We start from the raw sequence: 114,144 nt of genomic DNA on the forward strand, positions 1-114,144 counted from the left end.
TGGCACGAACCCATCGCGCACCAGCGCTCATAATTCGCCCGCGCGTCTGCAGGCAACTTCTCGGGGTCGCCCAACAGGAAGAGGTCCACGACCCACCCCCACTCTTTCAGAATGCGCGCAACTACAAAACCGTCGCCGCCGTTGTTGCCCGGCCCGCACAACACCGCGGCCCGCCCAGACCCCGCCGCCAGGTCAGGCCATGTTTCAAAGACGGCCTCGACCACACCACGACCTGCGCGCTCCATCAGTTCCAGGCCGGTGACAAACCCGGATTCGATTGCGGCGCGTTCAGCCGCCCTCATCTGGGACGAAGTCAGCAGTTTTGGCATCCGAAACCCTCGCAAGATTCAAATCTGATTACTTTTTGTGCAACTTGCCTAAAATTTGGCCCATCACCCAGAATCCCTTCACCAGCAGACGGTCAATTCGGCAATCGCATTGCCGCCCGATCTTAGACGTGATCACTGCCATTCTGACAACCATGCGAGGTGAGCCCGGATGAAAAAGATCGAAGCGATCATCAAGCCGTTCAAATTGGACGAAGTGAAAGAGGCCCTGCAGGACGTTGGTGTCCAGGGCCTCAGCGTGATCGAAGTCAAGGGCTTCGGCCGCCAGAAAGGACACACCGAACTGTACCGCGGCGCGGAATATGTGGTGGACTTTCTGCCCAAGGTCAAAGTTGAGGTCGTTCTGGATGCCGATCAGGTCGATGCGGCCATCGAAGCCATCGTGTCGGCCGCCAAGACCGACAAGATCGGGGACGGCAAGATCTTTGTCTCGTCCGTTGAACAAGCCATTCGCATCCGGACCGGCGAGACCGGCTCGGACGCGCTGTAAAACCAATTCTGCAATCTAGAGGAACATAGTAATGAGCAAGGACGCAGTTCTTCAGCTGATCAAAGACGAGGGTGCCGAGTATGTCGACATCCGCTTCACCGATCCGCGTGGCAAGCTTCAGCACGTGACCGTCATGGCCGACCAGGTCGACGAAGACTTCCTTGAGGAAGGCTTCATGTTCGACGGCTCGTCCATCGCCGGCTGGAAGTCGATCGAAGCATCGGACATGAAACTGATGCCCGATACCGAAAGCGCGTATGTCGATCCCTTCTATGCGGAAAAGACAATCTGCCTGCACTGCTCGGTCGTGGAACCCGATACCGGTGAAGCCTATGAGCGTGACCCGCGCGGCACCGCGCAGAAGGCCGAAGCCTACCTGAAGTCTTCGGGCGTCGGCGACGTGGCTTACATGGGCCCCGAGGCCGAGTTCTTCCTGTTCGACGATGTCCGTTTCTCGAACAGCATCAACAAGGTGTCCTACGAAGTTGATGCAACCGACGCATCGTGGAACACCGACACCGAATACGAGATGGGCAACATGGGCCATCGTCCGGGCGTCAAGGGTGGCTACTTCCCGGTCAACCCGATCGACGAGGCGCAGGACCTGCGTTCGGAGATGCTGTCGACCATGAAGCGTCTTGGCATGAAGGTCGACAAGCACCACCACGAAGTGGCCTCGTGCCAGCACGAGTTGGGCCTGATCTTCGACAGCCTGACCAAGCAGGCGGACGAGCTGCAGAAATACAAGTACGTCATCCACAACGTCGCACACGCCTACGGCAAATCGGCCACTTTCATGCCGAAGCCGATCGCGGGTGACAACGGCACCGGCATGCACGTCAACATGTCGATCTGGAAAGACGGCAAGCCGCTGTTTGCCGGCGACAAATATGCCGACCTTTCAGACGAAGCCCTGTGGTTCATCGGCGGCATCCTCAAGCACGCCAAGACCCTGAACGCCTTCACCAACCCCTCGACCAACAGCTACAAGCGCCTGATCCCGGGCTTTGAAGCGCCGGTTCTGCGCGCCTACTCGGCCCGCAACCGTTCGGGTTGCGTCCGTATCCCGTGGACTGAATCGCCGAAAGCCAAGCGCGTCGAGGCCCGCTTCCCCGATCCGTCGGCAAACCCCTACCTGGCGTTTGCGGCACTGCTGATGGCCGGCCTGGACGGCATCAAGAACAAGATCGATCCGGGCGAAGCCATGGACAAGAACCTGTACGATCTGCCCGCCGAAGAACTGGCCGGTATCCCGACCGTCTGCGGCAGCCTGCGCGAGGCGCTGGAATGTCTGGCGGCCGATCACGACTTCCTGCTGCAGGGCGACGTGTTCACCAAAGACCAGATCGACGGCTACATCGCACTGAAGATGGAAGAGGTCGAAACCTACGAGCACACTCCGCACCCGGTCGAATACGGCATGTACTACAGCTGCTGACCCCGGTCGGAAGTCCAATGAAAAGACCTTGGGGGCGTCCTGTCGGGCGCCCCTTTTCAGTGGTGCAAGGCCCCGATATTTCCCTTTGTGACAGGCGCCTTTGCCGCTAGGCTGAAGATCAATTCAATTATCAGGATTTTTCATGCGCCTTCTCGCCCTGACCCTCTCTGCTGCACTTCTTGTTTCAGGCGCTGCGGCGCAGACGATCGACCGGATCAAAGAAACCCGCGAAATCCGATTTGGGTTTCGGACAGATGCCGCCCCGCTTTCTTACATCAACGACCAGGAGCGACCCGACGGGTTGTCCGTGATGGTCTGCGATCAGGTTGCCCGAGCCATCGCCAGCCGACTGGGTGCGGATGACCTCACCGCACAGTTCATTCCGGTGCAGTCGGATACACGCTTTGACATGGTCGCCTCTGGCCAGATCGACCTGTTGTGCGGCGCGGCGACAATCACCCTGTCGCGGCGGGAAACCGTTGATTTCTCGATCCCGATCTTCGTAGACGGAACATCCGTTTTGCTGCCGATAGATGCGGAAACCACGATGGCATCGCTTTCCGGCAAGAAAGTCGGCATGCGCAGCAGCACGACCACCGAAGAAGCCGTGTTCAACTCGTTCGGATCAGCGGGGATCGAGGCAAAGCTCGTTCGGTTCGCCTCGCATCCCGACGGGATCAAGGCTTTGCGGGACGGAGAGATCGACGCCTATTTCGCCGACCAATCCATCCTTTTGGTGAATTATCTAGCAGCTGGATTGAAGGACGACTTCAAAATCTCGCAGGAGATTCTGACGATTGAAAAACAGGGCCTGGCCCTTGCACGCGGCGATGATGACTTTCGCCTGATGGTCGATGAGATCCTGTCGCAGATGTATGCACAAGGCACGATGGAAGAGATATTTCGCGCCGCACTCCCCGGGATTGAACCCAGCGAGGCCCTGAAAGCCCTGTACGTTATCGCACCCACCCTGCCCTGATTTCCAGGAGGTCTCCATGCGCCTTACGGTCCTGTCCGTTTTCATTGCACTGAGTGCACCCATTGCGGCGCAGTCCGCTCCCTGCGGGAACACAGGCGCTGGTTTTGAAGCCTGGAAGGCCGATTTTGCCAAGCAGGCGCGCAAAGCCGGAGTAAAGAAAAAAGGGCTGCAGGCTCTGGCGCAAACCCAATACGCCACGCGAACCATCGCCGCGGATCGGGGGCAGAAAAGCTTCAAATATTCCCTCGACAAGTTCATGAAGGTCCGAGGGGCGGATACGATCGTGGCCCAGGGGCGCAAGCGAAAGGCCCGAAACCCGGAATTCTACGCGGCGCTGGAGCGTCAGTATGGTGTCCCGGCTGGCGTTCTGATTGCCATTCACGGCATGGAAACCGGGTTCGGAAACTTCATGGGCGACAGCCAGGTTGTTTCCGCAATCACAACATTGGCCTACGATTGTCGCCGGTCCGACTTCTTTGTTCCCCATGCCATCGGAGCGCTGAAACTGGTCGATCAGGGGGCGATCACGGTGGCAACAAAAGGGGCAAAACATGGCGAGTTGGGCCACACCCAGTTTCTGCCCGGCAATGCTCTGACCTATGGCGTGGACGCCACGGGTGACGGGCGCGTGGACTTCTACAACATGACGGATGCGTTGGCCTCAACCGCAAATTTTCTTCGGCAGAAAGGGTGGAAACCCGGCCGGGGCTATCAACCCGGCGAACCGAATTTTGCGGTGATCCAGCAATGGAATGCCGCATCGGTTTACCAAGAATCAATTGCGATCATGGCCGCTCGAATCGACAACTGAGGCTTTGTCAGCAACCTGACCGCCGCACTCAATTCCGCCACATTGCTGCCACAGTGTCGGGCGGAAAGCTCTAATTTCTTGGTTTCCAAAGCGTAATCAATCGTCGCAAAAATTCATTTTTTTGCAATATGGTCAAAATTTGACCCTCATCACCGACTAGAGTGTTGGTTCAGTATTCGTACGGCAGAGGGCAAGACTGTGACCACGAAGCACAGATACCACGGTGGCCTGCAATTCAACGGCGACACGAACGGCGCGTTGGAGCGGTTCGGCCATATCGTGGTGGCAACTCTTGAGGACTACGGGCATCTTGTGGAACGCAAGACCCTGCTGAGCCAGACCGAGGCAACCATCGTGTCCAGCCAGTACCTTGTCCGTTTGACCCTCGAGTCCGAACCCCGGGAGACCAGCGACCGCTATGGGCGTCTGGACCGTACGGTTGGTCTGAAGACCATGGTGCGCCCATCGGCGGCACGACCGCGCAACCGATTGGTGATCTCGGTCTCGCCTGTTTCCGGCCTGGTGGATGACCCCGAGATCTCCGAATTGATGCTTGTCGTCATGCTGTATCGGATGGTCGACATCTGCTCGACGCAACGAGTGGAATGGCTGTCGCCGAAAACCGTTTTGACGATCGAACAGTTCATGGGCGCGTTTGACTCGTTGATGCCACGCAAGCAGCGGAACCGCCGCGAGGCGTTCGAGGCGGTCAGCGGACCTTTCGCGGGCCTTGAGCCCGCTGCAACTGATGACCAGGAGGCCGTCAAATCGCCGGCAAAGCCGCCGCGCCCGATTCAATTGACCGATGAGCAATTGCTCAGCATCGCCTTCCGTTCCGACGAGGCCGACGCACCCGTTTCCGATGCACCGGCCGCGACGGATGGCGATGAAGACCGGCCCAGTGACGCGTTGCGACTGACCAGCTGGGCCCTGACCGGTGCCGTTGCCAGCCTGTCGGCGCCGATCGCTCTGTCGATGGCCGCTGTGAACCTCATCCGGGGCGAAGACTTTCGCCTGAACACTCAGGTCCTGGCCTATACGGTCGCCATCGTGTCGCTGAACTCAAGTGGTGCCTTTGCCGATGTCGCCAATGCGATCGGACTGTAACTGAATTACCAGAAGACCCTCCTTGGAGGCCCCGCCATTAGGCGGGGTTTTCCATTTCTGGCAGGTGCTCGACCGGCACGACATAGGTGTGGATCGAGAACACCACGGCCCGTGTCTCGGGCAACCGCAAAAGCGTTTGCCGCTCGCTGCGCAGATACCGGGTGGTACCACGGTCACGGATTTCGCGCGGGGCGCTGGCGCTGCGGGGCTGGTGCAGTTCGGGGTCGTCATACCACAGCGCGTTGAAGCGCCACAAAGGCCGGCCGACCTGAATTCCGTCGAACAGGCGCTGTACCCGGCGCGCGATGTTGGGATCATAGCTGTCGACCGGCGCGTGAATGGCGATCAGTGGTCGCATGAATTTCTCGGACAGACGCCAGCTGGCGGGAAAGCACAGGATGGCCCCGCTCAGCACATGCTCGTCGCCCTGTTTCTGCAGGATGCAGAAATCCTCCTGCGCCAGCAGGCAAAGCGTATCCAAAGGATTGTCCCGGTCAATCGGCACGGCGGCCCCATCCGGGCGCTGCGCGGTGTCGGCCGCCTCGGGATAGGCCTGCGCCAAGACCAGATCCAGCAGTTCGACAGCCGCCGGGTGGGCCTGCGCGTCCAGCGCCAGCACGTCGTCCCGGCGGGTTTCCAGCAGATGTTGACGGTGTCCCATCTGCGCGGCGAAGGCATCATCGCGATGCAGCCAGTCCTCCATCGTGGTCGGCGCGATGCCCGGCAGCGGACGCTGTTGGGTCGGATCGTAGGGCAGAGTCTGTTGCAGAATGGCTGTCATGGCCTTGGGTTAGCACTCCGAACCAGCCTTGTCGGTCAAAAAGCGACTGGCAAATCGTCGCAATTCACCCAGACGGGGCCGCCCTGCCCCGTCAGGCTGAACCGGCATGCAGGGAGGCGCGCCGTGAACCACCACTATCGAGATACCCGCAAGATCGACCCAAGCCGCGGCGCGACGCTGGGCGACGGCACGCCGAACGACAATGACCGGATCGAGATCGGCCCCACCCAACTTGCATTCAGCGAATGGACCGCCGCCGGGTTGCAACTGCCCAACCTGAACCGCATGCGCGACTATCGCTGGAAACGGCTGACCCAGGCGATCGTCGACCGGGGCTATGGCGGGCTGTTGATGTTCGACCCGCTCAACATCCGCTATGCGACCGACAGCACCAACATGCAGCTTTGGAACACGCACAACCCGTTCCGGGCGGTGCTGCTGTGCGCCGATGGCTACATGGTGATCTGGGACTACAAGAACTCGCCCTTCCTGTCGAAATTCAACCCGCTGGTGCGCGAGCAGCGCTCGGGCGCGGACCTGTTCTATTTCGACCGGGGCGACAAGGTGGACGTACAGGCGGACGTGTTCGCCAACGAGGTGCGCGTGCTGATGCAGGACCACGCCCCCGGCCACACCCGGCTGGCGGTGGACAAGATCATGCTGCACGGCCTCCGCGCGCTCGAGGCGCAGGGTTTCGAGATCATGGAGGGCGAAGAGGTCACCGAAAAGACCCGCGCCATCAAGGGCCCTGACGAGATCCTGGCCATGCGCTGCGCCAGCCACGCCTGTGAAACCGCCGTGGCCGAGATGGAGAAGTTCGCCCGCGCCCATGTGGGCGACGGCAAGACCTCCGAAGATGACATCTGGGCCGTTCTGCACGCCGAGAACATCAAGCGCGGCGGCGAGTGGATCGAAACCCGTCTGCTGGCCTCAGGCCAGCGTACCAACCCGTGGTTTCAGGAATGCGGGCCGCGGATTACTCAGAAGAACGAGATCATCGCCTTTGATACCGATCTGATCGGCAGCTACGGCATTTGCGTCGACATCTCGCGCACCTGGTGGATTGGGGATCAAAAACCCCGCCCCGACATGGTCTATGCCATGCAGCACGCGCACGAGCACATCATGACCAACATGGAGATGCTGAAGCCCGGCGTGATGATCCCCGACCTGACCGCCAACTGCCACAGGCTGGACGACAAGTTCCAAGCACAGAAGTACGGCTGCCTGATGCATGGCGTGGGCCTGTGCGACGAATGGCCGTTGGTGGCTTATCCCGACAAGGCAGTGCCAGGCTCATATGATTATCCGCTGGAACCCGGCATGGTGCTGTGCGTCGAGGCCGCCGTGGGCGAAGTCGGCGGCGATTTCTCGATCAAGCTGGAAGATCAGGTTCTGATCACCGAAGACGGCTATGAAAACCTGACCCGCTACCCGTTCGATTCCGCTCTTATGGGGCTCGACTAGGTCTCAATCCCTCCAGTGAGAGCGACGTACATTTCCGTGCCAATCCTCAAGCACCGGCTCTGCCGATGCGCCCGGCGAAAACGTGTCTTGGGGCCAGTGCAGTCCGGCGGCAAATCCGATGGCCGTGGCCAGAAAGACGGCAACCGCCGTACCGACCTGTGCAACTTCGAAATGCGCCACGTTTGTCGAATGTGTCATCTCCGCGCTCCTTGATCCTTTGTTTCGGTTAGGCCGAACATGGGAGCTTCTGACTCATTATTAAAACGAATTGTTGTTCGCTCCGACTTCACATATTGTGATCAACGACCTGACAAAGGGCGCCTCACGATCACCGCCTGCGCCCTCACCTTCCCGTGACGGTCCTGTCACAAGGGTTGAGACTGCACTGCCTTGTTCACAGTATTGCGCCTAGCATCACAGCCTGAGGACCCGACATGCCAACAGAACGCGTCACATTTTCCGGTCACGATGGTGGCAAACTGGCTGCTCGTCTGGATCTCCCCGATGGGCCGGTGCTGGCAACTGCGTTGTTTGCGCATTGCTTTACCTGCTCCAAGGACATTCCCGCGGCCCGACGCATCAGTGCACGGCTGGCCGCGATGGGATTTGCCGTTCTCCGGTTCGACTTCACGGGCCTTGGCCATTCCGAAGGCGAGTTCGCCAACACGACGTTCACTTCGAACGTTGAGGATCTGATTGCCGCTGCGCAGTTTCTTGCGGGCCGGAACATGGCGCCCGACCTGCTTGTCGGGCATTCTTTGGGCGGGGCCGCGGTCTTGCGGGCGCGGGCCGGTATACCCTCGGTAAAGGCGGTGGTCACGATCGGTGCCCCGGCCGATCCCGGCCATGTGGCTCATCACTTTGAAGACGCACGGGGCCAGATCGAACAGGATGGCAGCGCCGAAGTTCTGCTGGGTGGGCGCCCCATCCGCATCGGTCGAGAGTTTGTGCGCGACATCTCTGAATCCGAACTGACGCCCTCGATCGCCGAGTTGAAGGCCGCGCTGCTGATCCTGCACGCGCCGCGCGACGAAACAGTCAGCATCGACAATGCCAGCACGATCTTTCTGGCCGCCAAACACCCCAAAAGCTTTGTGACGCTGGACGATGCAGACCACCTGATCACCCGTCCGAAGGATGCAGAATACGCCGCCGACGTCATCGCCGCCTGGGTATCGCGCTATGTGCCGCTGTCGCCGCCCGCCCCGCCGCCGGGCGCGCCCGAAGGCGTGGTGCGCGTGACCGAAGTGGACCCGGGCGGATTTCTTCAGGACATTCAATCAGGTCCCAGCCATCATGCCGTGGCGGATGAGCCGGCCTCTTACGGCGGGACCGATCGCGGCATGTCGCCTTATGGCTTCGTTTCTGCCGGGCTTGGGGCGTGTACTTCTATGACCATCCGCATGTATGCGCGACGCAAGCAATGGCCCCTGACCGGGATCAGCGTGGATGTCTGTCACAACAAGGTGCACGCGCAGGACGCGGGGTTGGCGGGGGATGGAAAGGTCGACCAGTTCCGCCGCAAGATCCGACTGGACGGACCGCTGGACAATGACCAGCGGACCAAGATTCTTGAGATTGCCGACAAATGCCCGGTGCACCGCACGCTTGAAAATTCGGCGCATATCACCACCGAACTGCTGCCGCCGGAACCTGTTGCGGCTCCGGCGTGAACCGATATCCGGTCCGGATGGCCTATCGCCGAGGCGCAGGCCTGTGGATCGGGGGCCGTGCCGCTGGTGGGCGGGCCACGGGCGGTCGAGGACGCGCCGGCGGCTTGGCGATCGGAGGTTTGGGCCGCGCAGGCGGTTTCGCAATTGGCGGCTTGGGTTTGGGCGGCGGTTTTCCACCCGGCGGTTTACCCGGCGGTGGTGGGCGGTCCACGTCAATGTCGACATTCACGTTGCGGTAATAGTCGTTCCACAGCATCGAGTCATAGAACGGGTCATATCCGTATCCTACACCGACCGTGACGCCTTCACAGCCCGAGAGGGTGAATCCCCCGGCCCCAAGCCCCAGAACGATGACGGATCGCTTCAAAAAGGTTCCTGCCATTTTCACGCCCTCACTGCACTGACCGGAATGACGCGAAGATGGCATTCAGATCCTCGACATAGCCAGGATCTGCACCGTCGCGCAGGATGGTCACCACAACCGCAACACGGTTGCGCGGCAGGTCGATCACCGTCGCGGTGAAGTTGATCCCGCGCCCGTCACGGGTGCCGGTGCCGCGAATGACCCGGGCCGGCAAACCGCCGATGCGCATGTTCGCATCACTTGTCACCTCTGGGTTTTTCACCAGAAACTTGTCGACATCCTGCAAGTAACGGACCCCGTCCTCGATGCTGGCAACGCCGAACGGCGAAACGAACCCGATCCAGACCGAGTCATCTGTGACCGGGCGCGCAGCCATCACCCGGCTTACGGACCGGGTATCGCCCAGTTGTGTATCCTCAAGATCGCGTGGGCCGCCCGTGCGCAGCATCCAGAAATCCGGGACATCGAACTGAAACAGCGCACGCCCCCCTTCGGTGTAGGTGACCGGCGTATCGCTCAGCCCCGCACCCGTCATGCCGACCCAAAGAGCCGCGCCGATGGCAAAAAGGTTTTTCTTAAACAAGCTGATATCTCTATTTGTTAGTGTCATCGTCCTGAGGATGAGCGATGCAACCCGCGCTTGTCCAGTTTTTAAAGAGTTTTGCTCAGGGGGCCCGCCCGACCTGCGTTGCCGCCTAGTCTGCATATACGCCGACTGTCGCATCGCCGGCCTCTCCCACAAATCGGATCCGCGTACCGTCCGACTGAACATCGTAACAGGCCCAAAAGTCAGACGGTGGCCAGATCGAACAGTATCTGTCATCCCGCACCGCCCAGCGCCCCGAGCTGGGTCGACCCGAGAAATACTGCGTGGCCATAGACGGCTCGAAGACCTGTGTGGCTCCGTTGTCATAAGCCAGCGTCCGGCCCGACAGGACGTCGAGAATCTGCGCGCCCGTCAGCGGTCGGAACGTGTCGGCCGCCAGAATTCCGGGCCAAACCAACAAAATCAGGGCAAACCGTCTCATCCCGCGTCTCCTGCCTTGTCCCAACGGTCCGGCGAGTCTATCACCCGCGCCAACACCCATTGCCAACCGAAAAAGGTGCCGCCGCCCATGATTCCCCGCTATTCCCGCCCCGAAATGGTTGCCGTCTGGTCGCCCGAGACCAAGTTCCGCATCTGGTACGAGATCGAGGCCCATGCCTGCGACGCGATGGCCGATCTGGGCGTCATCCCGCGCGAAAACGCCGAGGCCGTCTGGAAGGCTAAGGACGTGGAATTCGACGTGGCCCGCATCGACGAGATCGAGGCCGTGACCAAGCATGACGTCATCGCCTTTCTGACCCATCTGGCCGAGCATGTCGGCAGCGATGAGGCCCGCTTTGTCCACCAGGGCATGACCAGCTCGGACGTGCTGGATACCTGCTTCAACGTGCAACTGACCCGCGCCGCCGACATCCTGATCGCCGATCTCGAAGGCCTGCTGGCCGCGCTCAAGCGCCGCGCCTACGAGCACAAGGACACCGTCCGCATTGGCCGCAGCCACGGCATTCATGCCGAGCCCACCACCATGGGCCTGACCTTCGCGCGCTTCTACGCCGAGATGGACCGCAACCTGTCGCGGATGCGCGACGCCCGCGCCGAGATCGCCACCGGCGCCATCAGCGGCGCGGTCGGCACCTTCGCCAATATCGACCCCCGCGTCGAAGAACATGTCTGCGAAAAGCTGGGCCTGGTGCCCGAGCCGATCAGCACGCAGGTCATCCCGCGCGATCGCCACGCGGCCTTCTTTGCCACGCTGGGCGTGATCGCCAGCAGCATCGAGAACATCGCGATCGAAATCCGCCACATGCAGCGCACCGAGGTTCTGGAGGCCGAGGAGTTCTTCTCGAAAGGCCAGAAGGGCTCGTCGGCGATGCCGCACAAACGCAACCCGGTGCTGACCGAGAACCTGACCGGCCTGGCCCGGTTGGTGCGCATGACCGTGATCCCGGCGATGGAGAACGTGGCCCTATGGCACGAGCGCGACATCAGCCACAGCTCGGTCGAGCGCAACATCGGCCCCGACGCCACCGTGACCCTGGATTTCGCCCTGTCGCGCCTGACCGGGGTGATCGACAAGCTGGTGGTCTATCCGGACAACATGCTGGCCAACATGAACAAGTTCCGCGGTCTGGTCATGAGCCAGCGCGTGCTGCTGGCCCTGACTCAGGCCGGCGTCAGCCGCGAGGACGCCTATCGCCTGGTGCAGCGCAACGCGATGAAGGTCTGGGAAGAAGGCAAGGACTTCAAAACCGAACTGCTGGCCGACCCGGATGTGACCGCAGCGCTGAGCAAGGAAGAGATCGAAGAAAAATTCGACCTTGGTTATCACACCAAACATGTCGACACGATCTTCGAGCGGGTGTTCGGCGAGTAACCCTCGACGCAGGAACGGCTTTTGCCGGGGCCCGGGTCGCGCTGCGCGATCCGGGCCCCTGTCTTTTGCGGAAACGTCCGAAATCGGCTATGCTGAATGGGCAATTTCCGTTCAAGGAGAGCCCATCATGACCCGCACGACACTCTGCGCACTGGCCCTTGCCCTGTCCGCCTCGTCCGCATTCGCCTGCCAAGGCCACAGCAAGCAATCGCAATCCTGTGCGCCCGGTACGACTTGGGATTCGGCCTCGGAAAGCTGCGTGAAAAACGCCAGCAGCTGAATTCTTGTCCTACTTGTGAATAAAAGCGAGCCATTGGCTGTTAGCTTTTTTGAAGAACGCACTATGCTTCTTGCGAGCAGCCCTTGGAACGGAGTAGGACAATGCGCCTTTTGATGGCCACGGCACTAGCCCTTCAGACATTTGCCTTTGCCCCCGCGGTCAGTGCCGCCGGCGGTGACAGCAGCCCCCCAAAACCGACGAATACCACCAAGAAATGCCTGTTCGGCCGCGTCTATGACGAAGCAGCCGGCCGTTGCGTCAAGCCGAACAAGACCAATTTCAGCGAAGAGCAATTGTATCAGGCCGTGCGCGAGCTTGCTTATGACGGCCAGTTCGAAAATGCGCAGAACGTGTTGCGGGTCATGGATCAAGACGATGATCGCGTTTTGACGTATTGGGGTTTCACCTACCGCAAAATGGGCGAAGCCGAGCTGGCCAACACCTATTACCAACGCGCAATCGAAACCAATCCTGACAACATTCTGGCCCGCAGCTACATGGGTCAGGGATATGTCACCGAAGGGAAAACCGAACTGGCCATCGCGCAATGGCGCGAGATCAAGGCACGTGGAGGAGAAGGCACCTGGGCCGAAGCGTCTCTGCGCGAGGCGATCCGCACGGGGCTGACTTACAGCTACTAGGTTCAGTCTTTCTTTACTCGACTCTCGCTAATCTGCCTGCGGAACAAAAATTGACACCGCAGGCAGATGCAAGATTCACATGCTTTGGTACAGACCGCGCCGGGCAATTCTGCTCCGGCCGAGAAACAGACGGATGACGCCCCTCGCGTCGTTCCTCGTCAACTCACGCCCGGCCAGAAGGCCGCCATCATCGTACGCCTGCTGTTGAACGAGGGGGCCGATCTTCCGTTGGAGGAGTTGCCCGACGAACTGCAGGAACGGCTGACCCTCCAACTGGGCCGGATGGGGCTGGTTGACCGTGTAACCCTCGCTGCGGTCGCGCAAGAATTCGCAGATGCGCTGGACAGCGTCGGACTTGCCTTCCCGCACGGCTTGGCCGGGGCGCTGGACGCGGTAAATGGCAAGATTGCCCCGGCGACCGCCGCCCGGCTGCGCAAGGTCGCGGGTGTGCGCCAGGTCGGCGATCCATGGCTGCGCCTGCGTGACACCCCTGCCGAAGACCTTGCGCGTATGGCTCAGGCCGAAAGCATCGAAGTTGCGGCCGTCATGCTATCCAAGCTCGAAACGGCGAAGGCAGCACAGTTGTTGGCGCAATTGCCCGGGCCGGTGGCCAGACGGATTACCTATGCCGTTTCAAAAACCGCCAACGTGACGCCCGAGGCGGTGGAGCGGATCGGCTGGTCCCTGGCCGCGCAACTCGATCAACGCCCAGTTCCGGCCTTCACCGATTCACCCGACACGCGCGTCGGGGCGATCTTGAACCAATCCCCCCCATCCACGCGTGACGGACTGCTGCACGCGCTCGATGAGGAGGATACTGAGTTCGCCAGCGCTGTTCGCAAGTCCATTTTCACCTTTGCGCACATCGCCATGCGTATCGCTGCACGGGATGTGCCTGCCATCCTGCGCGAAGTCGATCAATCACTTCTGATAACCGCTCTGGCTGGCGCAAGAGCCGAGGATGACAAAGCCTCGGTCGACTATCTGTTGTCCAACGTATCCGCACGGATGGCCGACAGCCTGCGCGAAGAAATTGCTGAACGCGGCAAGGTCAAGCAGGCCGAAGCAGAGGAGGCCATGACCCAGATTGTCGGGGCGATCCGCACACTTGTGGACGCAGGCACTATCACCTTGGTCGAAGCGGATGCCGACGGCAATGACGACTAAGGGCTGCCTGCCGCTGGCTCGGATGCCGTAGAACCCGGGATCGGGACAATACTTGTGGTTGTTGCGCGCCGGCTGTATGTCTGAATCCGCAATTCACAACACCCGGTGAGATCCCCCGATGCCCGTCGAAAAGTCGGAACTGAGCCGTTTTGAGCTTGGTCAATACTATGTCGCCAACCTGTTCCTGAAAGGCATGATCGGCGCAATGCGTCTTTTGCCCTATGAGCCGCGCATTGCGACGATGGGGGCGTTCGTGCGCGGGTTGGCTCCGGCGGTTGGGTTCACCAAACGCGTGCGCAGCAACCTGAAACTGACCTGCCCTGACCTGCCTGAAACCGAAGTCAAACGCATTTGCCGTGCAGTGCCCGACAACGCGGGCCGCGCGATCATGGAACACTTCTCGCCCGAGGATTTCACCGAACGGCAGAAGAACGCAAAAGTATCTGGTTCAGGAATCGCCGCCTTTGAACAAGCGGTGGCCGACGGGCGGCCGGTGATGATGATCACCGCACATTTCGGCCACTACCTTGCTGCGCGGATCGCATTGCAGGCGCGCAGCGGCAAGCCGATTGGCTGCCTGTACCGCCGCATGGCCAATCCGTATTTCAACGAGATGTATGTCGACGCCTTCCACAAAACCGGCGAGCCGATGTTCGAACAAGGTCGGCGCGGCATGGTGGAAATGGTTCGGTCCCTCAAAAAGGGCGGCATCATCGCCATCGTATCGGACCTGCACGCCCATGGCGGTGAAGAGTTGACGTTTTTTGGCAAACCCGCTGTCACGTCTGTTTTGAACGCGGAATTGGCGATGAAATACGATGCCGTTCTCATTCCTTGTTATGCGGTGCGCCAAGCCAACGGTATCGATTTCGAAATCGTTCTGCATGATCCGGTGCCACATACGGACCCCAAGACCATGACCCAATTCATCAACGATGACCTCGAAGGCATGGTGCGGAAACACATGGGCCAATGGTTCTGGATTCACCGACGGTGGAAAGCCTGGAATGGGCTGGGTGTGCAGCCTCAGGACATGCCCTGAGCCGCCCTCTACTTTACCCTTGTTGAGGCTATGATCGGGCCACTGCCGGTGCCCTGAATCAGAACCACCGCGGGCAGGTCCGAAGACAGTTCGATCTGAAAATCCTGTTTAGCCGACCCGTTCCATCGGCCGGCTTCGTGCCATTCCTCAACGACATTCGCGTAGTCCAGATCGTGTCCGGCCAGCTCGCCCCGTCGAATCGACGCGTGGCGCAAGGGCGTGTATTGTACGACCACCACGTCATAGTTTTCCGCGGCGGCGAGATCGACCGGGGCAACGCGGACCGTAACCATGTTCCCGGACCTCTGCGCCGAAACCGACGCGGTGGGCGCAGCGGTCAAATGCGCGTCGATCAATCGGTTCAAGTCACGGGATTTGGCGCCGACGACATCCTGCTGTCCGTTGATCACCATCTGAGGGGTGTAGATCATCGAGCGGCCGCCGCGCCGCGCATAGGCGCGCTGACGGTCCGTATGCGCCGGATCGGCATACTCGTCCTTCCACCCGATGTAGTCCCAATAGTCCACGTGCAGCGCCAAGCCGATCACGTCGTCGCGCTTGGCCAGATCGTGCATGATCGCATCTGCCGGCGGGCAGGACGAACACCCCTGCGAGGTAAACAACTCGACCACCACCGGGCTGTCCGCCCAGGCCGAAGACGCCGACAGGAATACGGACGCAAGAACTGTGGTCAGGGCTGATCTTTTCATTTCACTCTCGGTTTGAGGAGCCTGCAAGTACCGGTGTACTCCGCCACCGGATCAAGCGCCAATCAAGGTTTCTTGAGACAGGTTTCGGCGGCAATCCGCAAAAATGTGTGCAATGGTATACAAAAATTGCCGCACCCGCCCTGTTGGACCTTGAACCGCAGGCCTTGGTGATGCAGATACCGCTCAGCGAATCCCAATTCCACGTCATTTGAGAGGGAGGCCAAAGATGCCCATCAAAGTCGGACAGGATACCGCCAAGACACGCCGCAGCCTGAGCGTGAATGGCAAGTCCATCTCGTATTACTCGATCCCCGCCGCGCAAGAGGCCGGCCTGGGCGATTTCTCTAAGCTTCCCGCCGCGCTGAAAGTGGTGCTGGAAAACATGCTGCGGTTCGAGGACGGCGGTTTCTCAGTCTCGGTCGATGACATCAAGGCCTTTGCCGAATGGGGTGCCAACAACGGGAAGAACCCGCGCGAAATCGCTTACCGCCCTGCCCGCGTGCTGATGCAGGACTTCACCGGCGTTCCGGCCGTTGTGGACCTGGCCGCGATGCGCGACGGCATCAAGGCGCTGGGGGGCGATCCGCAGAAGATCAACCCGCTGAACCCGGTTGACCTGGTCATCGACCACTCAGTCATGATCGACGAGTTCGGCAACCCGCGCGCGTTCCAGATGAACGTGGACCGCGAATATGAACGCAACATGGAGCGCTACCAGTTCCTGAAATGGGGCCAGAGCGCGTTCAACAACTTCCGCGTGGTACCGCCGGGCACCGGCATCTGCCACCAGGTGAACCTGGAATATCTGGCCCAGACCGTCTGGACCGACACCGACCAGAACGGCGAAGAAGTCGCCTATCCCGACACGCTAGTCGGCACCGACAGCCACACCACCATGGTCAACGGCATGGCCGTTCTGGGCTGGGGCGTCGGCGGAATCGAGGCCGAGGCCGCGATGCTGGGTCAGCCGATCTCGATGCTGATCCCCGAAGTGATCGGGTTCGAACTGACCGGCGAGATGGTCGAAGGCACCACCGGCACCGACCTTGTTCTGAAGGTCGTGGAGATGCTGCGCGCCAAGGGCGTGGTGGGCAAGTTCGTTGAATTCTACGGCGAAGGCCTGGACCGTCTGCCGCTGGCCGACCGCGCAACCATCGCCAACATGGCGCCGGAATACGGCGCGACCTGCGGCTTCTTCCCGATCGACAACGAAACCCTGCGCTACCTGCGCAACACCGGCCGTGACGAGGACCGCATCGCGCTGGTCGAAGCCTATGCCAAGGAAAACGGATTCTGGCGTGGGGCGGACTATGCTCCGGTCTACACCGACACGTTATCCCTGGACATGAGCACGATCGTTCCCGCGATCTCGGGCCCCAAGCGTCCGCAGGATTATGTGCCGCTGACCAACGCCAAGGCCGCCTTCCGCCAGGAGATGGAAAACACTTTCAAGCGCCCGATGGGCAAGGAAGTGCCGGTCAAAGGCGAAGACTACACCATGGAATCGGGCAAAGTCGTGATCGCTTCGATTACGTCGTGCACCAACACCTCGAACCCCTATGTGATGATCGGTGCGGGCCTTGTCGCACGCAAGGCGGCGGCTTTGGGCCTGAACCGCAAACCGTGGGTCAAAACCTCGCTGGCGCCGGGATCGCAGGTCGTATCCGCATACCTTGAGGCCGCTGGCCTGCAGGAAGATCTGGACAAGGTCGGCTTCAACCTCGTTGGTTACGGCTGCACCACCTGCATCGGCAACTCGGGCCCGATCCAGAAAGAGATCTCGGAAGCCATCGCCGAGGGCGACCTGGTGGCGACCTCGGTCCTGTCGGGCAACCGCAACTTCGAAGGCCGGATCTCGCCCGACGTGCGCGCCAACTACCTGGCTTCGCCGCCGCTGGTGGTGGTCTATGCGCTGGCCGGTACGCTGGACATCGACCTGACCTCGGAACCGATCGGTCAGGACAAGGACGGCAACGACGTCTACATGAAAGACATCTGGCCGACCCAGAAAGAGATCGCCGAACTGGTCGAGGCAACCGTAACCCGCGAGGCATTCCAGTCGAAATACGCCGATGTCTTCAAGGGCGACGAGAAATGGCAATCGGTCGAAACCACCGATGCCGAGACCTATGACTGGCCGCCAACGTCGACCTACATCCAGAACCCGCCCTACTTCCAGGGTATGGGGGCACAGCCGGGCACCATCTCGAACATCGAAGGCGCCAAGGTTCTGGCCATTCTGGGCGACATGGTCACCACCGACCACATCTCGCCGGCTGGTTCGTTTGCAACCACCAGCCCCGCGGGCAAATACCTGCTGGAGCGCCAGGTGCAACCGCGCGAGTTCAACTCGTACGGATCGCGCCGTGGCAACCACGAGGTCATGATGCGCGGCACCTTCGCCAACATCCGCATCAAGAACGAGATGCTGGACGGCGTCGAGGGTGGTTACACCAAAGGCCCGGATGGTCAGCAGACCTCGATCTATGACGCATCGATGGCCTATCAGGCAGAAGGCACTCCGCTGGTCGTGATCGGTGGCGAACAGTACGGCGCCGGTTCCTCGCGGGACTGGGCGGCCAAGGGCACCGCGCTGCTGGGCGTCAAAGCCGTGATCGCAGAAAGCTTCGAGCGTATCCACCGCTCGAACCTGGTGGGCATGGGCGTCATCCCGTTCGAGTTCACCGCGGGCGACAACCGCAAGACGCTGGGCTTGAAAGGCGACGAGACCTTCTCGATCCACGGTCTGGACACGATCCAGCCGCTGCAAGAGGTGCCCTGCACCATCACCTACGCAGACGGGACCGAGAAGACCATTACGCTCAAGTGCCGCATCGATACCGCGCCCGAGATCGAATACATCGAAAACGGCGGCGTGCTGCACTATGTGCTGCGGAACCTGGCCAAGGCCAGCTAAGCCGGCACAAAGCCAAGAACGCAAGGGCGCCCCGAACGGGCGCCCTTTTTCGTTTCAGGTCTGGCCACTATCGCGTTGTGTTCCGTGCAGATAAGCGGTCTGCTGGGGGCATGGAAAAAGTTGCCTTGATAACTGGTGGTGCTCGCGGAATTGGCCGGGCCATCGCGGTTGATCTGGCCGTGGATCATCGCCTCGCCCTGACGTGGCACAAGACCGAACCGCAGCCCTTGCCCGATGACCGACCGGCCCTGACCCAGCAAAGCGATCTAACGCAAGAAGGTCAGCCCGAAGACGTGGTGCGCCGCGTCATCGACAGGTTCGGCCGGCTGGATGTGATCATCAACAATGCCGGGTTGGTTCAGGCCACGCCGAAGGACAGCTTCAGCCAAAAGGACCACAGGGCTATTCTTGATCTCAACCTGCTGGTACCGGCCGCGCTGCTGGCCGCCGCGTTGCCTCACCTGCAGCGGGGAGCGTCGATCGTCAGTATCTCGTCAGTCAACGCCGAACTCCCGCCACGCGACGCCGCTACCTATGGGGCCAGCAAGGCCGCGCTGAACCTGTGGACCCGCGCCATGGCGAAAGAACTTGGCCCAGACGGCATTCGCGTCAACGCGGTGGCACCCGGAGCGATCAACATCCCCGAAGCCCCAAGACCCGACGATCTGACCGACCTATTCGTTCAGAACACGGCGCTGGGGCGTGTTGGGATACCCGAGGACATAGCGCGCGCAGTTCGCTTTCTCGCATCCGAAGACGCGTCCTTCATCACCGGAGAGGTGCTGACCGTCTCTGGCGGGTATCGCCTTTAACCCCGGCGTTACTGCGCGGCGGCTTTTTCCAATGCGGGTCGGATAGTGCTCTCGATCACGCGCTGGGTGATCGGACCGGCAAACCGCAGGATGATCGTGCCGTCACCATCGATCACATAGGTCTCGGGCACGCCGTAGACGCCCCAATCCAATCCCATGCGGCCATTTTCATCGCGCCCGATGGCGGCATAAGGATCACCCAGTTCGCTAAGGAAAGCGTCGGCGTTGGCCAGTTTGTCTTTGTAGTTGATGCCGTAGACCGGAATACCTTCCTGCGCCAGTTTCTCGAGGTTCGGATGCTCGGCGCGGCAGGGAGCACACCAGCTGGCCCAATAGTTCACCAGCTTGACCTGGCCGTCGCGCAGGGTTGCGTCGTCGAACCCCTGTTTGCCTGGAAACTCGGCCAGGACAACGGGCGGCGCGGGCTGGCCTTCGCGGGCCGAGGGCAGCGCGTTGGGGTCTTCGCGGAACATGCCGATGGCCGCCAGCACGGCGAAGGCACCGAAGATCAGCGGCGGAGCAATCATCAACGGCGAGATCTTAGCCATTGCGCGAAATCCTCTGTTCGATCTTTTCCATCTCGGCCCGGACCTTGCGGCCACGCAGGATGCTGAAAACCACCAGCGCCACCAGCAGGGCGATCGAGGCCGCGTAGGAGGACAGAACCGTTTCGGCGTATTTTCCCAGATCAGGCATCATCCGTTTACCCTTTCCCGTGCCAGCAGCGCCTTGATGCGCCGCGCGCGGATTTCGGTGCCGGTTCGGTACAGGACCAGCGCGATGAACAGCAGCACGAAGCCGATGATGCAGGTCAGCAGCGGGTAGAAGAACACGTTGCTGACCTTCTCGGTGGTGTCCGTGCCGGTGATCGCACCTGCGCGCATCACCGATGCGCCCTGATGCAGGCCTTGGTTCCAGAAATTCACCGCATAGCGGCTGAGAATGGCAAAGACCGAGCCCACGATGCACAGGACCGAGGTCAGGTCCGCCGCCGTGTCGGGGTCTTCGATCGCCTCCCACAGGGCGATGTAGCCCAGATAGAACAGGAACAGGATCAGGAACGAGGTCAGGCGCGGATCCCAGGCCCACCAGGTGCCCCACATCGGCTGCCCCCAAATGGCGCCGGTGGCCAGCGCGATCAGGGTCATCACGATGCCGATCGGCGCTGCGGCGCGTGCGGCAAGGGCACTGACATGGTGCCGGCGCACCAGCCAGACCAGCGAGGTGACCAGCATCATCAGCCAGCAATTGATGGCCATCAGCGCCGATGGCACGTGTAGATAGATGATCTTGACGGTCGACCCCTGCTTGTAGTCATCCGGCGTGAAGAAGAACCCCCACACCAGCCCGACGACCAGAAACAGGGCCGAGCTGATCCAGAAGAACGGCAGGACCCGCTCGCTGGTGGCGAGGAACTTGCGCGGGTTGGCGTATTCCCACAGGGCGTTGGCTTTGGCTGCTATCGACATGGGCCTTATCTAGTCCGAGTCGGGGGCGTTCTCAATTGACATCGGTCAACGTGCCCCAATCATCTGAGGTTGATGCGCAGCACCGCCGCGCTGGCAAAAGGCAGAAGGGCGACCGCGGCGGCGGTGATCCCGGCCAGCATCAGCAGCGGGGTCTGGACCTCCATCCCGGTGGCACCACGGCGCGCGACCTCGGCCCCGAAGATCAGCGTGGGCACGTAAAGCGGCAGCACCAGCAGCGACAGCAGCAGGCCTCCGCGTTTGAGCCCAACGGTCAGGGCTGCGCCGAAAGTGCCGATCACGCTGAGCGCGGGCGTGCCGATCAGCAGCGAGACGACCAGCCAGCCAAAACCGGGGCCGGGCAGGTTCAGCAGCACACCCAGCACCGGCGCGGCCAGCACCAGCGGCAGGCCGGTGGTGATCCAATGCGCCAGCGCCTTGATCGTGACCACCGATTCCAGCGGCAGCGGCGCGGTGGCCAGCAGATCGAGCGACCCATCCTCCCAATCCAGTGCCAGCAGGCGATCCAGCGACAGCAGGCAGGCCAGCAATGCGCCCAGCCACAGCACCCCCGGCGCGATGGTCGCCAACAGCGAGGATTGCGGACCCACCGAAAACGGCACCAGAACGGTGACGATCAGGAAGAAGGCCAGCCCGAGGCCGAACCCTCCGCCCGCGCGGAAGGACAGTTTCAGGTCACGTAACAGCAGGGCGATCACAGGAAGCCTCCGTCGAAGTCATCCAGCGCCTTCGGGCGCGCCTTGTTGGGGCCGACATCCAGGACCTCACCATCGAGACCCAGGTCGATATGGGTGGCAATCAGGGCCGAGCCGCCCTGCCCCAGATGCGCCCGCACTGCATCGGCGAACATTGCCACGGCGGTCTTGTCCAGTGACACGGTGGGTTCGTCCAGCATCCAGATCGGTCGGCCGGTCACCAGCATTCGGGCCAGACCCAGGCGGCGTTTCTGGCCCGCCGACAGGTTGCCTGCGTGACGATCGGCCAGTTCGTTCAGGGCGAAGGCCTCCAGCGCCGGCTGTATGTCACGCGTGCCAAAGACCGAGGCCCAAAAGGTCAGGTTCTCGGTCACGGTCAGGGTGGGTTTCAGCCCGTCGGAATGGGCGGCATAGGCGATCCGGTCTTCGGCCCCCTCGATCCGGCCCGAGAGCGGCGGTTGCAGACCGGCCAGCGTGCGCAGAAGGGTGGTCTTGCCGATCCCGTTCGGGCCGCGCAGGATCAGCGCCTTGCCCGGGGGCAGCGCGAAACTGAGGCCTTCGAGCACGGGCACACCCCCTCGGGCGATGGCAAGGTCGGTCACGGTCAGTGTCATGAGACCCGCTTATCCGATTGGTTGCGGGGGAAAAAGGACGGATTTGCCGCAGGGCCTTTTGGCGAGGTGGGATGTGAGGGGCCAGATGAAGCGGTCAGACCGGCAACAGGGCCAGAGCGATACGGCGCCCCTCGGACAAAAGCACGTTGTAGGTGCGGCAGGCGGCGGGCGAGTTCATGATCTCGACCCCGATGCCGGCCTCTTCGAGGGTCGACCGCAAATCAGATGGTATGTGAGAAAGATCAGCGCCGGTGCCGATGAACAGAACGTCAACCTGATTGGCCAGCCCTAGAAGGCTCTCGCTGTCCGCAAAACCGCCCCACGGTCCGGTCCCTCCGGGGCCTGTCAGAACACTGCCTTCGTGAACCTCGCCGCCTATGCGGAAAAATCCCGGCCCATAGCCATCAATCGGAACTGCGTTGGTATATGTGATCTCGTTCAGGCGCATGTGATCTTCTATCCCCAAAGCGGCAAGCCCGACAAGGCCGCAGCAGCGATGACTGCATACGCGATCACGCGGTAGACCCGTTCCCTGGCAGGCTGAAACATCCAGCCGCCCAGCCAATTTCCTGCCAGATTCGGAACGGCAAGCGCCAGCCCCAACCCAACCGTGGACCAGGTCAATTGCCCGAACGCAGCGAGATACCCGAAGATCAGAAAATCAAAGGCCAGAAGGAACAGCAGGATCGTGGCCCGAACAACTGCCACAGGCAACGGGCGAGACATGTAGAACAGAATTACCGCCGGACCCGGGATGCCTGCAACGCCCCCCAAAAAGCCGGCCGCAGCGCCGATGGCAGTTACCATGTTGCGCCGGACTTCGCCGTTGTACCGCAGCCCCGAAATCAGCACGACCAGCATGAACAGGGTCACGAGGCTGACGGCGTAGCGAAAAACCTCAGGCTGGACTCGGGTCAATATCGACAGTCCGACCGGCAGCAAAAGTGCACACCCGACGACAAGTCTCACGAGATCGCGTTTGTCGACATCAACCCAGGCGCGGCGCAGATTGGGAAGTGGCCCGAAGACATCCATGCAGGTCAACGCGATCAAAGCCCCGAACGGACCAAGATAAGGCGTCGACAGCGGCAGAAAGATCAGCGCGGTGCCGAACCCGGAAAACCCTCGAACGATTCCACCCGCGAGGGCTGCAAAAATGATGACGGCCAATCCCGTTGGGGATTGGCCGAACACATCAGGCATCAATGTTGGCAAACTGGTTGCCGGCCGTGTTCGATGGCTTGGACCAATCGCGTTTGACCCCCAGCCACAGCAGGATGGTCGAGGCCACGAAAACCGACGAATAGGTCCCTACGATCACGCCCCAGATCATCGCGAAGACGAACCCGCGGATCACGTCACCGCCGAGCACGTACAGCGAGACAAGCGCCAGCAACGTGGTGACCGAGGTCATGACGGTTCGGCTGAGCGTTTCATTGATCGAGAGGTTTAGCACCTCTTTCAGGTCCTTCTTCTTGTATTTACGCAGGTTCTCACGCACCCGGTCGAATACGACCACGGTATCGTTCAGCGAGTAACCGACGATTGTCAGAAGCGCGGCGATAATCGCGAGGTCGAAGCGGATCTGCAGCTCGGAAAAAATACCGATCGTCAGCAACACGTCATGCACCAGCGCGGCGACCGCCCCCAACGCGAACTGCCATTCGAACCGCAGCCAGATGTAGACCAGCACCGCTCCGATCGCCAGAACCACAGCAATCACGGCTGTTTGGATCAGCTCGCCCGATACTTTCGGGCCCACGGATTCCACCGAAACGAACTGGATATCTGGGATTACAGCCTGCAAGGCGCCTTCGACTGCCGCGATGGTTTCGGCCGTGACAGATTCGGCACCGTCCTGCGCTTGAATGCGGATCATTGCCACGTTCTCATCAGGCCCGAATGTCGGGTCGAAGATTTCGGTGATGGTGACATCCCCGAGGCCCAGCGGCGCAATGGCGTCGCGGTAAACACCGACATCCAATTCCTGCGTGCTCTGGGTCCGGATCGTGGTACCGCCCCGGAAGTCGATCCCGAAGTTCAAACCTTGGAGCATGAACGAAGCGAATGCGATGACCATCATCAGGCCCGAAATGCCCAGCCAGACCTTCCAGCGGCTGAAGAAATCGAACGAGGTGTTTTCGGGTACGAGTTTCAGTCTCATGTCAAACCTCGATCGTTTTCGGGCGGCGCCGTTCGAACCACATGATGATCATCAGTCGCGTCACGAAGATCGCGGTGAAGACCGACGTCAGAATTCCCAGGCCAAGCGTGATGGCAAAGCCGCGAACCGGGCCGCTGCCGATAGCGAACAGGATAACGGCGGTGATGAAGGTCGTGATGTTGGCATCCAGAATGGCCGACAGGGCCTTTTCATAGCCCAGGTCGATTGCCCGAGCGGGGCCTTTGGCCGATTTCAGCTCTTCTCGAATACGTTCGAAGATCAGCACATTGGCATCCACCGCCATACCGACCGTCAACACGATCCCGGCAATGCCCGGCAACGTCAATGTCGCGCCAATCAGTGACAACAGCCCAAAGATCAGCCCGACGTTAATCAGCAAAGCGATGTTGGCGAAGATGCCAAAAAGACCATAGCTGAGCGCCATGAAGATCAAGACTGCTGCAAAAGCGACGGTGGTGGCGACCTTACCCGCGTCGATGCTGTCCTGGCCCAGCTCGGGGCCGATCGTACGTTCTTCGAGGAACTCAAGACCCGCCGGCAGCGCACCTGCACGCAGCAGAACAGCAAGGTTCGTGCTTTCTTCGACGGTGAAGTTGCCGGTGATGATGCCGGATCCGCCGGGGATATGGCTTTGGATCACCGGGGCCGAGATCACCTCGTCATCCAGCACGATCGCAAACGGAGCACCGATATTGTCGCGGGTGTAATCGCCGAATTTACGGGCGCCGGATGTGTTGAACCGGAAGCTGACCGCCGGGCGTCCGTTCTGATCGAAGGAAGGCTGCGCGTCGACCAATTCCTCGCCCGTCACGACGGGTGCGGATTCGATGGTGTAGTACACGCCGTTTTCGTCGATCGACGGCACGACCTCTTCACCGACGCCGGGCACGACGTCCGGATCGGTGCCGCGGGCCACGACCGGATTGAAGGTCAGTTGCGCCGTGGTACCAATGATGTCCTTCAACTCGCTGGCACTGCCGATCCCGGGCACCTGAATCAGGATCCGGTCGGTGCCCTGACGCTGGATGGTCGGCTCACGAGTGCCAACCTCGTCGATCCGGCGGCGCACGATTTCAAGTGCCTGACGCACCGTTCGATCATCCGAGGCCAGTTTCTCCGCCTCGGACAGTTTTACGATCAGGGTGTCGCCGTCGGCGCTGACTTCGATATCCGTGGCGCCGACCCCGGTCAGCGTCTGCACCTGACGGGCCAGCCCGCGCACCGCTTCCAGAGCGCTTGGCATTCCGTCCGGCTGGCTGATACGAACGCGAATCTCATCCGGGGCCGAGGGTTGACGGCGGATCGTTCCGACCGTCGCCCGTTCGTCCCGCAGGGCATCACGAACTTCGGGCCACATGGCCTCCATCCGCGTCTCGTAGACATCGCCAACCTGAACTTCGGCCAACAGATGCGCCCCACCGCGAAGATCAAGCCCCAGGTTGACCAATGACGACGGCAGCCAATCGGGCCATTGCCCCGCTTGCGCCTGCATCTCGGGCGTGTCGATGCCCAGTTCGATGGCGGCCTTGGCGTCGTTCGATTGTTCGACCCGCGTGTAAAACGCGTTCGGCAGGGCCATCAGCAGGCCAACCACGCAGACCAGCCAGATCAGGACCCGTTTCCAGGTATCAATTTGCAGCATTACCCTGCCTTTTCAGGAAGTTGCGACGCGAATTTACTTCGCCGGTTCGGTCTTGTTCAGCACCTGAGCGATGGTCGACTTGACCACACGAACCCGGACGCCGTCCGCGATCTCGACCTCGATCTCGTTTTCGCCTTCCTTGACCTTCGACACTTTGCCGATGAGGCCACCCTGAGTGACGACCTGATCGCCGCGGCGCACTGCCTCGACCATGGCCTGATGTTCCTTCATCTTCTTCTGCTGCGGACGGATCAGCAGGAAGTACATGATCGCGAAGATCAGGATGAGCGGGAGAAACTGGGCGATTGCGCCACCTTCCATGGGACATTCCTTTTTTCTTGAGGTCGCGGAGTGAGCACCGCGAATTTGCCGGGAAACTATGCCTTGAAATCAACCTTTGCAAGCGATGGCCGACTTGGCATGCCGTGCAACAGTGTCACGATCCCCGAAGATGATGAATTACACCGCAGATATCCACTAGGATGGTGCGGGGCTTTGGGTATAGTCAAAGTCAGGGAGGACCCATGCGGAGTATCGTCAAGGCCCCATTTCCATTGGGTGTTTTGCTGTCCATGCTGTTTGCGGCTTGGGCCTTTTCGGTGCCTGTCATGGCGCAGGATGCCCCGCAGGACGGACCCGAAGCCGACAGCGCCGCCGCCGAGACCTTCATGGCTCCGGTCATCGTTGACGGCGACACCTTGTTCCACATTCGAGGCTCCAGCGCCCTGCCCGCGCCGGAAAGGGCCGAGAACATTCAGGACGCGATCATCAAGGTCGCCGAATCCTCGGATGCCACGGATGTCGACATCACCTATCAGGACACCGAGATAGGCACCCGCATTCTGGCGGACGGTCAGATGGTCACCATCGTCACCGAGGCCGATGCCGAGCTGGAGCAAATGGAACTGAGCGTCCTGACGGTCTTGCATGGCGACGCCATCCGGGACGCGATCATGGCTTACCGGGCAAACCGCACGGACGAGGCACGTGTGTCCGGTGCGATCGAAGCGGCGGCGTGGACGTTGGGGTTCATCGTCTTCGTCCTGGTGATCCTGTGGCTGCACAGGCGCATTCGGCGACGCACGCTGATCTTTGTCCGGCGATACCTTAGGGACGTGGAGGAAGCCACCGCGAAAAGTGTACAGGCCGAGGCGATTGCCGCACTGATCCGATACGGGCTGAATTTTGGCCTGCTGATCATCTTCTTTCTGGGTTTCTATTACTATCTGTCGTTCGTTCTGCTGGCATTTGCCGAGTCGCGGTACTTTGCGCAGCTGCTACTGACCTACCTGACCGAACCGGTTCTGCTGATCTTCCGGGGTATCCTCAGCTACATCCCGAACATGATCATGCTGGCGTTGATCGCCTGGGTGACGATGTACATCATCAAAGGCATGCGGGTGTTCTTCGACGCGGTCGAGGCCGGCACTTTCGACATGGGCGATTTCGAGAAACACTGGGTCAATCCCACGTTCAATATCGCGCGTGTCGTGGTGATCCTGATCGCCCTTGTCTTTGCGGTTCCCTACATTCCGGGCTCGGATTCGGCGGCCTTTCAGGGTCTGACCATCCTGGTTGGCGCAATGCTCTCTCTTGGCGCGAACTCGGTTGTCAGCAACATGCTGGCTGGACTGTTCGTAATCTATCGCCGGTCGACCTCGATCGGTGACCGCATCCAAATCGGTGAACACATCGGTGATGTGGTGCAGATCAAACTTATGGAAACCCACCTGAAGTCCATCAAGAACGAGCTGATCTCGATCCCCAACGCCCAATTGATGAACTCGGACGTGGTCAATTTTTCCAAGCAGACCGACGGCAAGGGCCTGCTTTTGCACACGACCGTTGGGATCGGCTATGAAGAGCCCCCCGAAAAGGTCGAAGCGATGCTGATCGAGGCAGCCCGTCGCACCGATGGCCTTCGCGCCCGCCCCGAGCCCTTTGTCCTGTGGACCGCGCTGGCCGATTACGCGATCAACTACCAGATCAACGCCTACACGACCCGTGGCAACTCGATCCCGCGGATCAAGTCCGACCTGCACCGCAACATCGTGGAAGTGTTCAACGAGAACGGCGTTCAGATCATGACGCCATCTTACGTTGCCGACCCGCCCGAGCCGAAGATTCCAACCCATCCATGGGACGGTCGACTGGCACATGAAGCGGTTGAAGACACGGACAACTAGGCCGATTTTCCAACCCAGTGCTACACCCTGCCCGTCAGATGGTGCATAAGCGGCCCTAGTGATTCACTTGCCAAGGATCTGACCTATGCACGACATCCGCGCAATTCGCGAAAACCCAGCAGCTTTCGACGCCGCGCTCGCGCGCCGGGGTGAAGCTCCGGTATCGTCAGACCTGCTGCGCCTGGATGAAAGCCGTCGGGCCAAGATCCTGGCAGCCGAAACGGCGCAGGCCGAACAGAACAAGGCCAGCAAGGAAGTCGGCGCAGCCAAGGCGCGCGGCGACGAAGCCGAGTTCGAGCGTCTTCGGGCACTTGTGGCCGAGAAAAAGGCCGAAATCGCCCGTATGCAGACCGAGGCCAAGGATATCGACGCCCTTCTGACTGACCAGTTGGTTCGCATCCCCAACTTGCCGGCCGCGGACGTACCCGACGGCAAAGACGAGAATGACAATGTCGAAGTCAAACGCTGGGGCACGCCGCGGGACTATGACTTTGAACCGAAGGAACACTTCGAGATCGCCTCGGTTCAGAACGGCATGGATTTCGAAACCGCGGCCAAACTGGCAGGATCTCGTTTCGTGCTGCTGTCGGGCGGTGTGGCGCGCATTCACCGGGCGCTCGCGCAGTTCATGCTGGATACGCATACCAACGAGAACGGTCTGACCGAAGTGAACGGCCCGGTTCTGGTGCTCTCCGAGATGATGCAGGGCACCGGCCAGCTGCCGAAGTTCGGCGAAGACAGCTACCAAACCCGCGAGGGGTGGTGGCTGATCCCGACCTCCGAGGTGTCGCTGACCAACATCGTCAACAATTGCGTCATCGAGGAAAGCTATCTGCCGCGCCGCTACACGGCACATTCGCTGTGCTTCCGCTCCGAGGCGGGCTCGGCCGGCAAGGACACGCGCGGCATGCTGCGCCAGCACCAGTTCGAAAAGGTCGAAATGGTTTCGGTCACGCATCCCGACAAATCGGACGACGAACAGCAGCGCATGCTGCGCTGTGCCGAAGGCATCCTGGAAAAGCTGGGCATTCCTTATCGTACCGTCGTCTTGTGCACCGGCGACATGGGGTTTGGCGCGCGCCGGACCTTCGACATCGAGGCCTGGCTGCCCGGCCAGAACACCTATCGCGAGATCAGCTCGGTTTCGACCTGCGGAGATTTCCAGGCCCGTCGCATGAATGCGCGCTTCCGGCCTGAAGGTGGGGGCAAACCTGAATTCGTGCACACGCTGAACGGATCGGGCCTGGCTGTGGGTCGCTGTTTGATTGCGGTTCTGGAAAACGGCCAGAACGCCGATGGCACCGTGACCTTGCCCGAGGTTCTTTCGCCGTATCTTGGCGGCAAGCTGACCCTGCAGGCTGACGGCACGCTGGCGTAACCTTTGGCGGTCACCCCAGCCGCGACCGCATTGCTTCAGATCAAGGCAAGGAAGTGACTAATTCTTTGCCTTTTTCTTGGCCTTCTTGTCCTTTTTGTCTTTCTTGGACTTACCGTCGGCCTTCTCTTTTGCCTTCTTGGACTTCTTGTCTTTTTTCGACTTGGCCTTGGATTTTATCTTTTCCTTCGCCTTCGATATCGCCGCTTCCATCTCTTTCTTTTTCTTCGCTGCCTTTTCGGCCTTGGCTTTGGCCTTGGCCTTCTTCCGGGCCTTGGCCTCTGCTTCGGCTTTCTCGGCTGCCACCTCGGCCTCTGCCTCGGCCTTGCGCGCAGTAGCTGAGGTCCGAGATTGCGCCGTCTTGCGCGTTGGGGCCTTCGGTGGGCGGGTCTTGGCCACGGGTGAGGCGCCGGACGTGGTCTGTTTGGCGGCTGCGATCAATCCGGGCGCCCGGCGCGCTCCGATACCGGGAACGGCGACCAGCGCAGCCGGCTTGGCCTTGGCCAGGTCCTCGGCCGTCTTGAAGCCATTGTCGTTGAGAGCGCGGCCAAGTGCTTCTCCGATGCCGCGAACCTTGGTCACCGCTGTCATTCCAAAACTCCTAAACGATCCAACTTAGAAACTACGCCCGACAGGCCGCAAGACAAGGCTTCGGTCCGCACAACCTTTGGAAAACCGCCTTTAACTGCCCCGGGCCAGCTCACCGGTTTCACCCTGCCGCGGAAAGGGAACCAACCGCTTTGCATCTTCATCCCACAGCTTCAGGTTCAGCGCGGCTACCGCCTCGGGAAACTTGATCCGGCGGGGTGTGTATTCGGGTGGCAGGTTGTAGTGACAGGCGCGCAACCGGTAGGACGGGATGCGGGCATTGAAATGGTGGATGTCATGCAGCGTGATGCAGGCGACCGCATTGTCGAACCACCATCCAAAATCCAGCGCTGACGAGCCCTGAAGCGCCGCCAGTTGCGGGTCCAGATCCGGGCGGCGATCCCAGTAGGTGTCCTCGAAATTGTGCTGAAGATACACCAGAAACACACCTAGCATTCCGCCGAGGAACGAGAAGGCCAGCCAGACGAGTATGCCTGTCATGCCAGCAATCCAATACAACAACCCGAGGAAAACCACGATGGACAAGTTGTGCAGCACGACCCCACGAACGCCGAACCGCACCGTGTTTTTGGGCCAGCGATAGCGGATGAAATACGTGAACAGGGCCCCGACCGGCACCAAGATGAAGGGATTGCGGTAAAGCCTGTAGAACAGACGGGTTTTCCAATCCGCTTCATTCCATTCCCGCAAGGTCATCGTGTTGATTTCCCCGGTCTCCCGATGTTCGAGATTGCCGATGCCCGCGTGATGCAGATTGTGGTTCTGTTTCATCACTTCGAACGGAGCGAAGGTGAACGGCGACAGCACGTGGCCAGCCCACTCATTCTGCCGTCGGGTTTCGAACAGAGAATGATGACCGCAATCATGCTGCAGAACATAGAGACGCACTGCCGAAAAGGCGAACACGATCCCGGCCGGGATCATGATGAACCACTGATCCACATAGACGATCGCCAGCGTCAGCGATGCGAAATACACCACGAACGTCCCGAAATAGCTGAGCGCGGCCAGCCGATTGTCCTGCACCGCGTACTGTCTCGTATATTCTCTCAGGTCCATCCAGCCCGCTCCCCACGATGGTCCGGTTCAATAGTCCTTGCGAAATTTTGCACGTCACAGGCACGCGCAAATCGCGCGCGAAATGAATGCACGCATGCGAATGCTAGCGCGATGCTTGGGGGCTGTCACGCCCCAAGCCCGAAAATGCTGAAAATTGGCGCAGTTACGCCTTGCCCTTGAGATGTTTGGCCAGCGCACCCGCGTTTTTCTTGCGGCGCCCCTTGTAGGGGTTCTTGTCCCCCTGCCCGCGCAGCGTCAGCCGGATCGGGGTTCCGGGCATGTCGAAATCCTCGCGCAGACCGTTGACCAGATACCGCGAGTAGCTTTCCGGCATCTTGTCCGGGTGCGAGCACATGACGACAAAACCCGGCGGGCGCGTCTTTGCTTGAGTCATATAGCGCAGCTTGATCCTGCGCCCCTGGGGGGCTGGCGGTGGGTGCTGCTCCAACATGGCGGTCAGCCAGCGGTTCAAGGCCGCGGTGGGAACCCGACGGTTCCACACATCGTGGGCGCGCAGGATCGCATCACGCAGCCGCTCCAACCCCCTGCCCGTCTTGGCCGACACGGTCACAAGAGGCGCGCCGCGCAGTTGGGGAAGCAGGCGTTCGAACGAGGTCTTGAGCTGGCGCAGTTTCTCCTGCTTGTTATCCTCGACATCCCACTTGTTCACCGCGATCACCACGGCACGTCCTTCACGCTCGGCCAGATCGGCAATGCGCAGGTCCTGCTGCTCGAACGGGATCGCCGCATCCAGCAGGACAACCACGACTTCGGCGAACTTGACGGCGCGCAGGCCGTCCGACACCGAGAGTTTCTCGAGCTTTTCCTGTACCTTGGCCTTCTTGCGCATACCGGCGGTGTCAAAGATGCGCATGGGGGTGCCACCCCAGTCCAACTTCAGACTGATGGCGTCACGGGTAATGCCGGCCTCGGGACCGGTCAGAAGTCGATCTTCACCCAGGATCTTGTTGATCAGTGTGGACTTGCCCGCATTCGGACGCCCAACAACGGCCACCTGCAACGGCTTGTCCGGCGTAATTGCAGGGGTTTCGCCCTCGGTTTCCCCATCCTCGTCCAGATCGATATCCGTTTGCGGAACGTCCTCTGGCTGCTTTTCTTCCATGGCGTCAGCCAAAGGCATCAACGCCGCGTAAAGGTCGGTCATGCCTTCGCCATGCTCGCCCGACAGACGGATCGGCTCGCCCAGACCCAGGTTGTAGGCCTCGAGAACACCGGCATCCGCCGCCGCCCCCTCGGCCTTGTTGGCCGCCAGGATCACATGCTTGGAGCGCTTGCGCAGAATCTCGGCAAACATCTCGTCGGTCGGGGTCAGGCCCACACGGGCGTCGATCATGAACAGGCAGACATCGGCCATGTCTACGGCACGCTCGGTCAGGCGCCGCATCCGGCCCTGCAGGCTGTCGTCGGTGGCATCCTCCAGCCCGGCCGTGTCGATCACGGTAAAGCGCAGGTCACCCAACCGCCCTTCGCCCTCACGCAGATCGCGGGTAACGCCGGGCTGGTCGTCCACCAGCGCAAGGCGCTTGCCCACAAGGCGATTGAACAGGGTGGATTTGCCCACATTGGGGCGCCCCACGATGGCGAGGGTCAAAGACATGATACTCAACTTTCAAGACTCAGACGCGCCGTTTAACGCATCTTGTCGTCAACGGAAAGCGTGCAGTTGCCCTTTGGTCGAAACCACGTAGAGGGTCTGGTTCGCAACCACCGGTGCCGTTGTCGCCCCGCCCGGAACCTCGACCTGATGCACCAGCGTGCCGTCGACAGGGTTGTAGAACCGCAGATAACCGTCGTTCGAGCCGATGACGATGCGTCCACCCGCCATGATGGGGCCGTAATGCGCAAAGATCGGTCCGCGACGGTTGGGCTTGTCCTTGACGAAGCCCGGCAGGTCGATGGCCCAGACCACAGACCCGTCTGACACGTCCAACCGCACCAACTGGCTGCGGTCGCTGATCAGGAATACGCTGTTGCCGACCGGCCAGACGGTATCGACCGCGCCTTCGAAAGCGGTCCAGATCCGTTCGCCCGAGCTGGCGTCGAAGGCGACCGTGCGTCCTGAGTGGTTGCCGATGTAGATCGAGTTTCCGGATACGATCGGGCCGCCCGTCACATCCACGATCTGCGCTGCGGCCCGCCCCCTGCGGCCGCCGGCGACCGACGCGTTCCAGCGACGGATTCCGCCTTTTCGGAAAGCGGCCGCCACATCACCGGACCCAAACGCAAAGACTGCGAACTCGTTCGCCAATACCGGCGCCGGAGCCCCCAGGACATTGCCGACGCTGGGCGTGCCCTCGATCTGCCAGGCAATGCGCCCGTCCTTTGCATCAACCGCCCAGCCGGTCTGATCCCCCGCCACAAGGTAAAGCAGGCCGCCAGAAACCAGCGGTGCTCCGCTACCGGTCGCGTTCAGTTTCTTTTGCCAGCGAATACCACCGGTGCGCGCATCCAGAGCGGTCAGACGGCCGAAACCGGACGAAACGTACAAGGTATTGTCTGCATAGGCGATGCCGCCCCCGGTCGCCTGCTCTTCGCCATCCGTGGCAGGGACCAGGTTTGTGCTCCAGACCAGTTGCCCCTGAGGAGAAACCGCGGAAACGGTTGCCGCCGCGTCTAGGGTGTAGATCAGGCCACCTGCGACAACCGGATCAGCGGTGATCCTTTGCTTGCGCCCGTCGCCGGCCCCGATCGAGGTTGACCAGATGCGCTGCGGCGCGGGGCTGAGCGCCGCGTTGGTGGTACGGAAAGCCGCGGTGCCCGGGCTTTGTGACCATTCGGCATTGCGCTTTGCGGCCGGCAGGCTGATCGGTTTGGCACCGGTTGTCTGAACGGTTTCCAGATCCTGGGCCGGGCGGATGTCTTCACGCTCGCCCGGCAGGATCACTTCGGGTTCCTCGCAGGCGCTCAGCGCCGTCAGCGCCAGGGCTGCGACCGGCAAACCAAATCGGGAAAATAGTTTTTTTGCCATGAAACTCCGAACTCGCCTGTATTGGTTCACTGAAATGGGCCGCGTATCAACCCTGCTGTGCGGTGATCGGTTCGGGCGTTCCGCCCAGCGCGACGATCAATTGGGTTGCACGCTGCTGGATGTCGGCACTGACCTCTGCATCCTGACGGATGGCCTGCAGACGTTCCAGCGCGGCCTGAGTGTCGCCATCGGTGAGGTCGATCAGGGCCAGTTGTTCTTCTGCCAGCAGACGCAGCGGCGCGCCCGGAGCGGCCAGCGCCTCGAACTGTTGCCGGCGCTCGGCGGCGGGCATGGTTTCGGACTGCAACAACAGGGCCTTGAAGGCAGCGATCGAGCGGTAGATTTCCGGCAGGTCACCCTGAACTGCAATCGCATTCAGCTGTTCAACCGCCTCTTCGGCCGATCCCGACTCGGACAATGCGCCCGAGAGGAGAAAGCCCAAAACAGCCTGCTCGCCGGCCGAATTGGCCATGACCTGCGCCAACGCATCCGCACGTGCGGAAGCGTCGTTCAGCTGCATCGCGGCCAGAATATCGTCGCCCAGCTTCTGGGCCTGACTGGCGTCGCGCGCCTTGCGGTATTCATTGAAAGCCGCACCGCCCACGATCAGAACAACGGCCAGAACTCCGACCCAGCCCCATCGACGCAGCTGCAGATAGAGCCGGTCGCGGCGCACCTCTTCGGTGACCTCATCAATGAAACTGTCGACGTCGCTCATTCCTGCCCCCGGGCGTTGCATTCAGCTTTCTGGCGCCATGTCATACCCCGGCACCATCAGCAAGCCAAGTACCCGAAATGCACAATTGCTCAGCGTCAGGGCGCTCTTGCGAAAAAAATCAAACCAAACTATTCAGTTCAGTATGGACTTCGCGCACGCACGCCCCCATGTCATTGCGTGCCCACCGGCATTTGTGCGGACATAATATTTTAAGGAGAATAGCGGCATGCGATTGATATCCCTCGTCAACGCCGTATTGGTCATCGTTGCATTGTATTTCGTGGTTTTCGAGCGCGATGCCCTGTTTGCATTTGCCGGTCGCGAAGATGCTGCGAGCCAGTCTGACGCTGGCGCTGAGGCAAACGACGCCTCGGCCGTGCAGGCCGTTGGGGTTGTTGCGTTGCGCTCCACTGCGCGCGAAATCGACAGCGCGGTTTTGCTGCGCGGTGAAACCAAAGCAATCCGTCAGGTCGAAGTTTTGGCGGAAACCACGTCAACCGTCATTTCGGAACCCAAGCGTAAGGGCACCTTCGTCGAGGCCGGCGATCTGCTGTGCGAATTGGATCCCGGCTCACGCCCGGCACAGCTTGCCCAAGCCAAGGCTGCCAAGCTGGAGGCGGAAAGCCGTGTGCCCGAAGCCGAAGCACGGCTGGAGGAAGCGCATGCGCGCGTTGCCGAGGCCGAAATAAACCTGATTGCAGCCCGCAAACTTTCGGAAACTGGCTTCGGCTCCGAAACCCGGCGGATCGCGGCCGAGGCCGAGATGAGTACCGCAAAGGCCGGTATCAAGGCGGCCGAGGCCGAGTTGAAGGCTACGGAGGCGGGCATCGAGGCGGCGGAGGCGGCGGTTGCGGCTGCCGAACTGGAATTGGACCGCATCACCATCGAGGCCCCGTTTCAGGGCCTTCTGGAAAGCGATGCCGCCGAATTGGGCAGTCTGATGCAGCCCGGATCGTTGTGCGCGACCGTGATCCAGCTTGATCCGATCAAGCTGGTTGGCTTTGTTCCCGAAACCGAAGTGAACCGTGTCACCGTCGGCGCTCCGGCGCAGGCACAATTGGTGACCGGATTGCAGGTCGAGGGCCGCGTGACCTTCCTCAGCCGTTCGGCGGACGACACCACCCGCACGTTCGAGGTGGAAATCACCGTTCCCAACCCCGAGCTTCTGATCCGGGACGGGCAGACCGCAAGTATCCGCATCGCGGCCGAAGGCGCCAAGGCTCACTTGCTGCCGCAATCGGCGTTGACGCTGAACAATGAAGGTCAGCTGGGCGTTCGGACGGTCGGAGCCGGTAATGTCGTCGATTTCGTACCCATCCGCCTGTTGCGTGACACGGCCGACGGTGTATGGGTCGGCGGTCTTGCGGAAACCGTAGACATCATCGTGGTCGGACAAGAGTTCGTGACCGCCGGTGTGGTCGTAGCGCCCACCTACAAGGACGTTTCCCAATGACTGGCATAGTCAGCTGGGCCGCCGACAGGGCCCGAATGGTTCTGGCATTCATTGCCATCTCGCTGATCATCGGCGGGTTTGCCTATGTCAGCCTGCCCAAAGAAGGCGAGCCGGACATCGAGATTCCGGCCCTGTTCGTGTCGGTTCAGTTTCCGGGCATTTCGGCCGAAGACAGTGAAAACCTGCTGATCAAGCCGATGGAAACCGAGCTTGCGGATCTGGACGGCCTGAAAGAGATGACCGCCACCGCCGCCGAGGGCTATGCGGGTATCGCGCTTGAGTTCGACTTTGGCTGGGACAAGACAGCCATTACCGCTGACGTGCGCGACGCGATGAACAGTGCACAGGCCGACTTTCCCGAAGGCGCCGAGCAATACACGCTGACCGAGATCAACTTCTCGGAATTCCCGATCGTCATCGTGAACCTGTCGGGTGCCGTGCCTGAGCGCACGATGGCGCGGGTCGCCAAGGACCTCCAGGATGAGCTCGAGGCGCTGGATTCGGTCCTTGAGGCCGGGATCGCCGGCAATCGCGATGAAATGCTGGAAGTGGTCATCGATCCGCTGCGGCTTGAGGCGTACAACGTCACCGCGGCCGAGCTGATCAACGTCGTGCAGAACAACAACCAGCTGATCGCCGCCGGTGAGGTCGAGACCGAACAGGGTGCGTTTTCGGTCAAGATTCCTTCGTCCTTCAAGACCGCACAGGATGTCTACGGACTGCCGATCAAGGTCAATGGCGACCGGGTCGTGACCTTGGGCGAACTGGCCGAGATCAACTACACCTTCGAAGACCGCGAAGGGACCGCCCGGTTCAACGGCGAACCGACCGTGGCGCTGCAGGTCGTCAAACGCAAGGGTTTCAACCTGATCGACACCGTGGCGCAGGTTAAAGAGACCGTCGCCAAGGCCGAGACCAAGTGGCCGGCCGAGCTGCAGGCTGCCGTGAATGTCGGCACGTCGAATGACCAGAGCCGCATCGTCGGCTCGATGGTCAGCCAGCTGGAAGGTTCGGTCCTGACAGCCATCGCGCTTGTGATGATCGTGGTACTGGCTTCGCTGGGTACACGTGCGGCACTCCTGGTGGGCTTCGCGATTCCGACCTCGTTCCTGCTGTGTTTCGCATTCCTGGCCATCATGGGGGTCAGCATCTCGAACATCGTCATGTTCGGCCTGATCCTGGCCGTGGGGATGCTGGTCGATGGCGCCATCGTGGTCGTGGAGTATGCCGACAAACGCATCAAGGAAGGCGTCGGCCCGATGCACGCCTATGTCGAGGCAGCCCAGCGGATGTTCTGGCCCATCGTCTCGTCAACCGCTACGACGCTGTGCGCCTTTCTGCCCATGCTGTTCTGGCCGGGCATTCCGGGCGAGTTTATGGGGATGCTGCCGGTCACGCTGATCTTCGTTCTGTCGGCCTCGCTGATCGTGGCGCTGATCTACCTGCCGGTGATGGGCGGTGTCTCGGGCCGGTTAAGCCGCGTGTTCGACCGCAGCTCGGATTGGTTGCGCGCGCGGACGCCGTGGTGGGTGCGTGCCGTCTTGGTTCCGCCGTCGGTCTACATGATCTTCCTGGGCGCAATGCAGCTGCTGAACCCCACGTATCTACTGCCGGAAGGCGCAGGCGGTGGGTTCTTGCTGGGCGCGGTTCTGTTCCTGTTCGGCGCCTTCGCCGGATCGGTCACGCTGAGCGCAGCCCGGATCGAGCGCAAGCCGGACGAACGTGTCCACACAGCCAAGGAGCATACGCCCTTCGGCTATGTCATCAAGTTCCTGGTCGGCAATCCGATCATGCCGATCGTCTCGATCGTGGCGGTAGGCTTTGCGGTGATGACGGTGATGACCATGTACGGTCAGAACAACCGCGGTGTTGAATTCTTCGTCGAAAGCGAGCCGGAACAGGCCACCGCCTATGTCCGCGCACGGGGCAACCTGTCGCTGGCCGAAAAGGACGCGCTGGTCTTTGAGGCCGAACAGGTGATCAGCCAGCATCCGGCGGTGATCAACGTGTTCTCGTTCGCCGGTGAAGGCGGCCTGAACCAGAACAACGGCGGGGCGCAGGCTCCGGCGGACACGGTGGGCCGCGTGCAGTTCGAGATCATCCCGTGGGAGGATCGCCCGAACGTGTCAGAACCTGTCGCAGGCGGATTGTTCGACAAGCACACCGTCGCGCCAGAGTATGACGGCGATTTCGTGATCGAGCAGTTGAACGCCGAACTGGCCAAGCTGCCGGGTTTCGTTGTCGAGATCCTGCCGTTGGAACAGGGTCCGGCATCGGCCAAGCCCGTGCACCTGCGGATCAAGGGCGACAACTGGGACGACCTGACCGGCGCCACGCTGACCGCGCGCGAAGTGTTCGAAAACACCCCAGGCCTGATCAAGATCGAGGACACCCTGCCCTTGCCCGGCATCGATTGGCAGATCGACGTCGACGTGGCCAAGGCCGGCCGGTTCGGGGCCGACGTGGCAACCGTGGGCGCGATGGTGCAGTTGGTGACCCGTGGCATCCTGCTGGGCGAAATGCGCCCCGAAAGCGTGGATGAAGAGATCGAGATCCGCGTCCGCCTGCCCGATCAGGATCGGGTCCTGTCAACGTTGGATACGCTCAAGGTGCGTACACCGGACGGGCTGGTGCCCTTGTCGAACTTCATCACCCGCAAACCGGTGGCAAAGCTGGCCGAAATCAATCGCGTGGATCAAGAGCGCTATTACGACGTCAAGGCCGATGTGGAACCCGGCCTGAGCAAAGTGGTGATCGACACCCCGGACGGAGAGCAGCGGCTGGCCGTGGTGCGCGAAGTGACCGAAGGCTCGGAACCTGAAGGTGCGACGGTCAACGGTGCCGATGGTACGGCCTATTCTCTGGTTCAGTTGACCGGTGAGGACACCCTCCAGGAGGTGCAGGCCGCCATTGATGACGGCGACGCCCGCCTGACGCTGATCAACCCGAACGAGCGGATCGCGGTACTGACCGAGTGGCTGGACACTCAGCCCTTTGCCAACACGATCACTTGGGAATGGACCGGAGACCAGGAGGACCAAGCCGAGAGCCAGGCCTTCCTCTCCAGCGCCTTCCTGGCCGCGCTGGGTCTGATGTTCGTGATCCTGCTGGCGCAGTTCAACTCGTTCTACAACTCGGTGCTGGTGCTGCTGGCGGTGGTTCTGTCCACCACCGGCGTGCTGATCGGGATGATGGTGATGCAACAACCCTTCTCGATCATCATGACCGGGACGGGCATCGTTGCGCTGGCGGGGATCGTGGTGAACAACAACATCGTTCTGATCGACACCTACCAGGAATACAGCCGCTACATGCCCCGGATCGACGCCATCGTGCGCACGGCCGAGGCGCGGATTCGTCCGGTTCTGCTGACCACGCTGACCACGATGGCGGGCCTGACGCCGATGATGTTCGGCCTGTCACTGGACTTCATCAACGGCGGCTATTCGATCAATAGCCCCACCGCGCTGTGGTGGAAACAGCTGGCGACGGCGGTGGTGTTCGGCCTGGGCATCGCCACGGTTCTGACCCTGATCGTGACGCCCTCGTTCCTGGCGTTGCGGGTGTGGGTGACCACCTATGCCGTGTGGCTGGGCAAACTGATGGCGCGGGTCACTGCAGGAAAGTCCAGCCAGATCGCGCAGGACATGGCGATCGGAGACTCGGCCCGCCGGATGCAGGCAACCGAGATCATCTGGACCGAGGTCGAGGCCACCGATGCCGAGGAAAGCGCGGGCGACACACCGGGACATCCGCTGAAAGCGGCAGAGTAACACAGGAAACGGGCCGGTCCTGCCGGCCCGTTTTTTGTTTGAGACCTTAGCCGCAGAGGTTTCAGGCCGCCTGCGTATCCGATTGTTGGCGATTCCACAGCTGGGCATAACGCCCTTCACGGCGCAGCAACTCGTCGTGGGTGCCCCGCTCGATGATCTCGCCCTTTTCCAGAACGACGATCTGGTCGGCCTCGGCAATCGTGCTCAGGCGGTGGGCGATGGTGATCACCGAACGCCCCTCGCCGGCGCGGGCCAGGGCATCCTTGATGTCCTGCTCGGTGTCGGTATCGAGCGCGCTGGTGGCCTCGTCCAACAGAAGGATCGGCGGGTTCTTCAACAGCGTCCGCGCAATGCCCACGCGCTGCTTCTCGCCGCCAGAGAGCTTCAGGCCACGCTCTCCCACCTTGGTCTCGTACCCCTCGGGCAGAGAGATGATGAAGTCGTGGATTTGGGCGGCTTTTGCGGCGGCTTCGATCTCGGCCTGCGAGGCCCCCTCGCGGCCATAGGCGATGTTGTACCGGATCGTATCGTTGAACAGCACTGTATCCTGCGGCACCACGCCGATGGCGGCGTGCAGGCTTTCCTGCGTCACGTCGCGCACATCCTGCCCGTCGATCCGCAACGCGCCCTGGGTCACGTCGTAGAACCGGAACAGCAACCGACCGATGGTGGATTTGCCCGAGCCGGTCGCGCCCACGATGGCCACGGTCTGCCCCCCCGGCACCACCAGAGAGACGCCGCGCAGGATCTCGCGGTCCGGGTCATAGCCGAAATGCACATCGTCCAGTTCGACCCGGCCTTCGGTAATCTGCAGCGGTTTGGCGTCTGGCTTGTCCACTACCTCGGCCGGCTGCTCCAGCAGCTGGAACATCTGGCCCATATCAACCAAGGCCTGCCGGATCTCGCGATAGACGGTGCCCAGAAAGTTCAACGGCACGGTGATCTGGATCATGTAGGCGTTGACCATCACGAAATCGCCCACCGTCAACTGCCCGTTCTGAACGCCGATCGCGGCCAGAACCATCACTCCGATCAGGCCACAAGTGATCAGGAAGGACTGACCAAAATTCAGGAAGGCCAGCGAGTATGCCGTTTTCAACGCGGCCTGCGCATAGGCCTTCATCGACACGTCATATCGTTCAGCTTCGCGCCGTTCGGCGTTGAAATACTTGACGGTTTCGAAATTCAGCAGGCTGTCGATGGCGCGCTGGTTGGCCTCGGTATCCTGGTCATTCATCTCGCGCCGCAGCTTCACGCGCCATTCGGTGACCGTGAAGGTGAACCAGATGTACAGCGCGATGGTGACGGCCACCACAACCAGGTACCAGACGTCGAACAGCCACATCAGAACCACCGCCACCAGCAGCAGTTCAAGGATCAGAGGGCCGATCGAAAACAGGAGAAAGCGCAGCAGGAACTCCACGCCCTTGACCCCGCGCTCGATGATCCGGCTGAGGCCGCCCGTCCGGCGGGTCACATGATAGCGCATCGAGAGCTGGTGGATGTGCTGGAAGGTTTCCAGCGCCAGCGCCCGCAGCGCGCGTTGCCCCACCGGCGCGAACAGCGCATCGCGCAACTGCTGGAACCCCACCGTCATCATCCGCGCCACGCCATAGGCCACGGTCAGCCCTACGGCGCCCAGCGCCAAAGGCGGCACGCCCTCGCCCGCCAACGCGTCAACCGCGCCTTTGTACAGGATCGGCGTATAGACCGCGATCAACTTCGCCAGAACCAGCATGGCCATCGCGAAGACCACCCGCCGTTTGACCCACGGCTCATCTTCGGGCCACAGGTACGGAGCCACTTTTCGGATAGTCAGCCAACCCGACTTGCGTTCGTCCATCTGTGGCATGTCTGCGGAATGCATAGGCGCAAGTCTTCTCATGTCTGACCCGGAAAGCTTCGAGGCCGGGCGAAAACCCGGCCCCGCAAGACCTAAGCCTTTATTCCGGGATGGTGAAGACCTGGCCCGGATAAATCAGGTCGGGGTCGCGGATCAGGTCGCGGTTCGCATCGAACAGGCGGACATACAGAACACCGTCGCCAAAACGCTCTCGCGAGATCGCCCACAGGGTATCGCCCTTTTGCACGGTAACGGACCGGATCGGCGTGCTCTGGTCGGCGCCCGGCACCGCATCCTGCGCCTCGGCCGCCTGCAGAACTTCAACCGGCTCGCGCTTGAACGGCGTTTCCAGACGGCTCAGCACCGTTCCGTCCGTGTCGACTTCGTCAACGCGCAGCGTATAGACACCGGGATCGACTTCTTGGATTTCCCCGCGCCAATCACCGTCCTGCCCTGGCGTGATATCGGCCACCAGCTTGTTGTTCAGATAGAGCCGAACCGCAGCACCCTCGGACACACGGCCGGACAATTGGACATCGCCAGCGTCGGAATAGCCGATCGTATCAAGCGCAACCTGCTCGGGCGACGCGTCTTCGGACGACGGCGACTGGACAAGCTCAACCCCTTCCTCACCGGACCGCAAAACGGCCACCTGCTGGCTTTCGCTGGATTGAGTCTCGGTCGTGGCCTCGGGTGAGGTTGCTTCTTCGTCCTGCGCCCCGGAAACGGTCTCGTCCGCTTGCGCGACCTCGGTGTCCTCTGCGACTGCGGCCGCAGACGGCTGTTCCGCCGTTTCGTCCTGCGCTTCGGTGTCCGTGCTGGCGACTTGCTCGTCCTTAGCGGGTGGCGCAGGCGGCTTGGGCAACGCGGCAATCAGATAGTCATCCGATTGCGCAGACCGGGTACCGTCACCGGCTTCAAGAACCAGACCTCGCGCGGCCTCGCTGAAGGGGATGGTGACGAACTCGGCGAACTGGCCGCTGCCATCGACAGTGAAGCTGTGGATCGGCTCGCCATCCAGCAGGATACGAATTTGACTGCCCGGGTCGCCTTTGCCGGACAGAAGCGCATTGCCGTCGGGCTCCACGAATATCTGGTCGAGCGTCGGAGCAATTGCGGCCGCGTTAGCCTCGGGTGTGGGAGCAGCCTCTGCCGGCTGTTCTTCAACCGTCGCGTCCTGCGCAGTCTGCTCGTCGGCCGAAGTTGTCTCTTCGGCTTCCGGAGCGGTTGCTTCTTCGGTCTCGGTCGAGGTCTGAACCTCGTCCGCGTTGTCAGGTTCCGCAACGACCTGCGAGTCCTCTGCATCCGGGCTTGGTGCCGGTGCGGCGGCTGGCTCAGTCGCCTCTTCGCTGGCGCTTGCGGCGACGGCCTCTTCTGTAGTGGACGGTTCAGACTGCGGCGCAGGACCGAAAACACCCGAAAGATACAAGCCCCCGGCGCCAATCACAGCCAAGATACCCGCAAGGATACCCCAGACGAATGCACCCGACCTACCGCTTCCCGATTTGGCGTCCATGTTTTTTCCTTCACTCCGCAGCGCAAATGCCTTGACTCAAAAGCTTTCCGCCGAACGGTTGAGCCAATTTACCAATCCCGCTATCACGGGTCAAAACCTCTGACACAACCCCGGAGTCGCTGTTTGATGTCCCAGAAATCGATCTGTGTGTATTGCGGGTCACGCAATGGCGCGAATTCGGCCTACACAAAGGCCGCAGGCACCTTTGGACGGCTGCTGGCCGCCGAAGGCTGGCGGCTGGTCTACGGTGCGGGTGACGTGGGCCTGATGGGCGAAGTCGCCCGGGCCACGCAAGCGGCCGGAGGCGAAACCTTCGGCGTGATACCGGTTCATCTGCTCCGGCGGGAAGTGGGAAAAACAGATCTGACGCGTTTCGTGGTCACCGAAACGATGCACGAGCGCAAGAAAGTCATGATCATGAATGCGGATGCCGTGGTCGTGCTGCCCGGCGGACCCGGGTCGTTGGACGAGCTGTTCGAGGCGCTGACCTGGCGCCAGTTGGGCCTGCATGACAAACCCATTCTGGTGATGAATGTGGACGGATACTGGGACGCGCTTCACACGCTTTTGAATCAGGTGATCGACGCAGGTTTTGCGGATGCCTCCTTGGCCCGTTTCATTACCTGGGTCGACGACGCCGAGTCCGCGATGGACGAATTGCGCAAGTTATTGAAATAATAGGACTCACGGGCGGCTTCCCCGCCCGTGAGTCCCGAACCAGTAAGATCAGGCGGTCGAGGTGCGCAGTTGGCGTTGCAGCACCTTTTCGACCTTGTGCAGTGGATGATTGGTCAGGGTCTTGTCGACTTCGGCTACGACTTTGGCCAGAACTTCGCTGTGTAGGCGCCGGCGCAGCAGGCCCAGGACCTGTGGGCTGGCAACCAGAACAAGCCGCTTGTACGCGCCCTTCAGCCCTTTTTTGTTGAGCAGATTGGCCACATCCTGAACGAACAGGGACTTGGCATGGGTGCGCCAGGTGTCTTCTTCCACCGCAGATTTCTGGTTCGGCCCGGTATCGTTTCGTCGTCCCGCCCGATCCGAGGGCTTGCCCCGCGCGGCGAGATGATCCTGTTCCTCAACCGATACGACCACCAGATTGGGGTTCTCAGCATCCGTCACGTTTTCCGTGAACAGCGCTTTTTCCCCGTCGGCGATGATGACCCAAGTACCCTGTGCAAGTGCGACCATTGCGATCTCCCGTTGTGGTTTTCGTGGCCGTCCCCCGCCCGAACAAGAACAGCCAACACCTTGCACCCACGGCACAATTTGGCAGCTATTCCCTCATTGTTTTGGTTTTGGCGGTTCTCTCCTCCCGCAACTAACAGCTAATCACTCTTTGGCGTCTTGCAACGGCGCATGCGCGCAAAAGTTGACGTATCGGCAAGTTTCCACCCGAAGCGCGGATCAGGCAGAAATCTCGACAAGCGTAATCTCGGGTGTAACACCAAACCGGACCGGAAGGATCGAGCACCCGATGCCGCCGGAAACTACCAGATCCCTTCCACCTTCACGCACAGGGCCGTAGGCATAGCGATTGCCAAACCGCGAGGGCACCACGGGCGACCACCCAAACAGTCTGATTTGACCACCATGCGTGTGACCGGACAGTGTCAAGGCAACGCGATCTGGCACTTGGGGAAATATGTCCGGTTCATGCGCCATCAGGATGACGGGCGCGTCATCGGTAATCTGCCGCAACGTGCCGGACAGATCGTCCAGGCCGCGGTATCGCCCATTGCCCTCCACGATGGCCAGTTGGTCTTCGAGGCCCGCCAGCCAGATTCCCGGACCATCCAGTTTCTGCGCAGAATTGGATAGGACCGGGATGCCACTCGCGGCCAACGCATCGGCATATAAGTTGGGCCCACCGCCCCGGCGTTGAGCGGCCGTATCATCCCACCAGTCATGGTTTCCCAGCACCGCGAAAACCCCATGGCGCGCGGTCAGTCCGGCAAGAACCGGGGTGATGTCCGCCATCGCGACAGGTTTCGAAACCATCCTGTGGCTGGCGGTGAAATCCCCCAGCAGCAAGACCAGATCGGCATCCAGCGCATTTGTGCGCCTTACGACCTGCTTGATACGCTTTATGGTAACGAATGGCTCGCCGGCATGAAGGTCGGCGATGACCGCGATCCGCAGCGGAGGCGCCGTCCAGTCCGCGCGCTTGAGCTTCCATTTGCGAACCCGCAGCCGCATAGCCGGTTCGATAAAGAACCCGTACAGCGAAACAACAAGGCCTGCCAGCGTCACCGCCAGCAGGCCCTTGATGAACCCTCGTCGCGTCAAGAGTTACATCCGCGATGCAACGTTTTCCCAGTTCACCAGGTTGTCGAGGAAGTTCGAGAGGTAAGCCGGGCGCTTGTTGCGGAAGTCAATGTAGTAGGAGTGCTCCCACACGTCGCAACCCAGCAGTGCCGTCTGGCCGAAGCACAGCGGGTTCACACCGTTTTCGGTTTTGGTAACCGCCAGCGAGCCGTCGGCATTCTTGACCAGCCACGCCCAGCCCGAACCGAACTGACCGGCTCCCGCCGCGCTGAACTGCGATTTGAACTCCTCGACCGAACCGAAGCTTTCAACCAACGCCTTTTCCAGCTCGCCCGGCATCTTCGACTCGCCCGGACCCATCATTTCCCAAAACTGGTTGTGGTTCCAAAGCTGGCTGATGTTGTTGAAGATCCCGTTCTGTGCGACGGCCGACTTGTCATAAGTGCCGACGATGATCTCTTCCAGCGTCTTGCCGTCCCACTCGGTCCCGGCGATCAACTTGTTGCCGTTGTCGACATAGGCCTTGTGGTGCAGATCATGGTGATATTCCAGCGTTTCCGCCGACATGCCCTTGGCTGCCAGCGCGTCATGTGCATAAGGAAGATCAGGAAGTTCAAAAGCCATCTCGGCCCCCTGTAAATTTGTGTTGCGTTCCCAAGGTTAAATGCTTTGGCATCCGCCGCAGGTCAAGGCCCGAGCGCAGAAAACCCGGAGGTCCGCGATGCTGACGCAGGCGCGCAAGATGTTCTACCGTGCTCGCGGTCATTATGCAGGCAACCTGAATGGCGAGGTGTTCCGGCTGGACCCCTACCATTCGAAATTCTGGCGCAAGGCCTCGGCCGGCAACTGGGAGCCCGAAACCTTCGCCGTGCTCGACCGCCATCTTTCGCCAGACCGCGACTATCTGGACATCGGCGCATGGATCGGGCCGACGGTTCTGTATGGCGCTCGCAAAGCCCGGCATGTCTGGTGTTTCGAGCCCGACCCGACCGCCTATCGCCATCTGGCCTGGAACCTCGACCTGAACGACATCCGCAATGTCTCGGCCTTTGGCGTGGCCTTGTCCGACCGGTTCGGCGTGGCGCGCATGGCTTCAGTCAGGGGCGAGCGCGGCGACTCGACCAGTTCGCTGCTGCATGACGGCGCGCATGGAACCGATGCCCTGACCATCACCTGGGACCAGTTCGCCACAGCGACGGACCTGACAGGCATTTCGCTGGTCAAAATGGACATCGAAGGGGCGGAGTTTGCGGTTCTGCCGACGCTCGCCGACTGGCTGCAGGAGCAGAAGCCAGCCCTGTATCTGTCGCTGCACGCGCCCCTATTGGACGAAAACAACCGCGCCGAACGGGTCGAAGCCCTGCTTTCGACGTTGTCTTTCTACTCGAACATGCACGATGAAGCCGGGCGCCCAATCTCGGCCCAGGACTTGCTGGGCCCGAGCGCTTTGACCCAGTACCGCAGCGTCCTGTTCACGGAATAGAGTTCCGTGACGGAAACTCTACCCAAACGAGAGTTTACCCTTGAACACCCGACGACGCGGTGTTCATTTTCCTGTATTGATCATTGAAATTACAGGAAAATTGACTTGCGACTTATTCCATTTCTCGCCGCGGCCCTGACAGCACAGGCGGCTGCCGCATCCCCCACGGCTTACAAGTGCACGATCACGAAAAAGGATAGCCACGGCTGGATCGCGCCCGAATATGCCTTTCAAATCGACCCCGAGGCCGGCACGGCCCAAGCCGCCAGCAACTACCATGACTGGACCAACGCGCAGCTTCGGGCTCGTGGGGCCAAGGGCTATCGGATGATCTGGAACGTGACGCTCAAAAGTACCGAAGGTCAGGCCATTCGCATGCGCTATCAGGCGAATTTGGCAACAGACAGTGGGCTGAAGGTGAGCGGCAGTTTCGTGAATGTCGGGGCATCGAACAAACCTTACGGAACCGGCAGATGCGAGGTCGTCAAATAATGAAAAGCCCCGGTAATGTCCGGGGCTTTTTCTGTCTGCCAAGGTGGGGTCGGGTTCAGTAGTATCCGACCTCGCTGCCGGGCTGCGCCGCAACCTTCAGCAGCTTTAACACGTAATCCGCAACTGATCGGAAGCACACCACGCGAAAGGATTCCGCGTCGTCCATCCAGAACGCACCCGCAACCTGCGCCAGGCGCGTGCGCCGGATCTGGCCGGGCTGGAACGTATCGGACGAGAAATCGACGGGCGCAACCTTGCCCAGCACCTCACGCGCGGTCGGTCCCGAGACCCGGAACACCGCCCGCGCGTCCGAGACATTGACCGCCAAGGCATGCACACCGCTCAGCGCGTCCTGCATGGCGGCCAGTTTGGCCTCGACCTCGGCGTAGGGAACAAGCACCAGCAGCTCGTCCGGCGACATCCAGCAGACGCCGGTCTCGCCATCGACGAAAGCCTCGCGCTGGCCGGGCATCTTCTGGCCGGTGGCATCCTTGACCGCCTTGGTCACCAGCTTGTCGGACAGATCTCCGCGCAGGGTTATCATCCCCTGCAAGCCGCATTCCTCGATCCGGGCGATGCCGTCAAAGCTTGCGTGGTTCAATGCGCTGATGGGTTCAGACATTCTGCTTCTCCCCGTCCTTGTCGTAGAACACAGGGTCCACGATCTTGGCCTTGTAGATTTTCTCGTCGGTGCCCGGGAATTCGATCACTTCGCCCATTCGGTTCGGTCCATTCTTGACCAGCCCCATGGCGATGCCCCGGCCCAAATTGGCCGAGTAATAGGTCGAGGTCACACGCCCGATCACGTTGCGCTGACCGTTGGCGTTCACACCCTCGCCCACCGCATAGGCGCCGTCGGGCAGAACCGATCCATCCACAGTTTCCAGACCCACCAGTTTCCAGCGATCAGGGTCGGTCATGTGAGAGCGTTCCTGCGCGCGCTTGCCCAGGAAGTCCTCTTTCTTCTTCGAGATCGCCCAGTGCAGCCCCAGATCCTGCGGGATCACGGTGCCGTCGGTCTCGTCCCCGATCATGATGAAGCCCTTCTCGGCCCGCAGAATGTGAAGACATTCCGTGCCATAAGGCATCACACCGAACTCTTTCCCGGCCTCCATCAGGGCATCCCAGAAGGCCTGACCCTGGCTGGCAGGCACCGCGATTTCATAGGACAGTTCGCCCGAGAACGAGATGCGGTAGGCGCGGCAATCAAAGCCGCCGATCTGGCCGTCGCGCCACTCCATGAAGGGCAGCGCCTCGCGGCTGACATCCATGCCGCCGAGCTTCTCCAGCACCTTGCGGGCGTTTGGGCCCACTACGGCGACCTGGGCGTATTGCTCGGTCACGTTGGCGACATAGACCTTCCAGTCCCACCACTCGGTCTGCAGCCATTCCTCCATGTGGGCATGGATGCGCTCAGCCCCGCCGGTGGTGGTGTGGCACAGCCAGGTGTCCTCTTCGATGCGGGCGACGACGCCGTCATCAATCAGGAAGCCGTTTTCCGAGCACATCAGGCCATAGCGGCATTTGCCGACCTTCAGCGTGGACATCATGTTGGTGTACATCATGTCCAGAAACTTGCCCGCGTCCGGACCCTTGACGATCAGCTTGCCCAGCGTCGAGGCATCCAGCAGGCCGAGGTTCTCGCGGGTGTTCTTGACCTCGCGGTTCACGGCATCATGCACGGATTCCCCGGGACGCACATAGGCGTAGGGGCGACGCCAGTGGCCCACCGGCTCCCAATCGGAACCATTCCGGTCATGCCAGTCATGCATGGGCGTGCGGCGGATCGGCTGGAACACCTCGCCGCGCGCCTCGCCCGCGATGGCTCCCATCGAGATGGGCGTATAAGGCGGGCGGAAAGTGGTGGTGCCGACCTTGGGAATCTCCGACTCCAGCGCATCAGCAAGGATCGCCAGACCGTTGATATTGCTCAGCTTACCTTGATCCGTCGCCATGCCCAGCGTGGTATAACGCTTGGTGTGCTCGACGCTTTCATAGCCTTCGCGCGCGGCCAATTGCACATCCGAGACCTTCACGTCGTTCTGGAAGTCCAGCCACGACTTCATGCGCAGCTGCACCTCGGCCTTGGCGGGCATCAGCCAAACGGCCTGCATGGGCGCTTCGGTCTCGGCCTCGCCCTGCGGTGCCTTGGTGTTCTTCGGCTTGAAGCCGGCTGCCTTGGCCGCGGCCTTGCCCGCGGCGTGGGCATCGGCCAGCACCTCGCCCAGCGCCAGCGGCCCGCTTGCCGAGCCTGCGGCCACAACAAAGCCTGCGCCATCCGCGCCCAGCGGCGGACGGTCGGGGTCGGGGCGGAAATGGGCGTTGGCTTCGTCCCAGATCAGCTTGCCACCGCAATGGGACCACATGTGCACCACCGGAGACCAGCCGCCCGACATGGCGACCGCATCACATTCGACCTCTTCCCGAGCGCCGCCGATGCCTTCCTGGTTGCAGATCGCGACCTTCTTGACCCGCTTGCCGCCCTTGACCTTGGCGATGGCCTTGCCGGGATCGACCCGGATACCGAGGCTGCGCGCCTCGTCCGCCAGCGGCCCGGCCGAGGGACGGGCATCGACGACGCGCAACACATCCACGCCAGCCTGTTTCAGGATGATCGCGGTGCGGTAGGCGTCGTCATTGTTGGTGGCGACGATCACGCGCTCGCCCGGGGTCACGCCCCAGTTGACCACATAGTCGCGCATGGCTGAGGCCAACATCACCCCCGGCACGTCATTGCCGGCAAAGGACAGCGGGCGCTCGATCGCACCGGTCGCTGTAACGACCTGTTTGGCGCGTATGCGCCAAAGGCGGTGGCGCGGGCCCTGGGTGCCCGGTTTGTGGTCGTTCAGACGCTCGTATCCCAGCACGTAACCGTGATCATAGACCCCAGCCCCCATGCAGCGCGACCGCATGGTGACGTTGTCCATTGTTTCGAGTTCGGAAACCAATTGTTCCACGAACTTATCCACAGGCTCGTCGTTGACGGTGCCGCCGTCGACAGGCGCGCGCCCCCCCCAATAGGCGGTCTGCTCGATCAGCATGACCTTGGCGCCCGATTGCGCGGCGGCTTTGGCCGCCTGCAGGCCCGCAACACCGCCGCCGATCACCAATACGTCGGTGAAGGCATAGAAGTGTTCATAGGTATCCGCGTCGCGGCTGTCCTTGTCGGGCGCCTTGCCCAGACCGGCGGACTGGCGGATGAACGGCTCGTACACATGTTTCCAGAACGGCTTGGGGTGGATGAACGTCTTGTAGTAGAACCCCGCCGGCAGGAACCGCGCCAGCGCCGTGTTCACCGCACCGATGTCGTATTCCAGGCTGGGCCAGTGGTTCTGCGAGATCGCGGTCAGGCCGTTGAACAGCTCGGTCGTAGTGGCGCGCTGGTTCGGCTCGAACCGGTTGCCCTGCCCCAGACCGACCAGAGCGTTGGGCTCTTCGGCGCCGCTGGCCACGACGCCGCGCGGACGGTGGTATTTGAATGACCGGCCGACCATCATCTGATCGTTGGCCAGCAGGGCCGAGGCCAGCGTGTCACCCTGATAGCCCTGCATCGAGGTACCGTTGAAGGAAAACGTGACCGGTTTCGATCTGTCGATCAGGCGACCTTGATTTGCGAGACGGGTGCTCATGTTGCGGACCTTTCGCAGGTGGAGGCACCAAGACCTCCGGCGGATGTGTTCTTGAAAAGACGAAGCATCAGGAGAACTCTCTCCACGTCCAACCCGGCCGTTTGGCCGAAATCGCATCGCGGATCTCCTGCGGCGGCTCGGTGACCTGGGCCGAATAGGTGCCGAACACCTCGAGCGTCGCGGTGCAGCGCGCGGCATGGAACCACTTGCCACAGCCGTTGCTGTGGCGCCAGCGTTCAAAATGCACGCCCTTGGGGTTTTCGCGCATGAACAGATAGTCATGGAAATCGTCGTCCGACGCCCCGGGACCGAAGCGTTTCAGATGCGCTTCGCCACCGGCGGTCAGTTCGGTCTCTTCGGCGTCGACGCCGCAATAGGGGCACTTCAGGATCAGCATGTGGCTACTCCTTGCTTGAATTCTTTCGACCACACGCCCAAGTCGAGGGTATGGATATTTTGACCATAATTCTGACCGTTGCCGGCACGCTTGCCGTCTTTGGGCTGATCGCGTTTTTCATTTTCCGGTCTGAGGAAAAGAAGGCCATCAAGCCAAAATCCGACAGCCCGAAAAGTTCTGAGACCATTAACGGAGCACATTGGGGCGACTGACATCAGTGCGCGACCCCGGCGGCAACGCTTTCGTCGATGAAGCGACCCTCTTTGAACCGGTCCAGCGAGAACGCCTCGGTCAGCGGGGAATGCCCGGTGGCCATCAGCTGCGCCATGCCCCAGCCCGAGCCCGGGATGGCCTTGAACCCGCCGGTGCCCCAGCCGCAATTGATGAAGCAACCGCCCAGCGGCGTCTTCGACAGGATAGGCGAGCGGTCGCCGGTCATGTCGACGATCCCACCCCATTGCCGCAGCATCTTCAGCCGCGAGATCATCGGGAAGGTCTCGACCAGGGCGCGGACGGTTTCCTCGATATGATGGAACGAACCGCGCTGGGTGTAGTTGTTGAACCCGTCGGTGCCGCCGCCGATCACCATCTCGCCCTTGTCGGATTGCGACATGTAGCCGTGCACGGTGTTGGCCATCACCACCACGTCCATGCAAGGCTTGATCGGCTCGGACACCAGCGCCTGCAGGGCCAGCGCCTCGACCGGAAGGCGGAAGCCCGCCATCTCGGCCAGTTGGCCCGAATGGCCCGCGACCACGATGCCCAGCTTGTCGCACTCGATGGCGCCCTTGGTCGTCTCGACCCCTGTGACGCGACCGTTTTCAGACCGGACGCCCGTAACCTCACACTGCTGGATGATGTCCATACCCATATTCGAACAGGCACGCGCATAGCCCCAGGCCACCGCATCGTGGCGTGCGGTGCCGCCGCGCTCTTGCCACAGCGCGCCAAGGACCGGATAGCGCGGGCCGTCTATGTTGATGATCGGAACCAGCTGCTTTACGCGCTCGGGCTCGATCCATTCGGTCTTGACCCCCTGCAGCGCGTTGGCATGCGCCGTACGCTGATAGCCGCGTACCTCGTGCTGGGTTTGCGCCAGCATCATCACGCCGCGCGGGCTGAACATCACGTTGTAGTTCAGATCCTGGCTCAGATCCTCGTACAGGCCGCGGGATTTTTCGTAGATCGCAGCCGACGGGTCCTGCAGATAGTTCGAGCGGATGATGGTCGTGTTCCGCCCGGTATTGCCGCCGCCCAGCCAGCCCTTTTCGATCACTGCGACGTTCTGAATACCGTAATTCTTGCCCAGATAATACGCCGTCGCCAAACCGTGCCCGCCGGCACCGACGATGATCACGTCATACCGTTTCTTGGGTTCTGGCGAACGCCACGCGCGCTCCCATCCGGTGTGATAGCGCAGCGCCTCTCGCGCTACGGCAAAGGCTGAATAGTGTTTCATGAGCGAATCCGTCCGGTTCGTGATTGGCCGAAGATATGCCGTGCGGCGACAGATTACCCCTGCCGTGCAGCGCCGCAATATCGCACTATTGCGACATGTAGGCCATTCGCGGCCATTTGTCCCTTTTTTCCGGGCGCGCGCAGGTCTAAGTGAGGGCAACAATTCCGGAGAGATCATGACATTCTGGGTTCTGCTTCTGCTCTTTGCGCTGTCGATCACCGCATTCCTGGCCTTTGGCCTGACCCGAACCCGCCGGCGACAGGAACATCCGGCGGCCTACGATTTGCGGGTCTACAAGGAACAGCTGGCCAGCGTTGATCGCGATCTGGCCCGCGGAGTGATCGCTAAAGCCGACGCCGAGCGGGTTCGGACCGAGATTTCGCGCCGTATCCTGGCCGCCGACGCGCAAATCCGTACCGGTGACGCGACGACCGGGCCGTCGACCACTGTTCGGTTGGCCGCCATCGGGTTCGTTGCCCTGGTTCTGATCGGCGGAGCGTTTGCTTTGTACCGCCAACTGGGCGCTGCCGGATACCCTGATCAGCCGCTTTCAGCGCGCATGGAAATGGCCGCCGAACTGCGTGAGAACAGACCCGGCCAGGAAGAGGCCGAGCAGATGGCCCCGCCCGTCGAAGCGCCTCAACTTGAAGACAGCTATGCCAACCTTCTGAACCAGCTGCGCACGACCGTGGCCGACCGACCGGACGATCTTCAGGGTCACATTCTATTGGCGCAGCACGAAACCAACGCGGGCAATTTTCAGGCCGGTTATGAAGCCCAGCGCCGTGCAATCGAGTTGATGGGGAATGAGGCCCCGGCGGACGCCTATTCTAACCTGGCAGAAATGCTGATCCTGGCGGCAGGGGGCTATGTCTCGCCCGAAGCCGAAGCGGCCTTGCGTCAGGCACTGGAACGCGACCCGCAATCGGGACCGGCGCGCTATTACTGGGGACAGATGCTGCTGCAGATCGGACGGCCGGACCAGGCTTATCGCGTCTGGATGGACACGCTGCGCACTTCGCCGCCGGGCGCGCCTTGGGCCAACGCCATTCGCGCCCAGATCGACGAACTTGCCTGGCGCGCCGGCGTGTTCAACGCGCCCGAAATCGCAGCTGCTCCGGCGGGTCCGGGCCCCAGCCAGTCGGATATGGAAGCAGCGGCGGAAATGACGCCCGAGGAGCGTCAAGAGATGATCCGCGGCATGGTTGACGGATTGTCGGACCGGCTGGCGACCGAAGGTGGTTCTCCGCAGGAATGGGCTCGACTGATCTCGGCGCTTGGGGTGCTGGGAGAAACCGAGCAGGCCGCCGCGGTCCGCGACGAAGCCGCGACCAAGTTTGCCGAAGACCCTGCCGCGCTTGAACTGATCAACTCGGCCGCGCAACAGGCTGGTCTGTCGCAATGATCCAGGACGTGTTCGAGGATTTCGCAGCCGCACTGCCCCCGATGCAGGCGTTGATGGGTCTGGACCTCGGCGAAAAGACGATCGGCGTGGCTGTTTCCGACCGCATGCGCGGTGTGGCGAGCCCACTTGAGACCGTGCGCCGCAAGAAATTCAAGCTGGACTCTGCCCGCCTTCTGGAAATCGCTGCCGACCGCGGGATCGGAGGGATCGTTCTTGGCCTGCCCATGAATATGGACGGATCCGAGGGTCCAAGGTGCCAATCAACCCGCGCGTTTGCCCGCAACCTTTCCCAACTGACCGACATCCCGATCGGGTTCTGGGACGAGCGTCTGAGCACAGTTGCGGCAGAAAAGGCACTTTTGGAGGCGGATACGACACGAAAACGTCGCGGACAGGTTATCGACCACGTCGCGGCGGGTTATATCCTGCAAGGAGCGCTGGACAGGCTGCGCTTTCTTTAACGAGCCCGGAGACCGGCGATGACGAACATGATTTGGAAAAGGAACGAGGTCGAAAGCCCCTGTGTCCAGATCTGCGTCGTGCATCCGACCGAGCGTATCTGCACCGGCTGCTATCGCACCATCGACGAAATCACGCGCTGGTCGAAAATGGACAGCTCGGAACGCGCCGAAATCATGAATGACCTGCCTGCCCGCAAGCCTCGCTTGGCCAAGAGACGGGGTGGTCGCGCGGCCCGTCTGGACAAATCCTGACACTCAAAGGGCTTTGTCGGTCTTCCGGCTGTCTTCTTCATCACTCGCTGTGTCTGCGCATGTCTTCACACCGGATCGTTGCCCGGCCTTCAATTCACTGCGGAACAAACGGGTGATTTCCGACTTGCTGGTCTGCGACCGCCGAAGACTGGCTTCCTGAAAATCAACTTCGACAGCCGCGTTGGTCATGGATTTTCTTTTCAAAAACTTGATCAGCCGCATACGAGCCTTCCTGAATAAATCTGCGTCGCTGCGGGCCGGTCGAGAGCTCGGGAAAAGGGGGATCGAGCCGTATGACTATGCGTGAGTGAGTGGCGGCCCGCAGCGACGATTTGCGCATACCGGAGTCAGGCTTTTGAGAAAGGGGGAAAACCTGCCGTCGCGCTTCAATTTTTTTACCAATTAGACAAATCAGCCGGAGAGACTCAACAGTTACAATGCCTTCGCGCCTCGCGGCTGGGCGAAAAGGACGTAACGTAACAAGTTGGACCGGCCCGCGACAGCGTCATGTGTCAATCCAGGATTTGCCCCCGGACGCGCAGCGCGGCCCAATCATTCGGGCCGCGCGCCATCGTCATCCGGCAGCCAGCCACGCCTTGGCGTTTTCAATCTCTTCTGACGGGAAAAACTGGGTACGTGTACCCAGAATGTGCCCCCCCACGCGCTGCGCGATGTTCTGCCAGGCCTTGTCGCCGACGATGGCTGCCCGATCCAGCATTCCCACGTGACCGCGGGCCAGACGGAAATGCGCGGCCAGAGCGGTCAGCCCTTGCCAGCCATCGAACTCCCTCAGATCAATCAGCAACCGGAACGCATCCCGGTCACCCAGGATGGCATCCAAATCGGCTTCGGCCTTTTCGTATTCCTCGGGGTCCAGCTTACCCATCAGGCTGACCTGCACGCATGGCCCGCCTAAATCCACAATGTGGATCGCGCCCAGAGATTCACGGATCCAGCGGCGCGCTTCTTCCAGCTCGGCCAGCTCGAACACCTGCACCGGACAGGGCATCAGCGGCGCAGCCAGACGCACGCTGGTCTGGACCCAGCCCTTGTCTGCGACGACCGCGGCGCGATCGAACCCGCGCCAATGGCTTAGGCCCAGCTTGGTATCTTCCCAAGCAGCGCCCAAATCGTAGCCTTTGAACTCGGGGCCGACGATAACCAGCAGGCGGACGGCGTCATGTTCCGCCAGCGCAGCCTCGATTGCGGGAACCAGAGTGTTTGTGTAATCGGCGCTTGTTACTTCGCCCGACAATTCGATTTCGATCAATGCACCGTCGGAATTCTTGTGGACCGTAATCATTTTGAGCCTCCAAAGCCAAAGAATGGCAGAAGGTTACGGGGATTCGATCCATTCGGCCACACCGCCCGGCAGCTCGGGCCGGAAATAGGCAATCATCCGTCCGTCCGGCCCCGCCGTTGCGCCCGCCCCCCAAGGCGCGACCCCATGCAGGCAATGGCGATGCAACACGTAGGTTTCGCCGGGCGAAGCCGACACTTCGATACGCGGGCAGGTTTCGAACACTTCGCGACGAGCAGCCTGATAGGCCTCGGTGATATCGGTCTGCGCCCACTGAGCGCGAGGAACACCGGCCAACGCAGCCTTGAAAGCCGCGCCCATGATCCTGTGGCTACCATCCCAAACGACCAGAGGCGCGGCATCTGCGCTCGCCTGTGTCAGTGGGATACCCAGGACATATGCGTGAGGTTCGTCGATCTTGCGCCGACGGTCCGGGCCGCCGGGTTTCAGACCATCCACATGCGCCGCGTCGCGCTTGGCCCGGTATCGGGCCGCCGCCTCGTTCTCGCCCCTGCGCGGGCACAGATAGCCGGGATAGACGACCGAGACCTGCCCCTTGTGCAATTCGATCGATCCATAGTGTTCGACCAGAAACGCGACAGCCTGCCCGCTCAACGGGGCTGAGGCGCCGACACGCCCTGCCCCGTCATTGGGCAGAGCATCGACGCCGATGAACCAGGTGCCTTCGCAATCCAACCACTGCCGGTGGGCTGGGTCACTGGCGGCGTGCTGCGCCAGTGGTAGGGCGTGGGCCACCCAGTCGGCTATGGTCTTGTCGTAGGGGAATACTTCCCAACCCCGCGACCAGAAAGGCCTTACCACCCTACTGCCTTGCGCAGCATATTCAGGGCCACCAGCGTGAGGAACACGGCAAACACCCGTTTGAGCGGCTTGGGGTCCATCGCATGGGCCAGTTTCACCCCCCAGGGCGCGGTGATCATCGTCATCGCAACAACCACACCAAAGGCCACAAGATTGACGGCGCCGATTGTCAGCGGCGGACGGTGTTCAGCTGCGATCGGCAGAAACAGAAAGCCCAGTACCGAGGGTACGGCGATGATCACGCCAAACCCCGCGGCCGTCGCAACGGCCCGATGGATCGGTGTGTTGTAGAGGCTCATCAGCGGCACCCCAAAGCTGCCGCCGCCAATTCCCATCAGCACCGACAGAAACCCGACCAAAGGCGAAATCACCAACCGCTTCAGCCCGCCGGGCATGGCATCACCCAATCGCCATTCGGACTTGCCAAGTCCCAGATAGGCGCCAATCACCATTCCAAGGATACCGAACAGCGCCTGCAACGCTTCCGTGCGCAGGGCCGAGGCGACCAGTACGCCAACAATCGCACCGACAGCGATACCCGGACCCCAACCGCGTAGAATATCCCAATCGACAGCGCCTTTCTTGTTGTGACTCAGCACCGAACGAACCGAAGTCACGATGATCGTGGCAAGTGACGTCGCAAGACACAGCTGCATCAGCTGCGGGCCACCATATCCTAGCGTTTGAAACGCGTAGAAGAAGGCCGGCACCAGAACGATCCCGCCACCGACTCCCAAAAGGCCAGCCAGAACACCGGCCAGCGCGCCGATCACAAGCAAAAGGCCCAGCATCTGGGCCAGCAACATCGTATCGGGCATCCGTCCCCCTTGGTCCCCGGCCCTTGAGCCGTCTTAAATTACCTGCGCCGCCTCGGCATCCGGTGCCACGCGGGACAGCGCGCCCAGAACCACGTCGGGTCCGGCATGGTCTTTGACCGCGCCTTCGGACAAAGCACGCCTCCAACCACGAGCGCCCGGGCGTCCTGTGAACAATCCCAGCATATGTCGGGTGATCTGGTGCAACCGCCCCCCGCCGGCAAGATGCCGATCGATATAGGGCAGCATTTTCATCACGACTTCAACCGGATCCGCCTTTTGCCCCGACCCGTAGATCAGCGGGTCGGCATCGGCCAGAATATCGGTCGGCTGATGATAAGCAGCCCGGCCGATCATCACTCCGTCCAGTCCGGCGTCCAGATGCACCTGGGCTTCGGCCAGTGTCGTGATGCCTCCGTTGATCGAGATGTGGAGATCCGGAAAATCAGCCTTCATCCGGTGAACCAGGTCGTAGTCCAGCGGCGGTATGTCCCTGTTTTCTTTGGGGCTAAGCCCCTGAAGCCAAGCCTTGCGGGCGTGGATCGTCACGCGCCGACAGCCGGCAGCGCGAATCCGATCCAGAAAGTCGGGCAATACGTCCTCGGGGTTTTGGTCATCCACGCCGATCCGACATTTGACCGTGACATCGACATCAACAACTTCCCGTATGGAGGCCACGCAATCGGCGACCCGGCCCGCCTCTTTCATCAAGACGGCTCCAAACGTTCCTGATTGAACCCGATCCGACGGGCAGCCGCAGTTCAGGTTGATCTCGTCATATCCGGCCTCAGCCCCCAATGCGGCCGCCTGAGCCAGCTCCTGCGGGTCAGATCCGCCCAATTGCAGAGCGACGGAATGTTCCTCGGGGCTATGGTCCAGAAGATGCAGCGCTCCACCCCGTACCAGAGCAGGGGCCGTCACCATTTCCGTGTACAAAAGCGTTTCAGCACTGAGCAAACGGTGCAGATACCGACAGTGCCGATCGGTCCAATCCATCATCGGCGCAACCGACAAGCGCGCAGCGCGAGTGACTTCGCTGCGATCAGCATGTGCCCGAGATTGAAACCCAGCCATCAGTGCACGTTCCTTTTTGTGGCCCAGACAAAAGTGCGGCGCCCGGCCAAGCCGGGTCCGCGCTAGGCGTCTACCACTGTTTGACGCCAGATTTCCACCATCGGATTGCTAGGCCCGGACGTCCTTTGGAGATTGCTCCGAACGCTCGGCAAAACTGCCGCGCGTCCGGTTGGCAAAAGCCACCAGCGACAGCATTACCGGCACCTCGACCAGAACGCCCACCACCGTGGCCAGAGCCGCCCCCGAATTCAGGCCGAACAGGCTGATGGCGACGGCCACCGCCAGTTCAAAGAAGTTCGATGTGCCGATCAGTGCGCAGGGCGCCGCAATCCGGTGCGGCACGCGCAGGGCAAAAGCCGCCGCATAAGCCACCGCAAAGATCCCGTAGGACTGGATCAGGATCGGCACGGCGATCAGCGCGATAACCATCGGGCGGTCCAGGATCACCTGCCCCTGCAGGCCGAACAGGATGACGACGGTCGCGATCAGGCCGACAACGCCCCATGGTTTGATCCGGTCGCGGAACGCCTCGATCCGCTCGGCCGAGCCCAGCCGGTTGCGCGTCCAGACACCTGCCGCCAGGGGCAGCGCCACGAACAGGACAACCGACAGGACCAGCGTCTGCCACGGAACCGAAATGTCGGTCACACCCAGCAGGAAGGCCACGATCGGAGCGAACGCAAAGACCATGACGATGTCATTCACCGACACCTGCAGCAGGGTATAGTTCTCGTCCCCCTTGGTCAGATGCGACCAGACGAACACCATTGCCGTGCAGGGCGCCGCACCCAGCAGGATCAGCCCCGCGATATATTGCTGGGCATCGGCGGGCGCGATCAGGTCGGCGAAGACGTATTCGAAGAACAGCACGCCCAGCGCCGCCATGGTGAAGGGCTTGATCAGCCAGTTGACCACCAGCGTGATCGCCAGCCCCTTGGGCTGTTTTACCACGTCGCGCAGGCTGCTTGGGTCCACCCCCACCATCATCGGATAGACCATGGCCCAGATCAGCACCGCCACCACCAGGTTGACATTGGCCACCTCGGCCGCCGCGATGGCCTGGACCAAACCCGGCGCGAATGAGCCGATGGCGATCCCGGCGGCCATTGCCAGCGCGATCCACAGGGACAGATACCGTTCAAATACGCTCATGCAGAGATCTCCGAAGTTGTGTGGGGCTGCAAGCGCCCCGCAGCCAAGGCGGATAGCGCGACCATGGCGGCCGCCGTCCCGAGCATCAAGGGCAACCCGCCCCATTGATAAGTCAGGCCGGACAGCAGCGTACCCAACAGCCGCCCGCCCGCATTGGCCATGTAGTAGAAACCCACATCCATCGTCACCCGCTCGGCCCGGGTGAAGGCCAGGATCAGATAGGAATGCAGCGAGGAATTCACCGCAAAGACCGCGCCAAAGGCCAGCAGGCCACCCACCAGCGTCAGCGTCAGCCAAGGCGCGGGACCAGAGGACATCAGTACGGCCACCGTCAGGACGGCCGGCACGCAGGCCAGCCCCCAGGCCCAGCTGCGCGCTGCTGCGACAAGATCGGCCTCATCCCGCGCCCCTGCCCGCAGCAAACGCGGGGCGGCAGCCTGAACAATGCCGTACAGAATGATCCACAAGGCCATGAACCCGCCGATCAGAAAAAAGGCCGAGCGGTTGCCCGCTTCGCTGCCATCCGACAGCACGGCGTAGAAATAGATCGGTATGCCGACGACGAACCAGACGTCGCGCGCGCCGAACAGGAAGACCCGCGCCGCGGACAACCAGTTCACATTGGCCGATTTCGAAAAGACCTCGGAAAACTTCGCGCCCTTGCGCCCCTTGGGCAGCCCCGGCGGCATCGCCAGCAGCACCGCCACCAGGATCAGGAACAACACCCCCGCCATGCCCATCACGGCACCCGTGAAGCCGAGCCCTGCCAACAAGGCCGCTCCCAGCAGGAAGCCCACCCCTTTGACCGCGTTCTTCGACCCGGTCAGCACCGCGACCCAGCGGAACAACCCGCCACCTTCGGTGGGGGCCAACAGCTTGACCGCCGATTTCGACGACATCTTGGTCAGGTCCTTGGCCACGCCGCTGGCACCCTGCACGACCATCACGAAGGCGACGGACATACCGATGGTCCAGCCCGGATCCAACTGCGCTAGCGCCAGCAATGCCAGCACCTGTATCGTCAGCCCCGCGTACAGGGTCGCGGTCAGACCGAACCGCGCGGCGATCCACCCGGCGGCCAAGTTGGTGGCCATCCCGGCGATCTCGTACAGCACGAACAGATAGGCCAGCTGAACCGGCGAAAAGCCCAGCGTGTGAAAATGCAGCAGCACCAGCATCCGCAGAGCGCCGTCGGTCAGCATGAAGGCCCAATAGGCTGCCGTGACGGAGATATAGGCCGACAGCCCGTCCGGACGTTGGGAAGCGCTGGTCAAAGTGATGCCCCGACCATCATCGCGACATCCACCAGACGGTGCGCATAGCCCATCTCGTTGTCGTACCAGGCATAGACCTTTACCTGCGTTCCGTTCACCACCATGGTCGACGGTGCATCCACGATGCTGGACCGGGTGTCATTGGTATAGTCGGTCGAAACCAGAGGACGCTCCTCATAGCCCAGAATGCCGACCAGAGGCCCTTCGGCCGCGGCCTTGAACAGGGCGTTCACCTCTTCGGCGGTGGTTTCGCGTTCAACCTCGAACACGCAATCGGTTAGAGAGGCATTCAGCAGCGGCACCCGCACCGCATGCCCGTTCAACCGCCCCGTCAGTTCGGGATAGATCAGGGTGATCGCCGTGGCACTGCCAGTGGTCGTGGGGATCAGCGAATTCAGCGCCGACCGGGCACGGCGCAGGTCCTTGGCCGGACGGTCCACGATCGTCTGCGTATTGGTCACGTCATGAATCGTGGTGATCGAGCCGTGCCGGATGCCCAGGCTCTCGTGGATCACCTTGACCACCGGGGCCAGGCAGTTCGTGGTGCAGCTGGCCGCGGTCACGATGCGGTGGCGCGCCGGGTCATAGGTGCCCTCGTTCACGCCGAAGACGATATTGGCCGCATCACCATCCTTGACCGGCGCCGAGACCACCACCTTCTTCACTCCGGCGTCAAAGTATGGGGCCAGCTTGGCCTCGGTTTTGAAGACCCCGGTGCAGTCGATGACGACGTCGACGCCTTCAAGCGGCAGATCAGACAGGTTGCGGGTTCCGATGAAGGGCAACCGCACGCCGTCGATGGTGACCGAGTTTTCGTCATGACTGAAATCGGCGGCCCAGCGGCCATGCACGGTGTCGAACTCCAGCAGATGCGCGTGCATCGCGGGGTCCCCCACCGCGTCATTGATCCAGGCGATCTGCGCGCCTTTCTCAAGCAGGGGTTTCAAGGCCAGCTTGCCGATGCGGCCAAGGCCGTTGAGAGCATAAACGGTCATGCGGTTTCTCCGGTATGGGTCTGGCCGATGTCATCCACGGCCTTCTGAAGGGACATACGGTCTAGGGTTTCGAACGGCAGCGACGAAAAGGTCAGGATCCGGTTGCGCAACGCGCCGTAGGCCTGCTGGAAGGCAAGGCGTTTTTGGGCCTCTGTTCCCTCGGCCTTCACCGGATCGGGCATACCCCAATGCGCGCTGACCGGCTGCCCGGGCCAGGCGGGGCAGTCTTCGTTCGCAGCCTGATTGCATACGGTGAACACGAAATCGAACTTCGGCGCGCCCGGGGCCTGGAACTCGCTTACATTCTTGGCGCGCAGGTCCGAGATGTCGTGCCCATTCTGCCGCAGCACCTCAAGCGCCGCTGGGTTCAACTGGGACCGCGGACGTGTACCGGCAGAAAACACGTTGAACCGGTCGCCGCCAAGCTGCTTCAACAGGGCCTCGGCGAAAATCGAACGCGCGGAATTCCCGGTGCATATGAACAATACGTTGTAGGTACGCGGGGCCTTGGCCGCATGCGCGTCAACGCCGTTGAGTGGACTGGGCGCGCAGAGTTCCGGACGCCCACGGCAGCAATCCAGCAGAAGGTAATCGAACGTCTGCCGCACGGCGTCCATATCCACCGAGTAGCGCAAGGACGTCCCGACCCTTTCCTGCGTCACAAGGCCGGCCTGCATCAGCGCGTTTACGTAGTTGGAGAGCGTATTCGGCTTGAGGTCCAACGCCATGGCAATCTCGGTCGCGGGTATGCGATCGGGATACCGGCGCATCAACAGCCGGAAAACGGCCAACCGAGCCGGATGACCCAAGGTGGACAGGCGGTCGGGAATCACTTTTTCCATTATTCATGGATATTCGAATTAATGGTGAAATCAAGTGCCCGTTTTTTGGCGCGTTTAAACCGCAGGCAAGATTTTACGATTGGCCACAAAGATGCCCCTCGCCCAAAACGGAACGACGGGTGAATTGATATTGAATAAAATGGTGCGGCCGAGAAGACTCGAACTTCCACGGGTGTTACCCCACAGCGACCTCAAGTAAACCGCGTGTAAACACTCCGTCTAACGCACTGTAAACTTGGTGACTTTGACCGCGTGACCTTCTTAGGTTCTTCGCGCAGTTAGGTACTGCGAGTACGACTGTTACTGTAACGGAATCCTTATGGTCAACCCTTACATGTAAGGGTGAAACAGATTGACTCAGTTGGAGGGCGCAGAGTCGGATAGTATAGTCAGTGGCAGCCAGAAATTTTGAGTTAAGCTCATTCGAGCTTCCTTAAGCGGGGGATAATTCTGTGTCGCAACCACTGGAAAACATTGACAAGGCGATAATCTCCATCCGCGCCTTCCTAAGAGAAGGCTATACAGAGGCTTTCCTTCGAGGAGGCCGTTTTGACCCAAATGAGGGTTGGGCGCCTATGGTCCAAGCTTGTTCGGTCATTTTAGCAAACGACCAATGTCTGAATGAAGAACAGAGGCAAAATCTTCGACAAGCAGTGGACACGCTCCAAGAGGATTCAAATCGGTTGGTTGAATTACTTAGGGCTTACTCTTCCAACGAAGACAGGACAGACGCTGAACTTGAGGGCATGAAACTCCAGATCAACGTTGCTGTTGACACTGTACGACAAAACTTTGGGGAAGCGTCAGCACGACACTACGAGTTGCTCGGAAAGACCAGTCGTCAAAAGATAGAAACCGACGACGCCGAAGCCCCGAAAATTGTCAAACAACTCAACTGGATCAAGGGTAACTGGCGAAGATCTCCAGTGGTCCTTTTCCTGGCTGCCCTCATAGTGTCTGCCACGGTCGCGTGGAGTTTCAGGTCTGAAATTTGGGAAAAAATGGTTGAACCAAAACCGATTGGCGAATTTGAAATCGAATTCACAAATCATACTGACGATACTTTCCAACTGAGCAACCGCGCAGAGGTCTACGGTTGCGCTCCGTATGTGCCCGGAACAAATACTCGGGTTGCATCCGGCTTGCTAAGCGTTCTGAACAACAACGAACAAATACAACTCGGCCCCAGTGAATCCCTTAAGGTGCAAGCTCTGTTAGCGAATGAACCGAAGTGGCTATCACTGGCAGAAGAAGCAGATCTTTTTCTTCAAGTATTATTTAGCGCATCCCCGCATCCAGTTGGTCAGGAGTTTGTATTGGAGCGTTCACTCTTCGAGAACGGTATTAGACTTACAATTGAGGGGCCCCACAATTTGAATCTTTGCGCCGCGCGTTAATGGGTCCGGCGGGTTAAGGATGCAATTGAGTCCGTTCGCACAGGGCACCTAGTCACAACTCCAAATCCTCCCTTGGCAGTCTAGCCAAAAACTCGAGCTCCCCATTCTCCCAACCTGTCCGCAAACGCTTGCTTAAACCGCCGCTTCTCTGAGACCGACTTCGAGCAAGGAAGACAAAGCCCTACTAAGTTCTGGTGCATGTGCTGTGCCCTAGTCTTCTCGTCGCCGCAGAAGAAGCGTTTTTTCCGCCTACAGCGTTGAATATTGGACGGCTTCGCTTAACCGCCACAATCATCTGTGGACATTGCTTCAATTTATTGTTGGACCAGCTGGCCTTCTCCAAAAGTTCAGAGCCAAGGATTGTTAAGGCGTCGTCAGGAAATGCGCTCAGTGAAGCTCTGCAAAGCTCGCGGAGCGGGGTTGCGAGTTGAGTAACAGGGCGTGGGCGCGGCCTGAGGTGATCCTGAGCCTACTCGCGGTCTCCGAGCGCAGCCATCTAGACCTTTGACGTAACTTGATATTTCTTGCGTTTGTTGGGTGCTTGCCAGTGAGGTGAAGGGTCTTCCATCTGTTGAAAAATTATGTTGCTAATGCGGTCGAGTAGCAAAAAAGTTGAGAAAAATGCGTTTCCTTCCCCCCGAAGAACCAATTGACCTCTACAAAACCGGGTTTAGCGAAGACCTTCTAGAACGCGAAAAAACCAACAAGATGCTTTCACAGGTCTTGGACCGGATCGAGGACCCATTGGTTGTCGCGCTTGACGGACGATGGGGTACAGGAAAGTCATACTTCCTGAAAAGATGGGTTGGTGCGCATCGACTTCAAAATGAAGGACGGGCGCTAACGGTATATTTCGATGCTTTTGCCAATGACTATCAGAGCGACCCTCTTGTCTCACTAGTCAGTGTGTTGGCAACCCGAATCCCAAAAGCAGATGAATCTAAGATCAAGACCCTTATCGGCGTGGCCGGAAAGTTTGTTCGACCGGTTTCAAGAATTGGCCTGGCGCTGGCAAGCTATGGCGCGACAGAAGCTCTTGCTGGACTAGGGGAAGCAGCGGTTGGAGCTCTAAAAAGTGAAGCCGACAAAGCATTGGACGACTTTTGGTCTCGTGAACAAGGGCGTCATGCTGCAATGATCGAATTTCAATCTGCGATCGTGGCACTAACTGAGAGCGACAACACGGATGACCCCACGCCTCTGGTAATAGTGGTAGACGAGTTGGACCGTTGCCGCCCAGACTACGCTCTCGAGGTTCTTGAAGTAATAAAACACTTCTTCGCCGTACCTCACGTTCACTTTGTATTAGGTGTAAATCTAGAAGCACTAGAGAATAGCGTTAAAGCACAATACGGCGCTGGAATTGATGCTTCTGCCTACCTGCAAAAATTTCTCAGCTTTACGGTTAGCTTGCCTGAGACTATGGCCGACTATCGACGCACGCCAGTTGCGGTAACTTACGCCAACCACGCCGGTAACAAGATGGGCATTCCAAACCAGCTCCAGACTGAAATCAGTACGCAGATAGAAGTTCTATCAAGGTGCAATAACATTTCAATAAGGGACGTTGGCAAGATTCTGTCGGCCGCTGCATTGCTGCCGGATAGGGCGAGGAGCGACAGGCTCCTCAAGGGTTGGAGAACGACTCTAGTTTGCCTACTCATCACTAAAGTTATTCGACCAGATTTATATCCCAAACTTCAAAACGCTTCTCTTTCTCAAAGAGAACTCAAAGAATACTTCTGTGCAAATACAGCGGCGATCACCCGCTATCTAGAAACAGGCGACCCCAACCAAGACTTCGATTCTGATATCTACAATCTGTTTATTACGTGGTCATACATCTGCAGCGGTGGAGTGCCAGCAGAAAAATACGAAAAGTTAGGAATAGCCGGAGCTTTCGACGGTTACGGAATGGGATACGATATAAAGGACATACCGAATAGCGCCCACGAAAAGTGGTTGAGCGTCTTTCAGTTACCTTCATAGGTCCGCGCTTCATAACAGCGTTATGCTCGGAACCTGTTTCTCTTCTTTGGCTCCGAGCACTTTTCACTTAAGTATCTACATTCACAGGGTAGTCTAAATCCTCGTGCGGTATTTGGTTGTGATAGGAAGTGGCAGGAAGCCTTGGGTCGATAGGCTCAACCTTGTGTTCCTTCATCAGTTTAGCCGCCGTTGAAAGGTCGGTACCAGTGGCGGTACCTTCCTTGATCTTTGCAATCAACTCTCGAACGAGAAGCCCATTGAGTTCTTCGAGTTCACCCTGGGTGGCATTCTTGATGCTTTCGGTTTTCATCGGCTTACGCATAGGGTGCCCAAAGATGATCAAAGGCTTCGATTGCAGCTTCACGAGTCAATTTACCAGTCGCCGCTTTGAACCAGACGTTTCGAACAATCTCCTGTTGCTCGCGTGTACCGGTCTCTGCAAGATCGACAAGGAAACCTAAACGTTCCCCTCCGAGGCCATCACCAACTTCTAGGTATTGGCTCATCACACGTCCGCCGACTTCCTGCATCTCAGAATAGGCTTCGTGGTATCGCGCTTCTGAGACGCCCATCTTCTCATTCAAGAAAGCGAACCCTGCTTCGCTAAGGTCTCCGTTTTCTACGATATCCTGACCGATCAAATTCAAGGCGTGTTCGCCGTTCTCACCAAAAGCAAGCTCGAAGCGATCGCTGAGCAGTACCGCCTCTGCAGGTCGATTATCTGTTGGCTGCGGTTGCGGGGCGTTCTCAGCGTCCCGATAGAATTCATCTTGTGGGGCGGAGACTTCTCCATCCAAGATCGCACCAATCGCTTGAGCGGTCTCGTATTCCATCGTCATCCCATTCACCATCACAAGGTCGTTGGGTCGAAGCTCTCCACCCGAGTGGACCCGAGAACCATCCCGGATTACTACGTTGAGGTTGTTGTTGAACTCGCTATCCGGGATGAAAGTCGAAACTTCGTTGAAGTGGCCTTTTGCTCGGTTCTCTGCAGTAACGTCCCGCGCAGAGGTTGTAAGGTCATTGGTGTTCATCAGGTTTGAGCTGGGCGCAGCTGCGTTGTCAGTGTTGAGTGTCATTAAGTATTTCTTTCGTTTGTAGAATTGTCTTTTGGTAGGCCAAGGGCCACGTAGGCCTTCTCAAGAAGGCGAGTGTCGGACTTCCAAGCCTTGCCCATCGCATGATCGACAGCGGCATGGAGTTCCTTTCCAATGGCTCGGACTATGGGTCCAGCCTTGAATGGGTTGAGTGTGACGTTGGTGGTCACCTGTTCTGTGATAGGTCGGGGTTGGTTCTGGATAGGATCATCAGAAACATACCAAGGCATCTCCAAACGGATGATCTTCTCTTCCGTTCTGGTCTTGGTGAACCCAGAGTTGGCCAGCACGAACTTCCCTGCCCATGTGTTGACAAAGAAGTTCCGAGTTTTGACTGCCCCTCGCTTACCGTCAGGCATTTGCCAAAGGAACTCCGACCAGAGACGACAAGCCATATACCGAACCATCGCATCAGAGAGCGAGTTCTTTTCTCGATGGACGTAGTTGGAGAGGATTACCCAGGCTTTAGCCTTTTGGGTGTACCCCATGTCTCCCTCTAGCCGAAAGAACGGTAGAGCGAAGGCAGGGTTGTGCGTGATGGTACGCTGGGCTGAACCCCAAGAGGACTTGAAGGAACGCTTGGCAAAGTAGGTGGAGAGATAGTCATCTTCAAGCCAAACTTTGATCGCACCTTCGATGGACCTGAGTTCACCTTGAGTGGGCAAGCGTCCTGTTGGGTGGCCGTAGCGTCGATTTCGTTGGTAGTGACCCCGGCAATAACTGGACAAGTTGTAGCGTTTGTTCTCACAGCCAACGACAGAACACTCTTGGTCCTTGTTGGCTCGTTCCTGAGCAACCCGGCGTTGCCTGAGCGCCTCGCGTGAAGCCGTGCTACGTCTCCCTGCCGGGATGGTAGACAAGGGTAGCTTAGCCACTCCCTGCCCCGTCTTTGAGGAATAACGAGTTGACCCGAACTTTGCCGCTTCTGAGGCGTTGTAATGCTTCTGGGATCACAACAACCCCAACAGAGGCCAAGGCTTTACGTCCCTCGCTACCCTCGGGGTACACAAAGGATTTCATTGCGACGCGCCAAAAGTTCTGAGACAGGTTCAGGTCATTGCGGACTTGAAGCGGATGATAGGGACCGGCTTTCGCCAACGAGAAGTATTCAACCAGTAAAGGGATAATGGTCGAGTATTTTGAGACATACTCCATAGGTAATTTTCCAATTTTTTAAATGTCTTAGGTGTGTGTGGACGAGGCCAGAAATTGCCTCACCGATTTACAGAGTCGAGAATATGAGTAGGAATGCTGTCCTCCCATAACCAACTCAGAAAGAGGTTACGCATCCTGCGACTTGGCAGGTACAGCGTGATAGGTTTCTTGTCCCGGATCTGAGACCGCCAAACCCACTGGATCAATTCAGTGAGTGCGTAATCGTCTTGGCTAACTGACCCGGCCCCGAGAAACCTGAGGATGTTTGAATTGATGTACTGGTTATAGAGGTAAATCAGGTGGGTAGCGTTCTTGTAGTCGTTTGTTCCCCGTGTCGTGTTTGGTAACCAATGGATACGACCGCCACGGCCTTGAAGCCTTGAACCTTTGGCATATGGGCCAGGTTGATACCTGCCCATTTCGACACCATCTGAACCGACCTTCGGACTCTTTCCCCCGGCAAACCATTTGTTCTTCGGGCAGGTCAACAGAATGTTCTCCAACGGTACATCTCTAAGTGGACGTCTGGCCATCGAACAAAGCGCCTTGGGCACCAGTCGGTCATATTCACCGGGTTGCCCTTCCTTTCGGTCTGTCTGATCAGTGTAGCTGAACCGCAGGTGGCCGAGAGATTGGACGCTCTTAACAGTGATCAGTTCACGCACTTCTCGAACAAACTCTTGCTCGATTGAGGGTGCGCCCCTGTCGTGCTTTGGGTCTAACCCGAGGCGCTGTAGGTACGCTGCCATGATCGAACCTTCTGCCTTGTAGGTATAGATCGTCAGAGATTTACCCGCCTTGAGAAGCTTCTCGGGCATGACCGCCACATTGTACCCACCATGAATGTTGAAGAGACGCCCCGCCTTGGCGGCTTTGTAGTATTTCAAATTCACATGCTCGGTCAGATCAGAGCATTCATCATCCCATGCCACAGTCGGGATCACTTGAGAGGTTTTTGGATCGACCGTACAAAGGCCAGCCTTGATAAAGAGACGATCCCAAGCCTTAGCCTCGACTTTGTAGTTTGCATCGATGACCGAAAGAACTTCATCAATGTGGACGTGACAAGGGTCAATCAAGCCTTCGTCTGCGACCTCAGCCAAGGTGTCGAACATCGCATGCGTAGTGACAACATTCTGCCCCTCTGAGAGTAGTCGTCTGAGTGAGTGGATTTTCTTAGTGGTGACGACTTCATCACCATTCTCATCAAATTCGATTTCGGTCTCGGCCTCAGGTTGCTCAAAGGTGATACCTCGCTGCTGTGTCGCGGTTATCACTCGGTCGCATTCGCTCAGTAGAGGAACAACGACTAAATATTGTTTGTGATGCTCGAATGAGTTGAGCATCTCGGTTGTCTTGCCGAAGCCACAGGGTCGGTCTTTGATAACTATAGGTTGAACGTGGGTAGCGGACCCCAAGTCAAAATTTGGGTCATGTTTCAATGGAATGATCCTTTGTCGTGAATGTCAGAATTTGTAGAAGTGTTATTAACAACGGGGCCGAAAACCCCTTATTTTTATGGCTAAAATTGAGGTGTGTACCACTTCCGAATGGTACGGCTGTCTTGTTGGCTCGTGTGATAGGAACGGTCGGCACTCTTGGAGAACCCGAGGATGACCATAGCAATCTCTCATTTGCTGTCGGTGACTTTGAGTGGACCTGAGGAAACCTGAGTAGCGTTCATAAAAAAAGAAAGAACGCGAACAAAACTCAGAGCGTAGTACTCCATATGAAGGTTTAATTGGTTGCCCCTCAGAGCCCACAGAAGGCCCCTCAGAGTCCAAGAGATCCCCTTCCACCCCAACCTACCTGAAATCGATAGATGTACTCAGTGACTCTCCTAGCGGCTCTGTGGGCATCCAGCCAAATAAGAGCATCATCACCAAACCTCAGGATGTAGTAGTGTTATGACCGGGCTGGCTTTGGGTGCCGTGAACCGACAGATCACCCAAACCCGTACACTCTGCACTTACAGATCACCGTAAGCTACTGAAAGTAAACAGACTGCTACGAGTAACGATACCCGAAGCACTGATGATCGGGCGTGTATGTTGTGCCATATGACGACTTTATTCCCGCGCCCTACCCCACAGTGGATCGAAGGTTGGCTGTCGGTTGACCTGGGTGAACGGTCGGTTGGGCTGTGAGTGTGCTGTAGGGGGTACGGGGGGGGTAGACCGGCGCGGACCTACCGATAACACCCTCACAGATTTTTCGTAATTTTAGCCATGCTTATGATTTTCTGATCATAAGCGCCAACCAACAGAGCACTAAGTTGGGCAATCAAGTCTCTTCTGGATTTCCGAAACGAGCTTCTCAAAGTTACCGATACCTTCGGGATCCAAGTCGATTTCATTCGCTCCGGCGACTGCTGCTGAAAAGTACTTCTGGATGTGAGACTTACTACATCGCTTTGCACCGAAGTACTGTGCAATGCGTTCCTTGTCATGCTTTGATAACAACCCCTCGATTTCTTTTGGCATCTGTTTCCCAGAACCAAAGACATCCTCATATTCGATAAAATGGCTGGCGCTAGGGTCAGGACTCATAACCAAAAGATGACGGTAGCGGCGATGTAGATTGCCGACAGAAACAGTTCACCGCATCGGTCATAACGGGTTGCGATGCGCCGCCAGTCTTTCAGCCGGGCAAACAGGTTTTCGACACGATGGCGTTTGTGATATAGCTTGGCGTCGCGGTCGGCGGGATTCCTTCGTCCCCGGCGCGCTGGAATACACGCATCGATACCGCGTAAGGTCAGCGCCTCCCGGAACCAGTCTGCATCATACCCCTTGTCCCCTAAAAGCACCTTGGCCGGTGGCAAGGTGCCCAGCAAAGCCAACGCACCTTTGGCGTCATTCATTTGCCCGGCTGACAGGAAGAACGTCAGCAGTATTCCCTGGCCGTCACAGACCGTGTGCAACTTGCTGTTCAGGCCGCCTTTGGTTCGAACGATGGCCCTCGGGCGAGTCCCCCTTTTGAGAGGCTTGCCGCCGTTCGGTGCGCTTTCAGGAGGGTGCTGTCGATCATGATGGTTTCCCCGTCCGGTCCCGGTTGTGCCAGTTCCCGGAAGATACGAGCGAACACACCAAATCGGGACCACCCGGCAAACCGATTGTAAAGTGCCTTGTACGGCCCATACTCAGCCGGAGCATCTCGCCAGCGAAGGCCATTGCGAATGACGTGGATAATACCACTGAGAACCTTACGGTCGTCGGAACGCGCCGCCCCACGCGGTTTGGGGAACAGGTGCTGGACGCGTTTCAGGTGCTGTAGGTCGAGCCAGAACAAGTGCAACATAGACAATCCTCTTGCCGCCCTTGAATCATGACGGCGTTGCCGATGGAATCGGCCAATGCAATGGCCGCTCAGAACGCCGAACCGGTCTTCCGACGAAAGGCTTCAGATGACGGCAGTGAGCCCCTTGCGGTCATCGCTGCGCCGCTGGGGCGCTGCGGGTTCTTTGGACCGCTAGCAGCCCTAAGCAGAAACCATTCCGTAAGGCGAGCAAAATTGCCTCTCTGGAGAATCTGGCCGTTAGAGTGGCTCAGTGCGAGATATCTACTACTCGATCACCGCCTTGGCTTTGAAAAGTATGCTCCTCTCCACGCGCCAAACTGATCTGCATATCTATGGTTGTGCCAATCAGCTCTTAACTTTGAGTAGCTTAGAATCCGATGTTGATTTTTATTGAGTAAGGGGTCTCGAATAAAAACAACTTTACGCGCATCATCGTATCCGATCACAACAAAAGTGTGCCCTTCTGGGCCTTCTAGATCAACATCTATCATTACTGGATAGCCTTTTCGAAGGTGTCGCTGGATGTCCCTGAGGCCCTGCGAAAAACCAGCGCTAGTTTTTTTATACCACTTTTGCTGCCACCTATGCCCGACCCTCTTGAGCGCAACATCCATGTCCGACCAAAGAGTAAAACTGTTTCTTTCGCTTGGTGGCTTGTGGTTTTCCGCAAGGGTTTTAAGTTTGCGTGGCTCATGGTTTTCACCGTAATATGCCAAAATCATTGAACTAGAAGTCGGAACGCACATGTCGTGTCCTTGCTTCATGTGAGGAACGTCCAATAATACAATAGACTTCGCTTTTTGTGGTGATGGCAGTTTCTTCGAAGACACAACACCTTCACGTAACCCAATTTCAGAAATGGATGCGGCCGGAAACACAAACGTGAGACACACAACTAAGGAGAGAAGTGCCAGCTTGGGGCGGTGTTTCATTTTTCATCTTGCTCCTGAACAATGTTCTATCCAACTAGTTGAAAGGTTTTTGCACCATTTGGAAATTCGCAAACTCTAACACAAAAGCATTTGCATTTCCCCAGTAATCGCCCCATCTGTCGGAGACCTTGGGTGCGGAATCCTCGCTAATTGCTCCTGTACTGTTCATAAAAACAGCAATGTGCTCTTCGTTGTTCCAGTTGTTTGGCTGGCTCGGCAACCAGTTTGTATAGTCAGTTTCCTCACCACTTTGCCAAACCCACCCCTGATCAGGTTCACGGTAACCAACTTTTTGGTGAAACCCTATCGCGGGGCCAATCCAGGATGTCTTGATCCCGTCTGGATGCCAGAACGCTGGATCCTTGGATATCATTTCAAATACAAACTGGTTCTCGGCGCGGGAGGTAATCGAAACTATGTGGCCATTAAGATCGCTAGCGAGTTGGGCAATTTCTTTCCAGGACCTTAGGGTTGGAGCTTGAACCGCGACATAGAGGTTGTCTTCAAAGACTTCGAAAGTCAGTTTGGAGTGCTCAAAGACCTTCGCAATCTCGACCAATTGTGGGGAAAACCCCGCCAAAGCTAGGTGGTCAGGCTTTATTGGCCTGGCAATTTTTTCAGAGACTAGCTCGGCCATTGAAAGGCTTCCGTCCAGAGGGTTCTTTAGACCTAAACGCTCAATGGTTCGTGGCGTCAGTACTCCAGTCTCTGGGAGTCCGTTTTCCGATTGGAACTCCAAAACTGCCGACCGCGTTTTGTGGTCAATATCGCCTGAAGCTAAGCCGTCATAGAAGCCCAATTTCGTTAACTCTTGTTGGGCCTTCGAAACGACTTGCGAAAGTAGGTCTATGCTGGAAGGCTTCGTAGATGAACCTGTAATCCATACGAATATAGAAACACCTAGCAGAAAAACGAAGAAAGACACGGCAAAAAGATGGTTAGCTGTTACCAGCCTTGAGCTTGCGTATTGCTGGTTACTGCTGTCGGTGGCTAAGTTAACAGCGTAAGCTCGAACAGGTTTAGCTATATTCTTCAGTCGTTTTTGACCTAGTGAACGATAAGAGACCTCAACTTGATTTTTTAACAGATCGTAGGCAGTCCCTGAGATGATCAAGCCTCCAGGGTCTGCTAATGGCTCAAGGCGAGCGGCTATGTTGACGCCATCTCCATAGACATCACCTTCATCGAAGATCACATCACCTAAGTTTATCGCCATCCGATAGCGAATTCTCCGTTCCGGCGCTTGATCGGATTCTCGTTCTCGCAATTCTTCTTGGATCTGTACAGCACATTGAACAGCTTCAACAACGGAAGGAAACTCTGCGAGCCATCCATCTCCAGTGAACTTGATAAAGTTCCCATTGTGCTTTTTGGTGAATGGTTCAACGATTTCTAACCTGTACCTTTTTTGCCTAGAAATGGTCCCTGTCTCATCAAGCTCTGTTAGGCGACTAAAGCCAAACATGTCGGCAGCTAGAATGGCTGAAACCCTACGCTCCAAGGCTGGACCTCCTGTCTAAAAATAGTCTTTCTAATGCGAAAACCTAAATTCCTCGCCTAGCTCCCGACTTAACACAAATCCGCCATCTCCTTCGACGGTATACGCGACTAGATCCAATACTGGCATCGATGAACCTTACTTTGGCCTACGACAGAGACGAGTGCCGCGATCAAATACAACCACACTACAACCGTTTAGTGTGTGCAAGTTTCCACTATATTTTTTTTGCCACGTGAGCCTCCCCATCTGAACTGGTCCGCCGTTATGTTTAGGAAACGAAGGACTACGAATGGCAAACAAGCGACCGAAGCCCGAAGAGATTGTCTCGAAGTTACGGTAGGTTGAAGTTCTGATGGGGAGGCTCAGTGGGTCTTCTGCACTTCGCTAGCATTAATGCACTAAGCTGCAATTTTGCACTTTGGGCTCTCCAGTACCGAACGCTAACGCGGCACGCAGTCCAACCACGGCGCTATGCGACCAGCCGTACGCAAAAACGGCCAATCTGTTGACTTTTTTAACGCTTGATCCGGCACCCCGCCGTTCGCATTTTGGCAACCGCCGTTCATGCCAAGAGTGGCGAAACCGGGTAGTTGAGCCCAATGTTGCCGGAGATTTAGCTGCATCCCCCGTACGCTTGACATGCGTCCGCCATCTGGCAAATTTACTAGTATTTTTTGTGGAGGGTTACTCTTTGAAAGAGTTTTGTGCGGGGATAGCAACGGCCATCTTGACTTCAGTGACTCCGACTTTCGCTCAGGATATCGCAGCTGGTTCCCGAGTTACTGTGACTTCAGACTGGCACTCGCAGAACGGGGGGCCATACAGTCCAAACATCGTATCTTGCAATTCGAACAGCGGCTTGTGTCTGCGAGACACCAATACTTCTCCTGTCAACAATCCTATGACAAAAACTAAGAGTGGCTTGCAGGTCGTCTTCAAGGATATTGGCGTTGTCTATTTGTTCAGACCGGGTGGAAAGGGCTCTTTTCACGATATGACCGGCAAACAGACTGGAAAATTCAAGTGGACACAGTGACGATTTGACAACTGGATAGATCGCTCCACTGCTCAACATTGATGAATACCCACTTCGTCCGCGTCTGAGTTATCGGACCAAGCTGCGGCGAAAGAACGGTATAGGTTCGGACGAATTCTACATCCGCGAATGACCAAAATGGTGACCCACGACGCGCCGCAACAACCCTCGCGCTTCGACCGCAAACTGATGCTGCGTTAGCGGAGCCCGAAGGTCCAATGCTGGAAAAGTCCCGCACTGTGGTCCTTGCCCCGTTTTCAGCCAACGTCCGCTGTCTAGAGAAGCGGTCGCTCGTTTATAGGTCCTGACCCTAGTCATGTGAGCGGCTCAAAAATAATTTTGCCGCTTGGGTTTTTCTGAACCGGCGAAAAAGGGCCTTTGGTTGGGTTCTTTTCGCCAGCACAAGGAAATAGCGCCGCCCTCCCCTTGATTGGGGCAGCCCTAAAGAAATCTAGTGGTTGAGTTTCGGTTTCTGGAAGTGACCCTCAGGCTTCTGTGTGTCCCGTCGCAAGGCGCAATGGGAAAGCCCCCATGCCGCGATGGTCAAACACACGTCCCCCATCAGGTTTACCCAGAGGTGGAGAGTTTTGAGATCATCATTCACGCATTATCAAAAAGACCCGTCAGCCTCTTCTAGCCACCCCACCATGAGACCTAGAAATCTCTCGCCGGATACATCCCGTCCGACTGGTCAAGGGTGATGACCTGATATTCAATTGTCAAAGAGCGCGGCCCCCAAACGGTGACCAGCCAACGAAGCTAGATCACCCCGTCAACCGAATCCATTACTATCCGTTATCGGAGTAATTGGAAATCAATAAATCACAACGTATTGTTAATTAACATTCTTACGCCTAACCTACTAACGATATTCCCTCCTGTAACGAAGATTGGATGTTTATGCATAACGAAATTCAACCTGGAATCGAGTTTCTACGACGCTTCGCAGATTATGACGTCAAGATGCAGTTGAGCACCGCTCTCACGCTATTGTATATCGCCAGACACCAAGACCGACCTCAGGGCGTCACGACTGCGGATATTCACAATTGGATTGGATTGGGGTCGGCAGCGGCTAGTCGAAATACAAACTACTGGGCGGAAGGAACTACTGACATGCCCAATGCAGGGTTCAATTTGGTCAGCGTCAGCATCAACAAGCAAGACAGGCGAAAACGTGAGCTTCGATTAACCCCAAGAGGTGAAAACTTCGTTGCCGAACTAGAAGCTATTCTTTCAGGCAACAGAGGAAATCGATCCGCTTGACGCAAAAAAGGGGCCAGCCACTTTGCTAGCCCCAACCAATGTTGCCGCAAGATCGTGCGTTAAACCGGCAGGGAATCTAGCTCCACTTCTACTGGATGCGGTTCCCCCGATAGTTCCTCAAAGGCGCAAAGGGCCATAACCAATCGCTTTCTGATACTTTCCCTGTCGTATTTTGAGCGAAACCAAAACAAGACTCGGCTTCGAACTGCGCAACCAGCATGGGGTTCTTTTTATCTAGTGACATCAGATAGAGCATCAAAACCCGTTCGTGCATACTCTGTGTCGGGGTAAGTGTTCCTAGCATTCTCATAAAGTGGTTCCTTCTCTACTCGTTTGGTTTCTTGGGGTTTAATTTCAGTGTGCTTCAAGTCGAACCGAGCGTGACACAAGGCTTCCGCCAAGTTCATCATAAAGCGCCTTGAAGGTTGATAGGATCACATCATCCAACCCTGCCCTCCTGGCGTAGACGCTAATACCAATGTCGTCTTTGTTGGAATGACCAACCGCTAGGTTCCTGGCTTCTCTGGCGACACCAGCGTTTACCAGAGCGGACACAGCAGTTCGCCTGAATGAATGCATGTCCCAATTGGACGTGTCGCCATCCAAACTCTTCCTCGCCTTCTCCAAGGCTTTCCCGAGGTAGTGACTAGGTTGTTTGTCGTACCCACCCAGGTTGATCCTAGGGAACAAGCGACCTTCATTCTCGGGACAAGACGGTTCAGCTATCGCCGCCTGCTTGATGGCTTCTCTGAGCAACGCACAATCATCACTACCAACGATCATAACCGACCGCTTCCCCGCCTCAGTCTTACTCTCTGGGATATTGATGCAGATGTATCCTCCCTTGTCGTCAATGTCCGAGAGGTAACGCCCACAGATTTCATTAAGTCGGCATCCGGTGACCCAGAGTAGACGCACGGTTACGAACATTTCGAACTGGTATTTCAGGGAAGAGTTGCCAGCGATGTAGGCCAGAAGGCGTTCAGCTTCCTCTCTGGTCACCGGCCTCAGGTTCTTCTTTCTTGGGTCAACCTTCTTTTTCTGCCCCGCAACACGCCTCAAGAGCGACGAAAAGGGATTGCGCATTTCAGGATCGACCAAACCCCAGTGATCCAAAACGCGCCAGTAGGACGCCAGACAGCACTGATAGGACTGCAAAGACCGGGCAGAGAGAAGTTCGCCTGTACGTTCAGATGGCGTCCTTTTGAGGTACTCCATGAAATCCAGAGCCAACGTCCTGTTGATCTCTGTAACCTCAATGTTCCCCGCGAACGCCTTGAAGCCCTCAAGGTGCTGTCTGTACCTTACCTTGGTGGACTCTTTGATACCGTCTGCTTCGGTCATCCAGCGGTGAGCCGTGTCCCTGACGGTATTTCCTTCTTGCGGGTTGTGTCGTGCAACTTGTTTGAACACAGGATCAGGCGCTGAACCCTCACCAATCGACGCAAGAATTTCCGGCAAGACTTCTTTTCGCCTGACCAGAGCTTCAGCCAAGTCCTGCGTTCCAAGACCCCGCACGATCTCTTTCTTACCAATAATAGCTTGATACTCATTGGGTACTGCGACTCTGATCGCGTATCCCTTGCCCCTCTTAAAGAGGCCCTTTGGCACCCGTACATCCATCTCAAAAGGCTCCAATTACCGTTACATTCGGCGAAGAAACCTGTTGAAAATCAAGTACTTGGTGCGGCCGAGAAGACTCGAACTTCCACGGGTGTTACCCCACAGCGACCTCAACGCTGCGCGTCTACCAATTCCGCCACGGCCGCACTGCCTGTGACTTGGTAGGCGGCGTATAGACGCTTGGCAAAAGGATGTGAAGAGGCAAAAGCAACCGCATTGGAATTCCAGGCCCGCAACCATATCTGTGGGGTCATGAAACCCGAAGCCACATCGCAGCAGGAGCATCCGATGACCACACCCGATCCCCGCCCCGTCATCCAAGTCGACATCGTATCCGATGTCGTATGCCCGTGGTGCATCGTCGGGTTTCGCCAGCTTGATCTGGCGCTGGAGCAAGAAAACGTGCTGGCGCAGCTCCGGTGGCACCCGTTCGAGCTGAACCCGACTATGGGTCCGGAAGGCCAGAACCTCCGAGAGCACATCATGGAAAAGTACGGCTCGACCGCCGAGCAGAGCCAGCAAGCCCGAGACCGGCTGACCGCGCTGGGTGCGGATTTGGGTTTCACGTTCAATTTCAATGACGACAGCCGCATAGTGAACACCTTCGCTGCACATCAACTTCTGGACTGGGCCGAAACGCAAGGCAGGCAACACCCTCTGAAGCTGGCCTTGTTCAAGGCCTATTTCACAGATCAGCGGGATGTTTCGAAAGTTGAGGTATTGCTGGATGCCGCTCAGACCGCCGGCCTCGACCCAGACGCCGCCCGCGCGGCATTGGAATCGGGCGCGCATGCAGGCCCGGTAAGGCAAAAGCAACAATTCTGGACCAGCCGAGGCATCACCGGAGTTCCGGCAATGGTTTTTGGCGGCAAGTACCTGCTGACGGGTGCGCAGGGCACCGAGACCTACGCTCAGGTCCTGCAGCGATGCCGGGCCGAGGCCGCCTAACCTCTTTCGCTTGGACAGCAGGACGGCTATGAGGCGCGCATGGAATGGAAGATCACCGACGGACTGACCGACTATGACACCGCCGTCGCCTTCATGGAGGCGCGGGTGGCCGAGATTGCGGCCGGAACCGCGGACGAGTGCATCTGGTTCTTGGAGCATCCGCCGCTCTATACGGCCGGAACATCAGCCAAACCCCAAGACCTGACCGACCCGGATCGATTCCCGGTCTATGCCAGCAAGCGCGGGGGCGAATACACCTATCACGGACCTGGCCAGCGGGTCGTCTATGTCATGCTGGATGTCGGAAAGCGCGGCCATGATGTCCGCCGCTTTGTCAAACAGCTGGAAACCTGGGTGATCTCGGCACTGGCCGAGTTCAACGTCCACGGAGAAATCCGCGAAGGCCGTGTCGGTGTGTGGGTGCCGCGTAAGGACAAGCCGCTGACCGTCAGCGGCGAACCAGCCGAGGACAAAATCGCTGCGATCGGCATCCGCTTGCGGAAATGGATCAGCTTCCACGGCATCTCGATAAACGTGGAACCGGACCTGGAGCATTTTTCGGGCATCGTTCCCTGCGGCATCCGGGAGTTCGGCGTGACTTCGTTGGTGGATCTGGGATTGCCGGTGACAATGGCCGATGTCGATGTGGCTCTGCGCAAAACCTTTACTGAGGCTTTCGGCCCCGAGGCGGCCTGACCCCCTCGCATCGACCATGGTCTCGAATCGCAGAATCTGACCCCGCGGAACGACAATCCTCGATGCAGGGTTCTTCTGTTTCTCAATATGGTCGCAAATTTCCGAAGATTGCCGCGAATTGCCTTAAAATTTAGGGAATCTCCTTCTTCCTTCCACACAACAGCCGCAGTTTGAGGTATCATGAATATACCGTTCAAGAGTGAGTGGTATGTTAACCGGTGATCGCGGCCAGCCCGCGAAAATCGATCAAGTGTTTGGTTACGAGTCTGCCGTTCCGACCCCATATCGGAACGGCAATTCTCGTTTATGGGGCCTCAGTTTTCGCCTGATTGGTCCGCGGCATGGCCGAACCGCATGGTCTTTGGGCAGGACCGAGCGGCCATTTCCACCTCAAGCGTCAGGTGGCCGATCCCAAAACTGTCGCGCATTGCCTGTTTCACCAGACCGCGCACCTGTTCAGCCTGCGACCAGGCGCAGTCTTCGACCACCAGATGCGCGGTAAGAGCGGGCTGGTTTTCCTGCATGCTCCACAAGTGGACATGGTGAACCTCGCGCACGCCGTCCGTTGCCTCAATGGCCGAGGCGACCTCCTCGGGGTCCAGATCGGGCGGCGGGCCAAGCATGAGAACACGGATCGTTCCTCCGATTTCGCTTTGGACATGCCAAAGGATGTACAGCGAAATCAGAATGGTGACGGCCGGGTCGACCCAGGTCCAGTTGAACAGGATCACAGCCACCCCGGCCACGATCACTGCAACCGATCCCAGCGCATCAGCAACGTTGTGCAAAAAAGCCGCGCGGATATTCATGCTGGTTTTGGCCATGCTATAGGTCAAAAGCGCGGTGATCAGATCCACCACCAACGCCAGCATGGCAATCCAGACCACAAGCCAGCCGTCAATCGGCTCGGGCTGAAAGAACCGGGTCACACCTTCGTACATCAGGTACACGGCGATGACGATCAGTGTGGTATAGTTGACCAGCGCCGCGACCACTTCGGCCCGACCGTATCCGAAGCTCATGCGCGGGTCGGCTGGGCGCCGGGCAATCTTGCGGGCAAAGAACGCGATGATCAGTGCAATCGCGTCGGAAAAATTGTGCAGAGCGTCAGCGATGAGCGCCAGCGACCCCGAAAAGATCCCGCCGACCACCTGTGCCAGCGTCAGAAACATGTTGACCGCGATGGCCCATGCCACCCGCGCGTCTCCGGCATCGGCGTCGATTTGGGCGTGGTGTTTGTGTCCGGCGTGGGAATGATCATGCGCCATGATGTCGTGTCCTTGTCTGGGTCATGGTCCATACCTAATTCCTCTAGTGACTAGAGGTTCAAGGGGGATTGCAGAAAATGTTCTCGATCGGGGATTTGTCCCGGCGCACAGGCGTCAAAGTCGCCACGATCCGGTTTTACGAAGAAAGGGGCCTGCTGCCACCGCCGGAACGGACCGCCGGCAACCAAAGGCGTTATGACCGCGCCGCGCTCGAGCGGCTGCACTTTGTCAAACACACGCGCGATCTTGGACTGCCATTGGCCGATGTCGAGGCCCTGCTGTCATTGGAAGGCGCCCAAGGCGCCGATCTGAACCGGGCACACGAAATCGCCGAGCGGCAACTGGCGGACCTGCAGGATCGGATTGCAAAGCTGCGCCGGCTCGAGACCGAACTTGCCCGGATCGCAGCGGCCTGCGACGGGCAGCACGACCACGTCTGCTCAGTCTTGCAGGCGTTTGGGGATCACGATGCCTGTTCAGGGACGCATCAGGCGCCCCCACCTGTCACGCCAGCGCAGCCCTGATGCGCTCGGCGTGTTCGGCGATCTCGTCGAAATCGCCCATTTTGCCGGGCGGGCGCAGAGAGACGCCCTCGTGCCGGGGCAGGACATGGAAATGCAGGTGAAACACCTCCTGCCCTCCGGCCGCCTCGTTGAACTGCTGGATGGTCACCCCTTCGGCGTCAAAGGCGCGCATGACCGCACGCGCCAGTTTCTGAACCGTGGTCATGACTGCGGCCAATTGCTCGGGTGTGGCATCCAGCACGTTGCGGCAAGGCGTTTTCGGGATCACCAGAAGGTGCCCGTCCGCACGCGGCATGATATCCATGAAAGCCAGCGTGTCCTCATCCTCGTAGACGCGGGTCGAGGGGATCTCGCCCCGCAGGATCTTGGCAAAGATGTTTTCGGGATCATAAGCGGTCATGGTGGGTCTCCGACAAAGGGGCTGCGTGCTGTTCTGCGGCCAAGCCCGCAGCGGGTCAAGGCGTGATTCCGCCCTTGGACAGCCCCTGTCCTTGCAATTCGCCCGATCATCCCCAGATACCGGTCATCCAAGGCCGATATCGCGCGGGTGTCCTCCTGCCCCGCGACAATTATTCTTGATCCAGATCAAACTCGGCCATTGAAGGCCGCCCCCTTGCATTCTAAAACCAGCAGGAATCCCGCGCGCCGGTGAGGTCCGGCTGCGCGGTCTATTTGCAACAGGAGGCACCTAAATGGCAGACGCAGCCATTCATGGTCACGATCATGAAGACCAGCGCGGGTTCTTTACCCGGTGGTTCATGTCGACCAACCACAAGGATATCGGGATCCTTTACCTGATCTTCTCGGCCTTTGCCGGGTTCATCTCGGTCGCGATGACCATCTACATGCGGCTTGAACTGATGCATCCGGGCGTTCAGTACATGTGCCTGGAAGGCTTCATGGCCGACCCCTGCACGCCCAACGGACACCTTTGGAACGTGATGATCACCTATCACGGTGTCCTGATGATGTTCTTTGTGGTCATTCCCGCCCTGTTCGGCGGTTTTGGCAACTATTTCATGCCGTTGCAGATCGGTGCGCCGGACATGGCGTTCCCGCGGATGAACAACCTGTCCTTCTGGCTGTATGTCGCCGGCACCTCGCTGGGCATCGCGTCGCTGCTGGCCCCCGGCGGCAACGATCAGGCCGGCTCGGGCGTGGGCTGGGTTCTGTACCCGCCGCTGTCGACGACCGAAGGCGGCATGTCCATGGACTTGGCGATCTTTGCCGTGCACGTATCGGGCGCCTCCTCGATCCTCGGCGCGATCAACATGATCACCACCTTCCTGAACATGCGTGCCCCGGGCATGACCCTGTTCAAGGTGCCGCTGTTCAGCTGGTCGATCTTCGTCACCTCGTGGCTGATTCTGCTGTCGCTGCCGGTTCTGGCGGGCGCGATCACCATGCTGCTGATGGACCGCAATTTCGGCTTCACCTTCTTTGATCCGGCCGGTGGCGGTGACCCGATCCTGTACCAGCATATCCTGTGGTTCTTCGGACACCCCGAAGTGTACATCGTGATCCTGCCAGGCTTCGGCATCATCAGCCACGTGATCGCCACTTTCTCGCGCAAGCCGATCTTTGGCTATCTGCCGATGGTCTGGGCGATCATCGCAATCGGCGCGCTGGGCTTTGTCGTGTGGGCACACCACATGTACACCGTCGGCATGTCGCTGCGCCAGCAGGCCTACTTCATGCTGGCCACGATGGTCATCGCGGTTCCGACGGGGGTCAAGGTGTTCTCGTGGATCGCCACCATGTGGGGCGGCTCGATCGAGTTCAAGACGCCGATGCTGTTCGCCTTCGGCTTCCTGTTCCTGTTCACCGTCGGCGGTGTGACCGGTGTGGTTCTGTCGCAGGCCGGTATCGACCGTGCCTACCACGACACCTACTATGTCGTCGCACACTTCCACTACGTGATGAGCCTGGGCGCAGTCTTCGCAATCTTTGCAGGCGTGTACTTCTACTTCTCGAAGATGACGGGCCGGCAGTACTCGGAGTTCTGGGGCAAGGTGCACTTCTGGATGTTCTTCATCGGTGCAAACCTGACCTTCTTCCCGCAGCACTTCCTGGGCCGTCAGGGCATGCCGCGCCGGTATATCGACTATCCCGAAGCCTTCGCTCAGTGGAACTTCGTGTCTTCGATCGGTGCGTTCGTCTCGTTCGCTTCGTTTCTGCTGTTCTTCGGGATCGTGTTCTACGCCCTGTTCCGTGGCGCCAAGGAAACACGCCCGAACCCGTGGAACGAATACGCGGATACGCTGGAATGGACCCTGCCCTCGCCGCCGCCCGAACACACGTTCGAGCAGCTGCCCAAGCAGGAAGACTGGGACAAGGGCCACGCGCATTGATCCCTTCCCGAAAGCAGGAAACCCCGCCTTCACGGCGGGGTTTTTCTTTTTCTGTTCGCGCTCTACCGGCCATCGCATTCCGCGGGCGGTCGCAATATCGTTGAAAATCGGGTATCCTTGGCGCGCCGAATGTCCGGCCAATCTCCGAGGTCACCATGCCCGATATTGATTTCTGGTACTCCATCGGCAGCACTTACAGTTTCCTGACCATCATGCGTCTGGACGACTGGTGCGCAGAACATCAGGCGCAGGTTAACTGGCGCCCTTTCGACGTGCGCGCGGTCATGTCTGAACAGAAGAACATTCCGTTTGCGGGCAAACCCGTCAAGTCGGCCTATATGTGGCGCGACATCGAACGCCGGGCAGCCAAGTACCATATCCACGCCAAGCTGCCGGCCCCCTATCCGATTTCGAACCTCGAATTGGCCAACCAGGTCGCGCTGCTGGGAATCCGGGAAGGATGGGGCAAGAGCTTTACCCAAAACCTTTACAGGATCTGGTTTGAGGACGGTATCGAAGCCGGCAGTGAAACCGCCATGTCCGAGGCTCTGTTCCGCTGCCAGCTGGACCCGCTGCCGGTCCTAGCCCGCGCGCGCAGCCCCGAAATCGAAACCGCGTTGAAAGCTGAAACCGAAACGGCGGTGGGCCTGGGCGTATTCGGCGCGCCCAGCTTTGTCACGCGGGGCGAAGTGTTCTGGGGCGACGACCGGCTTGAGGATGCGCTGTCCTGGGCGAGGGTCGGACACGTCGTTTGAAATTGGCAATCGACACCGGATCAGCAGGCGCTATTTTTGCAATATGCCCTACCATTGGAACGACAGCTCGAACTCGGAACAGGAATTGCGCCTTTGGCCGCACAATTCCCTGCCACCGCGCGGCGCGATGGCCGTCGTGCTATCGGTTTTCCTGTTTGGACTGATCCCCCTGCTTGCAGTTCTGGGATCGGTTCTGCTGTGGGGGCTATTGCCGTTCCTTCTGTTGACGGTGGCAGGCCTATGGCTTGCGATCCAGGCAAACTATCGGTCCCGAAACGTGTTTGAGGTACTGACCCTTACCGGAACCCAAGCACGCCTGATCCATCACAGCGCCCGGACCGGCCAGCAGGAATGGACTTGCAATCGATACTGGGCCCGTCCGGAAATGCACAAGGCCGGCGGACCCGTCCCGAACTATGTGACCCTGTCGGGTGAAGGACGGGTGGTCGAGATTGGCGCGTTCCTCTCAGAGGAGGAACGCATTGCCTTGTATGATGATCTGGTAAAACGGCTGCGCGAACCGGCGCTTGAATAAAGCGCGTCAGCAGTCGCCGTTCGACGCTGCGCACAGGTGGTCTTTGACCAGCGGCCCCACCTTTCCAAAGTCCATCTGGCCTGTGTAGTTGGCCTTGAGCTCGCCCATGACCTTGCCCATGTCCCGGATCGACCCGGCACCGGTCGCCGTGATCGCCGTCTGGATGGCCTTTGCGACCTCATCATCATCCAACTGCTTGGGTAGGAATTCCTCGATGATCTTCACCTCGCGCAGCTCGCGCTCGGCCAGGTCCAAACGACCGCCTTCCTCATAGACCCGCGCGCTTTCCTTGCGCTGCTTGCTCATTTTCCCAAGAATTTCAAGAACATCCGCGTCATCGCAGCCCTTGGCCTCTTCGTTTCCGGCCGCGCGCAGCGCGATGTCCCGATCCTTGATCGCGGCATTGACCAGCCGCAGCGTCGACAGACGCTCGGCATCCTTGTCCTTCATTGCTTGCTTCAGGGCAGTGGTCACCCGAGTTCGCATATCCATCTGTTCTGTCCATCCCCATGGCAACGGAACCCCGAACATATCTAAACAAAATCCGAGGCACAACAGCAGACAGATAAGGCTAAATCATTGAAAAACAACAATAGCCCAAAATTTGAACAGGGTTGACCCGAGGCACCAACCCCCTTAGTTATGCGCCGATTTACCCGATAGGAGAGTCGCGCCATGGCCCATCAAGCCACGTCCAAGCCCACCGCATGTCTGGCTCTGGCCGACGGAACACTCTTCTTCGGAACCGGGTTCGGCGCCACGGGACAAACCGTGGCCGAGCTGTGTTTCAACACCGCGATGACCGGATATCAGGAAATCATGACCGACCCGTCCTATGCCGGGCAGATCGTGACCTTCACTTTCCCACATGTCGGCAATGTCGGCGTCAATCCCGAGGATGACGAAACCGCCGATCCTGTCGCCGCGGGCATGGTGGTCAAGTGGGACCCGACCGAGCCGTCGAACTGGCGCTCGGCCGAGCGGCTGACCGACTGGCTGGCACGCCGTGGCCGGATCGCCATCGGTGGGGTCGATACCCGCCGGCTGACCCGCGCGATCCGCCAGCAAGGCGCTCCGCATGTCGCGCTGGCCCATGACCCGCAGGGCAACTTCGACATTGAAGCCCTGGTTGCAGCGGCGCGTGGTTTCGCCGGGCTGGAGGGCATGGATCTGGCCAAGGACGTGACCTGTGCCCAAAGCTACCGCTGGGACGAGATGCGTTGGGCCTGGCCGGACGGATACCAGCGTCAGGAAGCGCCCGTGCACAAGGTCGTCGCGCTGGACTACGGCGCAAAACGGAACATCCTGCGCTGCCTGGCCTCGGCCGGTTGCGACGTGACGGTCCTGCCTGCAACCGCAACCGCGGCTGAGGTGCTGGCGCACGACCCCGACGGCGTGTTCCTGTCCAACGGCCCGGGAGACCCGGCGGCGACAGGCACTTATGCTGTGCCGATGATCAAGGAAATACTTGAAACCACGGATCTGCCGATTTTCGGGATCTGCCTTGGTCACCAGATGCTGGCACTGGCGTTGGGCGGCAAGACCATCAAGATGAACCACGGACACCACGGCGCGAACCACCCGGTCAAGGACTTGGAAACCGGCAAGGTCGAGATCACCTCGATGAACCACGGATTCGCGGTCGACGCCCAATCGTTGCCTGCGGGGGTGGTTGAAACCCACCGGTCGCTGTTCGATGGCTCGAACTGCGGCATCCGCATGTCCGATCGCCCGGTGTATTCGGTTCAGTATCACCCCGAAGCCTCGCCCGGCCCGCAAGACAGCTTTTACCTGTTTGAACGGTTTGCCGCGGCCATGGCCGACCGAAAAGTGCGCGCTTAATCCCGCAGGTTTGCGGGCCGCGTCAACGTTAACCCGGAATTAACCTTGATTGAGCAACTCTGACCCGACACTTCGGGCAGGGTGCTATGATGGTTGAATTGAATTTTCTGGGTCACGGGCCTGCGACCCCGGTTTCCGGCATTGGCCCGCGCAAACCTTTGGGCACTTGCCTGATCGACTTGGGGGTGATCACCCCCGCTCAACTGGATCACGCCCTGAAACTGCAGGAGCGGCAGAACGCTCCTCTGGGCGAAATTCTGGTTGGCGAGCATATGGCCTCGCGCGGCGATGTGTTGTTGGCGCTGGGCCAACAACATGGGCTGCAGATCGCCGATCTGGAAAACACGCCGCCACCCGCTGACCTTTGCGCGCTGCGCCCGATGCGGTTCTGGCTGACGCACAACGCCATTCCGTGGCTGCGAGTCGGGCCCGTGCTTTTGGTCGCGACGGCATACCCAGACCGCTTTGATGAAATACGGTACGGGTTGGCAGATTGCGCCCAGACAGTCCTGCCTGTGCTGGCCGCACCCGATGACATCGACCAAGCCATCGCCCGACATTACGCAAAACCTTTGGCTGAGGCGGCGGAAACGCGGGCGCCGCTATCGCAAAGCTGCCGCTCATGGACTGCGAGTTCACGTCTCCTGCCGACCCTCTTGGCGCTGGCCGCGCTTGTGGGCCTGGGTCTGCAACCGAATGCCGGGCTATCCCTGCTGTTCTGGGCAGCAGTTTCAACGCTGATCCTTTTCCTGATTCTTCGGCTGGCCGGGTTGATATCGTATCTCTTCCCCAAAAAGGCCGAGAAACCAGACGGTCTGCTTGCGCAACACCGCCTGCCCTGCGTGTCCATTCTGGTGCCGCTGCACAAGGAACGGGAAATCGCCGGTGCGCTGATCCAACGGCTGACACGCCTGACCTATCCAAAGGCGCTGTTGGACGTGATCCTGGTCTTGGAAGAGCATGATGACGTCACCCGGTCAGCGCTTGCGCAGACCACCCTGCCTAGCTGGATCCGAACGCTGGAGGTGCCCGATCTTGGCAACCTGACCACCAAACCACGGGCGATGAACTATGCGCTGGATTTCTGCCGAGGAGAGATTTTGGGCGTCTGGGACGCCGAGGATGCGCCTCTGCCAGACCAAATCGAGACCGTGGTGGAGCAATTCGCCCGCGCGCCCGATGATGTGGTCTGCCTGCAGGGTGTTCTGGACTACTACAACCCGCGCACCAACTGGCGCTCGCGTTGCTTCACCATCGAATACAGCGGTTGGTTCCGCGTGATCCTGCCCGGAATCGCGCGGTTGGGTCTTGTGGTGCCGCTGGGTGGAACGACGTTCTTCTTCCGCAGGGACAAGCTGTTGGAATTGGGAGGCTGGGACGCTCACAACGTGACCGAGGACGCGGATTTGGGGGTTCGGCTCAGCCGCGCGGGCTATCGCACCGAAATAGTGAAAACCGCCACGTATGAAGAGGCCAATTTCCGTGCCTGGCCTTGGGTGAAGCAACGCTCGCGCTGGCTCAAAGGGTTCATGGTCACATACCTTGTCCACATGCGCTCGCCCCTGGCATTGATGCGCGATCTGGGGATGTGGCGCTTTCTGGGTGTCCAAGCCTTTTTCCTGGGAACGGTCGGACAATTCCTGCTTGCCCCGGTGCTGTGGGTCTTCTGGCTGACCTTCTTGGGGCTGACGAACCCATTTGAAGCTGTATTGGCACCGCAAATCTTGAACGCCTGTGTCTACCTGTTCCTGACCGCCGAGGCCGCGAACATCCTAGTTGGAGGCTTGGGCGTGGTGGCCGGCGGTCGCCGTTTCCTGCTGCCGTGGGTCCCGACCATGGCACTCTACTACCCCTTGGGCGTGGCAGCAGCATACAAGGCGCTGTGGGAACTGGCGGTCAGACCATTCTTCTGGGACAAGACCCAGCACGGACAGGCCAGCGAAGAAGTGCAGCCAGACGAGGAAGCTATTTCTCGCGCCGGATTGCATCCTGCTTCAGCCGGGTCATGAACGCGACCGAGATATGTTCCTTCAGAGCTCGGTCGGCGGCTTCTTCGTCATGAGCCGCGATTGCCTCGACGATCCCCTTGTGCTCACTCTGAGCGATCTCACCGCGGCCCTGCGCGGCCAATGAAGTCGTTGCCATCAGAGCCATGGTGCGATGGACAAGGTCCAATTGCTGAACAAGGTAGCGGTTGTGCGACGCAAGGTGGATCTGCTCGTGGAACCGCCGGTTGGCCCGGGAAAGAGCCACTGGATCATCCACAAGCGCGTCATCGGCTTCGACCATATCCTGCAGGACTTTGATTTCCTCATCCGTGGCGTGGCGCGCGGCCAGTCGGGCCGCCAGCCCTTCCAACTCACGCCGCACGACATACAGCTCGGCCATCTGGTTGTGGTCCAGCGAGGCCACGATGAGCGACCGCCCGTCACGTTCCAGCAGCGACTGCGTCTCGAGCCGCTGCAGCGCCTCGCGGATCGGGGTGCGCGACACGCCGAACCGCTCGGCCAGTTCGCTTTCCACCAGCCGGTCGCCGGGTTTGTACACACCCACGTCGATCGCTTCGAGGATCAGGCTGTAGGCATCGGTCTGGGGCTGTCGGGACTGGTTCATTGGGTCGGGTCTCTCCTCGTTCGGACCTGTCTATCCGGGCCATGGGCCTGCAATCAAGTGCGCCATTGAAAACCCGATGGCCGCGGCCTAAACCCAAGCCTATGGTCAAGCCCGCATTTTCACATGTCACACAATGGGTGTTCGATCTGGACAACACCCTGTATCCGCCTCACATGCGCCTGTTCGATCAGATCGAGGTGCTGATGACGGAATACGTGGTCGAAGCCCTGCGCGTCGACCGGGCCGAGGCCGACCGGCTGCGCCAGCACTATTGGCGCGAACACGGCACCACGCTGGCCGGACTGATGGCTGAACATGATCTGGACCCCGAGCCCTATCTGCACGCGGTTCATCAGGTCGACCTGAGCCACATGGAACTCGACCCTGCGCTGGCCGCGCATATCCGGGCCCTGCCCGGGCGGCGCATCGTCTACACCAACGGCAGCGCGCCCTATGCCGAGCGGGTTCTGGCCTCGCGCGGGTTGGACGGGCTGTTCGACGCGATCTATGGGGTCGAACATGCGGGGTATCGGCCCAAACCGGACAAGGCCGCGTTTGAAACGGTGTTCGCCCGCGACGGCATCCACCCCGACCGCGCTGCGATGTTCGAAGACGAGCCTCGCAACCTGAAGGCCCCGCATGACATGGGCATGCGTACCGTGCATGTTGCCCCCGATCCGCATGACGCGGATCATATCCACCACCACACCGATGACCTGGCCGCCTTTCTAGCGCGCCTGATCTGAACCACCCGAGACTGCGACGAAATGCACCTGCGCGCGGCCTGAAACTGCGACGATCCGCGCATTCTGCGGGTGCAAAGTCGTTCCTACATCAGGCCCAGCGACGAACAGAACTGGAGACCCCGATGACCGTGATCGAGATGCCCGGCCGCCTGCCCTTTTGGCAGCGCCTGCTTTTTGCAATTCCCCTGTTTGGCTGGCTGGCCCGCGATGCGGCCAATGGCAAGCCCGAGGATCTTGGCTATACCGTTGCGGCGCTGGTCAGCATGTGGGGCTGTTCGGCCCTGTTGTTCGGCCTGCCGGGCCTGTATCTGCCGGCCCTGGCGATGGTGCCGGTGATGTTCCTGATTCTGGTCCTGATTTCACGCGGCTAGACCACGGGACAGGATGTCACTTGGCGCAAGCCCCAGAACCGCACTAGGGTCCGCAGGCAACGGAGAGTGACGCGATGACCGACAGTTGTGACATCCTGATTTCCGGCGGCGGCATCGCCGGGCTGACCGCGGCGGCCGTATTCGGCGCCGCAGGGTTCGACGTGATCTGCGTGGACCCGACCCCGCCCGTCACCGACCGCGACGCCGACGGATCCGACCTGCGCACCACCGCGTTTCTGCAACCGGCGCACGGCCTGCTGCAGCACTGCGGGTTGTGGGACCGGCTGGAACCCCATGCCGCGCCGCTGCAGATCATGCGCATCGTGGACGCGGGCGGCGACATCCCCGAGCCGCGCGTGGTGCGCGATTTCAACGCCGCCGATATCTCGGATCAACCCTTTGGCTGGAACCTGCCCAACTGGCTGCTGCGGCGCGAGATGGTGGCCCGGCTGCACGCACTGCCGAATGTCGATTTCCGCCCCGGCCCCGGCACCGTCAGCCTGTTCACCCGCACCGCCGAGGCGCGTGTGGGCCTGTCCGACGGCACGCGCATCCGCACCAAGCTGGTAATCGCCGCCGACGGCCGCAACTCGCCCATGCGCGAGGCTGCGGGGATCAAGGTCCACACCACACGATACGGGCAAAAGGCACTGGCCTTTGCGGTGACGCATCCGATCGCCCATGAAAACGTCTCGACCGAGATCCACCGGTCCGGCGGGCCGTTCACGCTGGTCCCCCTGCCCGACTGGCAGGGCCAGCCCTCATCTGCGATCGTGTGGATGGAGCGCGGCCCGCGCGCGGTCGAACTGCTGAACCTGCCCGAGGCCGAGTTCGAGGCCGCGATGATCGAGCGGTCCTGCGGCCTGTTCGGACCGCTGAAACTGGCCTCGCGCCGGACGATCTGGCCGATCATCAGCCAATCGGCCGAGCGTCTGTCGGCCCAGCGCGTGGCGCTGATGGCCGAGGCCGCCCATGTGGTGCCCCCGATCGGCGCGCAGGGGCTGAACATGTCTCTGGGGGATCTGCGCAGCCTGCTGGACCTGGCCCAGGCCCGGCCCGAGGGTCTGGGAGATGCCCAGATGCTCGAAGCCTATCACAAGGCCCGCCATGCCGAGATCGAACTGCGCGTCAAGGGAATCGACCTGCTGAACCGCGCCTCGATGGTCGAGGCACGGCCGTTGCGCGATGCGCGCGCCGCAGGGCTGAACGCGCTTTATTCGATGCCGGTGGTGCGCAAGACGTTGATGCAGATGGGCCTCGGCGTGCGCTGAGGCCTGTACCGGCCTACAGCACCTGATCCAGCACCCGCTTCAGCCGGGCCACCGTGCCATCGACATCATACAGCTTGTCCAGCCCGAACAGGCCCAGGCGGAAGGTGCTGAACCCCTCGGGCTCGTCACATTGCAGCCGCACCCCGGCGGCGATCTGCATGCCCAGCGCGGCGAATTTCTGGCCGTTCTGCACCTCGGGGTCGTCGGTATAGCTGACCACCACCCCCGGTGCGCCAAAACCTTCGGCCGCGACCGAAACGACCCCCTTGTCGCGCAGCATCGCCCGCACCGCATTTCCCAGCCGCCATTGCGCTTCGCGCAGCTTGTCGAACCCATAGTCCCGGGTCTCCTGCATCGTATCGCGGAACGCCCGCAGCGCATCGGTGGGCATGGTGGCGTGATAGGCATGGCCGCCGCCCTCATAGGCCTGCATGATCTGGCGCCATTTCTTCAAGTCCAGCGCGAAACTGTCCGAGGTGGTCTCGGCCAGCCGCGCTTCGGCGCGGTCGGACAGCATGACCAGGCCGGCGCAGGGCGAGGCGCTCCAACCCTTTTGCGGGGCCGAGATCAGAACGTCCACGCCGGTGGCCTTCATGTCGATCCAGGCACAGCCCGAGGCGATGCAGTCGAGCACCATCAACGCGCCGACCTCGTGCGCGGCGGCAGCCATCGCCGATACATAGTCATCCGGCAGAATGACCCCGGCCGAGGTTTCCACATGCGGCGCGAACACCACGCTGGGTCGCTGGCTGCGAATGGTTTCGACCACCTCGTCGATCGGCGCCGGCGCAAAGGGCGATGGGCTGGAATTCCCCGTTTGACGGGCCTTCAATACGGTGGCCGAGGCCGTCAGCCCCCCGGTTTCGATGATCTGGCTCCAACGATACGAAAACCAGCCGTTGCGTACCACCAGCACGTTGGCGCCGCGGGCGAACTGTCGGGCCACGGCCTCCATCGCATAGGTTCCGCCACCCGGCACCACGGCCACGCCGTCCGCGCCATAGACCTTGCGCAGCATCCCTGAGATGTCGCGCATCACCTGCTGGAACGCCTGCGACATGTGGTTGAGCGAGCGGTCGGTGAACACGACCGAGAATTCTTCGAGCCCGTCCGGATCGACTGTATTCAACAATGCAGGCATGCTGTCTCCTTTTCTGGGTTGCTCACTTTCTGAAGGCTTTGCATCTGTTGGTAAAGTGCTCATTGACCCTCATGCGCTTCCCTTAAGTCAACGGTCAGAAGCTCGGCTGCACACCCGATTCAACAGCCTGATAGGCCGAATTGACGCCAATTAGTGTCACCTCTCTCTTTACACCTTGACGTGTTTCTGAACAGATACACACATCTTGAGCTTGAAAGGATATTTTAGACCGTGAACGTTCAAAAGCGGATCAGTTTTCAATTCGTTCGGGACGAAGTGAAGCGGCGGATCGAGACACGGGTCTGGCCCCAAGGTTCCTTGCTGCCGACCGAAACCCAGCTTGCCGAAGAGTTCAACTGCGCGCGCGCAACCGTCAACCGTGCGCTGCGCGAACTGGCCGAACAAGGGTTCGTCGAGCGCAAGCGCAAGAGCGGAACGCGGGTCAAGAAATCACCCAGCAAACAGGCCAAGCTGGAACTGTCGCTGGCCCGTCAGATCGTCGAAGACCAGAACCAGACCTACCGCTATGCCCTGGTCGAGCGCAGCATCGACAAGAGCCCCGGCTGGCTCAGTTCGCAACTGGGTCTGCCGCCGCAATCGCAGATCCTGCATCTGGTGTGCATGCACTATGCCGACAACCGCCCGTTTCAGCACGAAGAACGCTGGATCAACATTTCGGCCGTCCCCGAGGTTGAAGATGCCAATCTGGAAGAGGTCGGGCCGCATGAATGGCTGTTGAATGCGAACCCCTTCATTGACGCCGAGCTTGCACTCTACGCCATTTCCGCCGACAGCCACTTGGCAGATTATATGGGAACGACGACCGGGGCCGCGATGATTCAGCTTGAGCGCACGACATGGAAAGACGGACAGCCGGTTTCGTTTGCCCGCCTGACCCACCATCCAGGCTATTGCATCCGTACCCGCTACTGACCGCTAGCCTATCGGCCCGGGCAGGCGTTCTTCGCTTAGCAGTACATTTGCTTCGACGTCCCCGGCCCCCGGCAGGGTCATGATACGACGCCGCAGGACCCGTTCAAAGTCCGCCAGATCGCGTGCCACCACCCGCAGTCGGTAGTCATACAGGCCCAGTACGTGTTCCACGGTTTGGACTTCGGGAATGGCGCTGACGGCGCGTTCGAAATCCTCGAGGCTGACCTGCCCTTTGCGCGCCAGCTTGACGCCCAGAAATACTGTGACACCGAACCCCAGTGCCTCGGCGTTCAGGCGCAGCCTGCGCCCTTTGATGATGCCCGCCTGCTCCAGCCGCCGGATCCGGCGCCAGGTGGCAGGCTGCGACAGACCGAAACGCCGACCCAGCGCACCTGCACTCTGCGTCGCGTCCTGAGCCAAAGCGCGCAGCAGTTTGCGGTCCAGTTCATCCAGTTCGATCATACCGGCAGCACCTCGTCCCGCTTGACCCGCGCGATGTGCATCAGGGCCTCGATATCGGCGATATGCGGCAGGGTCAGGATACGATCGCGATAGACCTGCTGATAATGCGCCATGTCCCGCGCGATGACGGACAGGCGGACATCCACCCGCCCCAGAAAGGTCTGGATCTCGATCACCTCGGGCACTTTGCGGGCGGCTTCGGTGAATTCGTCGAATGCGCGCGGCTGGGTTTTGTCCAGCGTCACCCGCAGCGACACCTCGACCGCATAGCCCATGGCGGACCAGTCGATCACGGCCTCCTGTCCCTGAATAATCCCGGCGGCCTGCATCTTCTCGATCCGGCGCCAGCACACGCCATTGCTGATCCGGCACCGCTCGGCCAGCTCGGCGGTGCTCAGGCTTGGGTCAGCCTGAAAATGGCGCAGGATACGGCGGTCGATGTCGTCAAGCATGACTTTTTCAAGTTTTCCGGTTTCTAAGAATTATTCTTCGCTTCTGTCGTCAATATCCAATGCCATCGCTCTCGCCAATAGCAATCACTGCAGATAGAACCGCAGCAATCGAAACAGAAAGGACCGGCAAAATGCGCGTCTATTACGATCGCGATTGCGACATCAACCTGATCAAGGACAAGAAAGTGGCCATTCTGGGCTATGGCTCCCAAGGCCACGCCCACGCGCTGAACCTGCGCGACTCGGGCGCCAAGAACCTGGTCGTCGCCCTGCGCGAAGGCTCGCCCTCGGCCAAGAAAGCGGAAGCCGAAGGCCTGCAGGTAATGGGCATCGCCGAGGCCGCGGCCTGGTGCGACGTCATCATGTTCACCATGCCCGACGAGCTTCAGGCCGAGACCTACAAGAAATATGTGCATGACAACATCAAGCCCGGCGCGGCCATCGCCTTTGCCCACGGCCTGAACGTGCATTTCGGCCTGATCGAGCCGAAAGAGGGCGTGGACGTCATCATGATGGCCCCCAAAGGCCCCGGCCACACGGTGCGCGGCGAATATGTCAAAGGCGGCGGCGTGCCCTGCCTGGTGGCCGTTCACACCGACGCGACCGGCAAGGCGCTGGAAATCGGCCTGTCCTATTGCTCGGCCATCGGCGGCGGCCGCTCGGGCATCATCGAGACCAACTTCCGCGAGGAATGCGAGACCGACCTGTTCGGCGAGCAGGCCGTTCTGTGCGGCGGTCTGGTCGAACTGATCCGCTGCGGCTTTGAAACCCTGGTCGAGGCCGGCTATGCGCCCGAGATGGCCTATTTCGAGTGTCTGCACGAGGTGAAGCTGATCGTGGACCTGATCTATGAAGGCGGCATCGCCAACATGGACTACTCGATCTCGAACACCGCGGAATACGGTCAATACGTGACCGGCCCGCGCATCCTGCCCTATGAGCAGACCAAAAAGGCGATGAAAGAGGTTCTGAACGACATCCAGCAGGGCAAGTTCGTGCGCGACTTCATGCTGGAAAATCAGGTCGGTCAGCCCACGATCAAGGCCTCGCGCCGTGCCAATGACGAACACCAGATCGAAGAAGTCGGCAAAAAGCTGCGGGGCATGATGCCCTGGATTTCGGCCGGCAAGCTGGTCGATCAGGAAAAGAACTAAGCCCGAACGGCTTGAACCCAAGGGCGGCCCCGGAGGCCGCCCTTTTCATGCAGAACGGATGAACAGGCAGCGATGGTGCCTCAACCCGACATACGCGACTGGAGCGGCGTCATTGCCCTGGGCCTGATCTGGGGCGGCACCTTCATGGTCGTCGCGATGGCGTTGGAAGACTATGGCCCGATCACGGTGGCCACTGCGCGGACGACGCTGGGTGCGGTGATGCTGTTGGCCTTGATGGGGCTGACCGGGCGGCGTATCCCCAGCCTGACACCAAGTCTGGCGTGGTCGGTGATCCTGATCGGCATCCTGTCCACCGCGCTGCCTTTCGTGCTGCTCAGCTGGGGGCAGCAATATGTACCCTCGGCCTTTGCCGGGTTGTCCATGGCCGCAATTCCGCTGATGGTTCTTCCGCTGGCGCATTTCTTCTCGGATGAACCCCTGAACGCACGTCGTTTCGTCGGGGTATCCCTGGGTTTCACCGGAGCGCTGGTGCTTATCGGCCCGGGACTGGCGCAACTGGGCAGCGGGGCCGAGCCGCTGGCCCAACTGGCCTGCATCGGGGCGGCGTTCTGCTATTCGGTGGCGTCGATCCTGACCCGGCGCTGCCCGCCGATCGACCCGGTGGTTCTGGCGGCACTGACATTGGTGGTGGGCGCGGTGATCCTGCTGCCGATCATGATGGCGACCGAAGGCGTGCCCACCCCGCGGGGTCTGCGCCCCACGCTTGCCTTGATCGTGCTGGGGCTTGTGCCAACGGCCTTTGCGACGTTGCTGCGGGTGTCGATCATTCGCAGCGCCGGGTCGGTCTTCATGACGCTGGTGAACTATCAGGTGCCGGTCTGGTCGATGATCTTCGGCGCATGGATCCTGTCCGAGGCGCTGCCGCTGCGGTTCTACATCGCGCTGGCGCTGATCCTGACCGGAATGGCGATTAGCCAATGGTTCAGTTTGCGCAGGATGCTGTTGGGCTACTGACGCGCGGCGGCTTCGACCTCGGCCACGATCCCATCGACGACCTGCGCCAGAAGGACGTCGTCCTCGCATTCCGCCATCACGCGGATCAAGGGCTCGGTGCCCGACTTGCGGATCAGCAACCGCCCCTGCCCGTTCAGCCGCGCCTCGGCATCGGCGATCGCGGCCTTGACCGTCTCCGCTTCCAGCGGGGCCTGACCTTCGCCGTATCGTACGTTCTTCAGCAGTTGCGGCACCGTCTCGAACTGTTGCGCCAGATCCGAGGCTTTGCGCCCCGAATTCACCATCTCGGCCAGGAAATGCAGCCCCGCCATCAGGCCATCACCCGTGGTGGCATAGTCGCTCATGACGATATGGCCGGATTGCTCACCGCCAAGGTTGAACCCGCCTTCCCGCATACGCTCGACCACATAGCGGTCACCGACCGCCGTCCGTTCCAGCCGCAGCCCGCGCGCGCCCAGAAACCGTTCCAGACCCAGGTTCGACATGACGGTCGCAACAAGCGCGCCGCCTTTCAGCCGTTCGGAAGTGGCCCAGGCGGTAGCCAGAAGGGCCATCAGTTGATCGCCATCAGCGACCTGCCCGGTTTCGTCCACGATCACGACCCGGTCGGCATCGCCGTCGAGGCAGATGCCCACATCCGCCCCATGCGCCACGACGGCCTCGGCCGCCACGCGCGGCTGGGTCGAGCCGCAACCCAGGTTGATGTTCTTGCCGTTGGGTGCCGTTCCCACCGGGATCACCTCGGCCCCCAGCTCCCACAGGACCTCGGGCGCGGTGCGGTGCGCGGCGCCGTTGGCGCAGTCGATCACCACCTTGAGGCCATCCAGACGCAGCTCGCGCGGCAGAGATGACTTGACCCGCTCGCCATAGCGGAACCGCGCGTCATCGACGCGCCGGGCGCGCCCGATATTCTGCGCCTGCGCGGGTTTGACCCCCTCTTCGATCAGCTGTTCGATTTCAAGTTCGGCCTGATCGGACAGTTTGAACCCATCGGGGCCGAAGAACTTGATCCCGTTGTCCTCGGCCGGGTTGTGGCTGGCCGAGATCATTACACCCAGATCGGCCCGCATCGACCGGGTCATCAGCCCGACTGCCGGTGTCGGCACCGGCCCCAGCAGCAGCACGTTCATGCCGGTCGACGTCAGACCCGCCGTCAGCGCGTTTTCCAGCATATAGCCCGACAGGCGCGTATCCTTGCCGATCACCACCCTGTGAACGCCCGAGCCATCCCGGCGGAAGTACCGCCCCACCGCCGCGCCGATCCGCAACGCCATCTCGGCCGTCATCGGATAGGTGTTGGCGGTGCCCCGCACCCCGTCGGTTCCGAACAGCTTGCGCATACCTGCTACTCCACAAAGTCCTGCCTGCGACCCGATTACCGGACAGCGGCCCACAGGCGCAAGGCCTGAGCGGTCTCGGCCACGTCATGCACCCGGATGATCTGCACACCTTGCGACAATCCTGCCAACGCAACGGCGATTGATCCCGGCGCGCGGGCATCCTTGCGCGGTTCCGCGCCGATCCGGCCGATGAAGCCCTTGCGTGACACACCCAGCAGGATCGGGCAACCCAACCCGTGAAACAGGCTGAGATTGCGCAGCAGGCTTAGGTTGTGGTCCTCGGTCTTGCCGAAACCGATGCCTGGATCAACGATGATCCGGCCCCGATCCAGCCCGAGGCCTTCCAGCCGGGCCACCTGCCCGGACAGGAAATCGTAGACGTCCAGCAGAACGTCGTCATAGGTCGGGTTGTCCTGCATCGTGGCCGGGTCGCCCTGCATGTGCATCACGCAGACCGGCGCATTGATTTCAGCGCAGAAAGCCCCAAGCGCGGGATCGAAGGTAAAGCCTGAAACATCGTTGATCAGCCCTGCCCCGGCCTCGACTGCGGCCCTGGCCACGGCGGATTTGCGCGTGTCGATCGAGATCAGCGCCGGTGTCTCAGCCCGGATCGCGCGGATCAAGGGCTGGGTGCGGGCGATCTCTTCGTCCTCGGGCACAAAATCCGCACCGGGGCGAGTGGATTCACCACCGATGTCCAGAATGGTCGCACCGTGCGCGACCATTTCCCGGGCTGCTGCACACGCGGCGTCGGGGGTGTTGTGCTTGCCACCGTCGGAAAAGCTGTCGGGCGTGGCGTTCAGAATGCCCATGATCTGCGGCTGCGCCATATCCAGTCCGGCAATCGCGGCGCGCGGTTGCGTCAGCCGGTCCAGCCACGTTTCAGGGATATCGGCAGCCGCAACGATCCGGGGTGCCGCGTCACGCTGCAGACATTCGGCATGGGTGAACCACAGGTCCTGCCCCGCCAGCAGCAAGGCCCCGTCCGGGCGCACAGGCCCGTGTTGCACCAATGGGCGATAGTAGCTGGTCACAGTTGCGCCTGCTCCACCGGAACCGCCCGAAGCGGCGTTTTGGGCGACTCGGGCAGTTCCCCGCCAATGACCAGCATTTCGCTGGCCTCAAAGGTGGCGGCGAACCAGGCCGCCAAGGCCACCGCATCGGACGGCGCCGCCGAAGGCCCATCGACCGCATCCAGCACGATCTTGGACGGTGCCCAGACACAGATCTGACCGTTCTTCATGGCCCAGTCCAGTTCGGTCCGGGTCGAGACGACGACGCAGCGATGATCACGCGCGGCCAGCACCCAAGCGTTCTGCTCGATCGCTAGCAGGTCGATCCGGCGCTGGGTCATGGCATGGCCGGTCTGCGGCACCGGCAGATCGGAGGCGCCCACGCAAAGAATCAGCGGTCGCTGCCGGTTTTCCAACTGGTCGATCCAGCCCGACAAATTTTTGGACTCAATCGCTGCGTTCGACAGAAAGACCAGCCGGGGATGTGGGCGCTCTTCTTCGATGACATCGTGATGGACGGCATCCTTGCCACGAACGATTTCGACGCCCAAAGCACCCGGACCGCGATCCAGTTTTTCAATGCGTACAAAAGCTCTTACCGCCTGAGGTTCAAGCAAGATCCGCTCAGCTATTCGATCCGCCAGCGTTTCGAGCAAGTTCAGACGCTCGGCCGCCAGTTCATAGGCGATGGCCTCGGTCACCCGGTCATAGGACAGGATGCGATCGACATCATCGTCGATGTTTTCGGTCAGCGGACGCACTTCGACCACAATGTTGAAACAGATGCGCTGGGTGGTGCCCCGTTCGGCCTGAAAGGCGCCGATCTCAACCTCGACAATGTGGTCGCGCAACGAGATACGATCCAGCGGCCCGCGTGGCGCAGTCGCCTCGGACCGTTCGGACGGATGCGCAAAGGCAAGGCGGATTTCAGTACTCATGGCACGGGCCTTTTCGGGCAGCTTGGACAGGTTTGCCCAATTTAGTGGTTCCGCGCGGCTATAGCATTCAAGCAAACGCCATTCCAGCCGCCGAATGCGGCGTCAGGTGACGCGGTACCAACTCATCATACCCGATGCGGCGTGTCCAAGCATATGGCAATGCAGCAGCCAGTTGCCCGGGTTATCGGTGACCAGCGCGATCTCGCGAGTCTCGCCACGTTCGACCAGAACCGTATCGCGCCATGGCCCAAGACTGCCGTCCGGCAAGATCAGCCGAAAGTGGTGACCATGCAGGTGCATCGCGTGCGGGAATACCGTTTCATTCACGAAGGCGATCCGGTGAACGCTCCCCAAGGGCGCGTCCATAAACGGGTCATCGGGTCGCTCGGCGTAGCCATTCAGCGCCCAAAACCGGCCCAGCTGAGCCAGCTCCCGGCCCGAGAGCTCGGTCTCGCCAATCCGCGCGCTTTCAAGCCAGCGCATGGCACCGCCCTGCAGCCTCATCTCGTGCCGCGGTACGTTGTTGATATCCGTCAATTCCGGAAGCGGGTTCGGCGGCAATGGCCGAACTCCCGACCGGGGAGTGGAAGCCGCCTGCCCCGCCACTGAAAATCGGGCCAAACCAAAGGCGCCGTCACGTTCCTGACTGAACAGGCTGGCCGTTTCCGCATCCGCAGCCAGCACATCCACCAACAAATCCGCACGTTGTGCCGGGGCCAGCGGGAACGTGTCCTCAATCGGGATCGGCTCGGCCAAAGGCATTCCATCCAGCGCAACGATCCATCCGGACATTCCGTCGAGGCCCACGGTGAAGACACGCGCATTCGCGGCGTTGACCAACCTCAGACGCAGGCGTTGGTTTTGTTGAACAGGAAAGGATGGGTCGAATGCTCCATTGACGGTAGTGAGGTTTCCCAGCCGACCAGCATGGCTGAGGTCATGACCGTTGTCGAAGTCTTGGGTAATCTGGGCCGTTTCCGGATCAAGTCGCCAGTCATCGAGCATCAGCACCAGATCCTGCTCCACATCCGGCGCTTCGGACTCGTGCACGATCAAAGGGCCATACAGGCCACGGGCCACCTGTTCGACTGACTTGTTATGCGCATGATACCAATAGGTTCCGGCGTCCGGCACGATGAAATCATAGTCGAAGGTCGCGCCGCTTGGAACCGCTTCCTGAGTAAGACCCGGCACGCCATCCATAGCGTTGTCGATGCGGATACCATGCCAATGAACCGAGGTGGCTTGCGGTAATTCGTTCACCAAGCGGCGCTGAACCCGCTCGCCTTGCTGCAGATGGATTGGGCTGCCTGGCACCGACCCATCAAAGCCCCAGATATCGGTTTCCGGATACCCCGGAGGGGCAATCAACTGAGCGCCCTCGCGCGCAGTCAGGGTCAGCGGCGCGGAGCGCGCCAGCGTTGGAAACACCGCAAGCGCGGCGGCAGATTTCAAAAGGCTTCGGCGGCTCAGATTCATTGCGGATCTCCTTGACCGCAATATAGCCCTTGGTTTCACCCGCGCCATCAACGTTCCAGCGCGGGTGCGTCAATGCGCGCTAGTTGCTCGCAGTGCGGTAGTTGTGGCGGTAGAAGATATGCACACCGATGCGCGCAGTTTCCTTGTAAACGCGCGACCACGACGGGCGCACCGCCTTGGTGTGGTAATGCGTGGCCCCCGACGTCAGCGGGTCGCTGACCCCCTCGATCGCCGCCTTGGCAACTTTGGCCACGCGCTCATAGGCTTTCTTCTCGTGAATGACTTCCTTGCGGCCGTCACAGGTATAGGTGAACTGGCACTGATATTTCTTGCCTGTTCCCTGACGGATCACGCCGCAGACGGTGTTCGGGAAACGGGTGCTTTCCACCCGGTTCAAAATCACCTCGGCAACCGCGAATTGGCCGCGCACGCTCTCTCCGCGCGCTTCGAAATACAGGGCCTCGGCCAAGCATTTCAGATCTTCGCCACCGCTGGCTTTGGGCTGTTGGTCCAGCCAGGCCTTGGTGTAGGAAATCTCAACCGGTTGGACCTCTTTCCTAGGTTGGAACAGCTTCAGATAGTCGCGAAAGCTTTGTCCCGGCACCTCGTTGCGCGACACCAGTTCGCGCTTGGCAGTCTCGGTGGCTTCCCTCTCGGCAACGGACGCACTCGGCATCACGGTTGCCGCCGCAATGGCAACAGCCAGTATATATCGTAGCATCAGATAACCTCGCACAGGCACTTCACGCGCCATACCCTCCCCCGGCGGGCGCGACGGGGTCTTAACGCAGAAGGCGCGAAAGGTCCAGTTCTGAGGAAAAAGCAAGAAAAATCTTGCCCGCGGGGCCAAAATTAATCAGCCACAGGTCCATCCCGAAACCACTATTCCTAGGGCTTTGACGGCCTGTCAACCCCCAAGTTTTGACGAAATCGCCAACTGAGCGGCAGCCAGCCGAGCGACCGGGACTCGGAAGGGTGAACAGGACACATAATCGAACCCCAAATCCCGACAAAGGGCGATTGATTCGGGGTTGCCGCCATGTTCACCACAGACCGAAAGCGTGACATCGGGCCGAGCTGTACGCCCCCGCTCCGAGCCCAGCTTGAGCAGTTCGCCGACCCCATCGGCGTCCAGAACATGGAACGGATCCTCGGTGAACACCCCCTGCCGAACATAGGCTGACATGAAGCGTCCCGCGTCGTCGCGTGACAGACCATAGGTCATCTGCGTCAGGTCATTGGTGCCGAAACTCAGGAACGAGGCATGAGGAGCGATTTCCTCGGCGCGCAAACAGGCCCGGGGCGTTTCGACCATCACACCCAACCGGTATTCGAACTCCTGACCACGCTCGGCCGCAACGGCTGCGGCAACCGTGTCCACCCGCGCCTTGATCAGTTCGACCTCGCGCTTGGCCGAAACCAGCGGAATCATGACCTCGGGCACCACCGGCGCGCCATTTTTGCTGGCTTCGAGCGTCGCCTCGAAGATCGCGCGGGCTTGCATGTCATAGATCTCGGGCACCGTGATACCAAGGCGTACGCCCCGCAACCCCAGCATGGGGTTGTATTCGCTCATTTCGTCCACCCGACGCTCCACATCCGAAACCGGAAGATCCAGCGCTTCGGCCAGTTCGCGCTGCCCGCTGCGCGTGGTCGGCAGAAACTCGTGCAGAGGCGGATCGAACAGTCGGATGCAGACGGGCTGCCCTTCCATGATCCGGAAAAGCTGCACAAAATCATCGCGTTGCATCGGAAGCAACCGCTCCAGAACCGCCGCGCGTCCCGATGAAGTCTGAGCGAAAATCATCTCGCGCATCACGATCAGACGACCGGGGTCGAAAAACATATGCTCGGTTCGGCACAACCCAATCCCCTGCGCCTGGAAGTTTCGCGCAGCCTGCGCGTCGGCAGGAGTGTCGGCATTGGCACGAATTGATATGTCTCGCTCGGCGTCGGCCCAGCTCATCAAGGTCTGAAAACAGTCATCCAGTGCAGCTTCGAGCATCGCCGGCTCGCCCGCCAACACCTGGCCCGAGCTTCCGTCAATCGTCAGAATGTCGCCTGTGGTGAAAACGCGGCCGTCCGGAACGGTAAGCTGCTTTTTCTTGGTCTGGAACCGCATCTCGGACGCGCCGACGATACAGGGCAGCCCCAGCCCGCGCCCGATCACGGCCGCATGGCTGGTCATGCCACCCTTTTCGGTCAGTACGGCGACCGCGGCGTGCATGCCGCGCACATCCTCGGGCGAGGTTTCACGGCGCACCAGAATGCAGGGCTCGCCGCGCGCGGCGCTGGCCTGTGCCTCGGCCGAAGTGAACACGATCCGGCCGGTGGCCGCCCCGGGACTGGCCCCGATACCCGTGGTCAGCACGTCACGCTTGGCCTCGGGATGCACCTGACGGTGCAGCAACTCATTCAGCGAATGCGGATCGATCCGCATGACGGCTTCCTGCGGGGTGATGATGCCATCCTCCGCCAATCGAACGGCGATCCGCATGGCGGCGCGGGCGCTGCGTTGAACGCGGACCCCGTCCAGAATATGCACCTTGCCGTTTTCGATCACGAATTCGACCTGCATCTCTTCGCGCAATTTGCGCCGCATCAACGCCGCATGGGTCTTGAGGTCGGCAAAGGCCTGAGGCGCAACATCCTCGAGCGCTTGCCCGCGCGGGTCCTTTTCAAGGTAGAGGGCCGCAACCCCCTCGCCCAGCGCATCACGCCCCTGGCTTTGGCTCAGGTAGCGGCCTGTGATCTGCGGCATGCCGGTCGAGGAATCCACCAGTTGCAACACCCCCGATCCGCATTCGCCCTGGCCGACGCCCGGGATCATCTCCTGAATGACAAGGCCCAGCCCGGCATCCGCCGGAGCGCCCTTGGCCTGCCGCAGAAGACGGGCGGACGTACCATCCCACGCCCGCGCCATCGAGCGCAGGACCGCCAGCAACTGCTCGCCCCGGTCCTGGGGGAACGCTTCGTCGGTTTCGTCCTCATAGGCGCGCAGGGTCTGGCGCAGGCCTTCGCGGCCGTCGGCTTCGATGTCGTCGAAAACATCCGCGTCCAGACGCGCAACGTGGATCGCATAGCTTTGGACGAACCGCAGATACAATGCGGCGGCGGCCTCGGGGCCCATCTTGTCGGACAATTCCACGAAACGGGCATCGTTCATCCCGATGTTCAGAACCGCGCCGGGGCCACCCCAGTCAGGGTCCTCGGAACTGGGGCGCACGCACAGCAACGCCGATGCGTCGAACTGTTCTAGTATGGCTTCGATTGCCGGGATATCGCCGTCAGCGATCCGCCGCACCTGATCGAAGGACAGAGCCACCGTACGCGGTACGGGAAGGTCCAACCGCACAAGGCGCTGCAGACATTTCGCCCGGCCGCCATGCGTGTCGGCGGCGACAGGAGCATCAGGAGTGATGAGCGTGGTATGCGGATTATTCTGCACTGCGGCACCTTTTGGTTTCACCGCAGCATAAGCGCCCCAGCCTTCCGCGCAAGGGCCTTGTGGGCGCGCCAGAGCGCGCCCTTTGGGTCAGCCTTCGGTCTTGGTCAGGTCCGCGACGCTGGAGCAGATCTGGCGGATCTGGCTCAGCAGATTCAGGCGGTTGCGGCGCAGCACGGCATTGTCGGAATTGACCTGGACGTCCTCGAAGAACGCGTCGATCGGCCCGCGCAGCGCGGCCATGGCCGCCATCGCCGCCGGGAAATCCTCGGCCTTGAGTGCCGGTGCAATCTTGGCCTGTGCCTGATCCAGCGCGGCGAACAGGGCCTTTTCGCTGTCGGTCTCGGCGAATTTCAGGTCGGCACCGAAAGAGTATTCGACCCCGTCCTTCTCCTCGGCCTGGGTCAGGATGTTGTTGGCGCGCTTGAAGCCCTGCACCAGGTTTTCGCCATCTTCGGTCGCGATCACCGCATTCAACGCGCGGGCGCGTTTGACCAGCAGGTTGAGGTCGTCATTGCCGTCCATCGCGATGCAGGCGTCGATCACGTCGTGGCGAATGCCCTCGTCGCGGAGGAAGACTTTGAGGCGGTCGTGGAAAAAGGAGAGGAGATCGTCAGATGCGTCTGGGACCTTTTTTTCAAGTTCAAGAAAGGCCGTGGCAGGCAATCCTCCGATTTTGTCCTTGACCGCTTGGAATGCAGCACCAAAGACACCTCGCTCTGCAATTTCTTCCAACAGATCAAGAACGTTAGCTTCCGGCAACGCCTCATTGATTACGCTTTCTGCTCGAATAAGTTGGCTGTCAAAGAAGCGATCCAACGACAGCCGCAGATCGTTTTCGAGAACCAATCGAGAGATACCCAAAGCAGCGCGACGCAAAGCAAACGGGTCTTTTGAGCCGGTGGGCTTTTCATCAATCGCCCAGAACCCGGTCAGCGTGTCCAGCTTGTCGGCAAGCGCCACGGTCACCGAGAGCGGCGCGGTTGGCACGTCATCCGACGGGCCCAGCGGCGAGTAGTGCTCCTGCGCCACGGCGGCCACGGCGGCGTCTTCTCCAGCCGCCTCAATGTAATACCGCCCCATAAGCCCCTGAAGTTCGGGGAATTCATAGACCATCTCCGAACTCAGATCGGCCTTGGCCAGCCGCGCGGCCTTCTCGGCCTGGTCCGGGTCGGCGCCCGTGACCGTGGCCAGTTCGCGGGCCAGCGCGGCAATGCGGTCGATCCGCTGCGCCTGGGTGCCCAGCTTGTTGTGGAAGGTCACGTTTTCAAGTGCACGGGTCCATTGCGTGATGTCTGCCTTGGCAACCCGCAGGTCGTTCTCCCAGAAGAATTTCGCATCGGCCAGACGCGCCGACAGCACCTTCTGGTTTCCAGCCAGGATGGTCGCGCCATTGTCGGTGGTCTCGCGGTTGGCCACGGTGATGAACCGTTCAATCCGCCCCGTCTTGGGGTTGCGGACCGAGAAGAATTTTTGGTGCTCTTTCATCGAGGTTTGCAGCACCTCGGGCGGCAGGTCGAGGAATTCATCGTCGATCTGCCCCATCAGCACAACCGGCCATTCGACCAGCCCGGCCACCTCGGCCAGCAGGCCCTTGTCCTCGACCAGCTCCAGACCGGCAGCAAAGGCCAGGTTCTGTGCGTCGTTCCAGATGTGCTCGGCCCGTTCCTCGGGCGGCAGCACGACAAAGGCGCGTTTCAGCTTGGCGGCGTAGTCCTCGAACCCGGTCACGGCAAACCGGCCCGGCGCCATGAAGCGGTGGCCCTCGGTGGTGTCGCCGGCGGTGATCCCGTCGACCTCCATCGGCACGACCTGCGCGCCGGCTTCATCGCTAAGGATGCACAGGATCGAATGCAGAGGGCGCACCCAGCGCAGGGCCCCACTGCCCCAGCGCATGGATTTCGGCCAGGGGAAGTTGCGGATCGTGTCGGCCAGAACCTCGGCCACGATCTCGGCCGCCGGGCGGCCCGGTTTCTCGATCGTGGCGAAATAGACCGCACCTTTGGGCGTGTCCCGTTCCTCGAGCTGGTCGCGGCTAATCCCCGCGCCACGCAGGAAGCCCTCGATCGCCTTGTCCGGCGCGCCGACCTTGGGGCCCTTGCGCTCCTCGCGGATGGTGGGGCTTTCGGCCAGTAGCCCCTCGACCGCCAGCGTCAGGCGGCGCGGCGTGGTCAGGGCGTGGGCATGGGCATAGGTCAGACCGGCCTCGACCAGACCGTCGGTGATCCGTTTTTTCAGATCCTCGCCGGCGCGGGTCTGCATGCGCGCGGGGATTTCCTCGGAAAACAGTTCGATCAGCAGGTCGGGCATTTTCGATCCTTAGAAATTGACGATCGTCTGGATGACGATGGCATTGGCGATATCCACGAAGAATGCGGATACAAGGGGGAGCACGATAAAGGCAATAGGCGAAGGCCCGTATCGCTTGGTTACGGCGGTCATATTGGCAATTGCGGTCGGTGTCGCGCCCAGCGCGAAGCCGCCGAACCCCGCCGCCAGCACGGCCGCGCGGTAGTTGGCGCCCATGACCGGGAACAGAACCCAGATCACGAAAGCCACCGCAAACAATGTCTGCGCCGTCATGATCACCACGATCGACAGGCCCAGATCGGCGATGGTCCACAGCTGCAGGCTCATCAGCGACATGGCCAGAAAGGCGCCCAGCGCGAATTCCGAGATCAGCGCCAGCGACGGCGTGCGCGACACCGGCGCGGCGCGCGGGGCCAGCAGCGGGCGCAGGTTGCCGATCACGATACCCATGATCAGGCAGGGCACGAACAGCGGCAGTTTCAAACCCGCGGCCAGGATCACCTCGGACAGAGCATAGCCTGCGATAATGGCCATGTTCAGGTACAGCAGCACCCGCATCACCGTCAGGTGGTCGATCTTCGCGGCCGCGTCTGACGGCTCGTCGGGCACGCCGATTGTATGTTCCTCGTCCGGGCGGTTTGGCGACAGGTCGCGTCCTTCGATCAACAGACGCGCGATGGGGCCACCGACCAGAGCGGCCAGGACCAGGCCCAGGGTCGCCACGGCCACCCCCAGCTCGGTCGCGCCCTCAAGCCCGGTGACCTGCGCGACCTCGGGCGCCCAGGCGATGGCGGTGCCGTGGCCGCCGATCAGGGCGGCCGAGCCGAACAGAACGCCGGACTGCGCCGGATAGCCGAAGGCCGCCGCCCCCGCCGCGCCGATCAGGTTCTGCGCCACGATCGTCAGCAGCGTCAGGATCAGCAGCAGCACCAGAGGCTTTCCGCCCGCGATCAGATCGGACAGCCGGGCGTTCAGGCCGATCCCGGCAAAGAACAGCACCAGCAGGAAATCCCGCGCGGTCAGGTCGAACTCCAGTTCCATCCCGAACAGCAGATACAGCGTCAGAACCACCAGCGAGGCCAACAGACCTCCGGTCACGGGTTCGGGAATGTTGAACCGCCGCAGGACCTCGGCGCGGGCGTTGATCTCGGCGCCCATCAGGTAGACGGCAAAGCCCAGCGTTGCCGTCAGAAATCCGGGGATTTCAACGATGAACCCCATCCCACCCACTCAGTTTTCCGGTTGGGGCGGGCACTCTTCACCGACAACCGTTCCGTCATAGGCCTTTTCGCCGCAGTTGTTCAGGGCATGCCAGGCAAAGCCCGAACCGTCCTGCGTTACAGCTACGATCCGATCAACGCCGTAGTGGATGTTCTTGACCCCTACGAACGCGCGGGCGGATCCGTTCGCCAACGCCTCGGCCAGAGTAGCCGCATCATAGCAGTCGAACCAACCCGGGGCCGTCAGCGGCTCGGCCTCTTCGGCGCTCATGTAGCGGACGGCCAGTTGTTCCGGCTTCAGATCTGTCTGGAAACAAGCCCGATACCGGATCGGAGAGCTGTCGGCGTCGATCGCCTGAAACGCGCTGTAGGCAATTGGCACCGGTTGGCCGGTCGCGGTTTCGGTCAGAACAACATCCTGACCGGGTGAGGGTTCGACCTCGTAGTAGTAGCCGTAGACCTGCAGGTAATACATGCTGACGCCAGCAATGACGGCGCAAGCGACCAACAGAATTGCCAGCATTTTCCCGGTCATGCGCGATCCTCCTGTGGGGTGCGACGAGCCATCAGGCCTCGAAACCCGCGGCCTCGGTCTGCACGAAAGCATCGGCGCATTGCTTGGCCAGCGCGCGCACCCGCCCGATATAGGCCTGCCGCTCGGTCACCGAAATCACGCCGCGCGCGTCCAGGAGGTTGAAGATATGGCTGGCCTTGATGCACTGGTCATAAGCAGGATGCGCCATGATGATCCGCTTGCCTGTTTTGGGGTCAACGTTTTCCTGGCTCAGGATCGCGGCGCATTCTTCCTCGGCCTCTTCGAAGTGGCGCAGCAAAACCTCGGTGTTGGCCACATCAAAGTTCCAACGGGCGTATTCCTCTTCGGTTTGCTTGAAGATGTCGCCATATGTCAGCGGGCTGGGCGATTGCGGGTCGTTGAAGGGCATGTCCATTACGTGGTCGATGCCCAGAACATACATCGCCAGCCGTTCCAGACCATATGTCAACTCGCCCGAGACCGGCGCGCAGTCATGGCCGCCGACCTGCTGGAAATAGGTAAACTGGCTGACTTCCATGCCGTCGCACCAGACCTCCCAGCCCAGGCCCCATGCGCCCAAGGTCGGGCTTTCCCAGTCATCCTCGACGAAACGGATGTCGTGCAGGTCCATGTCGATGCCGATGGCCTGAAGGCTCCCCAGATACAGCTCTTGCAGGTCCGGAGGGCTGGGTTTGATCAGCACCTGGTACTGATAGTAATGCTGCAAGCGGTTGGGGTTCTCGCCATAGCGCCCATCGGTCGGACGGCGCGACGGTTGAACGTAGGCCGCAGCCCAGGGTTTGGACCCCAAAGCCCGCAGGGTGGTTGCAGGGTGGAACGTACCGGCACCGACCTCCATGTCGTATGGCTGCAGGATGGCACAGCCCTTCGAGGCCCAGTAGTTCTGAAGCCGCAGGATGATTTCCTGAAATGAACGTGGTGCGCTGGACGGTTCGGTCATGACATTCCCTTTGGGCGCGGATTTGCCCGGTTCCGGTCGGTTTTGCCCTTCCTATGCAAGGGGCCAAGGGGCGTCAACGGGCCAATGCCCGCCTGCTGTCACTGTGCCGCCACACCAGAAATTCCCCGTATCGTGGGCATAGCGTTTTCACCCCTGAATCGCGTAAGTTGAGGCAAAGCCAAAACACTGCATAAAACGGGCAGAAAATGACACGCATATTCGTTGCAATTCTTTTAATGATTACAGTCGGCCTGCGCGCTGCGTATGCTCAACAGGGGGCCGACGCAGGCGTCTGGGTTCAGGTCGAAGCGCAGCCATCGCTGCGCGAGGCACAGGACCGGGCGCAAGTCTATGCCAATGCCCTGCCTGACGTGAACGGGTTCCGCCTGAACAGCGGCTGGTACGCCATAGTGATCGGCCCCTACCTGCGGGCCGACGCCGAGCAGGTGCTGCGCGTCTACCGGGCCGAACGGCAGATCCCCTCAGACAGTTTCATCACATTTTCAGGCGCCCTGGGGCAGCAGTTCTGGCCAATCGGCGCCAATGTCCTGAACCGCGGCGCAATCACAGCGCCCGTTCAGCCCGAGCCGCAGCCAGAGCAGCCTCAGGCCGGTCTGACACCGCAACCTTCGGACGAGACGAGATCACAGGCCCTGCAGTCCGAGCGGCTGCTGAGCGGACAGGAACGAAAAGACCTGCAAACCGCATTGCAGGCTGCCGGGTTCTACAGTTCGACCATTGACGGGGCATTCGGCCAAGGTACACGCCGGTCGATGGCGGAATGGCAGCGGTTCAACGGCTTTGAACCGACCGGTGTCCTGACGACGGCACAGCGCAAGGCTTTGATGGATGACTACAATGCCCCGCTGATCAGCGTCGGCATGGCGCGTCACGTCGATGATCGCGCCGGGATTTCCGTCGACCTGCCGCTTGGGGTAGTTGCCTTCGACCGATACGAGGCGCCGTTCGCGCATTTCAATTCCAGCGGTGATCTGGACGCACGGGTCGTTTTGATCAGCCAGGAGGGCAGCAAAACCACTTTGCGCGCGCTGTTCGAGGCGATGCAATCGCTCGAGATCGTGCCGCTGAACGGCCCGCGTGAGCTGCGTGGCGACAGGTTTACCATCGAAGGCCGTGGCAACGGGATCGTATCCTATACACAGGCCAATCTGAGCGACGGCAAGATCAAAGGCTTCACCCTTGTCTGGCCTGAAGGCGATGACGCACGCCGCGCCCGGGTTCTGGCCGCAATGACTGCCAGCTTTGAAACCACCGATGGTGTTCTTGATGCTGCGGCTGGCGCCAATGCCGAGCAAAGCATCGACTTGATGTCCGGTCTGCAACTCAGAAAACCACGGTTGTCGCGGTCGGGCTTTTTTGCCGATCCCAACGGTCTGGTCCTGACCGTGGCCGAGGCGGTGCAGAACTGCACCCGCGTCACCCTTGAGGACGGTCAGGAACTGCAAACCGCGTGGAGCGATCCCGAACTGGGCGTGGCGGTCCTGCGCCCCAACAAGACGCTGGCACCGATGGCCGTTGCGGCCTTGAATGAAGCCCAGCTTCGCCTGCAATCCGAAGTGGCCGTCGCGGGATACTCATATGAGGGCGCTTTGGGGGCTCCGACGCTGACCTACGGCAAGATCGCCGATATCCGCGGGCTGAACGGAGAGGCCGGTGTGACCCGCCTGAGCCTGACCGCACAACCCGGAGACGCCGGCGGCCCGGTATTCGATGATCACGGCAACGTGGTCGGAATGCTGCTGCCTGCGCGGACCGAGGGGCGCACCCTGCCCCGCGATGTCAGCCTGGCTGCCGCGGCCGATCGCCTTCACGAGATCCTGTCAAAGGCCGGGGCAACGGCCCAGACCGCGCAGGAAACCGGCCAGGTTTCGCCCGACGAGTTGAACCGCCGCGCAACTGGCATGACCGTGCTGGTGAACTGCTGGGGCTGACCGCATAGTCACGAACAGAATTTGAAGGCGCCGCAGGACATTGCGGCGCCTTTTTTATCCCTTCAAGATATCGGGCGTGACGTGCACAAGGGTCGGCACGGGCGCGTCAAGGGCCGCACGAACGGCAGCCTGCATTTCCGGCAGCGAGTTCGGAGCGGCTGACCGCGCACCGAAAGCCTCGGCCAGCTTGCAGAAATCAGGGTTGCGCGCGACGACCGCATTCGGAGCAATCTGGCTGCCGACCATGCTGTCCTCGATCTCTTTCAGCTTACCGTTGTCCCAAAGGATGATGGGCAGCGACAACCCCAGCTCGACCGCCGCACCCAGTTCCTGCATCGTATAGTGGAACCCGTAGTCACCCGCGATCACGGCAGTTGGCTTTCCGCGCCGCGCAACCGCGCCGCCGATCCCGGCCGGCAGTGCATAGCCCAGGGTGCCGAACCCGGTCGGGTGGTGCCAGTGGTATGGGCGCGCCATGTCCCAGACCTCTTTCGCGACATAGGCGAACTGGGTCATGTCGGAATAGATCATGGTGTCGGCGGGCATCGCTGCACGCAAGGCGTCGGCAACCGGCACGATACCCGGTCTTTCCGCGTCGACCTCGGCGCGCCAGCGTGCTCGGGCTTCGGCCACCTCTTCCGGCGACCAGCCGGTGGCCGGTTTGCAGTCTTGGGTCGCGGACCACAGTGCATGGGCAAAACTTTCGCCGTCGGCCTGCAGCTTGACCGACGCCCGGTGCCGGTCGGCCAGCACCTCGGGGTCGAGGTCAACCCGCACCAAGGTCGCCTTGTGGCCCAACCGGTCGCGCCAAAGGTCGACCTCACCCAATTCGGCACCGACCGCGATGACCAGATCGGCCGACCCAATCACCTCGGCACTGCCGGGTCGCGGCAAGCTCGCGCCGAAATCAA

General features: G+C 60.2%; 110 protein-coding genes and 1 tRNA gene (2 of these 111 cut by a window edge). 43 read left to right on the forward strand and 68 right to left on the reverse strand.

Annotation, left to right across the window (positions count from 1 at the left end):
- Positions 1–329: the beginning of an NAD(P)H-hydrate dehydratase gene (locus tag ACR0DA_RS07725; protein WP_480753499.1), read on the reverse strand. 1,264 nt of this gene lie to the left of the window's left edge; the window shows 329 of its 1,593 coding nt (coding positions 1–329); the start codon lies at positions 327–329; its stop codon lies off the left edge, out of view.
- A 169-nt stretch (positions 330–498) separates the two neighbouring features.
- Between ACR0DA_RS07725 and ACR0DA_RS07730 the strand changes: the two genes are divergently transcribed.
- The 5 genes from ACR0DA_RS07730 (at position 499) to ACR0DA_RS07750 (ending at position 5,172) form a co-directional block, all read left to right on the forward strand.
- Positions 499–837 (forward strand): P-II family nitrogen regulator, encoded by a 339-nt coding sequence (locus ACR0DA_RS07730; RefSeq protein WP_093962420.1) that lies wholly within the window; start codon positions 499–501, stop codon positions 835–837.
- A 31-nt stretch (positions 838–868) separates the two neighbouring features.
- Positions 869–2,275: a type I glutamate--ammonia ligase gene (gene glnA, locus ACR0DA_RS07735; RefSeq protein ID WP_093962421.1), complete on the forward strand. Its 1,407-nt coding sequence runs from the start codon at positions 869–871 to the stop codon at positions 2,273–2,275.
- Positions 2,276–2,417: 142 nt separating this feature from the next.
- Positions 2,418–3,254, forward strand: a complete 837-nt coding sequence (locus ACR0DA_RS07740) for an amino acid ABC transporter substrate-binding protein (RefSeq protein WP_170599477.1) — start codon at positions 2,418–2,420, stop codon at positions 3,252–3,254.
- Between the two features lie 16 nt (positions 3,255–3,270).
- Positions 3,271–4,065, forward strand: coding sequence for a lytic murein transglycosylase (locus ACR0DA_RS07745; protein ID WP_480753501.1), 795 nt, complete (start codon positions 3,271–3,273; stop codon positions 4,063–4,065).
- Positions 4,066–4,263: 198 nt separating this feature from the next.
- Positions 4,264–5,172 (forward strand): hypothetical protein, encoded by a 909-nt coding sequence (locus tag ACR0DA_RS07750; RefSeq protein ID WP_315901652.1) that lies wholly within the window; start codon positions 4,264–4,266, stop codon positions 5,170–5,172.
- A gap of 37 nt (positions 5,173–5,209) precedes the next feature.
- On the opposite strand, the gene ACR0DA_RS07755 is transcribed toward ACR0DA_RS07750, so the two are convergent.
- Positions 5,210–5,953, reverse strand: coding sequence for a heme-dependent oxidative N-demethylase family protein (locus ACR0DA_RS07755; RefSeq protein WP_170595440.1), 744 nt, complete (start codon positions 5,951–5,953; stop codon positions 5,210–5,212).
- 123 nt (positions 5,954–6,076) lie between these two features.
- On the opposite strand from ACR0DA_RS07755, the gene dddP reads away from it, so the two are divergent.
- Positions 6,077–7,420 carry a dimethylsulfonioproprionate lyase DddP gene (dddP, locus tag ACR0DA_RS07760; RefSeq protein WP_480753502.1) on the forward strand — a complete coding sequence of 448 codons (1,344 nt, stop codon included), beginning with the start codon at positions 6,077–6,079 and terminating at the stop codon, positions 7,418–7,420.
- Between the two features lie 3 nt (positions 7,421–7,423).
- On the opposite strand, the gene ACR0DA_RS07765 is transcribed toward dddP, so the two are convergent.
- The gene (locus ACR0DA_RS07765) at positions 7,424–7,618 is read right to left on the reverse strand and encodes a hypothetical protein (protein ID WP_170449565.1); all 195 of its coding nucleotides are present in this window, start codon (positions 7,616–7,618) and stop codon (positions 7,424–7,426) included.
- A 236-nt stretch (positions 7,619–7,854) separates the two neighbouring features.
- On the opposite strand from ACR0DA_RS07765, the gene ACR0DA_RS07770 reads away from it, so the two are divergent.
- Positions 7,855–9,093: a bifunctional alpha/beta hydrolase/OsmC family protein gene (locus ACR0DA_RS07770; RefSeq protein WP_170449562.1), complete on the forward strand. Its 1,239-nt coding sequence runs from the start codon at positions 7,855–7,857 to the stop codon at positions 9,091–9,093.
- A 22-nt stretch (positions 9,094–9,115) separates the two neighbouring features.
- On the opposite strand, the gene ACR0DA_RS07775 is transcribed toward ACR0DA_RS07770, so the two are convergent.
- The 3 genes from ACR0DA_RS07775 to ACR0DA_RS07785 form a co-directional block, all read right to left on the reverse strand.
- Positions 9,116–9,475 (reverse strand): hypothetical protein, encoded by a 360-nt coding sequence (locus tag ACR0DA_RS07775; RefSeq protein WP_170338034.1) that lies wholly within the window; start codon positions 9,473–9,475, stop codon positions 9,116–9,118.
- Positions 9,476–9,485: 10 nt separating this feature from the next.
- The gene (locus ACR0DA_RS07780; RefSeq protein ID WP_480633259.1) at positions 9,486–10,040 is read right to left on the reverse strand and encodes a hypothetical protein; all 555 of its coding nucleotides are present in this window, start codon (positions 10,038–10,040) and stop codon (positions 9,486–9,488) included.
- Between the two features lie 112 nt (positions 10,041–10,152).
- Positions 10,153–10,485, reverse strand: a complete 333-nt coding sequence (locus ACR0DA_RS07785; protein WP_170599471.1) for a hypothetical protein — start codon at positions 10,483–10,485, stop codon at positions 10,153–10,155.
- An 87-nt stretch (positions 10,486–10,572) separates the two neighbouring features.
- On the opposite strand from ACR0DA_RS07785, the gene purB reads away from it, so the two are divergent.
- The 5 genes from purB (at position 10,573) to ACR0DA_RS07810 (ending at position 15,007) form a co-directional block, all read left to right on the forward strand.
- Positions 10,573–11,877, forward strand: a complete 1,305-nt coding sequence (purB, locus tag ACR0DA_RS07790) for an adenylosuccinate lyase (RefSeq protein ID WP_170338031.1) — start codon at positions 10,573–10,575, stop codon at positions 11,875–11,877.
- Between the two features lie 127 nt (positions 11,878–12,004).
- Entirely contained in the window at positions 12,005–12,157 is a 153-nt protein-coding gene (locus tag ACR0DA_RS07795) for an adenylosuccinate lyase (protein ID WP_480753504.1), read from the forward strand.
- A 101-nt stretch (positions 12,158–12,258) separates the two neighbouring features.
- Positions 12,259–12,798 carry a tetratricopeptide repeat protein gene (locus ACR0DA_RS07800; protein WP_093962431.1) on the forward strand — a complete coding sequence of 180 codons (540 nt, stop codon included), beginning with the start codon at positions 12,259–12,261 and terminating at the stop codon, positions 12,796–12,798.
- Positions 12,799–12,864: 66 nt separating this feature from the next.
- Positions 12,865–13,965: a flagellar motor switch protein FliG gene (locus ACR0DA_RS07805; RefSeq protein WP_480753506.1), complete on the forward strand. Its 1,101-nt coding sequence runs from the start codon at positions 12,865–12,867 to the stop codon at positions 13,963–13,965.
- A gap of 118 nt (positions 13,966–14,083) precedes the next feature.
- Complete coding sequence (locus tag ACR0DA_RS07810) at positions 14,084–15,007, forward strand: lysophospholipid acyltransferase family protein (protein WP_480753507.1); 924 nt, start codon at positions 14,084–14,086, stop codon at positions 15,005–15,007.
- Between the two features lie 8 nt (positions 15,008–15,015).
- Here ACR0DA_RS07810 and ACR0DA_RS07815 read toward each other — a convergent pair whose 3' ends face one another.
- Positions 15,016–15,717 carry a DUF1223 domain-containing protein gene (locus ACR0DA_RS07815; protein ID WP_170580988.1) on the reverse strand — a complete coding sequence of 234 codons (702 nt, stop codon included), beginning with the start codon at positions 15,715–15,717 and terminating at the stop codon, positions 15,016–15,018.
- Positions 15,718–15,943: 226 nt separating this feature from the next.
- On the opposite strand from ACR0DA_RS07815, the gene acnA reads away from it, so the two are divergent.
- Positions 15,944–18,634, forward strand: coding sequence for an aconitate hydratase AcnA (acnA, locus tag ACR0DA_RS07820; protein ID WP_170370688.1), 2,691 nt, complete (start codon positions 15,944–15,946; stop codon positions 18,632–18,634).
- 110 nt (positions 18,635–18,744) lie between these two features.
- Positions 18,745–19,446, forward strand: a complete 702-nt coding sequence (locus ACR0DA_RS07825) for an SDR family NAD(P)-dependent oxidoreductase (protein WP_480753509.1) — start codon at positions 18,745–18,747, stop codon at positions 19,444–19,446.
- 8 nt (positions 19,447–19,454) lie between these two features.
- Here ACR0DA_RS07825 and ACR0DA_RS07830 read toward each other — a convergent pair whose 3' ends face one another.
- The 10 genes from ACR0DA_RS07830 to yajC form a co-directional block, all read right to left on the reverse strand.
- Positions 19,455–19,994 (reverse strand): DsbE family thiol:disulfide interchange protein, encoded by a 540-nt coding sequence (locus tag ACR0DA_RS07830; RefSeq protein ID WP_170338525.1) that lies wholly within the window; start codon positions 19,992–19,994, stop codon positions 19,455–19,457.
- Positions 19,987–20,145, reverse strand: a complete 159-nt coding sequence (ccmD, locus tag ACR0DA_RS07835) for a heme exporter protein CcmD (RefSeq protein WP_480753511.1) — start codon at positions 20,143–20,145, stop codon at positions 19,987–19,989. Before ccmD ends, ACR0DA_RS07830 begins: the two co-directional genes overlap by 8 nt.
- Positions 20,142–20,915 (reverse strand): heme ABC transporter permease, encoded by a 774-nt coding sequence (locus ACR0DA_RS07840; protein ID WP_005982368.1) that lies wholly within the window; start codon positions 20,913–20,915, stop codon positions 20,142–20,144. Before ACR0DA_RS07840 ends, ccmD begins: the two co-directional genes overlap by 4 nt.
- A 59-nt stretch (positions 20,916–20,974) precedes the next feature.
- Positions 20,975–21,631 carry a heme exporter protein CcmB gene (gene ccmB / locus ACR0DA_RS07845; RefSeq protein ID WP_149774813.1) on the reverse strand — a complete coding sequence of 219 codons (657 nt, stop codon included), beginning with the start codon at positions 21,629–21,631 and terminating at the stop codon, positions 20,975–20,977.
- Complete coding sequence (ccmA, locus tag ACR0DA_RS07850; protein WP_170358704.1) at positions 21,628–22,242, reverse strand: heme ABC exporter ATP-binding protein CcmA; 615 nt, start codon at positions 22,240–22,242, stop codon at positions 21,628–21,630. The genes ccmB and ccmA overlap by 4 nt, the downstream gene beginning before the upstream one ends.
- Positions 22,243–22,336: 94 nt before the next feature.
- Positions 22,337–22,690 (reverse strand): Mth938-like domain-containing protein, encoded by a 354-nt coding sequence (locus tag ACR0DA_RS07855; RefSeq protein ID WP_170338015.1) that lies wholly within the window; start codon positions 22,688–22,690, stop codon positions 22,337–22,339.
- Positions 22,691–22,698: 8 nt separating this feature from the next.
- Complete coding sequence (locus tag ACR0DA_RS07860) at positions 22,699–23,445, reverse strand: sulfite exporter TauE/SafE family protein (RefSeq protein WP_170338013.1); 747 nt, start codon at positions 23,443–23,445, stop codon at positions 22,699–22,701.
- Complete coding sequence (gene secF / locus ACR0DA_RS07865) at positions 23,438–24,406, reverse strand: protein translocase subunit SecF (RefSeq protein WP_170358702.1); 969 nt, start codon at positions 24,404–24,406, stop codon at positions 23,438–23,440. Before secF ends, ACR0DA_RS07860 begins: the two co-directional genes overlap by 8 nt.
- A gap of 1 nt (position 24,407) precedes the next feature.
- The gene (gene secD, locus ACR0DA_RS07870; RefSeq protein ID WP_170338516.1) at positions 24,408–26,069 is read right to left on the reverse strand and encodes a protein translocase subunit SecD; all 1,662 of its coding nucleotides are present in this window, start codon (positions 26,067–26,069) and stop codon (positions 24,408–24,410) included.
- A gap of 33 nt (positions 26,070–26,102) precedes the next feature.
- Positions 26,103–26,390: a preprotein translocase subunit YajC gene (gene yajC, locus ACR0DA_RS07875; RefSeq protein WP_093962445.1), complete on the reverse strand. Its 288-nt coding sequence runs from the start codon at positions 26,388–26,390 to the stop codon at positions 26,103–26,105.
- 203 nt (positions 26,391–26,593) lie between these two features.
- On the opposite strand from yajC, the gene ACR0DA_RS07880 reads away from it, so the two are divergent.
- Together ACR0DA_RS07880 and serS are read left to right on the forward strand one after the other, a co-directional pair.
- Positions 26,594–28,255, forward strand: a complete 1,662-nt coding sequence (locus tag ACR0DA_RS07880; protein ID WP_480753512.1) for a mechanosensitive ion channel family protein — start codon at positions 26,594–26,596, stop codon at positions 28,253–28,255.
- An 85-nt stretch (positions 28,256–28,340) separates the two neighbouring features.
- Entirely contained in the window at positions 28,341–29,633 is a 1,293-nt protein-coding gene (gene serS / locus ACR0DA_RS07885) for a serine--tRNA ligase (RefSeq protein WP_480753513.1), read from the forward strand.
- Between the two features lie 57 nt (positions 29,634–29,690).
- Here serS and ACR0DA_RS07890 read toward each other — a convergent pair whose 3' ends face one another.
- The 5 genes from ACR0DA_RS07890 to ACR0DA_RS07910 all read right to left on the reverse strand — a co-directional run bounded on the left by ACR0DA_RS07890 (position 29,691) and on the right by ACR0DA_RS07910 (position 35,005).
- Positions 29,691–30,221 carry a helix-hairpin-helix domain-containing protein gene (locus tag ACR0DA_RS07890; protein WP_480753514.1) on the reverse strand — a complete coding sequence of 177 codons (531 nt, stop codon included), beginning with the start codon at positions 30,219–30,221 and terminating at the stop codon, positions 29,691–29,693.
- Between the two features lie 90 nt (positions 30,222–30,311).
- On the reverse strand, positions 30,312–31,298 hold the full coding sequence (locus tag ACR0DA_RS07895; RefSeq protein ID WP_170358693.1) for a fatty acid desaturase: 987 nt from the start codon (positions 31,296–31,298) through the stop codon (positions 30,312–30,314).
- Between the two features lie 163 nt (positions 31,299–31,461).
- Positions 31,462–32,916, reverse strand: a complete 1,455-nt coding sequence (gene der, locus ACR0DA_RS07900) for a ribosome biogenesis GTPase Der (protein WP_480753515.1) — start codon at positions 32,914–32,916, stop codon at positions 31,462–31,464.
- A 48-nt stretch (positions 32,917–32,964) separates the two neighbouring features.
- Positions 32,965–34,287, reverse strand: a complete 1,323-nt coding sequence (locus tag ACR0DA_RS07905) for a PQQ-like beta-propeller repeat protein (protein ID WP_480753516.1) — start codon at positions 34,285–34,287, stop codon at positions 32,965–32,967.
- Positions 34,288–34,333: 46 nt separating this feature from the next.
- Complete coding sequence (locus ACR0DA_RS07910) at positions 34,334–35,005, reverse strand: hypothetical protein (protein ID WP_480753517.1); 672 nt, start codon at positions 35,003–35,005, stop codon at positions 34,334–34,336.
- 226 nt (positions 35,006–35,231) lie between these two features.
- Between ACR0DA_RS07910 and ACR0DA_RS07915 the strand changes: the two genes are divergently transcribed.
- Together ACR0DA_RS07915 and ACR0DA_RS07920 are read left to right on the forward strand one after the other, a co-directional pair.
- The gene (locus ACR0DA_RS07915; protein ID WP_480753518.1) at positions 35,232–36,458 is read left to right on the forward strand and encodes an efflux RND transporter periplasmic adaptor subunit; all 1,227 of its coding nucleotides are present in this window, start codon (positions 35,232–35,234) and stop codon (positions 36,456–36,458) included.
- Positions 36,455–40,231, forward strand: coding sequence for an efflux RND transporter permease subunit (locus ACR0DA_RS07920; protein WP_480753519.1), 3,777 nt, complete (start codon positions 36,455–36,457; stop codon positions 40,229–40,231). The genes ACR0DA_RS07915 and ACR0DA_RS07920 overlap by 4 nt, the downstream gene beginning before the upstream one ends.
- A 61-nt stretch (positions 40,232–40,292) precedes the next feature.
- On the opposite strand, the gene ACR0DA_RS07925 is transcribed toward ACR0DA_RS07920, so the two are convergent.
- Both ACR0DA_RS07925 and ACR0DA_RS07930 read right to left on the reverse strand, forming a co-directional pair.
- Positions 40,293–42,098, reverse strand: a complete 1,806-nt coding sequence (locus ACR0DA_RS07925) for an ABCB family ABC transporter ATP-binding protein/permease (RefSeq protein ID WP_480753520.1) — start codon at positions 42,096–42,098, stop codon at positions 40,293–40,295.
- A gap of 76 nt (positions 42,099–42,174) precedes the next feature.
- Positions 42,175–43,590, reverse strand: a complete 1,416-nt coding sequence (locus tag ACR0DA_RS07930; protein WP_480753521.1) for a LysM peptidoglycan-binding domain-containing protein — start codon at positions 43,588–43,590, stop codon at positions 42,175–42,177.
- Between the two features lie 126 nt (positions 43,591–43,716).
- On the opposite strand from ACR0DA_RS07930, the gene ACR0DA_RS07935 reads away from it, so the two are divergent.
- Positions 43,717–44,268, forward strand: a complete 552-nt coding sequence (locus ACR0DA_RS07935) for an LOG family protein (RefSeq protein WP_480753523.1) — start codon at positions 43,717–43,719, stop codon at positions 44,266–44,268.
- 48 nt (positions 44,269–44,316) lie between these two features.
- On the opposite strand, the gene ACR0DA_RS07940 is transcribed toward ACR0DA_RS07935, so the two are convergent.
- The 3 genes from ACR0DA_RS07940 to ACR0DA_RS07950 form a co-directional block, all read right to left on the reverse strand.
- Complete coding sequence (locus ACR0DA_RS07940) at positions 44,317–44,778, reverse strand: host attachment family protein (RefSeq protein WP_170368670.1); 462 nt, start codon at positions 44,776–44,778, stop codon at positions 44,317–44,319.
- Positions 44,779–44,994: 216 nt separating this feature from the next.
- Positions 44,995–45,876, reverse strand: coding sequence for a metallophosphoesterase (locus ACR0DA_RS07945; RefSeq protein ID WP_480753524.1), 882 nt, complete (start codon positions 45,874–45,876; stop codon positions 44,995–44,997).
- Positions 45,877–45,879: 3 nt separating this feature from the next.
- Positions 45,880–46,479, reverse strand: a complete 600-nt coding sequence (locus tag ACR0DA_RS07950) for a superoxide dismutase (protein WP_170358674.1) — start codon at positions 46,477–46,479, stop codon at positions 45,880–45,882.
- 97 nt (positions 46,480–46,576) lie between these two features.
- Between ACR0DA_RS07950 and ACR0DA_RS07955 the strand changes: the two genes are divergently transcribed.
- Positions 46,577–47,338, forward strand: coding sequence for an FkbM family methyltransferase (locus tag ACR0DA_RS07955; RefSeq protein WP_480753525.1), 762 nt, complete (start codon positions 46,577–46,579; stop codon positions 47,336–47,338).
- A gap of 105 nt (positions 47,339–47,443) precedes the next feature.
- On the forward strand, positions 47,444–47,830 hold the full coding sequence (locus tag ACR0DA_RS07960) for a hypothetical protein (protein WP_480753527.1): 387 nt from the start codon (positions 47,444–47,446) through the stop codon (positions 47,828–47,830).
- A gap of 55 nt (positions 47,831–47,885) precedes the next feature.
- Here the strand turns inward: ACR0DA_RS07960 and ACR0DA_RS07965 are convergent, their stop codons facing one another.
- The 3 genes from ACR0DA_RS07965 to ACR0DA_RS07975 all read right to left on the reverse strand — a co-directional run bounded on the left by ACR0DA_RS07965 (position 47,886) and on the right by ACR0DA_RS07975 (position 51,856).
- Positions 47,886–48,452 carry a sarcosine oxidase subunit gamma gene (locus ACR0DA_RS07965; RefSeq protein ID WP_480753528.1) on the reverse strand — a complete coding sequence of 189 codons (567 nt, stop codon included), beginning with the start codon at positions 48,450–48,452 and terminating at the stop codon, positions 47,886–47,888.
- Complete coding sequence (locus ACR0DA_RS07970; RefSeq protein WP_480753529.1) at positions 48,445–51,459, reverse strand: sarcosine oxidase subunit alpha family protein; 3,015 nt, start codon at positions 51,457–51,459, stop codon at positions 48,445–48,447. Before ACR0DA_RS07970 ends, ACR0DA_RS07965 begins: the two co-directional genes overlap by 8 nt.
- Positions 51,460–51,526: 67 nt before the next feature.
- Positions 51,527–51,856, reverse strand: a complete 330-nt coding sequence (locus ACR0DA_RS07975; RefSeq protein WP_170418161.1) for a sarcosine oxidase subunit delta — start codon at positions 51,854–51,856, stop codon at positions 51,527–51,529.
- 50 nt (positions 51,857–51,906) lie between these two features.
- Here ACR0DA_RS07975 and ACR0DA_RS07980 point away from each other — a divergent pair, with 50 nt between their 5' ends.
- Positions 51,907–52,068: a hypothetical protein gene (locus ACR0DA_RS07980; protein ID WP_480753530.1), complete on the forward strand. Its 162-nt coding sequence runs from the start codon at positions 51,907–51,909 to the stop codon at positions 52,066–52,068.
- Positions 52,069–52,070: 2 nt separating this feature from the next.
- Here the strand turns inward: ACR0DA_RS07980 and ACR0DA_RS07985 are convergent, their stop codons facing one another.
- A complete protein-coding gene (locus tag ACR0DA_RS07985; protein WP_170372272.1) occupies positions 52,071–53,315 on the reverse strand; it encodes a sarcosine oxidase subunit beta family protein in 1,245 nt (414 codons plus the stop codon).
- Between the two features lie 175 nt (positions 53,316–53,490).
- On the opposite strand from ACR0DA_RS07985, the gene ccmI reads away from it, so the two are divergent.
- From ccmI to ACR0DA_RS08000, 3 genes are read left to right on the forward strand one after another with little or no spacing between them, the layout of a single operon-like run.
- Entirely contained in the window at positions 53,491–54,720 is a 1,230-nt protein-coding gene (gene ccmI / locus ACR0DA_RS07990; protein WP_222456869.1) for a c-type cytochrome biogenesis protein CcmI, read from the forward strand.
- Positions 54,717–55,181 carry a Holliday junction resolvase RuvX gene (ruvX, locus tag ACR0DA_RS07995; RefSeq protein WP_170538748.1) on the forward strand — a complete coding sequence of 155 codons (465 nt, stop codon included), beginning with the start codon at positions 54,717–54,719 and terminating at the stop codon, positions 55,179–55,181. The genes ccmI and ruvX overlap by 4 nt, the downstream gene beginning before the upstream one ends.
- Before the next feature lie 18 nt (positions 55,182–55,199).
- Positions 55,200–55,433 (forward strand): DUF1289 domain-containing protein, encoded by a 234-nt coding sequence (locus ACR0DA_RS08000; protein WP_170337967.1) that lies wholly within the window; start codon positions 55,200–55,202, stop codon positions 55,431–55,433.
- Positions 55,434–55,436: 3 nt separating this feature from the next.
- Here ACR0DA_RS08000 and ACR0DA_RS08005 read toward each other — a convergent pair whose 3' ends face one another.
- The 9 genes from ACR0DA_RS08005 to ACR0DA_RS08045 form a co-directional block, all read right to left on the reverse strand.
- Positions 55,437–55,655, reverse strand: coding sequence for a hypothetical protein (locus tag ACR0DA_RS08005; RefSeq protein ID WP_480753532.1), 219 nt, complete (start codon positions 55,653–55,655; stop codon positions 55,437–55,439).
- Positions 55,656–56,007: 352 nt separating this feature from the next.
- Positions 56,008–56,736, reverse strand: coding sequence for a SpoIIAA family protein (locus tag ACR0DA_RS08010; protein WP_170363182.1), 729 nt, complete (start codon positions 56,734–56,736; stop codon positions 56,008–56,010).
- A gap of 33 nt (positions 56,737–56,769) precedes the next feature.
- A complete protein-coding gene (locus tag ACR0DA_RS08015; RefSeq protein ID WP_480753533.1) occupies positions 56,770–57,555 on the reverse strand; it encodes a hypothetical protein in 786 nt (261 codons plus the stop codon).
- On the reverse strand, positions 57,549–58,373 hold the full coding sequence (locus ACR0DA_RS08020; RefSeq protein ID WP_170337959.1) for a sulfite exporter TauE/SafE family protein: 825 nt from the start codon (positions 58,371–58,373) through the stop codon (positions 57,549–57,551). Before ACR0DA_RS08020 ends, ACR0DA_RS08015 begins: the two co-directional genes overlap by 7 nt.
- 33 nt (positions 58,374–58,406) lie before the next feature.
- Complete coding sequence (gene dusA / locus ACR0DA_RS08025) at positions 58,407–59,444, reverse strand: tRNA dihydrouridine(20/20a) synthase DusA (protein WP_170599433.1); 1,038 nt, start codon at positions 59,442–59,444, stop codon at positions 58,407–58,409.
- Positions 59,445–59,552: 108 nt separating this feature from the next.
- Positions 59,553–60,596, reverse strand: coding sequence for an ACR3 family arsenite efflux transporter (gene arsB, locus ACR0DA_RS08030; protein WP_170358628.1), 1,044 nt, complete (start codon positions 60,594–60,596; stop codon positions 59,553–59,555).
- Positions 60,593–61,870 (reverse strand): organoarsenical effux MFS transporter ArsJ, encoded by a 1,278-nt coding sequence (gene arsJ, locus ACR0DA_RS08035; RefSeq protein WP_480753535.1) that lies wholly within the window; start codon positions 61,868–61,870, stop codon positions 60,593–60,595. The genes arsB and arsJ overlap by 4 nt, the downstream gene beginning before the upstream one ends.
- Complete coding sequence (locus ACR0DA_RS08040) at positions 61,867–62,865, reverse strand: ArsJ-associated glyceraldehyde-3-phosphate dehydrogenase (RefSeq protein ID WP_480753536.1); 999 nt, start codon at positions 62,863–62,865, stop codon at positions 61,867–61,869. Before ACR0DA_RS08040 ends, arsJ begins: the two co-directional genes overlap by 4 nt.
- Entirely contained in the window at positions 62,862–63,707 is an 846-nt protein-coding gene (locus tag ACR0DA_RS08045; RefSeq protein ID WP_170390461.1) for an arsenate reductase/protein-tyrosine-phosphatase family protein, read from the reverse strand. Before ACR0DA_RS08045 ends, ACR0DA_RS08040 begins: the two co-directional genes overlap by 4 nt.
- A gap of 452 nt (positions 63,708–64,159) precedes the next feature.
- Here ACR0DA_RS08045 and ACR0DA_RS08050 point away from each other — a divergent pair, with 452 nt between their 5' ends.
- Together ACR0DA_RS08050 and ACR0DA_RS08055 are read left to right on the forward strand one after the other, a co-directional pair.
- Positions 64,160–65,104 carry a hypothetical protein gene (locus ACR0DA_RS08050; protein ID WP_480753538.1) on the forward strand — a complete coding sequence of 315 codons (945 nt, stop codon included), beginning with the start codon at positions 64,160–64,162 and terminating at the stop codon, positions 65,102–65,104.
- A gap of 621 nt (positions 65,105–65,725) precedes the next feature.
- On the forward strand, positions 65,726–67,093 hold the full coding sequence (locus ACR0DA_RS08055) for a KAP family P-loop NTPase fold protein (RefSeq protein WP_480753539.1): 1,368 nt from the start codon (positions 65,726–65,728) through the stop codon (positions 67,091–67,093).
- Between the two features lie 67 nt (positions 67,094–67,160).
- Here ACR0DA_RS08055 and ACR0DA_RS08060 read toward each other — a convergent pair whose 3' ends face one another.
- The 8 genes from ACR0DA_RS08060 to ACR0DA_RS08095 form a co-directional block, all read right to left on the reverse strand.
- Positions 67,161–67,403 carry a hypothetical protein gene (locus ACR0DA_RS08060; RefSeq protein ID WP_480753541.1) on the reverse strand — a complete coding sequence of 81 codons (243 nt, stop codon included), beginning with the start codon at positions 67,401–67,403 and terminating at the stop codon, positions 67,161–67,163.
- A 4-nt stretch (positions 67,404–67,407) separates the two neighbouring features.
- Complete coding sequence (locus ACR0DA_RS08065; protein WP_480753542.1) at positions 67,408–68,172, reverse strand: hypothetical protein; 765 nt, start codon at positions 68,170–68,172, stop codon at positions 67,408–67,410.
- Positions 68,172–68,855: a hypothetical protein gene (locus ACR0DA_RS08070; RefSeq protein ID WP_480753544.1), complete on the reverse strand. Its 684-nt coding sequence runs from the start codon at positions 68,853–68,855 to the stop codon at positions 68,172–68,174. The genes ACR0DA_RS08065 and ACR0DA_RS08070 overlap by 1 nt, the downstream gene beginning before the upstream one ends.
- Positions 68,856–69,404: 549 nt before the next feature.
- Positions 69,405–70,691 carry a hypothetical protein gene (locus ACR0DA_RS08075; protein WP_480753545.1) on the reverse strand — a complete coding sequence of 429 codons (1,287 nt, stop codon included), beginning with the start codon at positions 70,689–70,691 and terminating at the stop codon, positions 69,405–69,407.
- Between the two features lie 924 nt (positions 70,692–71,615).
- Complete coding sequence (locus ACR0DA_RS08080; RefSeq protein ID WP_480753546.1) at positions 71,616–71,828, reverse strand: hypothetical protein; 213 nt, start codon at positions 71,826–71,828, stop codon at positions 71,616–71,618.
- Between the two features lie 62 nt (positions 71,829–71,890).
- A protein-coding gene (locus ACR0DA_RS08085) for an IS5 family transposase (RefSeq protein WP_480753548.1) occupies positions 71,891–72,645 on the reverse strand; the annotation gives its coding sequence in 2 pieces (ribosomal slippage) (positions 71,891–72,307 and positions 72,310–72,645; 753 coding nt in all).
- Between the two features lie 272 nt (positions 72,646–72,917).
- Complete coding sequence (locus tag ACR0DA_RS08090) at positions 72,918–73,577, reverse strand: C39 family peptidase (RefSeq protein ID WP_480753549.1); 660 nt, start codon at positions 73,575–73,577, stop codon at positions 72,918–72,920.
- Between the two features lie 34 nt (positions 73,578–73,611).
- Positions 73,612–75,078, reverse strand: a complete 1,467-nt coding sequence (locus ACR0DA_RS08095; RefSeq protein ID WP_480753550.1) for a peptidoglycan-binding protein — start codon at positions 75,076–75,078, stop codon at positions 73,612–73,614.
- Positions 75,079–77,008: 1,930 nt separating this feature from the next.
- Between ACR0DA_RS08095 and ACR0DA_RS08100 the strand changes: the two genes are divergently transcribed.
- Positions 77,009–77,380: a hypothetical protein gene (locus ACR0DA_RS08100; protein ID WP_480753551.1), complete on the forward strand. Its 372-nt coding sequence runs from the start codon at positions 77,009–77,011 to the stop codon at positions 77,378–77,380.
- A gap of 354 nt (positions 77,381–77,734) precedes the next feature.
- Here ACR0DA_RS08100 and ACR0DA_RS08105 read toward each other — a convergent pair whose 3' ends face one another.
- Both ACR0DA_RS08105 and ACR0DA_RS08110 read right to left on the reverse strand, forming a co-directional pair.
- Positions 77,735–79,003, reverse strand: a complete 1,269-nt coding sequence (locus ACR0DA_RS08105; protein ID WP_480753552.1) for a tyrosine-type recombinase/integrase — start codon at positions 79,001–79,003, stop codon at positions 77,735–77,737.
- Between the two features lie 59 nt (positions 79,004–79,062).
- Positions 79,063–79,149: transfer RNA gene (locus ACR0DA_RS08110), tRNA-Leu, on the reverse strand.
- A gap of 142 nt (positions 79,150–79,291) precedes the next feature.
- Between ACR0DA_RS08110 and ACR0DA_RS08115 the strand changes: the two genes are divergently transcribed.
- Positions 79,292–79,951, forward strand: a complete 660-nt coding sequence (locus ACR0DA_RS08115; RefSeq protein ID WP_480753553.1) for a DsbA family oxidoreductase — start codon at positions 79,292–79,294, stop codon at positions 79,949–79,951.
- 39 nt (positions 79,952–79,990) lie between these two features.
- Positions 79,991–80,647, forward strand: a complete 657-nt coding sequence (gene lipB, locus ACR0DA_RS08120; protein WP_093962478.1) for a lipoyl(octanoyl) transferase LipB — start codon at positions 79,991–79,993, stop codon at positions 80,645–80,647.
- 314 nt (positions 80,648–80,961) lie between these two features.
- Here lipB and ACR0DA_RS08125 read toward each other — a convergent pair whose 3' ends face one another.
- Positions 80,962–81,915, reverse strand: a complete 954-nt coding sequence (locus ACR0DA_RS08125) for a cation diffusion facilitator family transporter (RefSeq protein WP_480753555.1) — start codon at positions 81,913–81,915, stop codon at positions 80,962–80,964.
- 77 nt (positions 81,916–81,992) lie between these two features.
- Here ACR0DA_RS08125 and ACR0DA_RS08130 point away from each other — a divergent pair, with 77 nt between their 5' ends.
- Positions 81,993–82,439, forward strand: a complete 447-nt coding sequence (locus ACR0DA_RS08130) for a MerR family transcriptional regulator (RefSeq protein ID WP_480753556.1) — start codon at positions 81,993–81,995, stop codon at positions 82,437–82,439.
- On the opposite strand, the gene ACR0DA_RS08135 is transcribed toward ACR0DA_RS08130, so the two are convergent.
- A complete protein-coding gene (locus ACR0DA_RS08135) occupies positions 82,420–82,839 on the reverse strand; it encodes an HIT family protein (RefSeq protein WP_480753557.1) in 420 nt (139 codons plus the stop codon). The two genes, ACR0DA_RS08130 and ACR0DA_RS08135, sit on opposite strands and share 20 nt — an antisense overlap.
- A gap of 292 nt (positions 82,840–83,131) precedes the next feature.
- Between ACR0DA_RS08135 and ctaD the strand changes: the two genes are divergently transcribed.
- From ctaD to ACR0DA_RS08150, 3 genes are all read left to right on the forward strand, one after another.
- The gene (gene ctaD / locus ACR0DA_RS08140; protein ID WP_170337942.1) at positions 83,132–84,790 is read left to right on the forward strand and encodes a cytochrome c oxidase subunit I; all 1,659 of its coding nucleotides are present in this window, start codon (positions 83,132–83,134) and stop codon (positions 84,788–84,790) included.
- 155 nt (positions 84,791–84,945) lie between these two features.
- Positions 84,946–85,545 (forward strand): 2-hydroxychromene-2-carboxylate isomerase, encoded by a 600-nt coding sequence (locus ACR0DA_RS08145; protein ID WP_170358614.1) that lies wholly within the window; start codon positions 84,946–84,948, stop codon positions 85,543–85,545.
- 43 nt (positions 85,546–85,588) lie between these two features.
- Positions 85,589–86,080, forward strand: a complete 492-nt coding sequence (locus ACR0DA_RS08150) for a DUF2244 domain-containing protein (RefSeq protein WP_222456880.1) — start codon at positions 85,589–85,591, stop codon at positions 86,078–86,080.
- A gap of 6 nt (positions 86,081–86,086) precedes the next feature.
- On the opposite strand, the gene ACR0DA_RS08155 is transcribed toward ACR0DA_RS08150, so the two are convergent.
- The gene (locus ACR0DA_RS08155; protein ID WP_480753558.1) at positions 86,087–86,572 is read right to left on the reverse strand and encodes a GatB/YqeY domain-containing protein; all 486 of its coding nucleotides are present in this window, start codon (positions 86,570–86,572) and stop codon (positions 86,087–86,089) included.
- Positions 86,573–86,755: 183 nt separating this feature from the next.
- Here ACR0DA_RS08155 and carA point away from each other — a divergent pair, with 183 nt between their 5' ends.
- Together carA and ACR0DA_RS08165 are read left to right on the forward strand one after the other, a co-directional pair.
- Positions 86,756–87,922: a glutamine-hydrolyzing carbamoyl-phosphate synthase small subunit gene (gene carA / locus ACR0DA_RS08160; RefSeq protein WP_480753560.1), complete on the forward strand. Its 1,167-nt coding sequence runs from the start codon at positions 86,756–86,758 to the stop codon at positions 87,920–87,922.
- 89 nt (positions 87,923–88,011) lie between these two features.
- A complete protein-coding gene (locus ACR0DA_RS08165; protein WP_480753561.1) occupies positions 88,012–89,931 on the forward strand; it encodes a glycosyltransferase family 2 protein in 1,920 nt (639 codons plus the stop codon).
- Here the strand turns inward: ACR0DA_RS08165 and ACR0DA_RS08170 are convergent.
- A complete protein-coding gene (locus tag ACR0DA_RS08170; RefSeq protein ID WP_093962488.1) occupies positions 89,888–90,535 on the reverse strand; it encodes a GntR family transcriptional regulator in 648 nt (215 codons plus the stop codon). The two genes, ACR0DA_RS08165 and ACR0DA_RS08170, sit on opposite strands and share 44 nt — an antisense overlap.
- 101 nt (positions 90,536–90,636) lie before the next feature.
- Here ACR0DA_RS08170 and ACR0DA_RS08175 point away from each other — a divergent pair, with 101 nt between their 5' ends.
- From ACR0DA_RS08175 to ACR0DA_RS08185, 3 genes are all read left to right on the forward strand, one after another.
- Entirely contained in the window at positions 90,637–91,281 is a 645-nt protein-coding gene (locus tag ACR0DA_RS08175; protein WP_480753563.1) for a pyrimidine 5'-nucleotidase, read from the forward strand.
- Between the two features lie 122 nt (positions 91,282–91,403).
- Positions 91,404–91,652, forward strand: a complete 249-nt coding sequence (locus tag ACR0DA_RS08180) for a hypothetical protein (protein ID WP_170599423.1) — start codon at positions 91,404–91,406, stop codon at positions 91,650–91,652.
- 74 nt (positions 91,653–91,726) lie between these two features.
- On the forward strand, positions 91,727–92,923 hold the full coding sequence (locus ACR0DA_RS08185) for a UbiH/UbiF family hydroxylase (RefSeq protein ID WP_480753564.1): 1,197 nt from the start codon (positions 91,727–91,729) through the stop codon (positions 92,921–92,923).
- 13 nt (positions 92,924–92,936) lie between these two features.
- On the opposite strand, the gene ACR0DA_RS08190 is transcribed toward ACR0DA_RS08185, so the two are convergent.
- On the reverse strand, positions 92,937–94,064 hold the full coding sequence (locus ACR0DA_RS08190; protein WP_480753565.1) for an aminotransferase class V-fold PLP-dependent enzyme: 1,128 nt from the start codon (positions 94,062–94,064) through the stop codon (positions 92,937–92,939).
- Positions 94,065–94,295: 231 nt separating this feature from the next.
- Here ACR0DA_RS08190 and ACR0DA_RS08195 point away from each other — a divergent pair, with 231 nt between their 5' ends.
- Positions 94,296–94,997 carry a GntR family transcriptional regulator gene (locus ACR0DA_RS08195; RefSeq protein ID WP_170363152.1) on the forward strand — a complete coding sequence of 234 codons (702 nt, stop codon included), beginning with the start codon at positions 94,296–94,298 and terminating at the stop codon, positions 94,995–94,997.
- Positions 94,998–95,000: 3 nt separating this feature from the next.
- Here the strand turns inward: ACR0DA_RS08195 and ACR0DA_RS08200 are convergent, their stop codons facing one another.
- Both ACR0DA_RS08200 and ACR0DA_RS08205 read right to left on the reverse strand, forming a co-directional pair.
- A complete protein-coding gene (locus ACR0DA_RS08200) occupies positions 95,001–95,459 on the reverse strand; it encodes an Lrp/AsnC family transcriptional regulator (protein ID WP_170363151.1) in 459 nt (152 codons plus the stop codon).
- The gene (locus tag ACR0DA_RS08205) at positions 95,456–95,911 is read right to left on the reverse strand and encodes an Lrp/AsnC family transcriptional regulator (RefSeq protein ID WP_170366436.1); all 456 of its coding nucleotides are present in this window, start codon (positions 95,909–95,911) and stop codon (positions 95,456–95,458) included. Before ACR0DA_RS08205 ends, ACR0DA_RS08200 begins: the two co-directional genes overlap by 4 nt.
- A 131-nt stretch (positions 95,912–96,042) precedes the next feature.
- Here ACR0DA_RS08205 and ilvC point away from each other — a divergent pair, with 131 nt between their 5' ends.
- A complete protein-coding gene (gene ilvC, locus ACR0DA_RS08210) occupies positions 96,043–97,065 on the forward strand; it encodes a ketol-acid reductoisomerase (RefSeq protein WP_093962496.1) in 1,023 nt (340 codons plus the stop codon).
- A gap of 72 nt (positions 97,066–97,137) precedes the next feature.
- Positions 97,138–98,040, forward strand: a complete 903-nt coding sequence (locus ACR0DA_RS08215; RefSeq protein WP_170358597.1) for a DMT family transporter — start codon at positions 97,138–97,140, stop codon at positions 98,038–98,040.
- On the opposite strand, the gene glmM is transcribed toward ACR0DA_RS08215, so the two are convergent.
- From glmM to ACR0DA_RS08265, 10 genes are all read right to left on the reverse strand, one after another.
- Positions 98,034–99,380 carry a phosphoglucosamine mutase gene (gene glmM, locus ACR0DA_RS08220; protein ID WP_480753566.1) on the reverse strand — a complete coding sequence of 449 codons (1,347 nt, stop codon included), beginning with the start codon at positions 99,378–99,380 and terminating at the stop codon, positions 98,034–98,036. The genes ACR0DA_RS08215 and glmM overlap by 7 nt on opposite strands.
- A gap of 35 nt (positions 99,381–99,415) precedes the next feature.
- A complete protein-coding gene (gene folP, locus ACR0DA_RS08225; protein ID WP_480753567.1) occupies positions 99,416–100,414 on the reverse strand; it encodes a dihydropteroate synthase in 999 nt (332 codons plus the stop codon).
- Positions 100,411–101,331 carry a dihydroneopterin aldolase gene (locus ACR0DA_RS08230; protein WP_170366440.1) on the reverse strand — a complete coding sequence of 307 codons (921 nt, stop codon included), beginning with the start codon at positions 101,329–101,331 and terminating at the stop codon, positions 100,411–100,413. The genes folP and ACR0DA_RS08230 overlap by 4 nt, the downstream gene beginning before the upstream one ends.
- Before the next feature lie 102 nt (positions 101,332–101,433).
- Positions 101,434–102,810, reverse strand: a complete 1,377-nt coding sequence (locus ACR0DA_RS08235) for a multicopper oxidase family protein (RefSeq protein ID WP_480753568.1) — start codon at positions 102,808–102,810, stop codon at positions 101,434–101,436.
- A 79-nt stretch (positions 102,811–102,889) separates the two neighbouring features.
- Positions 102,890–103,531, reverse strand: coding sequence for a cell wall hydrolase (locus ACR0DA_RS08240; RefSeq protein WP_170337909.1), 642 nt, complete (start codon positions 103,529–103,531; stop codon positions 102,890–102,892).
- 186 nt (positions 103,532–103,717) lie between these two features.
- Positions 103,718–106,279 carry a putative PEP-binding protein gene (locus ACR0DA_RS08245; protein ID WP_170437963.1) on the reverse strand — a complete coding sequence of 854 codons (2,562 nt, stop codon included), beginning with the start codon at positions 106,277–106,279 and terminating at the stop codon, positions 103,718–103,720.
- A gap of 66 nt (positions 106,280–106,345) precedes the next feature.
- Entirely contained in the window at positions 106,346–108,565 is a 2,220-nt protein-coding gene (gene glyS / locus ACR0DA_RS08250) for a glycine--tRNA ligase subunit beta (protein WP_480753569.1), read from the reverse strand.
- A 9-nt stretch (positions 108,566–108,574) separates the two neighbouring features.
- Positions 108,575–109,786, reverse strand: a complete 1,212-nt coding sequence (gltS, locus tag ACR0DA_RS08255) for a sodium/glutamate symporter (protein WP_170370724.1) — start codon at positions 109,784–109,786, stop codon at positions 108,575–108,577.
- Positions 109,787–109,795: 9 nt separating this feature from the next.
- Positions 109,796–110,320: a DUF6446 family protein gene (locus ACR0DA_RS08260; RefSeq protein WP_170370725.1), complete on the reverse strand. Its 525-nt coding sequence runs from the start codon at positions 110,318–110,320 to the stop codon at positions 109,796–109,798.
- A 31-nt stretch (positions 110,321–110,351) separates the two neighbouring features.
- Positions 110,352–111,281: a glycine--tRNA ligase subunit alpha gene (locus ACR0DA_RS08265; protein ID WP_093962505.1), complete on the reverse strand. Its 930-nt coding sequence runs from the start codon at positions 111,279–111,281 to the stop codon at positions 110,352–110,354.
- Positions 111,282–111,487: 206 nt separating this feature from the next.
- Here ACR0DA_RS08265 and ACR0DA_RS08270 point away from each other — a divergent pair, with 206 nt between their 5' ends.
- Positions 111,488–113,233 (forward strand): serine protease, encoded by a 1,746-nt coding sequence (locus tag ACR0DA_RS08270; RefSeq protein WP_480753570.1) that lies wholly within the window; start codon positions 111,488–111,490, stop codon positions 113,231–113,233.
- A gap of 54 nt (positions 113,234–113,287) precedes the next feature.
- Here the strand turns inward: ACR0DA_RS08270 and ACR0DA_RS08275 are convergent, their stop codons facing one another.
- Positions 113,288–114,144, reverse strand: the 3' portion of a protein-coding gene (locus ACR0DA_RS08275; RefSeq protein WP_480753571.1) for a thiamine pyrophosphate-binding protein. Its footprint extends 724 nt past the window's final position; the window shows 857 of its 1,581 coding nt (coding positions 725–1,581); its start codon lies off the right edge, out of view — the gene reads right to left on this strand; it ends in the stop codon at positions 113,288–113,290.

The organism is Ruegeria sp. CI8, from assembly GCF_056536865.1.

Coding starts and splice junctions, on each gene's coding strand:
- ACR0DA_RS07730 (WP_093962420.1), top strand. CDS start 499: ATGAAAAAGATCGAAGCGATCATCAAGCCGTTCAAATTGGACGAAGTG.
- glnA (WP_093962421.1), top strand. CDS start 869: ATGAGCAAGGACGCAGTTCTTCAGCTGATCAAAGACGAGGGTGCCGAG.
- ACR0DA_RS07740 (WP_170599477.1), top strand. CDS start 2,418: ATGCGCCTTCTCGCCCTGACCCTCTCTGCTGCACTTCTTGTTTCAGGC.
- ACR0DA_RS07745 (WP_480753501.1), top strand. CDS start 3,271: ATGCGCCTTACGGTCCTGTCCGTTTTCATTGCACTGAGTGCACCCATT.
- ACR0DA_RS07755 (WP_170595440.1), bottom strand. CDS start 5,953: ATGACAGCCATTCTGCAACAGACTCTGCCCTACGATCCGACCCAACAG.
- ACR0DA_RS07765 (WP_170449565.1), bottom strand. CDS start 7,618: ATGACACATTCGACAAACGTGGCGCATTTCGAAGTTGCACAGGTCGGT.
- ACR0DA_RS07770 (WP_170449562.1), top strand. CDS start 7,855: ATGCCAACAGAACGCGTCACATTTTCCGGTCACGATGGTGGCAAACTG.
- ACR0DA_RS07775 (WP_170338034.1), bottom strand. CDS start 9,475: ATGGCAGGAACCTTTTTGAAGCGATCCGTCATCGTTCTGGGGCTTGGG.
- ACR0DA_RS07785 (WP_170599471.1), bottom strand. CDS start 10,485: ATGAGACGGTTTGCCCTGATTTTGTTGGTTTGGCCCGGAATTCTGGCG.
- purB (WP_170338031.1), top strand. CDS start 10,573: ATGATTCCCCGCTATTCCCGCCCCGAAATGGTTGCCGTCTGGTCGCCC.
- ACR0DA_RS07795 (WP_480753504.1), top strand. CDS start 12,005: ATGACCCGCACGACACTCTGCGCACTGGCCCTTGCCCTGTCCGCCTCG.
- ACR0DA_RS07800 (WP_093962431.1), top strand. CDS start 12,259: ATGCGCCTTTTGATGGCCACGGCACTAGCCCTTCAGACATTTGCCTTT.
- ACR0DA_RS07805 (WP_480753506.1), top strand. CDS start 12,865: ATGCAAGATTCACATGCTTTGGTACAGACCGCGCCGGGCAATTCTGCT.
- ACR0DA_RS07810 (WP_480753507.1), top strand. CDS start 14,084: ATGCCCGTCGAAAAGTCGGAACTGAGCCGTTTTGAGCTTGGTCAATAC.
- ACR0DA_RS07815 (WP_170580988.1), bottom strand. CDS start 15,717: ATGAAAAGATCAGCCCTGACCACAGTTCTTGCGTCCGTATTCCTGTCG.
- acnA (WP_170370688.1), top strand. CDS start 15,944: ATGCCCATCAAAGTCGGACAGGATACCGCCAAGACACGCCGCAGCCTG.
- ACR0DA_RS07825 (WP_480753509.1), top strand. CDS start 18,745: ATGGAAAAAGTTGCCTTGATAACTGGTGGTGCTCGCGGAATTGGCCGG.
- ACR0DA_RS07830 (WP_170338525.1), bottom strand. CDS start 19,994: ATGGCTAAGATCTCGCCGTTGATGATTGCTCCGCCGCTGATCTTCGGT.
- ccmD (WP_480753511.1), bottom strand. CDS start 20,145: ATGATGCCTGATCTGGGAAAATACGCCGAAACGGTTCTGTCCTCCTAC.
- ACR0DA_RS07840 (WP_005982368.1), bottom strand. CDS start 20,915: ATGTCGATAGCAGCCAAAGCCAACGCCCTGTGGGAATACGCCAACCCG.
- ccmA (WP_170358704.1), bottom strand. CDS start 22,242: ATGACACTGACCGTGACCGACCTTGCCATCGCCCGAGGGGGTGTGCCC.
- ACR0DA_RS07855 (WP_170338015.1), bottom strand. CDS start 22,690: ATGCGCCTGAACGAGATCACATATACCAACGCAGTTCCGATTGATGGC.
- ACR0DA_RS07860 (WP_170338013.1), bottom strand. CDS start 23,445: ATGCCTGATGTGTTCGGCCAATCCCCAACGGGATTGGCCGTCATCATT.
- secF (WP_170358702.1), bottom strand. CDS start 24,406: ATGAGACTGAAACTCGTACCCGAAAACACCTCGTTCGATTTCTTCAGC.
- secD (WP_170338516.1), bottom strand. CDS start 26,069: ATGCTGCAAATTGATACCTGGAAACGGGTCCTGATCTGGCTGGTCTGC.
- yajC (WP_093962445.1), bottom strand. CDS start 26,390: ATGGAAGGTGGCGCAATCGCCCAGTTTCTCCCGCTCATCCTGATCTTC.
- ACR0DA_RS07880 (WP_480753512.1), top strand. CDS start 26,594: ATGCGGAGTATCGTCAAGGCCCCATTTCCATTGGGTGTTTTGCTGTCC.
- serS (WP_480753513.1), top strand. CDS start 28,341: ATGCACGACATCCGCGCAATTCGCGAAAACCCAGCAGCTTTCGACGCC.
- ACR0DA_RS07890 (WP_480753514.1), bottom strand. CDS start 30,221: ATGACAGCGGTGACCAAGGTTCGCGGCATCGGAGAAGCACTTGGCCGC.
- ACR0DA_RS07895 (WP_170358693.1), bottom strand. CDS start 31,298: ATGGACCTGAGAGAATATACGAGACAGTACGCGGTGCAGGACAATCGG.
- der (WP_480753515.1), bottom strand. CDS start 32,916: ATGTCTTTGACCCTCGCCATCGTGGGGCGCCCCAATGTGGGCAAATCC.
- ACR0DA_RS07905 (WP_480753516.1), bottom strand. CDS start 34,287: ATGGCAAAAAAACTATTTTCCCGATTTGGTTTGCCGGTCGCAGCCCTG.
- ACR0DA_RS07910 (WP_480753517.1), bottom strand. CDS start 35,005: ATGAGCGACGTCGACAGTTTCATTGATGAGGTCACCGAAGAGGTGCGC.
- ACR0DA_RS07915 (WP_480753518.1), top strand. CDS start 35,232: ATGCGATTGATATCCCTCGTCAACGCCGTATTGGTCATCGTTGCATTG.
- ACR0DA_RS07920 (WP_480753519.1), top strand. CDS start 36,455: ATGACTGGCATAGTCAGCTGGGCCGCCGACAGGGCCCGAATGGTTCTG.
- ACR0DA_RS07925 (WP_480753520.1), bottom strand. CDS start 42,098: ATGCATTCCGCAGACATGCCACAGATGGACGAACGCAAGTCGGGTTGG.
- ACR0DA_RS07930 (WP_480753521.1), bottom strand. CDS start 43,590: ATGGACGCCAAATCGGGAAGCGGTAGGTCGGGTGCATTCGTCTGGGGT.
- ACR0DA_RS07935 (WP_480753523.1), top strand. CDS start 43,717: ATGTCCCAGAAATCGATCTGTGTGTATTGCGGGTCACGCAATGGCGCG.
- ACR0DA_RS07940 (WP_170368670.1), bottom strand. CDS start 44,778: ATGGTCGCACTTGCACAGGGTACTTGGGTCATCATCGCCGACGGGGAA.
- ACR0DA_RS07950 (WP_170358674.1), bottom strand. CDS start 46,479: ATGGCTTTTGAACTTCCTGATCTTCCTTATGCACATGACGCGCTGGCA.
- ACR0DA_RS07955 (WP_480753525.1), top strand. CDS start 46,577: ATGCTGACGCAGGCGCGCAAGATGTTCTACCGTGCTCGCGGTCATTAT.
- ACR0DA_RS07965 (WP_480753528.1), bottom strand. CDS start 48,452: ATGTCTGAACCCATCAGCGCATTGAACCACGCAAGCTTTGACGGCATC.
- ACR0DA_RS07970 (WP_480753529.1), bottom strand. CDS start 51,459: ATGAGCACCCGTCTCGCAAATCAAGGTCGCCTGATCGACAGATCGAAA.
- ACR0DA_RS07975 (WP_170418161.1), bottom strand. CDS start 51,856: ATGCTGATCCTGAAGTGCCCCTATTGCGGCGTCGACGCCGAAGAGACC.
- ACR0DA_RS07980 (WP_480753530.1), top strand. CDS start 51,907: ATGGATATTTTGACCATAATTCTGACCGTTGCCGGCACGCTTGCCGTC.
- ACR0DA_RS07985 (WP_170372272.1), bottom strand. CDS start 53,315: ATGAAACACTATTCAGCCTTTGCCGTAGCGCGAGAGGCGCTGCGCTAT.
- ccmI (WP_222456869.1), top strand. CDS start 53,491: ATGACATTCTGGGTTCTGCTTCTGCTCTTTGCGCTGTCGATCACCGCA.
- ruvX (WP_170538748.1), top strand. CDS start 54,717: ATGATCCAGGACGTGTTCGAGGATTTCGCAGCCGCACTGCCCCCGATG.
- ACR0DA_RS08000 (WP_170337967.1), top strand. CDS start 55,200: ATGACGAACATGATTTGGAAAAGGAACGAGGTCGAAAGCCCCTGTGTC.
- ACR0DA_RS08005 (WP_480753532.1), bottom strand. CDS start 55,655: ATGCGGCTGATCAAGTTTTTGAAAAGAAAATCCATGACCAACGCGGCT.
- ACR0DA_RS08010 (WP_170363182.1), bottom strand. CDS start 56,736: ATGATTACGGTCCACAAGAATTCCGACGGTGCATTGATCGAAATCGAA.
- ACR0DA_RS08020 (WP_170337959.1), bottom strand. CDS start 58,373: ATGCCCGATACGATGTTGCTGGCCCAGATGCTGGGCCTTTTGCTTGTG.
- dusA (WP_170599433.1), bottom strand. CDS start 59,444: ATGGCTGGGTTTCAATCTCGGGCACATGCTGATCGCAGCGAAGTCACT.
- arsB (WP_170358628.1), bottom strand. CDS start 60,596: ATGAGCGTATTTGAACGGTATCTGTCCCTGTGGATCGCGCTGGCAATG.
- ACR0DA_RS08040 (WP_480753536.1), bottom strand. CDS start 62,865: ATGACCGTTTATGCTCTCAACGGCCTTGGCCGCATCGGCAAGCTGGCC.
- ACR0DA_RS08045 (WP_170390461.1), bottom strand. CDS start 63,707: ATGGAAAAAGTGATTCCCGACCGCCTGTCCACCTTGGGTCATCCGGCT.
- ACR0DA_RS08055 (WP_480753539.1), top strand. CDS start 65,726: ATGCGTTTCCTTCCCCCCGAAGAACCAATTGACCTCTACAAAACCGGG.
- ACR0DA_RS08060 (WP_480753541.1), bottom strand. CDS start 67,403: ATGAAAACCGAAAGCATCAAGAATGCCACCCAGGGTGAACTCGAAGAA.
- ACR0DA_RS08065 (WP_480753542.1), bottom strand. CDS start 68,172: ATGACACTCAACACTGACAACGCAGCTGCGCCCAGCTCAAACCTGATG.
- ACR0DA_RS08075 (WP_480753545.1), bottom strand. CDS start 70,691: ATGCTCAACTCATTCGAGCATCACAAACAATATTTAGTCGTTGTTCCT.
- ACR0DA_RS08080 (WP_480753546.1), bottom strand. CDS start 71,828: ATGCCAAAAGAAATCGAGGGGTTGTTATCAAAGCATGACAAGGAACGC.
- ACR0DA_RS08090 (WP_480753549.1), bottom strand. CDS start 73,577: ATGAAACACCGCCCCAAGCTGGCACTTCTCTCCTTAGTTGTGTGTCTC.
- ACR0DA_RS08100 (WP_480753551.1), top strand. CDS start 77,009: ATGTTTATGCATAACGAAATTCAACCTGGAATCGAGTTTCTACGACGC.
- ACR0DA_RS08105 (WP_480753552.1), bottom strand. CDS start 79,003: ATGGATGTACGGGTGCCAAAGGGCCTCTTTAAGAGGGGCAAGGGATAC.
- ACR0DA_RS08115 (WP_480753553.1), top strand. CDS start 79,292: ATGACCACACCCGATCCCCGCCCCGTCATCCAAGTCGACATCGTATCC.
- lipB (WP_093962478.1), top strand. CDS start 79,991: ATGGAATGGAAGATCACCGACGGACTGACCGACTATGACACCGCCGTC.
- ACR0DA_RS08125 (WP_480753555.1), bottom strand. CDS start 81,915: ATGGCGCATGATCATTCCCACGCCGGACACAAACACCACGCCCAAATC.
- ACR0DA_RS08130 (WP_480753556.1), top strand. CDS start 81,993: ATGTTCTCGATCGGGGATTTGTCCCGGCGCACAGGCGTCAAAGTCGCC.
- ACR0DA_RS08135 (WP_480753557.1), bottom strand. CDS start 82,839: ATGACCGCTTATGATCCCGAAAACATCTTTGCCAAGATCCTGCGGGGC.
- ctaD (WP_170337942.1), top strand. CDS start 83,132: ATGGCAGACGCAGCCATTCATGGTCACGATCATGAAGACCAGCGCGGG.
- ACR0DA_RS08145 (WP_170358614.1), top strand. CDS start 84,946: ATGCCCGATATTGATTTCTGGTACTCCATCGGCAGCACTTACAGTTTC.
- ACR0DA_RS08150 (WP_222456880.1), top strand. CDS start 85,589: ATGCCCTACCATTGGAACGACAGCTCGAACTCGGAACAGGAATTGCGC.
- ACR0DA_RS08155 (WP_480753558.1), bottom strand. CDS start 86,572: ATGGATATGCGAACTCGGGTGACCACTGCCCTGAAGCAAGCAATGAAG.
- carA (WP_480753560.1), top strand. CDS start 86,756: ATGGCCCATCAAGCCACGTCCAAGCCCACCGCATGTCTGGCTCTGGCC.
- ACR0DA_RS08165 (WP_480753561.1), top strand. CDS start 88,012: ATGGTTGAATTGAATTTTCTGGGTCACGGGCCTGCGACCCCGGTTTCC.
- ACR0DA_RS08170 (WP_093962488.1), bottom strand. CDS start 90,535: ATGAACCAGTCCCGACAGCCCCAGACCGATGCCTACAGCCTGATCCTC.
- ACR0DA_RS08175 (WP_480753563.1), top strand. CDS start 90,637: ATGGTCAAGCCCGCATTTTCACATGTCACACAATGGGTGTTCGATCTG.
- ACR0DA_RS08180 (WP_170599423.1), top strand. CDS start 91,404: ATGACCGTGATCGAGATGCCCGGCCGCCTGCCCTTTTGGCAGCGCCTG.
- ACR0DA_RS08185 (WP_480753564.1), top strand. CDS start 91,727: ATGACCGACAGTTGTGACATCCTGATTTCCGGCGGCGGCATCGCCGGG.
- ACR0DA_RS08190 (WP_480753565.1), bottom strand. CDS start 94,064: ATGCCTGCATTGTTGAATACAGTCGATCCGGACGGGCTCGAAGAATTC.
- ACR0DA_RS08200 (WP_170363151.1), bottom strand. CDS start 95,459: ATGATCGAACTGGATGAACTGGACCGCAAACTGCTGCGCGCTTTGGCT.
- ACR0DA_RS08205 (WP_170366436.1), bottom strand. CDS start 95,911: ATGCTTGACGACATCGACCGCCGTATCCTGCGCCATTTTCAGGCTGAC.
- ilvC (WP_093962496.1), top strand. CDS start 96,043: ATGCGCGTCTATTACGATCGCGATTGCGACATCAACCTGATCAAGGAC.
- ACR0DA_RS08215 (WP_170358597.1), top strand. CDS start 97,138: ATGGTGCCTCAACCCGACATACGCGACTGGAGCGGCGTCATTGCCCTG.
- glmM (WP_480753566.1), bottom strand. CDS start 99,380: ATGCGCAAGCTGTTCGGAACCGACGGGGTGCGGGGCACCGCCAACACC.
- ACR0DA_RS08230 (WP_170366440.1), bottom strand. CDS start 101,331: ATGAGTACTGAAATCCGCCTTGCCTTTGCGCATCCGTCCGAACGGTCC.
- ACR0DA_RS08235 (WP_480753568.1), bottom strand. CDS start 102,810: ATGAATCTGAGCCGCCGAAGCCTTTTGAAATCTGCCGCCGCGCTTGCG.
- ACR0DA_RS08240 (WP_170337909.1), bottom strand. CDS start 103,531: ATGCTACGATATATACTGGCTGTTGCCATTGCGGCGGCAACCGTGATG.
- glyS (WP_480753569.1), bottom strand. CDS start 108,565: ATGCCCGACCTGCTGATCGAACTGTTTTCCGAGGAAATCCCCGCGCGC.
- gltS (WP_170370724.1), bottom strand. CDS start 109,786: ATGGGGTTCATCGTTGAAATCCCCGGATTTCTGACGGCAACGCTGGGC.
- ACR0DA_RS08260 (WP_170370725.1), bottom strand. CDS start 110,320: ATGACCGGGAAAATGCTGGCAATTCTGTTGGTCGCTTGCGCCGTCATT.
- ACR0DA_RS08265 (WP_093962505.1), bottom strand. CDS start 111,281: ATGACCGAACCGTCCAGCGCACCACGTTCATTTCAGGAAATCATCCTG.
- ACR0DA_RS08270 (WP_480753570.1), top strand. CDS start 111,488: ATGACACGCATATTCGTTGCAATTCTTTTAATGATTACAGTCGGCCTG.